Annotated in this window: 109 protein-coding genes and 2 pseudogenes (1 of these 111 cut by a window edge); 67 read left to right on the top strand and 44 right to left on the bottom strand. The window is 50.0% G+C overall.

Features of this window, described 5'->3' with window-relative positions; all coding sequences use genetic code 11:
- Window positions 1–48 precede the first annotated feature (48 nt).
- Genes CFK45_RS01075 through CFK45_RS01050 form a run of 6 tightly spaced genes read left to right on the top strand, consistent with a single transcriptional unit; the run spans window position 49 to window position 3,924 of the window.
- Window positions 49–1,068 carry an NAD(P)H-dependent glycerol-3-phosphate dehydrogenase gene (locus tag CFK45_RS01075; protein WP_096084884.1) on the top strand — a complete coding sequence of 340 codons (1,020 nt, stop codon included), beginning with the start codon at window positions 49–51 and terminating at the stop codon, window positions 1,066–1,068.
- A gap of 26 nt (window positions 1,069–1,094) precedes the next feature.
- Entirely contained in the window at window positions 1,095–1,418 is a 324-nt protein-coding gene (locus CFK45_RS01070; RefSeq protein ID WP_204378394.1) for a DUF4389 domain-containing protein, read from the top strand.
- Window positions 1,418–1,876: a phosphohistidine phosphatase SixA gene (gene sixA / locus CFK45_RS01065; protein WP_096084546.1), complete on the top strand. Its 459-nt coding sequence runs from the start codon at window positions 1,418–1,420 to the stop codon at window positions 1,874–1,876. Before CFK45_RS01070 ends, sixA begins: the two co-directional genes overlap by 1 nt.
- Window positions 1,876–2,754 (top strand): alpha/beta fold hydrolase, encoded by an 879-nt coding sequence (locus tag CFK45_RS01060; protein ID WP_096084545.1) that lies wholly within the window; start codon window positions 1,876–1,878, stop codon window positions 2,752–2,754. The genes sixA and CFK45_RS01060 overlap by 1 nt, the downstream gene beginning before the upstream one ends.
- The gene (locus CFK45_RS01055) at window positions 2,747–3,601 is read left to right on the top strand and encodes a DUF4892 domain-containing protein (RefSeq protein ID WP_096084544.1); all 855 of its coding nucleotides are present in this window, start codon (window positions 2,747–2,749) and stop codon (window positions 3,599–3,601) included. Before CFK45_RS01060 ends, CFK45_RS01055 begins: the two co-directional genes overlap by 8 nt.
- On the top strand, window positions 3,601–3,924 hold the full coding sequence (locus CFK45_RS01050; RefSeq protein WP_096084543.1) for a hypothetical protein: 324 nt from the start codon (window positions 3,601–3,603) through the stop codon (window positions 3,922–3,924). Before CFK45_RS01055 ends, CFK45_RS01050 begins: the two co-directional genes overlap by 1 nt.
- A gap of 69 nt (window positions 3,925–3,993) precedes the next feature.
- Here CFK45_RS01050 and folE read toward each other — a convergent pair whose 3' ends face one another.
- Complete coding sequence (gene folE, locus CFK45_RS01045) at window positions 3,994–4,533, bottom strand: GTP cyclohydrolase I FolE (protein WP_096084542.1); 540 nt, start codon at window positions 4,531–4,533, stop codon at window positions 3,994–3,996.
- Between the two features lie 88 nt (window positions 4,534–4,621).
- Here folE and prmB point away from each other — a divergent pair, with 88 nt between their 5' ends.
- The 4 genes from prmB (at window position 4,622) to CFK45_RS01025 (ending at window position 9,013) form a co-directional block, all read left to right on the top strand.
- Window positions 4,622–5,530, top strand: a complete 909-nt coding sequence (gene prmB / locus CFK45_RS01040; RefSeq protein ID WP_096084541.1) for a 50S ribosomal protein L3 N(5)-glutamine methyltransferase — start codon at window positions 4,622–4,624, stop codon at window positions 5,528–5,530.
- Window positions 5,531–5,629: 99 nt separating this feature from the next.
- Window positions 5,630–6,730 (top strand): chorismate synthase, encoded by a 1,101-nt coding sequence (aroC, locus tag CFK45_RS01035; protein ID WP_096084540.1) that lies wholly within the window; start codon window positions 5,630–5,632, stop codon window positions 6,728–6,730.
- A 20-nt stretch (window positions 6,731–6,750) separates the two neighbouring features.
- A complete protein-coding gene (locus CFK45_RS01030) occupies window positions 6,751–7,887 on the top strand; it encodes an MFS transporter (RefSeq protein WP_239923495.1) in 1,137 nt (378 codons plus the stop codon).
- Window positions 7,888–7,999: 112 nt separating this feature from the next.
- Window positions 8,000–9,013 (top strand): hypothetical protein, encoded by a 1,014-nt coding sequence (locus tag CFK45_RS01025; protein WP_096084538.1) that lies wholly within the window; start codon window positions 8,000–8,002, stop codon window positions 9,011–9,013.
- Between the two features lie 11 nt (window positions 9,014–9,024).
- Here CFK45_RS01025 and CFK45_RS01020 read toward each other — a convergent pair whose 3' ends face one another.
- Window positions 9,025–9,894, bottom strand: coding sequence for a LysR family transcriptional regulator (locus CFK45_RS01020; RefSeq protein ID WP_096084537.1), 870 nt, complete (start codon window positions 9,892–9,894; stop codon window positions 9,025–9,027).
- Between the two features lie 196 nt (window positions 9,895–10,090).
- On the opposite strand from CFK45_RS01020, the gene leuC reads away from it, so the two are divergent.
- From leuC to CFK45_RS00960, 12 genes are all read left to right on the top strand, one after another.
- Entirely contained in the window at window positions 10,091–11,509 is a 1,419-nt protein-coding gene (gene leuC, locus CFK45_RS01015; protein ID WP_096084536.1) for a 3-isopropylmalate dehydratase large subunit, read from the top strand.
- Window positions 11,510–11,519: 10 nt separating this feature from the next.
- Window positions 11,520–12,164 (top strand): 3-isopropylmalate dehydratase small subunit, encoded by a 645-nt coding sequence (gene leuD, locus CFK45_RS01010; protein WP_096084535.1) that lies wholly within the window; start codon window positions 11,520–11,522, stop codon window positions 12,162–12,164.
- A 14-nt stretch (window positions 12,165–12,178) separates the two neighbouring features.
- A complete protein-coding gene (gene leuB / locus CFK45_RS01005) occupies window positions 12,179–13,255 on the top strand; it encodes a 3-isopropylmalate dehydrogenase (protein WP_096084534.1) in 1,077 nt (358 codons plus the stop codon).
- 54 nt (window positions 13,256–13,309) lie between these two features.
- A complete protein-coding gene (gene asd / locus CFK45_RS01000; protein ID WP_096084533.1) occupies window positions 13,310–14,416 on the top strand; it encodes an aspartate-semialdehyde dehydrogenase in 1,107 nt (368 codons plus the stop codon).
- A gap of 349 nt (window positions 14,417–14,765) precedes the next feature.
- Window positions 14,766–18,140 carry a FimV/HubP family polar landmark protein gene (locus CFK45_RS00995; protein WP_158224565.1) on the top strand — a complete coding sequence of 1,125 codons (3,375 nt, stop codon included), beginning with the start codon at window positions 14,766–14,768 and terminating at the stop codon, window positions 18,138–18,140.
- A gap of 61 nt (window positions 18,141–18,201) precedes the next feature.
- On the top strand, window positions 18,202–19,065 hold the full coding sequence (gene truA / locus CFK45_RS00990) for a tRNA pseudouridine(38-40) synthase TruA (protein ID WP_096084531.1): 864 nt from the start codon (window positions 18,202–18,204) through the stop codon (window positions 19,063–19,065).
- A gap of 163 nt (window positions 19,066–19,228) precedes the next feature.
- Entirely contained in the window at window positions 19,229–19,858 is a 630-nt protein-coding gene (locus CFK45_RS00985; RefSeq protein WP_096084530.1) for a phosphoribosylanthranilate isomerase, read from the top strand.
- Window positions 19,851–21,068 (top strand): tryptophan synthase subunit beta, encoded by a 1,218-nt coding sequence (gene trpB, locus CFK45_RS00980; RefSeq protein ID WP_204378393.1) that lies wholly within the window; start codon window positions 19,851–19,853, stop codon window positions 21,066–21,068. The genes CFK45_RS00985 and trpB overlap by 8 nt, the downstream gene beginning before the upstream one ends.
- 10 nt (window positions 21,069–21,078) lie before the next feature.
- Window positions 21,079–21,885 carry a tryptophan synthase subunit alpha gene (trpA, locus tag CFK45_RS00975; RefSeq protein WP_096084528.1) on the top strand — a complete coding sequence of 269 codons (807 nt, stop codon included), beginning with the start codon at window positions 21,079–21,081 and terminating at the stop codon, window positions 21,883–21,885.
- A 12-nt stretch (window positions 21,886–21,897) separates the two neighbouring features.
- A complete protein-coding gene (accD, locus tag CFK45_RS00970) occupies window positions 21,898–22,755 on the top strand; it encodes an acetyl-CoA carboxylase, carboxyltransferase subunit beta (RefSeq protein ID WP_096084527.1) in 858 nt (285 codons plus the stop codon).
- Window positions 22,756–22,773: 18 nt separating this feature from the next.
- On the top strand, window positions 22,774–24,054 hold the full coding sequence (locus CFK45_RS00965; protein WP_096084526.1) for a bifunctional folylpolyglutamate synthase/dihydrofolate synthase: 1,281 nt from the start codon (window positions 22,774–22,776) through the stop codon (window positions 24,052–24,054).
- Window positions 24,047–24,772 (top strand): SPOR domain-containing protein, encoded by a 726-nt coding sequence (locus tag CFK45_RS00960; RefSeq protein ID WP_096084525.1) that lies wholly within the window; start codon window positions 24,047–24,049, stop codon window positions 24,770–24,772. The genes CFK45_RS00965 and CFK45_RS00960 overlap by 8 nt, the downstream gene beginning before the upstream one ends.
- Window positions 24,773–24,856: 84 nt before the next feature.
- On the opposite strand, the gene CFK45_RS00955 is transcribed toward CFK45_RS00960, so the two are convergent.
- Complete coding sequence (locus CFK45_RS00955) at window positions 24,857–25,840, bottom strand: sulfite exporter TauE/SafE family protein (RefSeq protein ID WP_096084524.1); 984 nt, start codon at window positions 25,838–25,840, stop codon at window positions 24,857–24,859.
- A 49-nt stretch (window positions 25,841–25,889) separates the two neighbouring features.
- On the bottom strand, window positions 25,890–27,539 hold the full coding sequence (locus CFK45_RS00950; protein ID WP_096084523.1) for a tetratricopeptide repeat-containing response regulator: 1,650 nt from the start codon (window positions 27,537–27,539) through the stop codon (window positions 25,890–25,892).
- A gap of 158 nt (window positions 27,540–27,697) precedes the next feature.
- Here CFK45_RS00950 and CFK45_RS00945 point away from each other — a divergent pair, with 158 nt between their 5' ends.
- From CFK45_RS00945 to CFK45_RS00920, 6 genes are all read left to right on the top strand, one after another.
- Window positions 27,698–28,210, top strand: a complete 513-nt coding sequence (locus tag CFK45_RS00945; RefSeq protein ID WP_096084522.1) for a CvpA family protein — start codon at window positions 27,698–27,700, stop codon at window positions 28,208–28,210.
- A gap of 7 nt (window positions 28,211–28,217) precedes the next feature.
- Complete coding sequence (gene purF, locus CFK45_RS00940; protein WP_096084521.1) at window positions 28,218–29,738, top strand: amidophosphoribosyltransferase; 1,521 nt, start codon at window positions 28,218–28,220, stop codon at window positions 29,736–29,738.
- Between the two features lie 2 nt (window positions 29,739–29,740).
- Entirely contained in the window at window positions 29,741–30,934 is a 1,194-nt protein-coding gene (locus CFK45_RS00935) for an O-succinylhomoserine sulfhydrylase (RefSeq protein ID WP_414630741.1), read from the top strand.
- Window positions 30,935–31,044: 110 nt separating this feature from the next.
- Complete coding sequence (locus CFK45_RS00930) at window positions 31,045–31,974, top strand: AAA family ATPase (protein WP_096084519.1); 930 nt, start codon at window positions 31,045–31,047, stop codon at window positions 31,972–31,974.
- Window positions 31,975–31,983: 9 nt separating this feature from the next.
- Window positions 31,984–32,970 (top strand): DUF58 domain-containing protein, encoded by a 987-nt coding sequence (locus CFK45_RS00925; protein WP_096084518.1) that lies wholly within the window; start codon window positions 31,984–31,986, stop codon window positions 32,968–32,970.
- Complete coding sequence (locus tag CFK45_RS00920) at window positions 32,967–34,970, top strand: transglutaminase TgpA family protein (RefSeq protein WP_096084517.1); 2,004 nt, start codon at window positions 32,967–32,969, stop codon at window positions 34,968–34,970. The genes CFK45_RS00925 and CFK45_RS00920 overlap by 4 nt, the downstream gene beginning before the upstream one ends.
- Before the next feature lie 44 nt (window positions 34,971–35,014).
- On the opposite strand, the gene traF is transcribed toward CFK45_RS00920, so the two are convergent.
- From traF to ydiJ, 3 genes are all read right to left on the bottom strand, one after another.
- On the bottom strand, window positions 35,015–36,511 hold the full coding sequence (traF, locus tag CFK45_RS00915; protein ID WP_096084516.1) for a conjugal transfer protein TraF: 1,497 nt from the start codon (window positions 36,509–36,511) through the stop codon (window positions 35,015–35,017).
- Window positions 36,512–36,780: 269 nt separating this feature from the next.
- Window positions 36,781–38,139 carry an MATE family efflux transporter gene (locus tag CFK45_RS00910; RefSeq protein WP_096084515.1) on the bottom strand — a complete coding sequence of 453 codons (1,359 nt, stop codon included), beginning with the start codon at window positions 38,137–38,139 and terminating at the stop codon, window positions 36,781–36,783.
- Entirely contained in the window at window positions 38,129–41,161 is a 3,033-nt protein-coding gene (ydiJ, locus tag CFK45_RS00905) for a D-2-hydroxyglutarate dehydrogenase YdiJ (RefSeq protein ID WP_096084514.1), read from the bottom strand. Before ydiJ ends, CFK45_RS00910 begins: the two co-directional genes overlap by 11 nt.
- A 323-nt stretch (window positions 41,162–41,484) precedes the next feature.
- Between ydiJ and CFK45_RS00900 the strand changes: the two genes are divergently transcribed.
- Together CFK45_RS00900 and CFK45_RS00895 are read left to right on the top strand one after the other, a co-directional pair.
- The gene (locus tag CFK45_RS00900) at window positions 41,485–42,219 is read left to right on the top strand and encodes a hypothetical protein (RefSeq protein WP_096084513.1); all 735 of its coding nucleotides are present in this window, start codon (window positions 41,485–41,487) and stop codon (window positions 42,217–42,219) included.
- Window positions 42,220–42,391: 172 nt separating this feature from the next.
- Entirely contained in the window at window positions 42,392–43,348 is a 957-nt protein-coding gene (locus CFK45_RS00895; RefSeq protein ID WP_096084883.1) for a Gfo/Idh/MocA family protein, read from the top strand.
- A gap of 13 nt (window positions 43,349–43,361) precedes the next feature.
- Here CFK45_RS00895 and CFK45_RS00890 read toward each other — a convergent pair whose 3' ends face one another.
- The 4 genes from CFK45_RS00890 to moaA are packed head-to-tail and all read right to left on the bottom strand — an operon-like array spanning window position 43,362 to window position 46,991.
- Window positions 43,362–44,216, bottom strand: coding sequence for an MOSC domain-containing protein (locus tag CFK45_RS00890; protein ID WP_096084512.1), 855 nt, complete (start codon window positions 44,214–44,216; stop codon window positions 43,362–43,364).
- A 21-nt stretch (window positions 44,217–44,237) separates the two neighbouring features.
- Window positions 44,238–45,443, bottom strand: a complete 1,206-nt coding sequence (locus CFK45_RS00885; RefSeq protein ID WP_096084511.1) for a molybdopterin molybdotransferase MoeA — start codon at window positions 45,441–45,443, stop codon at window positions 44,238–44,240.
- A gap of 2 nt (window positions 45,444–45,445) precedes the next feature.
- The gene (moaB, locus tag CFK45_RS00880; protein WP_096084510.1) at window positions 45,446–45,961 is read right to left on the bottom strand and encodes a molybdenum cofactor biosynthesis protein B; all 516 of its coding nucleotides are present in this window, start codon (window positions 45,959–45,961) and stop codon (window positions 45,446–45,448) included.
- 25 nt (window positions 45,962–45,986) lie between these two features.
- A complete protein-coding gene (gene moaA, locus CFK45_RS00875) occupies window positions 45,987–46,991 on the bottom strand; it encodes a GTP 3',8-cyclase MoaA (RefSeq protein ID WP_096084509.1) in 1,005 nt (334 codons plus the stop codon).
- A gap of 397 nt (window positions 46,992–47,388) precedes the next feature.
- On the opposite strand from moaA, the gene nirB reads away from it, so the two are divergent.
- Both nirB and nirD read left to right on the top strand, forming a co-directional pair.
- Complete coding sequence (gene nirB, locus CFK45_RS00870; protein WP_096084508.1) at window positions 47,389–49,941, top strand: nitrite reductase large subunit NirB; 2,553 nt, start codon at window positions 47,389–47,391, stop codon at window positions 49,939–49,941.
- Between the two features lie 13 nt (window positions 49,942–49,954).
- Window positions 49,955–50,272 (top strand): nitrite reductase small subunit NirD, encoded by a 318-nt coding sequence (nirD, locus tag CFK45_RS00865; protein ID WP_096084507.1) that lies wholly within the window; start codon window positions 49,955–49,957, stop codon window positions 50,270–50,272.
- Window positions 50,273–50,373: 101 nt separating this feature from the next.
- Here nirD and CFK45_RS00860 read toward each other — a convergent pair whose 3' ends face one another.
- Window positions 50,374–51,300: a GGDEF domain-containing protein gene (locus CFK45_RS00860; RefSeq protein ID WP_096084506.1), complete on the bottom strand. Its 927-nt coding sequence runs from the start codon at window positions 51,298–51,300 to the stop codon at window positions 50,374–50,376.
- Window positions 51,301–51,525: 225 nt separating this feature from the next.
- On the opposite strand from CFK45_RS00860, the gene CFK45_RS00855 reads away from it, so the two are divergent.
- Complete coding sequence (locus CFK45_RS00855) at window positions 51,526–51,930, top strand: diacylglycerol kinase (RefSeq protein WP_275655663.1); 405 nt, start codon at window positions 51,526–51,528, stop codon at window positions 51,928–51,930.
- A gap of 34 nt (window positions 51,931–51,964) precedes the next feature.
- On the opposite strand, the gene CFK45_RS00850 is transcribed toward CFK45_RS00855, so the two are convergent.
- Window positions 51,965–52,555 (bottom strand): Maf family protein, encoded by a 591-nt coding sequence (locus CFK45_RS00850; RefSeq protein ID WP_158224564.1) that lies wholly within the window; start codon window positions 52,553–52,555, stop codon window positions 51,965–51,967.
- 96 nt (window positions 52,556–52,651) lie between these two features.
- Between CFK45_RS00850 and CFK45_RS00845 the strand changes: the two genes are divergently transcribed.
- From CFK45_RS00845 to tmk, 10 genes are all read left to right on the top strand, one after another.
- Window positions 52,652–53,182 (top strand): YceD family protein, encoded by a 531-nt coding sequence (locus tag CFK45_RS00845; protein WP_096084881.1) that lies wholly within the window; start codon window positions 52,652–52,654, stop codon window positions 53,180–53,182.
- Window positions 53,183–53,215: 33 nt separating this feature from the next.
- Window positions 53,216–53,398 carry a 50S ribosomal protein L32 gene (gene rpmF / locus CFK45_RS00840; protein WP_096084504.1) on the top strand — a complete coding sequence of 61 codons (183 nt, stop codon included), beginning with the start codon at window positions 53,216–53,218 and terminating at the stop codon, window positions 53,396–53,398.
- 27 nt (window positions 53,399–53,425) lie between these two features.
- Window positions 53,426–54,454 (top strand): phosphate acyltransferase PlsX, encoded by a 1,029-nt coding sequence (plsX, locus tag CFK45_RS00835; protein WP_096084503.1) that lies wholly within the window; start codon window positions 53,426–53,428, stop codon window positions 54,452–54,454.
- Window positions 54,455–54,515: 61 nt separating this feature from the next.
- On the top strand, window positions 54,516–55,439 hold the full coding sequence (gene fabD / locus CFK45_RS00830; protein ID WP_096084880.1) for an ACP S-malonyltransferase: 924 nt from the start codon (window positions 54,516–54,518) through the stop codon (window positions 55,437–55,439).
- A 25-nt stretch (window positions 55,440–55,464) separates the two neighbouring features.
- Window positions 55,465–56,208, top strand: coding sequence for a 3-oxoacyl-ACP reductase FabG (gene fabG / locus CFK45_RS00825; protein ID WP_096084502.1), 744 nt, complete (start codon window positions 55,465–55,467; stop codon window positions 56,206–56,208).
- A gap of 162 nt (window positions 56,209–56,370) precedes the next feature.
- Window positions 56,371–56,607: an acyl carrier protein gene (gene acpP, locus CFK45_RS00820; protein WP_011468112.1), complete on the top strand. Its 237-nt coding sequence runs from the start codon at window positions 56,371–56,373 to the stop codon at window positions 56,605–56,607.
- A 127-nt stretch (window positions 56,608–56,734) separates the two neighbouring features.
- A complete protein-coding gene (gene fabF, locus CFK45_RS00815; RefSeq protein ID WP_096084501.1) occupies window positions 56,735–57,967 on the top strand; it encodes a beta-ketoacyl-ACP synthase II in 1,233 nt (410 codons plus the stop codon).
- Window positions 57,968–57,980: 13 nt separating this feature from the next.
- On the top strand, window positions 57,981–58,802 hold the full coding sequence (locus CFK45_RS00810; protein ID WP_096084500.1) for an aminotransferase class IV: 822 nt from the start codon (window positions 57,981–57,983) through the stop codon (window positions 58,800–58,802).
- Window positions 58,799–59,869, top strand: coding sequence for an endolytic transglycosylase MltG (mltG, locus tag CFK45_RS00805; RefSeq protein ID WP_239923494.1), 1,071 nt, complete (start codon window positions 58,799–58,801; stop codon window positions 59,867–59,869). Before CFK45_RS00810 ends, mltG begins: the two co-directional genes overlap by 4 nt.
- The gene (gene tmk / locus CFK45_RS00800) at window positions 59,862–60,482 is read left to right on the top strand and encodes a dTMP kinase (protein ID WP_275655662.1); all 621 of its coding nucleotides are present in this window, start codon (window positions 59,862–59,864) and stop codon (window positions 60,480–60,482) included. Before mltG ends, tmk begins: the two co-directional genes overlap by 8 nt.
- Before the next feature lie 26 nt (window positions 60,483–60,508).
- Here tmk and CFK45_RS00795 read toward each other — a convergent pair whose 3' ends face one another.
- Window positions 60,509–61,123, bottom strand: coding sequence for an RluA family pseudouridine synthase (locus tag CFK45_RS00795; RefSeq protein WP_096084498.1), 615 nt, complete (start codon window positions 61,121–61,123; stop codon window positions 60,509–60,511).
- A gap of 178 nt (window positions 61,124–61,301) precedes the next feature.
- Between CFK45_RS00795 and CFK45_RS00790 the strand changes: the two genes are divergently transcribed.
- The 3 genes from CFK45_RS00790 to CFK45_RS00775 all read left to right on the top strand — a co-directional run bounded on the left by CFK45_RS00790 (window position 61,302) and on the right by CFK45_RS00775 (window position 63,895).
- Window positions 61,302–62,306 carry a DNA polymerase III subunit delta' gene (locus CFK45_RS00790; protein WP_096084497.1) on the top strand — a complete coding sequence of 335 codons (1,005 nt, stop codon included), beginning with the start codon at window positions 61,302–61,304 and terminating at the stop codon, window positions 62,304–62,306.
- A 390-nt stretch (window positions 62,307–62,696) separates the two neighbouring features.
- On the top strand, window positions 62,697–63,050 hold the full coding sequence (locus CFK45_RS00780; protein WP_096084495.1) for a PilZ domain-containing protein: 354 nt from the start codon (window positions 62,697–62,699) through the stop codon (window positions 63,048–63,050).
- Window positions 63,051–63,115: 65 nt separating this feature from the next.
- Entirely contained in the window at window positions 63,116–63,895 is a 780-nt protein-coding gene (locus CFK45_RS00775; protein ID WP_096084878.1) for a TatD family hydrolase, read from the top strand.
- Between the two features lie 91 nt (window positions 63,896–63,986).
- Here CFK45_RS00775 and CFK45_RS00770 read toward each other — a convergent pair whose 3' ends face one another.
- Both CFK45_RS00770 and CFK45_RS00765 read right to left on the bottom strand, forming a co-directional pair.
- Window positions 63,987–65,072 (bottom strand): MJ1255/VC2487 family glycosyltransferase, encoded by a 1,086-nt coding sequence (locus tag CFK45_RS00770; RefSeq protein ID WP_096084494.1) that lies wholly within the window; start codon window positions 65,070–65,072, stop codon window positions 63,987–63,989.
- A complete protein-coding gene (locus tag CFK45_RS00765; protein ID WP_096084877.1) occupies window positions 65,069–65,587 on the bottom strand; it encodes a phosphatase PAP2 family protein in 519 nt (172 codons plus the stop codon). The genes CFK45_RS00770 and CFK45_RS00765 overlap by 4 nt, the downstream gene beginning before the upstream one ends.
- A gap of 170 nt (window positions 65,588–65,757) precedes the next feature.
- Between CFK45_RS00765 and CFK45_RS00760 the strand changes: the two are divergent.
- The 7 genes and pseudogenes from CFK45_RS00760 to CFK45_RS00730 form a co-directional block, all read left to right on the top strand.
- Window positions 65,758–65,889 (top strand): annotated as a pseudogene (locus CFK45_RS00760) (dUTP diphosphatase); the annotation flags it as partial.
- Window positions 65,890–66,125: 236 nt separating this feature from the next.
- Window positions 66,126–66,581, top strand: a complete 456-nt coding sequence (dut, locus tag CFK45_RS00755) for a dUTP diphosphatase (RefSeq protein WP_096084492.1) — start codon at window positions 66,126–66,128, stop codon at window positions 66,579–66,581.
- A 96-nt stretch (window positions 66,582–66,677) separates the two neighbouring features.
- Window positions 66,678–67,259 (top strand): AHH domain-containing protein, encoded by a 582-nt coding sequence (locus CFK45_RS18855; RefSeq protein ID WP_096084491.1) that lies wholly within the window; start codon window positions 66,678–66,680, stop codon window positions 67,257–67,259.
- A gap of 2 nt (window positions 67,260–67,261) precedes the next feature.
- The gene (locus CFK45_RS00745) at window positions 67,262–67,873 is read left to right on the top strand and encodes a hypothetical protein (protein WP_096084490.1); all 612 of its coding nucleotides are present in this window, start codon (window positions 67,262–67,264) and stop codon (window positions 67,871–67,873) included.
- A 199-nt stretch (window positions 67,874–68,072) separates the two neighbouring features.
- Window positions 68,073–68,882 carry a pentapeptide repeat-containing protein gene (locus tag CFK45_RS00740; RefSeq protein WP_096084489.1) on the top strand — a complete coding sequence of 270 codons (810 nt, stop codon included), beginning with the start codon at window positions 68,073–68,075 and terminating at the stop codon, window positions 68,880–68,882.
- Window positions 68,883–68,884: 2 nt separating this feature from the next.
- Entirely contained in the window at window positions 68,885–69,526 is a 642-nt protein-coding gene (locus CFK45_RS00735; RefSeq protein WP_096084488.1) for a nucleotidyltransferase domain-containing protein, read from the top strand.
- Window positions 69,513–69,830: a hypothetical protein gene (locus tag CFK45_RS00730; RefSeq protein ID WP_096084487.1), complete on the top strand. Its 318-nt coding sequence runs from the start codon at window positions 69,513–69,515 to the stop codon at window positions 69,828–69,830. The genes CFK45_RS00735 and CFK45_RS00730 overlap by 14 nt, the downstream gene beginning before the upstream one ends.
- Before the next feature lie 91 nt (window positions 69,831–69,921).
- On the opposite strand, the gene CFK45_RS00725 is transcribed toward CFK45_RS00730, so the two are convergent.
- The 5 genes from CFK45_RS00725 to CFK45_RS00700 form a co-directional block, all read right to left on the bottom strand.
- Complete coding sequence (locus CFK45_RS00725; RefSeq protein WP_096084486.1) at window positions 69,922–70,275, bottom strand: hypothetical protein; 354 nt, start codon at window positions 70,273–70,275, stop codon at window positions 69,922–69,924.
- 27 nt (window positions 70,276–70,302) lie between these two features.
- Window positions 70,303–71,742, bottom strand: coding sequence for a DEAD/DEAH box helicase (locus CFK45_RS00720; RefSeq protein WP_096084485.1), 1,440 nt, complete (start codon window positions 71,740–71,742; stop codon window positions 70,303–70,305).
- Window positions 71,736–72,110, bottom strand: a complete 375-nt coding sequence (locus CFK45_RS00715) for a hypothetical protein (RefSeq protein ID WP_239923492.1) — start codon at window positions 72,108–72,110, stop codon at window positions 71,736–71,738. The genes CFK45_RS00720 and CFK45_RS00715 overlap by 7 nt, the downstream gene beginning before the upstream one ends.
- A 691-nt stretch (window positions 72,111–72,801) precedes the next feature.
- Entirely contained in the window at window positions 72,802–74,262 is a 1,461-nt protein-coding gene (locus tag CFK45_RS00705) for a UvrD-helicase domain-containing protein (protein ID WP_096084482.1), read from the bottom strand.
- On the bottom strand, window positions 74,255–76,000 hold the full coding sequence (locus CFK45_RS00700) for an ATP-dependent nuclease (protein ID WP_096084481.1): 1,746 nt from the start codon (window positions 75,998–76,000) through the stop codon (window positions 74,255–74,257). The genes CFK45_RS00705 and CFK45_RS00700 overlap by 8 nt, the downstream gene beginning before the upstream one ends.
- Window positions 76,001–76,156: 156 nt before the next feature.
- On the opposite strand from CFK45_RS00700, the gene CFK45_RS00695 reads away from it, so the two are divergent.
- The gene (locus CFK45_RS00695; protein ID WP_096084480.1) at window positions 76,157–77,122 is read left to right on the top strand and encodes a hypothetical protein; all 966 of its coding nucleotides are present in this window, start codon (window positions 76,157–76,159) and stop codon (window positions 77,120–77,122) included.
- A 95-nt stretch (window positions 77,123–77,217) separates the two neighbouring features.
- On the opposite strand, the gene CFK45_RS00690 is transcribed toward CFK45_RS00695, so the two are convergent.
- From CFK45_RS00690 to CFK45_RS00660, 7 genes are all read right to left on the bottom strand, one after another.
- On the bottom strand, window positions 77,218–77,832 hold the full coding sequence (locus tag CFK45_RS00690; RefSeq protein ID WP_096084479.1) for a DUF6088 family protein: 615 nt from the start codon (window positions 77,830–77,832) through the stop codon (window positions 77,218–77,220).
- A gap of 485 nt (window positions 77,833–78,317) precedes the next feature.
- Window positions 78,318–78,908 carry a hypothetical protein gene (locus CFK45_RS00680; RefSeq protein WP_096084477.1) on the bottom strand — a complete coding sequence of 197 codons (591 nt, stop codon included), beginning with the start codon at window positions 78,906–78,908 and terminating at the stop codon, window positions 78,318–78,320.
- Window positions 78,862–79,140, bottom strand: coding sequence for a hypothetical protein (locus CFK45_RS18225; RefSeq protein ID WP_143247443.1), 279 nt, complete (start codon window positions 79,138–79,140; stop codon window positions 78,862–78,864). Before CFK45_RS18225 ends, CFK45_RS00680 begins: the two co-directional genes overlap by 47 nt.
- Window positions 79,141–79,180: 40 nt before the next feature.
- Complete coding sequence (locus tag CFK45_RS00675) at window positions 79,181–80,251, bottom strand: Wadjet anti-phage system protein JetD domain-containing protein (protein ID WP_096084476.1); 1,071 nt, start codon at window positions 80,249–80,251, stop codon at window positions 79,181–79,183.
- The gene (locus CFK45_RS00670; protein ID WP_096084475.1) at window positions 80,251–84,822 is read right to left on the bottom strand and encodes a hypothetical protein; all 4,572 of its coding nucleotides are present in this window, start codon (window positions 84,820–84,822) and stop codon (window positions 80,251–80,253) included. Before CFK45_RS00670 ends, CFK45_RS00675 begins: the two co-directional genes overlap by 1 nt.
- Window positions 84,809–85,597, bottom strand: coding sequence for a hypothetical protein (locus tag CFK45_RS00665; protein ID WP_096084474.1), 789 nt, complete (start codon window positions 85,595–85,597; stop codon window positions 84,809–84,811). Before CFK45_RS00665 ends, CFK45_RS00670 begins: the two co-directional genes overlap by 14 nt.
- 21 nt (window positions 85,598–85,618) lie before the next feature.
- A complete protein-coding gene (locus CFK45_RS00660) occupies window positions 85,619–86,950 on the bottom strand; it encodes a hypothetical protein (RefSeq protein WP_143247442.1) in 1,332 nt (443 codons plus the stop codon).
- Between the two features lie 185 nt (window positions 86,951–87,135).
- Between CFK45_RS00660 and CFK45_RS00655 the strand changes: the two genes are divergently transcribed.
- Window positions 87,136–87,951, top strand: coding sequence for a WYL domain-containing transcriptional regulator (locus CFK45_RS00655; RefSeq protein ID WP_096084472.1), 816 nt, complete (start codon window positions 87,136–87,138; stop codon window positions 87,949–87,951).
- A gap of 275 nt (window positions 87,952–88,226) precedes the next feature.
- On the opposite strand, the gene CFK45_RS00650 is transcribed toward CFK45_RS00655, so the two are convergent.
- From CFK45_RS00650 to CFK45_RS00630, 5 genes are read right to left on the bottom strand one after another with little or no spacing between them, the layout of a single operon-like run.
- On the bottom strand, window positions 88,227–88,793 hold the full coding sequence (locus CFK45_RS00650) for a hypothetical protein (RefSeq protein ID WP_096084471.1): 567 nt from the start codon (window positions 88,791–88,793) through the stop codon (window positions 88,227–88,229).
- Between the two features lie 2 nt (window positions 88,794–88,795).
- Window positions 88,796–91,537 carry a hypothetical protein gene (locus CFK45_RS00645; protein WP_096084470.1) on the bottom strand — a complete coding sequence of 914 codons (2,742 nt, stop codon included), beginning with the start codon at window positions 91,535–91,537 and terminating at the stop codon, window positions 88,796–88,798.
- Window positions 91,534–93,585 carry a hypothetical protein gene (locus CFK45_RS00640; RefSeq protein ID WP_143247441.1) on the bottom strand — a complete coding sequence of 684 codons (2,052 nt, stop codon included), beginning with the start codon at window positions 93,583–93,585 and terminating at the stop codon, window positions 91,534–91,536. Before CFK45_RS00640 ends, CFK45_RS00645 begins: the two co-directional genes overlap by 4 nt.
- Window positions 93,586–93,589: 4 nt before the next feature.
- Window positions 93,590–94,120: a tyrosine-type recombinase/integrase gene (locus CFK45_RS18850; RefSeq protein WP_096084468.1), complete on the bottom strand. Its 531-nt coding sequence runs from the start codon at window positions 94,118–94,120 to the stop codon at window positions 93,590–93,592.
- Window positions 94,099–94,791 (bottom strand): site-specific integrase, encoded by a 693-nt coding sequence (locus tag CFK45_RS00630; protein WP_143247440.1) that lies wholly within the window; start codon window positions 94,789–94,791, stop codon window positions 94,099–94,101. Before CFK45_RS00630 ends, CFK45_RS18850 begins: the two co-directional genes overlap by 22 nt.
- Window positions 94,792–94,911: 120 nt before the next feature.
- On the opposite strand from CFK45_RS00630, the pseudogene CFK45_RS00625 reads away from it, so the two are divergent.
- The 7 genes and pseudogenes from CFK45_RS00625 to CFK45_RS00595 all read left to right on the top strand — a co-directional run.
- A pseudogene (locus tag CFK45_RS00625) lies at window positions 94,912–95,391 on the top strand (dUTP diphosphatase); the annotation flags it as partial.
- A 132-nt stretch (window positions 95,392–95,523) separates the two neighbouring features.
- Window positions 95,524–96,504: a malate dehydrogenase gene (locus CFK45_RS00620; RefSeq protein WP_096084466.1), complete on the top strand. Its 981-nt coding sequence runs from the start codon at window positions 95,524–95,526 to the stop codon at window positions 96,502–96,504.
- A gap of 89 nt (window positions 96,505–96,593) precedes the next feature.
- On the top strand, window positions 96,594–97,070 hold the full coding sequence (bcp, locus tag CFK45_RS00615) for a thioredoxin-dependent thiol peroxidase (protein ID WP_096084876.1): 477 nt from the start codon (window positions 96,594–96,596) through the stop codon (window positions 97,068–97,070).
- Between the two features lie 204 nt (window positions 97,071–97,274).
- The gene (locus CFK45_RS18655; RefSeq protein ID WP_239923491.1) at window positions 97,275–98,276 is read left to right on the top strand and encodes a helix-turn-helix domain-containing protein; all 1,002 of its coding nucleotides are present in this window, start codon (window positions 97,275–97,277) and stop codon (window positions 98,274–98,276) included.
- 123 nt (window positions 98,277–98,399) lie between these two features.
- Window positions 98,400–98,738 carry a preprotein translocase subunit YajC gene (yajC, locus tag CFK45_RS00605; RefSeq protein WP_096084465.1) on the top strand — a complete coding sequence of 113 codons (339 nt, stop codon included), beginning with the start codon at window positions 98,400–98,402 and terminating at the stop codon, window positions 98,736–98,738.
- 135 nt (window positions 98,739–98,873) lie between these two features.
- Window positions 98,874–99,902 carry a D-cysteine desulfhydrase family protein gene (locus tag CFK45_RS00600; RefSeq protein WP_096084464.1) on the top strand — a complete coding sequence of 343 codons (1,029 nt, stop codon included), beginning with the start codon at window positions 98,874–98,876 and terminating at the stop codon, window positions 99,900–99,902.
- Between the two features lie 20 nt (window positions 99,903–99,922).
- Window positions 99,923–100,807: a 5'-nucleotidase gene (locus tag CFK45_RS00595; RefSeq protein WP_096084463.1), complete on the top strand. Its 885-nt coding sequence runs from the start codon at window positions 99,923–99,925 to the stop codon at window positions 100,805–100,807.
- Window positions 100,808–100,822: 15 nt separating this feature from the next.
- On the opposite strand, the gene CFK45_RS00590 is transcribed toward CFK45_RS00595, so the two are convergent.
- On the bottom strand, window positions 100,823–101,608 hold the full coding sequence (locus CFK45_RS00590) for a sulfite exporter TauE/SafE family protein (RefSeq protein ID WP_096084462.1): 786 nt from the start codon (window positions 101,606–101,608) through the stop codon (window positions 100,823–100,825).
- A gap of 208 nt (window positions 101,609–101,816) precedes the next feature.
- Between CFK45_RS00590 and cysB the strand changes: the two genes are divergently transcribed.
- On the top strand, window positions 101,817–102,791 hold the full coding sequence (gene cysB / locus CFK45_RS00585; protein ID WP_096084461.1) for an HTH-type transcriptional regulator CysB: 975 nt from the start codon (window positions 101,817–101,819) through the stop codon (window positions 102,789–102,791).
- An 86-nt stretch (window positions 102,792–102,877) separates the two neighbouring features.
- On the opposite strand, the gene CFK45_RS00580 is transcribed toward cysB, so the two are convergent.
- Both CFK45_RS00580 and CFK45_RS00575 read right to left on the bottom strand, forming a co-directional pair.
- Complete coding sequence (locus CFK45_RS00580) at window positions 102,878–103,207, bottom strand: hypothetical protein (protein WP_096084460.1); 330 nt, start codon at window positions 103,205–103,207, stop codon at window positions 102,878–102,880.
- Window positions 103,208–103,248: 41 nt separating this feature from the next.
- Entirely contained in the window at window positions 103,249–103,971 is a 723-nt protein-coding gene (locus CFK45_RS00575) for a phosphoadenylyl-sulfate reductase (RefSeq protein ID WP_096084459.1), read from the bottom strand.
- Window positions 103,972–104,133: 162 nt separating this feature from the next.
- On the opposite strand from CFK45_RS00575, the gene thrH reads away from it, so the two are divergent.
- Window positions 104,134–104,748 (top strand): bifunctional phosphoserine phosphatase/homoserine phosphotransferase ThrH, encoded by a 615-nt coding sequence (thrH, locus tag CFK45_RS00570; protein ID WP_096084458.1) that lies wholly within the window; start codon window positions 104,134–104,136, stop codon window positions 104,746–104,748.
- 7 nt (window positions 104,749–104,755) lie between these two features.
- Here the strand turns inward: thrH and pabB are convergent, their stop codons facing one another.
- Window positions 104,756–106,075 carry an aminodeoxychorismate synthase component I gene (gene pabB / locus CFK45_RS00565; protein WP_096084457.1) on the bottom strand — a complete coding sequence of 440 codons (1,320 nt, stop codon included), beginning with the start codon at window positions 106,073–106,075 and terminating at the stop codon, window positions 104,756–104,758.
- Between the two features lie 140 nt (window positions 106,076–106,215).
- Between pabB and CFK45_RS00560 the strand changes: the two genes are divergently transcribed.
- Window positions 106,216–106,530 (top strand): Rieske (2Fe-2S) protein, encoded by a 315-nt coding sequence (locus CFK45_RS00560; protein ID WP_096084456.1) that lies wholly within the window; start codon window positions 106,216–106,218, stop codon window positions 106,528–106,530.
- Between the two features lie 67 nt (window positions 106,531–106,597).
- Here CFK45_RS00560 and CFK45_RS00555 read toward each other — a convergent pair whose 3' ends face one another.
- The 7 genes from CFK45_RS00555 to CFK45_RS00525 form a co-directional block, all read right to left on the bottom strand.
- On the bottom strand, window positions 106,598–107,542 hold the full coding sequence (locus tag CFK45_RS00555) for a GNAT family N-acetyltransferase (protein ID WP_158224563.1): 945 nt from the start codon (window positions 107,540–107,542) through the stop codon (window positions 106,598–106,600).
- Window positions 107,543–107,572: 30 nt separating this feature from the next.
- Entirely contained in the window at window positions 107,573–108,709 is a 1,137-nt protein-coding gene (locus CFK45_RS00550) for a cupin domain-containing protein (protein ID WP_096084454.1), read from the bottom strand.
- Between the two features lie 12 nt (window positions 108,710–108,721).
- Window positions 108,722–109,474: a methyltransferase gene (locus tag CFK45_RS00545; RefSeq protein ID WP_096084453.1), complete on the bottom strand. Its 753-nt coding sequence runs from the start codon at window positions 109,472–109,474 to the stop codon at window positions 108,722–108,724.
- A gap of 306 nt (window positions 109,475–109,780) precedes the next feature.
- Entirely contained in the window at window positions 109,781–111,166 is a 1,386-nt protein-coding gene (purB, locus tag CFK45_RS00540; protein ID WP_096084452.1) for an adenylosuccinate lyase, read from the bottom strand.
- A 121-nt stretch (window positions 111,167–111,287) separates the two neighbouring features.
- Window positions 111,288–111,941, bottom strand: coding sequence for a high frequency lysogenization protein HflD (gene hflD / locus CFK45_RS00535; protein ID WP_239923489.1), 654 nt, complete (start codon window positions 111,939–111,941; stop codon window positions 111,288–111,290).
- Between the two features lie 49 nt (window positions 111,942–111,990).
- Window positions 111,991–113,112: a tRNA 2-thiouridine(34) synthase MnmA gene (gene mnmA / locus CFK45_RS00530; protein WP_275655659.1), complete on the bottom strand. Its 1,122-nt coding sequence runs from the start codon at window positions 113,110–113,112 to the stop codon at window positions 111,991–111,993.
- Between the two features lie 159 nt (window positions 113,113–113,271).
- Window positions 113,272–113,868 carry a glutathione peroxidase gene (locus CFK45_RS00525; protein WP_096084451.1) on the bottom strand — a complete coding sequence of 199 codons (597 nt, stop codon included), beginning with the start codon at window positions 113,866–113,868 and terminating at the stop codon, window positions 113,272–113,274.
- A gap of 145 nt (window positions 113,869–114,013) precedes the next feature.
- Between CFK45_RS00525 and ndk the strand changes: the two genes are divergently transcribed.
- Together ndk and rlmN are read left to right on the top strand one after the other, a co-directional pair.
- Entirely contained in the window at window positions 114,014–114,439 is a 426-nt protein-coding gene (gene ndk, locus CFK45_RS00520) for a nucleoside-diphosphate kinase (RefSeq protein WP_096084450.1), read from the top strand.
- An 86-nt stretch (window positions 114,440–114,525) separates the two neighbouring features.
- Window positions 114,526–115,343, top strand: partial view of a dual-specificity RNA methyltransferase RlmN gene (rlmN, locus tag CFK45_RS00515; RefSeq protein ID WP_239923488.1) — the 5' portion only. 361 nt of this gene lie beyond the right edge of the window; the window shows 818 of its 1,179 coding nt (coding positions 1–818); its start codon is at window positions 114,526–114,528; the stop codon falls past the right edge of the window.

The raw sequence follows: 115,343 nt of genomic DNA, 5'->3' as shown, positions 1-115,343 counted from the left end.
GCGGTGCCAAGCACCGCTTTTAGCTCACAACAACTGAGTCTTACGCTTATGTCGGCACAAAAAATTGCCGTTCTCGGCGGTGGCAGTTTTGGCACCGCTATTGCCAATATGGCGGCCGTCAACCGCCTCGAAACCTGGCTGTGGATGCGCGACCCCGAGCGCGCACAGCAGACCCAAAGCCTGCGTGTAAACCAGCGCTATCTGCCAGATTACCCTCTCGCCGACGCTTTGCATATCAGCGCTGAGCTCGAGCAGGTTGTCGCCGGCGCCGATATTGTTTTTGTGTCGGTGCCCAGTAAAGCGTTTCGCGACGTCGCAAAAAAAGTGGCGCCGTTGATTGGCGAGGGCACCCCGGTTGTATCGACGACCAAAGGCATAGAGATAGAAAGCTTTAGCCTGATGAGTCAAATCCTTGAAGAGGAAATCCCCCAGGCTCATATCGGTGTATTGAGCGGGCCAAATTTTGCCCGGGAGATGGTTAAAGGCCAGATCACCGGCAGTGTCATTGCAAGTAGTCACGACGACGTGCAGGCGCAGGTGCAGGATATTTTTTCGTCGAGCTCGTACCGCATCTATCGCAACAGCGACAGCTTTGGAGTTGAGTTGGCCGGCGCCTTAAAAAATATTTACGCCATTGTTTCGGGCATGGCCGAAGCGCTAGGCACTGGCAAAAATACCCAGGCCATGTTGCTGACCCGCAGCCTCGCTGAAATGGGGCGCTTTTCTAGAGAGCTCGGCGCCGACCCGCTGACGTTTCTCGGTTTGGCGGGGGTAGGTGATCTTATTTTGACCTGTACCTCCGATCAAAGTCGCAACTTTCGCGCGGGCAAAGCGCTCGGTGAAGGCAAGAGCCTTGAGCAGGCCGTTGCAGATATTGGCCAGGCGGTCGAGGGTATTAATACCTTAAAAACCGTGTACGCCAAAGCCAAGGAGCTCGATGTCTATATGCCGCTGGTGCAGGGACTTTACGCCATCGTATTCGAGGGGCAGAATATCCGCAGGGTGGTCAGTCGCCTGATGACCGGTGAAATGAGTTACGACGTCGACGCCCAGCAACAGGGCCAATAAACTTGCCGTTTTAAGGAGATACACTGATGGATGAGCAGCTGAAAAAAAACATTAGCGCAGTTCATATTTGGATACGCCTGGTTTATATGCTGCTGTTTGCAGTGGTTCTTTATGCCGCGATGGCGGTGTTTTGGGTGCTGGTATTGGTACAGTTTATGTTTGCCCTGATTGCTGGCAAACCAAAGCTCAAGCTGGCCCAGTTTGCCGATGTACTTTGCCAATACATTAATCAGTGTCTGCGCTTTGTCAGTTTTAGTAGCGAAGAAAAACCTTTCCCGTTTTCCGACTTGCCGGTGTCCGATATTGTCGACAGCGCCGAGCCGGAAGGCGAGCCAAGCAGCCAAGCCTGATGCAGCTGTTTTTATTGCGCCACGGCCATGCCGAGGCGCACGCAGCGGCTGATAATCTCAGGCCTTTGTCCGCTCAGGGCGAGCTTGAATTGCACAAGGTCTGCCAGCAAAAGTGCGATGAGCTGCGCGAACTCGAACTGATTTTATTTAGCCCGTATCTGCGCACCAGGCAAAGTGCAGATATTCTCAGCCAATACAGCCCCGCGCCTCAGCGGGAATTGGCGGCCTTAGTACCCAATGCCGATCCCCGCGTGTTAATTGAAAAACTCTACGAGCTGTCCGAGCACCACCAGCGTATCGCGGTTGTCAGTCATCAGCCTCTACTGGGTATTGTGCTTGACGAGCTCGGTGGGTTTGACTGTGGTCGCTATCGCATGGGCACCGCGGCGCTCGCGCAGCTTTCTTGTGACCCGCTTGCTGCGGCGTGCTGTCAGTTAAATTGGCTGGCTCACCCTTAATGCACAGCTCGGCTCGAGAAGTCCGCTTTGAGTTGGACAGTGTCAGCCTTGCCGGCTTGCGCTGGCACGAGGGCTCGCCAATCAAAGTACTGGCTTTACACGGTTGGTTGGATAACGCCGCAAGTTTTGCACAGCTGGCGCCGCAGTTGCCCGAGTGTGATGTGCTTGCCTTGGATTTGGCTGGGCAGGGGCTGAGCACACATCGCCCAGGCAAGGGCGCCTACAATATCTGGCAAGACCTGCGCGAGCTGATTCAGGTCTTGCAACAACTCGCCTGGCCTCGCGCCGTCTTGCTTGGCCACAGTCGCGGCGCGATGGTATTAAGTTTGTTTGCTGCGTGTTTTCCCGAACGAACGCTGGGGCTGGTGTTGCTCGATGCTTTGCTGCCTCATACGACGGATGAAGTGGCGTTGCCGCGCCACTTGCGCACGGCGGTTATGGCGAGTCTTGATCTGAAGAAATTGCGCCGGCGTAGTTACCACAAGAGCTTTGAGGCTGCGGTACACAGCCGCATGCAGGGTTTGTATCCGCTTAGCTACGAAGCGAGCGAGCTGCTGGCGCAGCGCTCAGTGCGCCGCGATGCAGACAAAGGCTGGTACTGGCACTTTGACAGTGCCTTGATGCTGCCCTCTGAGCTGCGCTTGAGCCCAGCGCAGGCGCGAGCTTTTCTCGACGCCTGGCAGCAGCGCGCACTGTTAGTTGCCGCCTCCGATGGTTTTTTAGTTGGTGAAGCCTTAGATAAATGGCGCGAACATGAGAAGCTTATGGTCGTTGAGTTAGATGGCGGCCATCACCTCCATATGAGTGCCAAGCACGAGCAGCTTGGCCCACTGGTAAACACAATAAAACAGTATCTGGTGACCTTAGATAATGACTAAATTGGGCTTTTTCACCCTGGTATTTTCGCTTGTATGTTTGTCTTGTTTTGCCCGCGCCGAGCAGTTGGTCGATCAGCGGCTTGTATACAGCAGCGACAATAAGCACGCCGATTATCTGCTGACTTTAAGTGCCTTAAAAAACGTCAATGCACAGATTGTCGCCGACACGGAGTTGCGCCTTCGCGGTCGCGTGCAGCGACAGACCTGGGAGTTTAACAGTGGCACCAGCATTGCCGATGCGCGCGCTATGCTCGATGCGCATTTAAATCTAAGCGGCAGCGAGCGCAAGCTGTTTGCCTGTCGCGGGCTGGCCTGCGGCAGCTCAAATGCCTGGGCCAATCAGCGTTTTAACATCAAGCAGCTCTACGGTTTGGACGCCAGTCAACGTTATCAGGTGTGGCAGCTCGAACAGGCTTCTGAGGTCTTGGTTTTATATTTTGTGCAGCGCGGTAACCGGCGTATTTATGCGCAGCTTGATCGAATTAGCTTGAGCGCTGAGCAACAGTTAACCCCTACAGCCGAGGCAGTCAGCGCAGAGCTGCAAAGCCGCGGTTACCTGGTTTTTAAACAAGATCAGCAAGGCAGCGCCTTTGAGGACGAGTTGCTCGCGCGCGTGGTCGATGCTTTAAGGCGCAAACCATACAGCCGCTTTTATGTGGTCGGTCACAGCTACGATCAGCGCAGTGATACGTTAAATCGTCAGCGCGCGCTCGAGCAGGCCGAGCGTATTAAACAGCTTCTTGTTGGCGCTGGCCTCGATGCGGGGCGCTTTAGTGTCGACAGTGTCGGTGCGCTGGTGCCGAGATCCCTGCCTGGGCAAAATAGAGTGGAGTTAGTGCAGAAATAATGCCTGAACCGAATTTAATATTAATTACCCTAAGTGCCGTTGCCGGAGCCTGCGGTTTAGCGCTGGCTTTTGTCGGAACCTTGATGGCTATGTTGATGGCCTTGGGTAAAAAACAGTGGCTGTGGGGCATCGCCTGTTTTTTCCCGCCACTGCCGTCGCTTGTCTACAGTTTTATTTATCGCCGCGAAAACAACTATGCCTGGCAGCTGCTGGCCTCAGGTTATGCTCTGATTATTGTCTTTGTGTTGTTAATGAGTTGGGAATTAAGCCGTCTCGGTTTGAGTTTTGCTGAGGTGATGGCTTCAACTCGACCGGTTCACTAAGCTGTCTTTGCTGATGCCAAACACCGGGGCAGGCCCCGGTGTTTTTTTAGCTGGATGACGGCGGCGTACTTATTTTATTAGTGATAAAAATTCCGCGCGCGTGGCGTGGTTGTCGCGGAATTGGCCAAGCATGCACGAGGTGCGCATCAGCGAATTTTGTTTTTCGACGCCGCGCATCATCATGCACAGGTGTTTGGCTTCAATAATTACTGCAACGCCAGCGGCATTTGTCACGTCTTGAATCGTGTTGGCAATCTGAGAGCTCAGCTGTTCTTGAATTTGCAGGCGGCGACTGTACATGTCGACAATACGTGCGACCTTGCTTAAACCGAGTACTTTACCTTGGGGCAAATAGCCGACGTGGGCTTTGCCGATAAACGGCAGCATATGATGCTCGCACATTGAGTAGAGCTCGATGTCTTTCACAATGACCATGTCGGTTGAATCCGACGGGAATAGGGCGTCGTTGACAACCTCGTCAACACTCTGTTGGTAGCCCTGAGTCAGGTAGCTATAAGCCTTGGCGGCGCGTTCGGGTGTGTCTACCAGGCCGGGACGCTGGAGATCCTCACCCATGTCGCGGATGATTTGTGCGAATAAGTCTTTCATGCGGATACCGAAGTGAAGCCTTGCCGGGGAGGCGGGCGGAGCAAAAAGGCGCTAGAATAGCGGCCTTTTTCCAAATTGCCAAAGATTTATGCAGCTGTTTTCTGAACTTTTAAGCCTGCGCGACTGGGTGCGCTGGGCCTCGACACGCTTTCGCGACGCCGAGTTGTTTTACGGTCACGGCACCGATAACGACTGGGATGAAGCGCAAGTATTGGCGCTGTGGGCGATTAATCAGCCCTGGCAGAGGCTCGAACAGCTCTGGGATGTGCGCCTTAGCAGCGACGAGAAAGACAAACTGGTTAAAGCCGTTGAGAAGCGCATTATTAAGCGCTGCCCGGCGGCCTACATCACTGGCGAAGCCTGGTTTGCCGGTTTGCCTTTTTACGTTAATGAAAACACCTTGGTGCCGCGCTCTCCGATTGCGGAATTAATCGATGCGCAGTTTCAGCCCTGGTTAAGTGATTACCCCGCGCGCATTTTGGATCTCTGTACTGGCAGTGGCTGTATTGGCATCGCCTGCGCCGTCGAGTTTGCCGATTCCGAAGTCGACTTAGTTGATATCAGCGCCGATGCCTTGCACGTTGCCAAACGCAATATCGAACGCTTTGATTTAAGCTCGCGTGTACAAGCCATCGAATCCGATGGTTTAACCGAGGTGCTAGAGCAGCGCTACGATTTGATTGTATCGAACCCGCCGTATGTCAGCGAAGCTGAATACGCACAGTTGCCAGCTGAGTATTTGGCCGAGCCAAAGCTCGGTTTAACCTCGGGGAACGATGGTTTTGATTTTGTCCAGGGGCTGCTGCGCCAGGCCGAGCAGTGCCTTTTGCCCGGTGGTTTACTTGTGGTTGAAGTTGGTTACGGCTGGGAGCTTTTTGCCGAGCGCTATGCTGAGTACCCATTCTTTTGGCCCGAATTTGAACACGGCGGTTGTGGGGTATTTATTCTCAGCCGCGAACAGCTTGTAGATGTGCACAGCCGCCTTGGCGGACAGTGAACTGAGCCACAGGCTAGGGCGTAAAGCCAGATACAGAAAATGCATGGTTCAGTAACAACTGAGCTAGTTAAAACCGAACAACTTTAGAAAGTAGCTAGTATGTCAGGAAATTCTTACGGAAAACTTTTCACCGTTACCAGCTTTGGTGAGAGTCACGGTTTGGCGCTTGGTGCCATTGTCGATGGCTGCCCCCCGGGTATCGCCCTATCGGAAGAGGATTTACAGCTTGATCTGGATCGGCGCAAACCCGGTACCAGCCGCTACACAACTCAGCGTAAAGAGGGCGACCAGGTAAAAATTCTCTCCGGTGTTTTTGAGGGCAAAACCACCGGCACGCCCATCGGCCTGGTGATAGAAAACACGGATCAGCGTTCAAAAGACTACGGCAAAATTAAAGATCAATTTCGTCCTGCGCACGCCGATTACAGCTATGCGCAAAAATATGGCCTGCGCGATTACCGCGGTGGCGGTCGCTCATCGGCGCGCGAGACGGCAATGCGTGTTGCCGCCGGTGCGATTGCAAAAAAAGTGTTAAAAGAGCTTTGGGGCGTTGAAATTTTTGGTTACCTGAGCCAGCTGGGGCCGATAGAAATTGATCTGGTGCAGCCGCAGAGCATTGAACAAAATGCCTTTTTCTGCCCGGATCCAGCAAAAATCCCCGAGCTTGAAGCCTATATGCAGGCGCTGATTAAAGAGGGCAATAGTGTTGGCGCTAAGGTTAGCGTGGTTGCCAAAAATATGCCGGCCGGTTGGGGCGAGCCTATCTTTGATCGGCTCGATGCCGATTTGGCGCACGCGCTGATGAGTATCAATGCAGTTAAGGGTGTTGAGATTGGCGATGGTTTTGCGTCGGTGGCTCAAAAAGGTACTGAGCATCGCGATGAGATCACCCCAGAGGGCTTTTTAAGTAATCACGCAGGTGGGGTGCTCGGCGGAATTAGCTCCGGGCAGGATGTCATTGCCCACCTTGCATTAAAGCCAACGTCGAGTTTGCGTTTGCCCGGGCGCAGTGTCGATATTCACGGCGATCCGGTTGAAGTGGTTACAACTGGGCGTCACGATCCCTGCGTGGGCATTCGCGCTACGCCCATCGCCGAAGCGATGATGGCTCTGTGTTTGCTTGATCACGCCATGCGCCACCGCGCGCAAAACGGCAGTGTGCAGCACAACGTGCCTGTCATTCCCGCTCAAGCTGAATAAATATTAGCAGCCTCCAGCTCGTGCCGTGGTGGCGCCTGTCAGCGTTATACTTTTTGTATTTTGCTGTTATTGGCGCCCTAACGCCGTACTGGGGGCTCTATTTGCAGTCCCTAAATTTCAGTTCTGAATCTATTGGTTTTATCGCTGCCACGCCTTTGTTGGTACGGATTTTTGCCCCCAATCTCTGGGCTTTTTTTGCTGACCGAAGTGCTCGACGGGTTAAAGTTTTGCGTATCGGTTGTTGCCTGGCTGCGCTGGCTTTTAGCCCCTTGCTTATTATTAAACAGGCGTGGTCGGTTGCGTTGACGATGGCTATCTACGCGATATTCTGGAATGCGATACTCGCTCAAGCAGAGAGCCTGACTTTAAGTTTTTTAGCGGAGCGTTTTCGCTCTTATGGTCGCATACGTCTGTGGGGCAGCGTCGGCTTTATTGCCCTGGTACTGTTACTCGGCTGGGCTTTTACTTATATAAGTTTAAGTTTTCTTCCGGCGATTGTAAGTGTTCTGCTACTGCTGTTGGCGCTGATCAGTTTTTCGATTCCTGCAAGTGCGCAGCAACACACTTGTACGAGTGACGCCCAAGCATTTTGGTCGCAGTTATTAAAGCCTGAGCTGGCCGTTTTTTTTCTTTGCTGTACTTTATTGCATGCCAGCCACGGCCCGTATTATGTGTTTTTTTCTATATTTTTGGAGCAGCACGGTTACAGCCGCTTAAGCATTGGTTTTTTCTGGACGCTTGGCGTTATTGCCGAGATTGTTTTATTTGCTTATACCAGCCGTTTTATTCGGCGCTATTCACTGTATTCACTTCTGTTATTTAGCCTTATCTTAACGAGTTTGCGCTGGTTGGCTCTGCCCTACGCCGCACACTGCAGCGCCGCTTTATTTGTTGTTCAGCTTTTACACGCGTTTTCGTTTGCTGCATGCCACTGTGTTGCGGTTGAATTTTGTCGGCGTTTTTTTGGTGAGCAGCGTCAAAGCCGGGCACAGGCGTTTTATAGCTCCGTAAGTTTTGGTCTCGGCGGCTCGATTGGCGCGGCGGCGAGCGGCTTGCTTTGGGCTCACAGCGCTAGCGCCTGTTTTATTTTTGTAGCAATTCTGGCTGCGCTTGCAGCGTTTCTTTGTTTTCGCTACCTACGTGTTTTACTCAGCTAAACCAGCCCTAAGTTCAAAAAATGAGACTTGCTGCTCAAAAGGTGCTGAGATAGACTGAGTTCAGGCGACAAAATAATCAAAAATAATATTTTGCTATGGAGGGCGGTCAGCTATGACTCGACACCCGGTTTTCTTAGGTTTGTTTTTAAGTTTGCCTTGTTTTCTTTTTACGCTACAGGCGCAAGCTGAAAAAGTTTGTTCAACGATTAACTGCGATTGTGCATCCATAAATTCGCTGGTTCTGGCCAGGCAGTGTGCCGCTCAGCAGCGGCGTGTGCTCGAGCAATGTGTGCAGCAAAGTGTTGCAGATACTGAGGCGCAGGGGGCGCTTGTTCAGGCTCAGAGTCGACAGCAGTGGTGCACTGTGCACGGTCTTAACGCCGAGCCTTTGGCATTGTCGACAAAAAACGCCGACATCAACACACCCAAATCCATTAAAGACGAGAAAAAAGTTGTCGAGGGTTTATTTTGGTCGGTATCAGAAGATATTCATTATTTTGGGCAGCTAAAGGAAGGTGGTGATTTAGCTAGTGCCCAGGCGGTGTTAAAGCTTGCGTTAAATCATGTAAACAATTTATTCGAGGCGCAAAAGCGTGTTGAAAGGTATTGGCTCGAGCGCGGAAAAGAAAAGAAGCAGCGCGCGGCCTGGAGTAAGTATGCAAGCTCCAATGCCGAGCTTGCCCGCGACTGGCAGCAACTCGCAGATGGTTTAATTCGCAGTGCAGAGACAAACACTGCCGAGCAAAAGCTTCAGCTGCGTCTTTATGTTTTACTTGGGCAGGTATACGAGAGCAGTGCGTTTGCCTTCGAGGGCGCTGAAGACTGGCAGCAGGCGGCGCTCGCCTGGCAGGGAGCTGCTCGCGCAAGTATGGATTTAAGCGAGCTGTTGTTAAGCCTGGGCCTGACTGATGAAAAAATCATTCCGTATCGCGATCTCAGCGCTGCGCGTTTGTATCGGGCAAGTGCGGTGAGTTTAAAGTTTGATAAAACAGAGCAGGCGCAGCGTTTGGCTGCGCAGGCCGATCGTTTTATTCTGTCGCCCGAACAGCAGCCGCAGGTTCAAGCTCAATTAAGTCTTCAAGCTGAGCAAGCGCTTCCCGCCACAAGCTTGGCTGTGGCAGATTAATTTTCTACACGTTAACGCATACGCATAACACAGTCGTAAAAAGCGCGGCCGGCGTTGCTGAGGCTGCGTTTTTTATGCTGAATCAAGCCGAGCGTGCGGCTAATTTTTAGCTCTTTGATGTTTAACTTTGTCAATTGCTCATCGACCATGGTAGCCGGCAAGATGCTCCAGCCGAGCCCGACACTGACCATCATTTTTATGGTCTCAAGATAATTGGTTGCCATATTGGTTTTGATACTGAGCTGGTGCTGTTCAAACGCATCTTTGATTAAGCGGCCGGTATAGGTATTGAGATCGGGCAAGATTGCACTTTCTTTGGCAAGATCAGCCAGTTCAACCTTATTTTTTTTAGCCAGTTGATGCTGTTTGCTGACCACGACTTCCAGCGGGTCTTGCCACAATTCAACGCAGCTGAGCGGCGCTTCAATTTTGGGCGCGAGGGTGATAATGGCAAATTCACAGTCGCCGGCGAGTACCTTGGCATGGGCTTGCTCGGAATCGAGAAATTCGAACTGCAGGTTGACGTGACTGTGCTTGGAGGCAAACGCCCGAAGTATGGGGGGCAGGTGATGGAGGCCGACATGGTGGCTGGTGGCGACACTGAGGTTGCCGATGATTTCACCGCTGAGCTCTCGGACGCGGCGCTCGGTTTCGCGCAGCTCCAATAAAATAGCCTCGGCTCTTGGCAGCAGTAGTTGCCCGGCTTCGGTTAATTGCAGGTCGCGCCCGAGGCGGTCGAGCAGGCGGTGATTCAGTTGCTCTTCCAGGCGTGCAATGCGTTTGCTGATCGCCGGCTGGCTTAGGTGCAGCTGTTGTGCGGCGTTGGAAAATGAGCCGCTTTTAGCGATGCTCACAAAGGCTTTGAGGGCTTCGGTATCCACAGGCGTTTTGTACTCATTGTTTATCGCGTATAACTATAACTTACATTTATGCAAAATATAAAAATAATGAATTTGAGTTATTTGTTTGACTGGCTACAATAGGGCGCAGCAGAAAGTTTCAATCGGGGCTTGCCGCACTGACGGCGAGCCAGACAGACCTACCGAGCAACCTAAATCAGCTTTGAGAGCAAAGGCGATGGCAGCAAAAACCCTGTACGACAAATTGTGGCAAGCCCACGTTGTCAGTGAGCGCGACGATGGCTCGGCGCTTATTTATATCGATAGACATATTGTGCACGAAGTGACCTCACCTCAGGCCTTTGAAGGCCTGCGTTTGGCCGGCCGCAAACCCTGGCGCGTTGGCTCGGTGTTGGCGACGCCGGATCACAATGTGCCGACCACCGCGAACGAGCGCGCCAGCGGGGTCGACGGCATTGAAGACCCCATTTCGCGTATTCAGGTAAAAACCCTCGATGAAAACTGCGATGAATTGGGTATCACCGAGTTTAAGATCAACGATCAGCGCCAGGGCATTGTGCATGTTGTCGGCCCTGAGACCGGCGCTTGCCTGCCCGGCATGACCATTGTCTGTGGCGATTCGCACACATCGACCAACGGCGCCGTCGGCGCTTTGGCTTTTGGTATTGGCACCTCTGAGGTTGAGCACGTACTTGCGACGCAGTGCCTGGTTGCCAAAAAAATGAAAAATATGTTGGTCAAAGTCGACGGTGAGCTTGGCGCAGGTGTCAGCCCAAAAGATGTTGTTTTGGCCATTATCGGCAAAATTGGTACCGCAGGTGGCACCGGCTACGCCATTGAATTTGGCGGTGAAGTATTCCGCAATATGAGCATGGAAGGTCGCTTGACCGTCTGTAACATGGCAATTGAAGCGGGCGCGCGCGCGGGCATGGTGGCGGTCGACGACATCACCATTGACTATGTGCGCGGCCGTTTTCTGGCGCCAAATGAAGCGCAGCAGGAAGCCGCAGAAGCGGCGTGGCGCGAGCTTTACAGCGACGCAGACGCCGAGTTTGACAAAGTGGTCGAGCTCAACGGCGCCGATATCGCCCCGCAGGTCAGCTGGGGCACATCACCGGAGATGGTGTTGCCGGTCAGTGCGAAGGTACCCAGACCTGAAGATGCGGGCGACGATGTGAAAAAACGTGGCATCGAGCGCGCCTTGGAATATATGGGGCTTGAGGGCGGTCAGGCGATTGCCGATATCCATGTCGATCGAGTATTTATCGGCTCGTGCACCAACTCGCGCATTGAAGATATGCGCGCGGCCGCAGCGGTCGTCAAAGGCCGTAAAAAATCGGCTTCAGTAAAAGAAGCCATTGTTGTGCCCGGGTCGGGTGCGGTGAAAGCGCAGGCCGAGCGCGAAGGCCTGGATAAAATTTTTGTCGAAGCTGGTTTTGAGTGGCGCGAACCGGGCTGTTCGATGTGTCTGGCGATGAACGCCGACCGGCTTGAAGAGGGTGAGCACTGCGCCTCGACCTCCAATCGCAACTTTGAGGGGCGTCAAGGCTACGGTGGCCGCACGCACCTGGTGAGCCCGGCGATGGCGGCGGCCGCCGGCGTGGCCGGTCACTTTGTTGATGTTCGCGAGTTTTAAGGGGCTAATAATGAAACAGTTTACAGTGCATACTGGTCTTGTCGGTCCTATGGACAGGGCAAATGTCGATACCGACCTAATCATTCCAAAGCAGTTTTTAAAAAGCATCAAGCGCACAGGCTTTGGCCCTAACGCCTTTGATGAGCTGCGTTATCTCGATGTTGGTGAGCCGGGTAAAGACAACAGCTCGCGCCCCTTAAACCCAGATTTTGCGTTAAATCAGGCGCGCTATCAGGGGGCGAGTATATTGTTGACGCGCGAAAACTTCGGCTGTGGTTCCAGTCGTGAGCACGCGCCGTGGGCTTTGGATGAATACGGTTTTCGCGCGATTATTGCCCCGAGCTTTGCCGATATTTTCTACAACAACTGCTTTAAAAATGGCATGTTGCCGATTGTGTTGGCTGAGTCCGATGTCGATGAGTTATTTGAAGCGCTCTACGCAACACAAGCTTACCAGCTGACCGTTGACTTGCCGGAGCAAAAAGTTGTGAGCCCGAGCGGCAAAAGTTATCGCTTTGAAATCGACGAGTTTCGAAAATATTGCCTGATTAATGGCTTTGACGATATCAGCTTGACCTTAAAAGACGCGGATAAAATTCGCGCGTACGAGGAAAAACTTAAGGCCGAGTCGCCTTGGTTGTTTTCTCTGGATTAATTGGAGTAAGAGTTTTGACAAGAAAAATTGTATTGCTACCCGGAGACGGCATTGGCCCGGAAATTATCGCTGAAGCGGTAAAGGTGCTTGAGTGTGTCGATAAAAAGTTCGGCTTGAAGCTCAAGTTTGAAGAAGAGTTAATCGGCGGCGCGGCGATTGATGAGCACGGTTTACCGCTGGCAAACTCGACTTTGGAAAAGTGTCGCGCAGCTGAAGCGGTGCTGATGGGCTCGGTTGGTGGGCCCAAGTGGGACACCATGGATGCGAGCATTCGCCCCGAAAAAGGCCTGCTGAAAATTCGCTACGAGCTCGGCCTGTTTGCCAATCTGCGCCCGGCGATTTTGTACCCGCAATTGGCCGACGCCTCGTCGCTGAAGCGCGAACTGGTGGCCGGCCTCGATATTTTAATTGTGCGCGAGCTGACCGGCGGTATCTATTTTGGTGAGCCGCGCGGTATTCGCCGTTTGGATAACGGCGAGCGCCAGGGCTACAACACCTATGTTTACGCCGAGCACGAGGTTGAGCGCATCGGCCGCAACGCCTTTGAAATGGCTATGAAGCGCAACAAAAAAGTTTGCAGTGTCGACAAGGCCAATGTGCTTGAGGCAACGGTATTGTGGCGTGAAGTTATGCAGGGTTTAGCGCCGGAATACCCCGAAGTTGAGCTCAGCCATATGTATGTCGACAACGCCGCGATGCAGTTGGTGCGCGAGCCAAAGCAGTTTGATGTGATTGTGACCGGCAATATGTTTGGCGATATCTTGTCCGACACCGCGGCCATGCTGACCGGTTCAATTGGCATGTTGCCATCGGCGTCGTTAAACAGCGATGGTTTTGGCCTGTATGAGCCGGTGCACGGCTCGGCCCCCGATATTGCCGGGCAGGGCATCGCCAACCCGCTGGCGACTATTTTGTCGGCGGCCATGATGCTGCGTTATTCCCTGGCCGAAGCTGAAGCCGCAGATGCGATCGAGGCGGCGGTTGGCAAGGTCTTAGATCAAGGCCTGCGCTCGGCCGACATATGGTCTGAAGGGTGTGACAAAGTGTCGACACAAGCACTTGGTGACGCGGTTGTTGCCGCATTGCTTTAGATTTCAGTGCGCTCTTAGTTGCGCGCTGAAGACAAGAATATAAGAGAGTAGATAATGAAGGTAGGATTTGTAGGTTGGCGCGGCATGGTCGGTTCCGTGCTTATGGGCCGCATGTTGGAAGAAAACGACTTTGCCGATATCGAGCCAGAGTTTTTTACCACCTCAAACGTCGGTGGTCAGGGTCCGGATGTCGGTCGGGATACGCCGGCCCTGAAAGATGCGTTTGATCTGGAAGCGCTCAAGCAGCTCGATGCGATTGTCAGCTGTCAGGGCGGCGATTACACGGCAAAAGTGTTTGAGCCGTTGCGCAAAGCAGGCTGGAGTGGTTACTGGATTGACGCAGCGAGCTCACTTCGTATGAGTGACGACGCCATTTTAGTGCTCGACCCAGTCAACGACGGTGTGATCCGCGACGGTCTTGCCAAAGGTATTAAGAACTATATCGGCGGTAACTGCACAGTCAGCTTGATGCTGATGGCGCTTGGTGGTTTGTTTAAGCACAACCTGGTTGAGTGGGTTAGCTCAATGACGTATCAGGCTGCATCTGGCGCGGGCGCGCGCAATATGCGCGAGCTGTTGACGCAGATGGGCGAGCTGCGCGACTGTGTTGCAGATGAGCTGGCCGACCCGGCCTCGGCGATTCTCGACATCGACCGCAAGGTCACCGAAAAGATGCGCGGCGACTTGAGCATCAGTGAGTTTGGCGCCCCCTTGGCGGGCTCACTGCTGCCATTTATCGATAAACAACTCGATAATGGCCAGAGTAAAGAAGAGTGGAAAGGCCAGGCTGAGACCAATAAAATTCTCGGCATTGACGGCAAGCCCATCGCTGTCGATGGCACCTGTGTTCGCATCGGTGCCATGCGCTGTCACAGCCAGGCCTTTACTATCAAGCTCAGTAAAGATGTGCCGCTCGATGAAGTTTACGAGATGCTTGCCTCTGCCAATGACTGGGTTAAAGTGGTCGACAACGACAGAGATCTGAGCTTAACGCAGCTCAGCCCGACCGCGACAACGGGCACTTTGACTGTGCCGGTGGGCCGCATTCGCAAAATGAACATGGGGCCTGATTTTCTCAACGCCTTTAGTGTCGGTGATCAGTTGCTCTGGGGGGCGGCCGAACCGCTGAGACGTATGCTGCGCATACTGAAAGAGGCCTGATTCACCGGCCTGCTCAAGCGGGGTGGCAGACGCGCTCCGCTTGAGTATTTGTCTTATTTCTTTCCCCATTTTTTTCTGATCATGTCAAAAAATTGACCTAAGCTTAGTCTGTCGCCGCGCCAGGTCATACTTCTGGGTTATAAAGTTGAAAAAAACCTATTTATCCTGAATACTTACGTGCGATAGTGAAGAACCATTCTAGCTTTTATGGCGAAGGGTTCTGCTTTAACTCTTGTTTATGGTGAAAAAAGTGTCACTCAGATTCTCGTTCACTGCGATGACACTGTTAAAACGGCCGGGTTCGCGACCGGATCGTGTAGAAGCTTCTAGCAAAGTAAGGAAGACCTTTATGGGGCGTCGAATAGCATCCTTAATTCTGGCATCCGCCACCACGTTATGTGCAAGTACAGTGGCTGCGCTGGGACTTGGGGATATCTCCTTAAAATCCCATCTTAATCAGCGCTTAGACGCCGAAATCGAGCTGTTGGAAGTAAGGCAGCTTACCGAAGACGAAATTCTTGTGCAGTTAGCTTCCCCGGAAGCGTTTGAGCGCTTAGGTGTTGACCGAAGCTTTCACTTGACCGCGCTCAAATACAAAGTCGATCTCAATGCGCCGGGCGGCCCGGTTATCAAGGTATATTCTCAGAGCCCAATTAGAGAGCCCTTCCTTGATTTTGTACTTGAAGCTCGTTGGCCCAGCGGCAAATTGCTGCGCGAGTACACGCTGTTATTAGACCTCCCGGTATATTCCGATCAAAGTGCAGCGCCGGTTGCGGCGGTGCAAACTCAAACCATTAGTCAGGCGCCGGCTCGCTCTGAGCCCGCCGCGAGCAGCTCTGGCAGTGACACCGAGCGCTACAACCCGCGCGCATCCTACGACGAGGGTCGCTCCGAGGCTCAGCAGGCTGCGGCCAGTCGCAGTGCCAGCGAGCCAGCTGTGGTTGAGCGCCAAAGCCCCAGTACTCAAACTCCCGCTGCGCCGGCACCGGCAAAGCCTCGTATAGACGGCAGCAACTATACGGTTGAGCGCAACGATACGCTTTGGGAAATTGCCCTGGCCATGCGCCCCGACCGAAGCGTCAGCGTGCAGCAGACAATGATGGCATTGCAGCGGGCCAATCCCGAGGCCTTTATTAATGGCAACATCAATATGCTCAAGGCCGGCCAGATCTTGCGCATTCCCGATCGCGACGAAATTGTCAGCTTAAACAAGGCTCAAGCTGTGCAGCAGGTGTCGGCGCACAACGAAGCGTGGCGCAGTGGCGCTGCCGCACCGATCGAAGCGAGTACCAGCTCGATTACTGCCTATGACGATAGCGGCGATAGCGAAGGCCGTCTCTCGTTGAGTGCACCGGAGCAAGAGTTTGACTCAGAGAGCGGCCGCTTAAGCGGCGGTGAAGGCGCAGATGCTGGCGGCAGTGATGAACTCGAAGCGGAGCTAAGTGCAACCAAAGAAACGCTCGATGCTAAACAAAGCGAAAACCGTGAGCTCAAAGGTAAAATCGGTAACCTCGAAGAGCAAATTGACACGCTCGAGAGCATGATTGATGTCAGTAACGAAACACTGCGTGCAATGGAGCTTTCCGCTGCAAACGCAGAGACTGAAGAGCAAGTTGCCGAGCAAGAAGGCCTGGATGCCCGCCAGACACAAGTGGATGAAAGCACTGCCGATGAGGTCATGGAGACACTGGCCGAGGAGAGTGAGCAGGTAGCCGAGCAGCTGGAAGAGACGACCGAAGCCGAGGCTGAGGTACTCAGCGAAGAAGCGCTTGCAGCAAGCGAAGCTCAGGTTGAACAGAGCGCAGCCGAGAGTGAAGTGACTGAGCAGCCAGCCAGTCCGGCGCCAGTTCAAAAGCCTGCGCCAGTAAGCAATACTGCGGCATCACCATCGATTATGACGATGGTGATGGACTACATCCTATTTATTATTGCCGGTGTGGTGGCCCTGGTTGTTGTGGTCTACCTCGTTATTCGCCAGCGTTCCGATGACGATTGGGATGAAGATGAATTTGAAGACGAAAGCGCCAGCTTTGACGAACCAGAAGCCTTTGACTCCTTTGAGCAAGAAGATTTTGATGAGCAGCCTGAGGCCATTCAAGATGAGTTTGCCGAGCAGGAAGAGGCCTTGGAGCAAGTTGAGGACATCTTTGAGGAAGAGCCCGAGACAGCGCCCGAAGCTCAAACCGAAGATGTTGTTGCTGAATCTGATATCTACATCGCCTACGGCAAATACGATCAAGCCGAAGAGTTGCTTAATAAGGCGCTGGAGCAGGAGCCTGAGCATCACGAAGCGCGCCTGAAACTACTGGAAATCTATGCAGCGCAAAACAATGCTGAGGCCTTTGATCCACATTATGCTGCGCTGCGTAACCATGGTGCTTCTGAGGGCTTGATCTCGCGAGCGTCGGCCATGCGCGACGGTATTAGCGGCGCCGGTGATTTTGCCGAAACCGCCTATGTCGAAGATGCTGAGACCGAAACGGGTGAGGGCGATGACTTCTCGTTTGACTTGGGTGATCTCGAAAACGATGGCGCCGATGAGTTAAGCGGTGAAGAGCAGGATTTTGATCTTGATTTGGGCGATGTATCGGCAGAGCTCTATGAAAAGCCGTCCGATGATAGCGGGCTCGACTTAGGTGAATTCGACTTCGATGCCGGCGAGTCGGCGACGGAGATCGATACCAGTGGCGATATGGCTGCAAGTATTGAGCTTGCAAAAGAAACCACCGACATCGACGTCGATATCGACAGCAGCCTGGATCTCGATGACAGTTTTGATCTCGATCTCGGTGAGAGCAATACCGATCAGGATGTTGAGTTTGATTTGAGCGAGCTCGAAGCGCTCGAAAGTGGCGCTGCCGCGTCACTAACTAAGACTGACGGCGATGCAGAGCAGGAGCCAGAGGTTGAAGAGGAAGCTCTGGAGCTCGACCTTGCCAGTGACGATGATGAGCAAAGCAGCCTTAGTGATGATCTTGAAGCCGGGCTTGAGGCACTGGATCTTGATCTGGGTGACAGCGATGACCTCGATTTGGATATGGATGCCGATCTTGATCTCGAGGCAGATTTGAGCCTCGGTGAGCACAGCGAAGAGACTCTGAATGAAGCTAGTGACGACTTTGAGCTTGAACTCGATGATGAGTTAACTGCAGATCTCAGTGCAGAAGCTCCAGCCGAGAGCAATGAGCAACCGGCTGAACAAGACTTGTCGTTAACTGGCACGGCCTTTGACCTGAATGCGATGGACGCTGAGCTTGAGGCAATGGGCTCCGAAATTGGCGACGTTGATCTCGAAGCCGAGCTCGGTGCAGATAACGCCGAAGGTGAGCTGGATGTCTCTGATTTGGATGTTCCCGAGTTGAGCGTAGAAGGCGATTCCGATATTCCGGATCTCGAAGCCGAGCTTGAAATTCCAGATCTCGATACTGACGCTGTACTCGAGCCTGCTGAGGCCGAAGCGCTTGCTTCGCAAGAGCCGGCTGAGCTTAAGGATGAAGAGCTCGACTTTGAACTGCCGGAGCTCAGCGGCGGTGAAGAGGGCGACGAGGCGCTCGATTTTCTCAGTGACAGCGATGAAACGGCAACCAAGCTTGACCTCGCTGGCGCCTACATCGATATGGGCGATATGGCCGGGGCCAAAGATATTATTGATGAGGTGCTTGCAGAAGGTAACGATGAGCAGAAAGCCGAAGCTCAGAAGTTGCTCGAGCGCATCGGTGATTAATACGCTGCGGTGTAACGCTAAAAGGCCCTAAGCGGGCCTTTTTTTTTGAGTTGAATTTGTGATGAGCTATAGCCGAAACTGTGAGATCAAAACGGGTGTATCGATGCCCGAGGGCATGCGCCGTATAGCAATCGGGCTTGAGTATGCCGGCGCGGATTTTAATGGTTTTCAGCGTCAAAAGAGCACTGCAAACACGGTACAGGAAGCGCTCGAATCAGCACTGACAGCCATTGCCTGCGAGCCGATTACGAGCGTATGTGCGGGTAGAACCGATGCCGGGGTGCACGCAACTGGGCAAGTGCTGCACTTTGATACGCTTGCCGAGCGCCCGGACAAAGCCTGGCAACTCGGTGTTAATACCAAGTTGCCCGATAGTATTCGAGTGCAGTGGGCCAGGCAGGTAGAGCCTGAGTTTCACGCGCGTTTTAGCGCCGGCAGCCGCACTTATCGTTATGTCGGTCGTTGCTCGCGAGCGCGCTCGGCCGTGCTCGGGCGTCAGGTTAGTCACTTTAGCTACGAGCTTAATCTCGAGGCAATGCAACGCGCGTCGAGCTACTTGCTTGGCGAGCATGATTTCAGTGCTTTTCGGGCAGCGCAGTGTCAGGCTCACAGCCCGGTACGCAAGCTTGAGTTTATACGCTGGTATAGGCAGGGTCAGCTGTGGGTGATGGAGGTGCAGGCAAATGCGTTTTTACACCATATGGTGCGCAATATCGTCGGCTCCTTAGTCGAGGTGGGGCGCGGGGCCCAGGATCCGGAGTGGATAAAAACGGTATTGGAAAGCCGGGATAGGTGTTTGGCTGGGGCAACGGCGCCGCCGTGGGGGCTCTATCTTGTGGACGTTGCTTACCCGCAGAGTTTTGGCTTGCCCCAATTCCCTGTTGGGCCGTCATTTTTGGCGCTATCAGCCGACAATCGCTGTTGAATCTGCTAATATCGCCGCCTTTTATGAATGTTTTTGCAGCAAAGATAAAGCGCCTACTTACCTGAATTAGGTTTGCTCATCTGTTTGCTCTGGTGCACTGGCCGTATTGCCAGCTTGGGCGGAGCACAGATACAAGCATGCGCAGAGTAACTACAAAAAACCTATGACTAGCCGAGTAAAAATTTGCGGTATCACCCGTGTTGAGGATGCTATAGCTGCATCGGAATTGGGGGCTGATGCGATTGGTTTGGTGTTTTACCCGCCGAGCCCGCGCTATGTCAGTGAGCTTTCGCTCGCGCGGGATATAGCGATGAGCGCGGGGCCTTTTGTTGATGTTGTGGGTTTATTTGTCAACGCCACTGCCGCTGAGATCGATCAGGTACTAAAGCAGGTGCCACTTAACTGTTTGCAGTTTCACGGGGATGAAAGCCCCGAGTCATGTGAGCACTGGGCTCGGCCTTATATTAAAGCCCTGCGAATGAAAGAGGGCTTGGATCTGGCGCGTGAAAAACAGCGCTACAGCAGTGCTCGGGCACTGCTGCTTGACAGCTATGTCAAAGGCGTGCCGGGGGGAACCGGTGAGGCGTTTAACTGGCACCGGGTGCCTCAGCAGCTCGGCCCCATTGTGCTCGCGGGGGGCTTGCTACCAGAGAATGTCGCCAGCGCGAATACCATTGCAAAACCCTGGGCGCTCGATGTCAGTGGCGGTGTGGAAACAAGCCCCGGGATAAAAGATAGAAATAAAATTGCCGCATTTATTAATAATGCGAAGTTGGAGTGTGCAAGTGACTGATAAAAAAAATGTAGATTACCAAGCGATGCCCGATAGTCGGGGCCATTTTGGTCCCTATGGCGGCCGCTTTGTATCCGAGACCCTTATTTATGCGCTGGACGAACTCGACGCCATCTACAGCCGTTTAAAAGATGACGAAGCCTTCCAGGCCGAATTTGATAAAGACCTCGCTCATTACGTCGGTCGCCCCTCGCCGATTTACGTCGCTGAGCGCTTGAGCGCTCGGGTTGGCGGTGCAAAAATCGCGCTTAAGCGCGAAGACTTAAATCACACCGGTGCGCACAAGGTTAACAATACCATCGGTCAGGCGCTGCTGGCGAAACACACGGGTAAAACCCGTGTGATTGCCGAGACCGGCGCCGGTCAGCACGGCGTGGCAACCGCTACTGTTGCCGCGCGTTTGGGGCTCGAATGTGTGGTTTACATGGGCTCGGAAGATGTGAAGCGCCAGGCTTTAAATGTCTATCGTATGAAGCTGTTGGGGGCGACCGTTGTGCCCGTTGAGAGCGGCTCGCGCACCTTAAAAGATGCGATGAACGAAGCCATGCGCGACTGGGTTACCAATGTCGAAAACACATTTTATATTATTGGCACGGTTGCCGGTCCGCATCCATATCCGCAACTGGTGCGTGACTTCAACTCAGTGGTCGGTCGCGAAGCGCGTCGTCAGAGCTTAGATATGTTTGGCCGTCTGCCCGATGCCCTGGTTGCCTGTGTCGGCGGCGGCTCGAATGCCATCGGTCTTTTTCACCCGATGCTCGAGGACGAGCAAGTGCAAATGTTCGGTGTCGAAGCCGGTGGCGACGGGCTTGAGACCGGCCGTCACGCAGCGCCGTTAAATGACGGCCGCCCCGGTGTTCTGCATGGAAATCGCACCTATTTGATGGAAGATGAAAACGGCCAGATTATTGAAACTCACTCAATTTCCGCAGGCCTCGATTATCCGGGCGTTGGCCCCGAGCACAGCTGGTTAAAAGATATCGGCCGCGTCAATTACGTCACCGCCAATGATGATGAGGCGATGAATGCGTTCCGCCAGTTGACCCAGGTTGAGGGTATAATGCCCGCGCTCGAAAGCTCACACGCGGTTGCCTACGGCATGAAACTGGCCGCTGAGCTCGATAAAGATGACATCGTTCTTGTCAATTTAAGTGGCCGCGGAGACAAAGACATACTGACCGTTGCCCAAATCGATGGCATCGACGTATAACGGAGCCCATGTGAACAGAATTAATCAAGTTTTATCCGAGTTAAAAAGTCAGGGCCGCAAAGCGCTGGTGACTTACATTGTTTGCGGTGACCCGCGCCCGGAGCAAACCGTGCAGAGCATGCACGCCCTGGTTGAGGGCGGCGCAGATATTATTGAACTGGGTGTGCCGTTTTCCGACCCAATGGCCGAGGGCCCGGTTATTCAAAAGGCTCACGAGCGCGCGCTTGAACACGGCACCAGCCTCAAAGATGCGATGGCCTGTGTAAAGCAGTTTCGCGAGCAAGATGCCCGTACCCCGGTGGTATTAATGGGCTATGCCAACCCGGTTGAGCGCTTTGGTTACAGCGCCTTTGCTCAAGCTGCAAAGGCGGCCGGTGTCGACGCTTTATTAACCGTGGACTTGCCCCCCGAAGAAGCACTGGCGCTGGATCAAGAGTTAAAGGCCAATGAGCTCGAGAATATTTTCTTGATTGCGCCGACCACGGCGCCTGCGAGAACAAAAGAAATTTGTGAGCTCGCCTCGGGTTTTGTCTACTACGTGAGCTTCCGGGGTGTAACCGGTGCGAGCCAGCTCGATGCGGATGAGGTGGCTGAGAAGGTCAGCCAAATTCGCGAGGTCGCTCATACGCCGGTACTGGTTGGTTTTGGAATTAAAGACGCGAGTTCGGCAAAAGCGGTCGGTGCATGTTCCGACGGTGTGGTTGTCGGCAGCGCTTTGGTAAATATTATGGCGCAAGCCGATGCGAGCGCCGAGCAAATTAATACGCAATTAAAAGCGTTGGTTCAGTCCCTGCGCACAGCGCTGGACGAGTTATAACGGGATAGCACTATGAGTTGGTTAGATAAACTGGTTCCGTCTGCGGCGAAAGGCAACCGCAATTCAAGCAAGGTGCCCGAAGGGCTTTGGAAAAAATGTCCGAAGTGCAGCGCCGTGTTATATAGGCCCGAGCTTGAAAAAGCGCTCGATGTTTGTCCGAAATGCGATCACCACATGCGTATTGGTGCGCGTCGTCGCCTCGATATTTTCCTCGATGCCGAAGGTCGTCACGAGCTCGCTACCGATGTGCTGCCGATCGATAGGCTCAAATTTAAAGATGTAAAAAAATATAAAGACCGCCTCAGTGATGCGCAGAAAAAAACCGGCGAAAAAGACGCCTTAGTTGCGATGCAGGGCAGCTTAAAAGGCATGCCGGTGGTCGCCAGCGCCTTTGAATTTGCTTTTCACGGCGGTTCGATGGGCTATGTGGTTGGTGAAAAATTCACCCGCGCCGCGCACGTTGCGCTCGAGCAAAATCAGCCGTATATCTGTTTTGCTGCAACCGGTGGTGCACGCATGCAGGAGGCCTTGATCTCGCTGATGCAGATGGCCAAAACCAGTGCGGTTATTGAGCGCATGAAACAAAAAGGTGTGCCCTTTATTTCGGTGATGACCGACCCGGTCTACGGCGGAGTGTCGGCGAGTTTGGCACTGCTGGGAGATTTAAATGTTGCAGAGCCCGGCGCGCGCGCCGGATTTGCCGGCCCCGGCATCATTGAGCAGACCATTCGCCAGAAGTTGCCACCGGGTTTTCAGCGCAGTGAGTTCCTGCTTGATCACGGCGCTATCGATATGATTATCGACAGGCACGAGATGCGCGATCGCCTGCACTCTGTGCTGGCGAAACTCACTCGTCAGCCCGCCGCTTAAGCCCCCGCGGGCTTTACTGTGCAAGCAGCGCGCTTTTTAACGCTCGATGACTGGCTTTCCTGGATGGAGAGCCTGCACCCGAGCGAGATAGATCTCGGTCTTGAGCGTATTCGTGTCGTCGCCAGGCGCTTAGATTTATTGGCTCTACCGGGCAAAGTTGTCACCGTCGCCGGAACCAATGGCAAAGGCAGTTTTGTCTGCGCGCTGGCGGCCCTGCTTCGCACCGCGGGCTACTCTGTGGCCTGTTACAGCTCGCCCCACCTTGAACGCTACAACGAGCGCATTGATATCAATGGTCAGTTGGCCAGCGATAAGCAAATCATTGAAGCATTTACCGCCATTGATCGGGCCCGCGGCAGCACCAGTTTGACCTATTTTGAATTTGGTACGCTGGCGGCATTTTATTTATTTAAACAAGCCCAGGTTGATGTTTGTTTGCTCGAAGTGGGCTTGGGTGGCCGGCTCGATGCCGTCAATATTATTGACAGCGATATTGCCGTGCTCAGTTCCGTAGGCATCGACCACGAAGCTTGGCTCGGCTCGGACCGCGAAAGCATAGGTCGGGAAAAAGCCGGTATTTTACGCGCCAAGCGCAATTTCATTTGTGTGGACAACGAGCCGCCGGCCAGTGTGCAGGCTATTGCCAGTCAGCTACAGTGCCCGAGTTTTTACATCGGCGAGCATTTTAACTGGCGCTACGATGGGTGCGAACTCGAATTAAACCTTGCCTTAGAAGGGCGCCAGCAAAAGCTGCGGCTCAGTGCTAGTTCTTTGCCGGCACCAAGCCTTTTGGCTGCATTAAAAGCCTTTGACTTGCTCGGTGCGAAGCTCAACCGCGAAAAAATCGAGTCGGTTTTACAAAACGTGAGCTTGGCGGGGCGTTTTGAGCGCTTAGATGTCGGCGGTACCGAGCTTATCCTCGATGTGGCCCACAACGCTCAAGCCTCGGCCTTACTTGCCAAGCGCTTACGCTTGCAGGGCTATCGAGATTTGACCGTGCTGTTTACCGCGATGCAGGATAAACAGCTCGATGCCATTGTTGAGCCGCTCGCACCATTGGTGAAGCAGTGGGTGTGCACTGAAATCGAAACGTTGCCGCGCTGCCGCCGTGCCGAGCACATTGCAGTTGCACTTGAGTCGATGGGCGTGAGTGTTCAGCTGCAGGCCGATATTCACTTAGCCTTGGCGCAGGCACTCGATCAGGCCCGGGGCAGTCAACAACCGCTACTTGTGCTCGGTTCTTTTTTTATTGTTGGCGCTGTTAAATCCCTAATACATTCGGAATATAGCGATGAATGATGGACTGAAGCAGCGCATCGTCGGCGCTTTGGTGTTGATGGCTCTCGGTATTATTTTTGTGCCGGTTATTTTTGATAAAGAGCGCATTGTTCCGGTGGATCGCACCACGCAAATCCCCCAGGCGCCCGATATTCACGCTTTGCCGCTGCCGGAGTTTCCGCCCGCGCCGGCGAGACGCGATAAAATCATCGATAAAAAAATCAGCGGTGAATTTAGCGCTGAAGAAAATGACGCGGATTTACCTGATGTGTCGACGTTAAAGCAGCCGCTCGGTGCTGATAACGAAGCGGATAAGGCGGCCGACAAAGCAAAAGCCGAGTCGGGCTCTAATACCTCGCAAAAGATCAGCGAAAGCAAACCAAATACCGACACGAGCAGTGAAAAGCCGCAGTCGCCTGAAGCGCTCGCGGTGCAGGCGAAGGCGGAAAAAAGCGAAGCTGCTGCAAAAGCGGAGCTCGATGATCGCCCGGTAAAGAATGCGCAGCTGTGGGTGTTGCAGTTGGCCAGTTTCAAAGATAAAGCGCGCGCGGATAAGTTGAAAAGTGACATCAGTGCAGCCGGTGAGCGGGCTTTTGTAAAAACGGTGCCAACTCAGGCGGGTACTCGCTATCGCCTTTATGTCGGCCCGAGTATGAATAAAAAAGAGTTGCAGCAGAGTAAGATTAAACTCGACAAACAATATAAATTAAACTCGCTGCTGCTGCGTTTTAAGCCTTAGTATCTTTAACACTAATTAAATTGCTTCTACTGCAGCCTGAGTTTTCGTACGAGAAAGCCTAATACAGTGCTGTTATGCATTCGCTTAGCGGTGCTTGTGTTTTGATAGGTAAACTATGCAAGCAAGCGCTGCGGCGCTGACAAACATTGCCAGGGCGTAATACAAAATACGACTGCGATCGAGCGGCACAAGCACGGCGGTGCTGAGCAGTTCGACGGCGACAATGGCGCAGATAAATAATAATAACCACTGCGCACGCATGCGCCGACAGGCAAGTGCTCCGAGCGGTGCGCCAAATAAAACAACCGGTGCGGCAATGTACCACAGGCTCCAGACCTGTTCGCTAACGGCGTTGTAAACAGCTGCTTGCAATACAAACCCCAGCACAGCCGTTAACGCCATAAGTATCACGCTTATTTGTGTTGCGCGCTTGATCTCAATGCGAAAATAAAGCGCGAGTAAACTAAAGCCAATTAAATCCGCTCCCGAGCCAAGCAGCCCTGAGACTAAGCCTCCGCAAAACCCGGCGGCCAGGCTCAAACTGATGTCTCTGACACTTTTTTCAAGTCGGGGGTCAGTACTGCGATTGTGGCTGTTGCGGGTAACTAAATATATCGCCAAAAAGCACAGTAAAAATAAACTAAACGAAATGCGTAGATCGATAGAGGCAATGCGGTACTGAAGCTGGTCGAGTGCGACGTACATTCCGCAGCCCGATGCTAAAACATAGAGGCCAATAAAGGCCCACGGCAGCTGGCGAACACGCACAACGATATAAAAGCTCGCCGCGCTCATACCGACACTTTGAATGGCCAGAGAAAAACTTTTTGCATCCAGTGCGTCGATGCTCATAAGTTTAGTCAGCGCTGGAAACGCAACAGCGCCACCGCCTAAAAAGGTTGCCCCGGCAACAAAGGAACCAAAAGCCATAATCGGGGCGATGATAAGCTCGGGCAGGCGCAGGTGATCAACAAAAATGGCACCAAAAAAGAAAAAATACAGCAGCGCGCAGGCGCTGAGTACATAGAAGACTCGGCGCGTCGCTGCGCTCGGGCCATTGAATTTCACGGGGCTGGACTCGTACGTAAACCAAAGCCGAAGTTTAGCTTAGCTTGTTCTATTGCCCCACAAGTTTTTGATAGCGTTTGTTGAGAAAATCAAAACGCTGTTGATTGGGTGAGTCGGGGCCTAGTTCACCAATGCGTTGAAAGCTGGTGTGCAGCAAGGCCAACTCGGCGCTCGTCAGAGATTTTTGTTTGGCTTTACTGGTTAGGGCCTGAATAAAATTTAAGTTCAGGCCGACGTGATTTGGCAGTTCTCGCAGCACTTCTCGAAAAGCATCAATGGCCTGTTCGTATTGACCATTTCGATACAGCTCTATGCCTTCTTTATTGCAGCCTGCGGCATAAGCCATGCCTTCTTTAGTTTTAGGTTCGCGCAGCAGCTTGTCGATCTCAATGGCCAGTTCCGGGTCACTATTTACACGTGCGAGCTCTTGCAGGATTGCCTCGCCTTCATCGCCCCGGCCGCGGTTCATAAATGCCAGGGCGCAGTCCAGGCAGAGGCGGTGGTCGGTGTTGGCGATGACGCTGTATTTCATATTGGCGTGCATGTCCAAGGCGCTGGCGATGGCGTCGACGGCCTCTTGTTGTTTTCCCTGTTGCTCAAGTAAATCGGCCTCGATTAATTTATTGCGCATGCTTACCAGTGGGTGGTGGGCGTAGCGTTTGTTGGCGCTGCCGAGCTGCTGCTTTGCTTCGTCGCTGAGTTTTCGCGCTTCGCTGCCCGAGCTTTTTTGGGCTTGGCGCACAAGGCTTTCGGCCAGGTTTAAAAAGTCATCTGGCGCTTCGTAGCAGGAGTTTTTTGCGTGCCTCAACGCGGAGCGGTAGGCATGGATGCTGTTTTGATCGTCGTTGATGCTGCTGCTGACCCGGCCGAGCTCACGTTGGCGCTGGGCTGAGCGCGGGGAAATCTTTACTGCGTTGAGCAGGCTTTGCTGGCTTTGCTCGGCTCGATGGGTGCGTTGATAAATACGCGCGAGCAAGTCGTGGGCTTCGACACAATATACGTGCTGCTCAATAATGTGTTTAAGCGTTTCTTCCGCCTGTGGGTAGTCTTTGCGTTGATAGTGCACGGTGGCCAAGCCGAGCTGAGCCCAAAGCGGCAGTCGTTCGCTATCGAGCAGGGCGTAAATCGCCTCGGCTTCATCGCTGCGGTGCTGCTTTAAGTAGAGTTCGGCCAATATTTTTCTGGCATCGTTTTGAAAGCGGCCACCTTTTTGCGCTATTTCCGCGCCGGCGGCGATGGCGCGGTCGAGGCGGCCTTTATCGAGCTGTTCTTTAATGCGTTTTAAGTGCTCGTTTTTCAAAAGAGCAAGGTCGAGCCTCGGCCTTAAGCTGTCGCGGCTGATGGGCTTTTGCAGAAAATCATCGGGCTCGTATTCCAGTGCGTGCAACACGTAGTGGCTCGATGCTTCTGCGGTGACCATGATGTATAGCGCGGTGTTGCGCAAAAGTTTGTGAAAACGCAGCTCTTCAAGCAGCTGTTGACCATTTTTACCGGTGCCGAGGTTGTAATCGGAGATGACCAGGTCGTAACTGTGTTTGTGGCACAGATCGATGGCCTCTTCGGCGTTGCCGGCGGTATCGCAATTGCTGACGCCAAAATCAACCAGTATGCGTTTTAGATGGGCGCGAGCCTGGGGCACGTCATCGACGATCAGACAGCGTTTTTGAGCGTAGGTCTTAATGATGTCGATTTGTTTCATGGCGCAGATAAGCTGGGGTGTCACTAAATTTTAGCTCAGTTAGAGGGTGCTGGAATAAGCTTTGTCATTACGGCACCAAAGCCTGTTTCGGTTTTATGAAACGCTCTGCTAGAATGGCGCCTCCTTTAACAGCGGCGCTAAAGCGATCACCAACCTTCATGAACTGGGCCGATTGGGTAATCCTGGCAATACTGGCGGTTTCGAGCCTTATTAGTCTCAAGCGCGGCTTTATCAAAGAAGCCCTGTCGCTGGTCAACTGGGTCGCCGCGTTTTTTATTGCCATGGCGTTTCGCGGCGTGCTTGCCGACTTACTCGAAACCTGGATTACCGCTGCATCGCTTCGCGAAATGCTGGCTTTTGCCGCGCTGTTTGCATCGACACTTATTGTCGGCGCTTTAGTCAGTAATTTGATCTCTGAATTTGTACGCATCACCGGCTTAAGCGGTACGGATAAAACCATTGGCATGGTTTTTGGCCTACTGCGCGGTTTTGTCGTTATCATGGCCATCTTGTTGTTGGTTCCCCATCTTGTACCCATTGACCAGGACGGTTGGTGGCAGCAGAGCCTGCTCATCCCTGAGCTGCTTAAGTTAGAAGGCTGGTGCCGCGGTATCACTGCCGACGTTGCCGAGCTATTTAGTAAACTCTTTAGTAAAACAGACGTTATTTGAGGCCCCTATGTGCGGAATTGTTGGAATAGTTGGTAAGAGCGATGTCAACTTAGCTTTGTACGACGCGCTCACCATGCTGCAGCATCGAGGACAGGATGCTGCCGGCATCATGACCTGTGACCGGGGTAAGTTTGCGCAGCAAAAAGCGCTCGGTCTAGTAAAAGATGTGTTTCGCACACGCCACATGCAAAGGCTGGTTGGCAATACCGGTATCGGTCACGTGCGCTACCCGACAGCGGGCAGTTCAGGCCCGGCTCTGGCTCAGCCTTTTTATGTCAACTCACCGTACGGCATTGCCCTGGCGCACAACGGCAACCTGACCAACAGCGCCCAGCTGAGTGAAGATTTGTTTAAAGCGGATCTTCGCCATGTCAACACCGATAGTGACTCGGAAGTGTTGCTTAATGTCTTTGCGCACGAGCTGCAGCTGCAGGGCAAACTCAAGCCCGAAGCCGAAGATATTTTTAACGCCGTCAGCGGTGTGCACAAGCGTGTGCGCGGCGGTTACGCTGCCGTGGCGATGATTGCAAGTTACGGCCTTGTCGCGTTTCGCGATGTAAACGGCATACGCCCACTAGTCTTTGGTGCGCGTGAAGTTGAGGGCGGCAAAGAGTATATGATCGCCTCGGAATCGGTTGCGCTCGATACGTTAGGTTTTGAGTTAATTCGCGATGTCGCTCCGGGCGAGGCAATTTTTATCAGCAGTGATGGTGAGTTCCACAGCCGCCAGTGTGCCGACAATGCAAAGTTGACGCCCTGTATTTTTGAGCACGTGTATTTTGCCCGTCCCGATTCGATTATGGATGGTGTGTCTGTCTATAAAGCGCGCTTGCGTCAGGGGGAAAAACTGGCAGAAAAAATTATGCAGGAGTTCCCCGAGCACGATATTGATGTGGTTGTGCCGATTCCGGACTCGAGCCGAGTTGCCGGCCAGGCTGTGGCCCAGACCATGGGGCTCAAGTTTCGCGAAGGCCTGGTAAAAAACCGCTACATCGGCCGCACCTTTATTATGCCGGGGCAGCAGATGCGCAAAAAAAGTGTGCGCCAGAAACTCAACGCCATTCGCCTTGAATTTGAAGGTAAGAATGTGTTGTTGGTTGACGACTCAATTGTGCGCGGTACGACCTGTAAGCAGATTATTCAGATGGCTCGCGAGGCCGGTGCAAAAAAAGTGTATTTTGCCTCGGCCGCGCCCCCGGTGGCATTTCCCAACGTTTACGGCATCGATATGCCGACGTCAAAGGAGTTGATTGCCAACGGCCTCAGCAACGAGCAAGTGTGTGAAGCCATCGGCGCCGACCATTTGATTTATCAGGACCTGGACGATTTAGTCGCGGCCTCGGCTGAAGGTAACCCCGAAATCGACAGCTTTGATTGTTCAGTGTTTACCGGTTGTTATGTCACCGGCGATATCGATGAAAACTATTTTAACTGGCTTGAAGGCCAGCGCAGTGATAAGGCCAAGAGCAAGCGCCAGGCAAGTTCCGGCGAGCAGCAAGCCATGGTCGGTATCACTAACGAGGGATAATTGTGTTTGATGAAGAGCACCCATTGGCCGATGCGCAGCTGCAGACTTTAGCGGTTCGCGCAGGCCAGCATCGCACTGCCGAAGGCGAGCAGGGCGAGCCTATTTTTACCACCTCGAGCTACGTTTTTGACAACGCTGCCGCCGCTGCTGCGCGTTTCAGTGGCGACGAGCCGGGCAATGTTTATTCGCGCTACACCAATCCGACAGTGCGCTGTTTTGAAGAGCGCCTGGCGGCGATGGAAGGTGGCGAGGCCTGTGTTGCAACCGCATCGGGCATGGCGGCTATTTTGAGTTGCTGCTTGTCGCTGTTAAAAAGCGGCGATCATGTGCTGGCCTCGCGCAGCATATTTGGCACCACCTCAATGCTGCTTAATAAGTACCTGGCGAAGTTTGGCATCGAAGTTACTCAGGTCAACTTGACCGACTACGATGCTTGGCAGCAGGCTTTAAAGCCAAACACTAAGATGTTGTTTGCTGAGACGCCGTCTAACCCGCTCAATGATATTGCCGATATTAGCAAGTTGGCCGAGCTCGCTCACGGCAACGACAGTTTGTTGGTTATCGACAACTGTTTTTGTTCGCCGGCGCTGCAGCAGCCGCTCAGCCTCGGCGCCGACTTGGTTATCCATTCGGCGACTAAGTTTTTAGACGGCCAGGGCAGGGTGCTTGGCGGCGCTGTGGTCGGCCCAGAAAAACTCTGTGAGGAGGTCTTAGGTTTTATTCGCACCTGCGGCCCGACCATGAGTGCTTTTAATGCCTGGGTATTTTTAAAGGGCCTGGAAACGCTGAAGTTGCGCATGCAGGCACACAGCGATAACGCTATGGCGCTGGCTCGCTGGTTACAGCAGCACCCAAAAGTCGAGCAGGTGTACTACTGCGGTTTGCCCGAGCACCCCAATCACGAGCTGGCGACAAAACAGCAGAAGGCCTACGGTGGCGTGCTATCGTTTAAAGTAGTTGGCGATCGCGAACAGGCCTGGAAGGTAATTGATGCGTGTCGATTAATGTCGCTCACCGCCAACCTCGGCGATGCTAAAACCACCATCGTGCACCCGGCGACAACAACCCACGGACGCTTAAGCGACGAGCAAAAACTCGAAGCGGGTATCAGTGAAAACCTGATCCGTATCGCCGTTGGCCTCGAAGATGTTGACGATTTAAAACAAGATCTTGAGCGAGGTTTGAGCCAGCTCTAGTTTGTTGTCAACGAGCTGAGCCTCAGTGCCCGCCGATACGGATTGCCCTCGGCGGGCGGCGCGACAATTGTGTTAGCGGTACTGTTAGGGGTACTACTGTTAGAGGTACTATGCTAAGCGAGTTACAAACAATCGTTAAGGCCGTCGGGCAGTTGCTGTTGGGCAAAGAAGAACAGATCAAGCTCGCGCTTTGTTGCCTGTTAGCTCGCGGTCATCTGTTAATTGAAGACTTGCCAGGCATGGGTAAAACCACGCTGGCGCAGAGCCTGGCCAAGGTGCTCGGTTTAAGTTATCAGCGCGTGCAGTTCACCAGTGATTTATTGCCCGGTGATATTATTGGCGGCTCTATTTTTGATCAGGGCAAAGGCAGCTTTCGTTTTCATCCGGGGCCGGTATTTACCCAGGTTTTGCTCGCTGATGAAATCAACCGCAGTACGCCTAAAGCGCAGAGCGCCCTGCTTGAGGCAATGGAAGAGCGGCAAGTCAGTGTCGATTCCATTAGCCACGCCTTGCCCGAGCCGTTTTTTGTAATCGCCACACAAAATCCGCTGTCACAGGCGGGCACTTATGCTTTGCCCGAATCCCAGCTCGATCGTTTTTTAATGTGTTTGTCTCTGGGTTATCCGCCAGCTGAGGCTGAAAAGGCGCTGTTAATGGGGCGAGACCCGCGCGAGCGCCTGCCCGAGCTCAAGGCCTTAGTTGACTTACACAAACTTAAGCATATTCAGGCTCAAGTCGAGGCGGTGAAGGCCAGCGAAGCCTTAATTACTTATATTCAGCGCCTGGTGCAGTTTACTCGTGAGCACGAGAGTTTTTACTGTGGTTTGAGCCCGCGTGCGGCGATGGCTCTGCTGCGCTCGGCCAAAGCCTGGGCACTGCTGCACGGGCGCGATCACGTTTTGCCCGACGATGTGCAAGCGGTGGTACCGGCGGTTGTGGAGCACCGTGTTCAGGGGCAGTTTGGCAACGCGAGCTCGGCTGAGGGGCAGCAGAATCTAAGTCGCCTGTTGTTAAATTCCGTTGCCGTCATGGCCCCCTAGAGCGGCTCTGTGTTGCCAACACTGACGCATTCGCTGAGACAACGCTTTGCAAATTTTGCTGCGCGGCGCGTTCAAGCCTCGCTTGAGCACAAACTTACCCAGCGCAATTTATTTGTCTTTCCTCCGTGGCGCGGGCTCGGATTTTTGGGTTTTTTGTTGGCCCTATGGCTGCTCGGTACCAACTACCAAAACAATCTTATTCTCGCGCTGAGCTTTTTAATGGCCAGCGTGTTTGTGTTTGCGATATTGGCCAGTTACGCCAATATGCAGGGCCTAAGCTTGGTTTATTTGGGGCATCGAGAAGTGTTCGCCGGTGGCCGGGTTCAGCTCAAATTTCGTTTGTCACACCGGCGTGGGCACGGTGCCGACGGCCTTGAATTGGCGTGGCAAAATCAGCTCGACAACCCGCTATTGCTAACACTTGAGGCCGGCCAAGAGCTCGAGTTTGAGCTCGACATCGTCGCAGCCAAGCGCGGTTTAATAGCGCTGCCGCCGCTTAGGGTGCAGACGGTTTATCCTCTGGGCATAGTGCGCTGCTGGACCTGGCTGCGCTGGAGTGCTCGTGTGTTGGTTTTTCCAAAACCCGAGCGCGGCGCCATCGCTCAAGCTCAGTTAGAAGCGCTGAGCGGACAGGGGCAGAGCCAGGTCACCGGGCACGAGGATTTTAATGGCCTGGCGGTGTACCAAGCGGGCGCGCCGACCCGGCGCATCGCCTGGAAGGCTTATGCGCGCGGCAGGGGCCTGTGGTTAAAGGACTTCAGCCAGGAGCTGAGCGCGGAAAACTGGCTCGACTACGATGCCGTACAGGCCAGCTCTGCCGAGCGGCGCTTGAGTGTGTTGAGTGAGCGCACTGTTGTGTTGAGTGCGCAGGGCGAAGCTTTTGGCCTGCGCCTGCCCGGCGTCACCATCCCGCCGGCTACCGGTGTCGCACATCGCAAACAGTGCCTTGAGGCCCTGGCTCGTTTTGCGCCTACTAGGGTGGGGCACAGCGGATGAAAAGTTTGTTACTGCGCCAGGGGCAGCTGAAGGCCTTGGCCTTAAGTCAGCTGTTTTGCTTGTTGCCACTGGCTTTTGTATTGCCACTTTGGCTGGTGCCATTTTGGTTAATGAGCATTGCCTGGCGCCTGTCTTTGCACCGTTTTTCCTGGTCTTTTCCATCAACAGCTGTCAAAGCGACGGCGCTGCTACTGGCGCTTGTGGCGATAGTGCTGAGCAGCCCGAAGCTGATGTCAGTTGATAGTTTTGTGATGTTTTTTATCTCGGCGTTTTCGCTTAAGTTGCTGGAGCTGGAGAGCCGCGATGACGGATTGTTAGTGGTCGGCGCCAACTTTGTTGCACTGGCCTGCAGTTTTCTTTATTTCCAAACCTTGTACATCAGTGTTTACGCACTGTTTTGTTTGGCTTTTTTATTCTGGGCTTGGCTGGCTATTTACCGCAGCGCAGGCCTAAGTGCGCGCGTGCAGTACGCGCATGTTGCCAAATTAATCGCCGTTGTTTTGCCGTGTATGTTTTTGCTGTTTGTGGTGATGCCGCGCTATGGCCAACTGTGGCAGATGCCATCGCAGCAGGGTAAGGCGGCAACAGGTTTTAGTGATAGCATGTCACCTGGCGACTTTAGCGAACTGATTCAGTCCGATGCTGTTGCGTTTAGAGTGAGCTTTGATGCTGCACTACCCGAGCCGAGCGAGCGTTACTGGCGAGCTCTAGTGTTCGAAGAATTTGACGGCCGCCGCTGGAGCTTAAGCCAGGGTTGGTTAAGTGCCTACGCTCAGAACTACGCAACAACTAAAGCCCCAAACCAGTGGCAATTAAGCCAGTCAGATAAAGTCACAGGTTATGAGTTACTGCTTGAGGCGCATCAGCAACCGTGGCTGTTTAGCTTAGGCGCGCCACTGGCCGCCAACTCAAACAGTCTTGACCTTCGCTTTAGTTCGGCGCTGTTGTTGAAAAGTCGCCGCCCAGTGGCGAGCCGAGCCAGCTACTGGGTCAGTAGCGCACTTGACTATCGCTACCAAACACTGCAGTTAAACAGCACACAAGCTCGTCGCAACTTGCGTTTGCCAGAGCAGGGTAACGAGCAAAGTCGGGCGCTGGCAAAAGAGCTTAGAGCTCAATTTGGCACTGGGGTCGAGGCCGATAAAAAGCTGATTAACGAAATTATGTCGATGTTTAATCGGGATTTTTATTACAGTTTAAAAGTGCCGACACTTGGCCCGAATAGCGTTGATGATTTTATTTTTGGCAGTCGGCGTGGGTTTTGTGAGCACTACTCAAGTAGTTTTGTTTTTTTATTGCGCGCGGCGGGCATTCCTGCTCGCGTGGTGGTCGGTTATCAGGGCGGTCAGTACAACCGCGATGCGGATTATTTAATTGTACGCCAGCGCGATGCCCATGCCTGGGCCGAATACTGGTTGCCGGGCGAGGGCTGGCTGCGCGCCGATCCGACCTCAGCCGTTGCGCCTTCGCGTATAGAGCAAGATCTTGGTTCTGCCTTAAGTGCTGACGAGCGCGACTTGGTAGGCGGTTTGCACTCATCGGTGGCGGCGCTTATGTGGCTACAATTGCGTATGGATGAACTGAGCTATCAGTGGCAAAAATTTGTATTGAATTACGATAGCCGCATGCAGAGCCATTTTCTTGAAAAATTGCTCGGTGCGGCGACGCCGACCCGTATTGCGATGTTTTTACTCGGCGGCCTGGCACTGATTTTGGCGCTGTACTGGCTATCGCTATTTGGTTTTCGCAGCCCGCGTCGGGCCAGCCCCGTGCAGCGAGCTTATGCGCTGCATTTAAAGCGTTTGGCAAAGCGCGGCTATGCGCTAAAACGCGGAGAAACGCCACTGGCTTACGCCGGGCGCATTGGCGCTGTGCAACCGTCGTGGTCGCACGCACTATTAACCATCGCTAAGGCCTATAACCGCATTTGTTATGCCGACGTTGGGGCAAAGAGCGAGCAACACTTTATTAGCTTGTGTCGCTCCTGGAAACCGAACTAGAGCGCTTGTCGATTTTTCGGCACTTCTGCTTCGAACTTAATTCGCTAGAAATTTAAACCAAAGCCGAGGCTTAAACCGACGCCGCGCGGTAGCGTTTGGCCGTCAAGTTCAACGCTGTCTATGGTGCTGGCAAGATCGAGGTAAAGAAAACGCCATAAGGTAGTGCCGATATTTACGTAATTGAGTTCATTGCCGACAAGGTTTTTCCTAAGGCCGAGGCGAAAATCGGGAATAAACAGACTGCGTGGCTGGTACTGGGCGCCAATATTAAACCACTGATACTGATCGCCCATGGCGTCGGAGCTCGCTTGAAAGTCATAGCTGCTGCTGAGCATCCAGCGCTGGTTTGTGCTGTACCAATTGGCTTCGGCATTCACTTGCGCGTCGAGTTGCCATTTTTGGTGGCGATCGAGCTGGCGGATCACGTGGCGTTTTTTATAGCGCTCTATATCGAGTTTGGGGAAATAAAAACTCGGCTCAAAGACATCGCGCGCACTTAAGCCGAGACTGTAATTTTTTGCGGCCCAATACAGGCCGAGATCGAGGCTTAAATTAGAGTCGTAGCTGTAGTTTGCATTGCGTATATCGTTAAACAAGGCTTCTGAATCGCTGAGTTCACCAAAGCGCGTATCGACTTGGGCGAGGCCGACATTTAAAATTTTGGGCCTGACGCCAAGGTGCATGGAGCCGTGCTTGTTGTTAACGATGCTTTTACTGTAATTCAGATGAAACTCGAGAACTTCGGCGGCTCGGGTTAAAAGCAGGCTGTCGTTGGTAAAATCCAAATCGACTTCTCCTGTGGCCGGGTTGACGGTTAAGGTGATGTCGTCACTGAGCTCGTAGCTGGTAATTGGATCCGTCGCTTCGAGTTCAAGAATTTCTTGCAACACCGCGTTAGCGTGGTCGCCATCCCAGTCAAAGTCGTCAACGATGCCAATCGCTTTTGACGTCGCCGATGCGTTAAAACCAAAATTAAGCACGCCGCCGAGAAAGTTGTTACTTAATTGCATGGGCGTTTCAACTTCGGCGTACGCTTTGGCGTAAGCTTCCTGACTGACAATGGCCAGTGCCGCGGCAAAAAAAGTTGCCTGGCTTTCAACGCCTTTGTACCACTGTTGAAATTCTGGGCTGGCTTCAAGTATTTCTTTGAGTGTTGGTGTATAGGGCAGGTTTGACGGAAGCTCAGGCAAATTGGGGGGCGGCTCTTCGCCGCCGTTGTCACCACCGCCGTTGTCGTCGCCACCGCCATTATCGCCATTGTCTTTTAGATAGCGACTGACCGTATCAATAATACGAAATATTTCGTCGACATTGCCGTATTCAATCGCAATGCCGGTGTTTATTGCGCCGCCAGCTTTCGTGCTCGATGGCAATTGCTGTATGGCGCTCGGTAGAGCTGGGTTGGCGTAGCTGGGGCTTAAACCGCCGTGCATTGCGTTGTCGCCAAGGCTTAAGCCTTTACCACTAACGGGAAACACTGCGTTGGCCGAGGCATTTAAACTCGACAAGCTCAGTATTGTTAGAAAGCTTAAGGCGCGCATAGTTGATAGGTATTTGTTTTATTTGGTGATTATAAAGCAGTTTAGGTGTCGCCGTTTATTTGGCGATACCATTTAAGCTAATGACAGCGCTAAGTTAGCGGCACAGTCGAGTTAACAGGCCCTGGCTGCGCAGCCCAATCGCCGATAGCTTGTAAGTACAAATTGCTGTTACAAGTTTGGTGTAAACGGCCTTATTGGCTGCACGTGTTCACTGCGCTGCCTTGTTTTGCCGATGCTTGTGTATCAGCGGTGGCGATTAATGGTGGCTTTTAGTGATGGCTTAAGTTGCGTTGCCAGCGACCCTGAATTACACGCAGGGTAAACAACACAGCTTTGCTCAGTTCCTCTGAATAGGATAATAAGACAACCCAAAACAGCGGCCAGTTCCATAAAAATGTTGCGCAGGCACAAAGCGGCAGGCTGATTAACCACATGCCGACAACATCTATCCACATTACGATGGTGTTATCGCCGCCGGCTCGCAATATACCCATAGCCAGAGTCATGTTGCTGACCTTCAGCCAACTTAACAGGGCGATAACTAGCATTAAATCATTGGCGCGCAGCAAGCTGTCTGCTGGCATATGTTGAAACGGCAGCAGCACAAGCGGCGCAGCGATATACAGTAGGGCGCCGAGCAACACTGCGATGCCGATATTCATCATGCAAAAAGCTTTGGCGTAAAGGCGGGCTTGTTCAAATTTATCGGCGCCGAGCAACTGGCCAATGGAAATCGAACAGGCCGAAGCCAAACCAAAAAACAGCGCAAGAAAAATAGCTTCGATTGGCGTCAGCATGCTAATAATGGCAAGCTCACTGGTGCCCATGCTGCCGTAAATAAGCTGGTAGACAAAGATGCCAACGGCCCAAACACCAAAACTGCCCATCATCGGTGCGGCCATGCTGATAATGTGTCTGGCCTGCCTGCTTTCGAATTTAAAATCGATGCGCCGCAGGGCAAGCGGGTGTTGAGAAAATTGTAAATACAGCACAAGTGAAGCTGCGTGTATTAAGCGCGCAACAAGTGTTGCCCACGCCGCGCCGGCCACCCCCATGGCAGGCAGCCCCCAGCCGCCGTTAATAAACCAGTAATTTAAAACGATGTTGAGGCCGATGGCGCTCGCGCTAAAAACTAACGGCAGTTTGCTTTGGCCAAGCGCGCGCACGGCATTTTCATACACCAGGACGACGGCGACAAAGGCTAAGCTGGGCACGCAGATATTGATATACAGGCTGCCCTGTTTAATAAAATCTATCTGCTCGCCGCCGAGGCCGATGATGTTGGCGGAGAACAGCCAAGTCAGTATAAGTGCCGGTAGCAGGCCACACAGGGCCACGGCCGTTGCCAGAATAATGGTGCTGCGTATGCGCTGCTGCTGGCCGGCGCCGTAATACTGCGCGCTGAGCACGCCGACGGTCCAGGCGCAGCCGAGCAATATCACCATCAGCATAAACTGATAGCGGTTGCCGAGGCCGACAGCGGCAACTGCGGTGTCGCCCAGATGGCTGACCATGGCGACATCGACAATGCTGATGAGGTTGGTCAGCACACCTTGCAAGCTGATCGGCCAGGCCAGGCTCAAGGCTCGGCGCAGGTCAAAGCTGTGTAGGTTTAGTTTACTTTTCAAAAAGCGAGCTCAGTGCCGCCAGAGGGTGTTGAACCTGGACCTGTTGTTCGCGTTTGATCTGGCAGCGACAGCTGTATCCAGTCGCCAGAAGCTGGCCTGCGTCGTTGTTGGCAACGGCGTTGCGCCAGCTTAAGTCATAGATCTGCGTGGACAGTTCGCGGTTGCGCTGTTCGTGGCCAAAGGTGCCGGCCATGCCGCAGCAACCGAGCGCCGGAATTGTCAGCTGCAAACCGAGCTGCTCAAATACGGCCTGCCACTGTTTATTTGAGCTGCCGACATTGGTTTTTTCGGTGCAGTGTGGCAGTAACACGTAGTTGCGGTTTTGCGTGCTCGGCAGGCTTAGTTTTGGCAATAAATCTAAACGCGCAAATAAGAACTCCTGCAGCAGCTGCACCTCAACGCATTTTTCAGTGCCGATGGTTTTGGGGTATTCGGAGCGGTAGGTCAGAGTCATCGACGGGTCAATACCAACTAATGCAACACCGCTTTGCTGAAGCTGTTTGAGCATGGCCATGTTCTTTTCTGCGCACTTGCTAAATGCCTGCAAAAAGCCGTGCACATGCAGCGGTTTACCATTGGCTTTAAACGGCGCCAGCCACACCTTAAAACCGAGGGCCTCGAGTGTGTCGACAAGCTGGTTGACCATGCCGGCGTCAAAATACCGGGTGAAGGCATCTTGCACTAAGATCAGGCTGCGCTGTTTCTGTTCGCCACTTAGCTTGTTGAGAGCCTCTAAATTGGCGCTCGGCAGGCGTTTGTCGGCGCTGGCGCTGCGACTGATCATCGGCCCGTCGACAAAGCCCACACCGTGTTTAAGTAGGGCTTTCACTGCAAAGTTGCCCATCACTAGGTTGTAGGCCCACGGCGCTTTGGCCATCACCGGCAGCATGCTTTCAAGGCTGGCGACAAGATAGTCTTTGAGCGGGCGCAGATAGCGGGTGTGGTACAGCGCTAAAAACTTGCTGCGAAAATCGGGCACGTCGACTTTTATTGGGCACTGGCCGGCGCAGCTCTTACACGACAGGCAGGTGCTCATACTGGCGTAAACTTCGTGGCTAAAGTCTTCACTGCCGGTGGCTTTACGCAGGCTGTGCCAGGCGCGTTGGGGCAGGCGAAGCAGCGAGCCCAAAGCGCTGGTTTTTAGCTCGCTGTCGAGCTTCACGCCTTCATTATTTTGCAGGCGCATCCACTCGCGCACCAGCGAAGAGCGGCCTTTGGGGCTCTCGGTGCGCTTGCGGGTGGCTTTGTAGGACGGGCACATCGCATCGTGGAAATTCCAGTTGTGACAGGCGCCGTTGCCGTTGCAGTAGACGGCGCTGGCAAAACGCTGCCAGTCTTCTTTTTCGATCTGCCTATCGTGTTGGCCGCGCGTTGTTACCTCGTTGATTTTAATCAGCTCACTGCCTTCGTTGGGCGTGGCAATTTTGCCGGGGTTAAGTTGGTTAAACGGGTCAAAAGCGGCTTTAATGCGCTGCAGCTCGGGGTAGAGCTCACCAAAAAACTCAGGGGCGTAGGCCGAGCGCAGGCCTTTGCCGTGCTCGCCCCAAAGCAGGCCGCCGTATTCCTGGCAAAGTGCGGCGACTTCATCGCTGATTTTCCAGGCCAGCTGTTCCTGTTCGGGGTCTTTCATATCGAGAGCTGGACGCACGTGCAGCACCCCGGCATCGACGTGGCCAAACATACCGTACTGAAGTTGGTGGCGATCGAGAATAGCGCGAAACGCCATAATAAAATCGGCGAGCTTTTCCGGGGCCACGGCGGTATCTTCTACAAAAGGCACCGGGCGCGCTTCGCCTTTGGCATTGCCAAGCAGGCCTACGGCGAGTTTGCGCATGGCCCAAATGCGTTTGACCGCGTCTGAACCCATGGCCAGGGCGTAGCCGATGGGGCGCTCGAGTTTATTGCTTTTGAGCTGCTTGAGCAGTGTTGCCATATTCTGCTCAAGCTCGGCCTCGGAGTCGGCGCTGAACTCAAGCAAGTTGATGCCCTGAACTTGACTTGCGTTATCGCCGTTAAAAAACTCTTCAACCTGGGTCCAGCTGACGTCCTGCATCGCCAGATTAAGCACTTTTGAGTCGATGGTTTCAATGCTGGTTGGCCCGGTTTGCATAAGCTCGGGGGCGTCGCGCAGTGAGGCTTCAAAATCGGCGTATTTGACTACAACCAATGCCGAGCACTTTGGTATTGGCAGTACATTGAGCTTGGCTTCGGCGATAAAACCGAGCGTGCCCTCTGAGCCACAGAGAATGTTATTGAGGTTGAACAGCCCCTGTTCATCGTGAATATGCGCTAAATCGTAGCCGGTGAGGCAGCGATTCAGAGGCGGGAAACTCGCGTCGATCTTTTCTTTGTGTTCTTGATAAATACTGTGGCACAGGCGGTGAATCAGGCCGCTGCGATTTTGCTGTTCGCTGATGCTGTCGAGCAGCGGCTGTTCAATCGCCTGGCTGTGCAGCACTTCGCCGCCGAGCAGCACGGTGTGCAGCTCGAGCACATGATCGCGCGTTTTACCATAAAGGCACGAGCCCTGACCGGAGGCGTCGGTATTGATCATGCCGCCGATGGTGGCGCGGTTGCTGGTGCTGAGCTCCGGCGCAAAAAACAGCCCGTGGGCTTTGAGCGCCGCGTTTAACTGGTCTTTCACAACGCCGCTTTGTACGCGCACCCAGCCTTCAGCTGCGTTGATCTCGAGTACTTGGTTCATGTGTCGGCTAAGGTCGACAACGATGCCATCTGTTAGGCTTTGGCCGTTGGTTCCCGTGCCGCCGCCGCGGGCTGTGAGTACGATATCGCGAAAGTTTTTCTCCGCGGCCAGCCGGGTCAGTATTTGCAGGTCATCAATGCCGCGCGGGTACAGCGTCGCTTGCGGCAGGCGTTGATAAATAGAGTTGTCAGTGGCCTGGGCGCAGCGCTCAGCGTAATCGTGACTGAGATCACCGCTGAAACCTTGAGTTTGCAGTTGCTTGAGGAAGTCTTGGTACAAAGGCGCGACGGTGGCGCACTGAGCGAGTTGTTTGATCATGAGGGCCTAATGCATCGGGCAGAGCTTTGCTCTGCGCTGAGATAAAGAGATAGCAAGTGAAACATAGTTAAGAGCTTAATTAGCGCGCTATTTTAGCCTTTGCACGGCTAGCCCGCTACGGCTTGCTGGTCTTATAGTTTTTGGCACGGGTGCCGGGCAAAAGTGAGTTCAGTTGGGCTGAAAGGCGACAGCTTTGCCGCTCGGTTAGCTTTTGTCTTGTTTATTTGAGTGAAAACACGCTCGTTAAGTATTCAAACACCCGTTCTATTATCTAGAATGTATTCGTTATTGAGCCGATAACCCTTTGAGAGCCAGCAGTGTCTATGGATAGTCAGCTAGCGAGTACTGAACTTGCCGCCACTAAACTTGAGCTCAGTGTAATGGATGAGCCTAGGATTAGCGCCCGAACCAGCCGCGCCATTATTGCGTTTGTGCGCGAGCATATGGGGCCCGCGGCTTTGAGCAGAGTGTTTCAAGGCTTACTTGTCGCGCCCGAGCTCGAATCCCTTCACTACTGTTATCGCGGCAAGGCGCTCGATTTAGCGTTTTTTGAAAACGCAGACAACTGGGTGCCCAATAGCCTTATGCAGCGTTTGTATCGCAATCTTGAGCGCGAGGGCGTCGATGCCTATGAGCTGGGCTTTTATGCGATGAACTATGGCGGGCGCGCCAACCAAGCGCTGTTGATGTCGCTGCTGCAGCGCTTTGGGGTAAACAAAACCCTGGCGCGGGCGGCACAGATTAACGCGCACTTTAATCAAACGAAGCATGTTTCCCTGCGCTATATCGACGATGAAGCGGCGATTGTACGAGCGGACTACGTTGCGGGGGTGAAGCACAGCGCATTTATTACCGAGTTTAATTTAGGGGCCTATGCAGGCATTTTGCATTTTCTGCGTTTGGAGCAGATTAAATGCTGGATTGTTGCCGACGAGACAGAGCAAGAACCCGGTTACTCAATTATCCGCGCGCGCTGGAAAAAGCCCAGCTACGCACAGCGCCTTGTCTATTTCTTCAGCCTGACCAATAGCAAAATCAAGCGTTATTTCTCAGCTTAAAAAGATAATTGCTCAAGTTTGTTTATGCGCAGATCTTTGATTTATGTTTGAGTGTTATGATCTTTTTTCGAGGCTGCGCTAAGTTCGCTTACGTGTGCTGAGCATTTTAAATGCGCTGGCTTTGGCCCCGCGTCGGGCTCTATTTATTTGCTTAAAAAGGTGTGAAATAAAAATGAAAAAAATAAGGTGGGGAATCGTAAGCAGTGGTCGAATCGCTCGGCAATTTGCCAGTGATCTTCAGTATGTTGAAAATGCGCAGCTGGCCGCGGTCGCGGCGAGGCGCCTGAGTGACGCGCAGCAATTTTCCCAAGATTTTAATATCGCCAAGGCCTACGAGGGCTACGATGCATTGTTTAATGATGAGCAGATCGATGCGATCTATGTGGCGAGCCCTCACAGTTTTCATTTTGAGCACAGCAAAGCGGCCCTCGAGGCGGGTAAACATGTCTTGTGTGAAAAGCCTCTGACCATTAGTTCTGAGCAGTGCAAGGCCTTGACGGACATTGCCAGTGAACGCGGCCTGCTGTTGATGGAAGCTATGTGGACCTATTTTTTACCGGCCCTGCAAAAAGCCAAGTCATGGTTTGATGCCGGCAAGATAGGCCAGCTAAAGCATATAAAAATTGATTTTGGTTATCCCATGCCCTACGACCCCAACAGCCGTGAATACGCCGCCGAGCTTGCCGGCGGTTCGCTGTTGGATATGGGCATTTATCCGCTGGCAATTTGCCATTATTTTAGTGGTGACACGCTCAGAGATATGTATGTTCGCGCCCACCTGGCTGACAACGGTGTCGACGACGATGTGGTTTTGATGGCGCGATCGGCGGGTGCACAGGTGAATTTAGCGTCGTCATTTCAGTGTCGGCTGGAAAATGCCGCTTACATTATTGGCGATCGCGGGCGCATTGTTATCCCGGATGCTTGTCGTGCGTCGAGCTGTTTTTTATATGAGCTGGATACGGTTGTTGAACAGTATCAGGATCCGCGCAAGAGTTTAGGTTATGAATTTGAAGCGCGGCATTTTTCTAAGCTGGTACTCGATAAGCAGCTCGAAAGCCCAGTGATGCCACACAAGCTTAGCTTGCTGCTGCAAACACAAATGGAGCAGATTAAGGCGCTGTTTTAGCGTCTGGTGCCCACTATTGCAGTTCTAGTATATCTCCTTGTTGAATAACTAGATTGTCGCAGCCGTCGGCCAGGCGCAAGTTCACTCCGAAGGCCGGTGCGTGTTTTTTATCTGGCATGGCGTTCAGGCTTGCCAGTTGTTTAAACGGTACCTGGTTTTTATGTTTGATACCTGAATCTGGGTCGACGGTAATCATCACGCAGCGCTCACAGTGATCAACCAGCTCAAGCACGGCGCCGTTTTTCAAGGTCATTTTTTTATATTGGTGTTCAGCAAATGCGGGCAGGCCACTGACGACAATATTGGGGCGGAAGTGGCGCATATCGACATCGTTTTCGCCGCCGTGCTTAAGTTTGCTATTTAGCTGTTCAAGCGAGGCCTGATTGCACACGAGATAGGGGGCTGCATCGGCAAAGTGGCGAGCACTCAGGCCAAAGCGTTCGGGTTTGGCTGGCGTGCGTATTTTGTCTTGATCAAAATAAACAAGCTCAACGCCGGCTGTATCTGTTTCAACAAACGGTTTGAGCAAGTTGATAAGCTGGCGATGACTGGCCCCGCCGATCCGGCGCGCTAAGACGGTATCGGACCACAGGCTGACCTCTATTTCGTCTTCCAGTTGCTGTTTGTTGAGCGTGACTTGGTCGCCAGCGGGAAAGCTTAAAATAAGCTGGCCGTTTTGTAGCTCAGCTTGAATTAAAGCAAGTTTCGGGTGCTGGCGTTGGGTCAGGGCGCGACCGTGTTGGTTGACGAGCATCCATTTTCTGTCTTGCTCAAAACCTGTTTGTTTAAGTGTTGCCTGTTGCACTTGCTTTCCTGCAGCGGATTTTAGCGGGTAGACAAACAGGGATTCGATACGGATGCTTGGCACAATAGGCCCTCGATGGTGTTTTTATGGCAGCGCAAAGATTTGCAAGCTCTGGCCGCGATCGATTTTTTGTTGCTCGGGAACGAAGGCGAGCGCGTCGGCCCACGCGAGCGAAGACAAAACACCGGAGCTCTGATTGTTAAAGCGTTCGAGCCCATGCTCTGTCTGTTTGACACGAATAAACTCCGGGCGCTTGCCGCTCATATCAATAGCAAAGTTAGTGTTGGCGTAAGAGCGCTCTGGCAGGCAGTGTTGGCGGCCTTGCATCGCGCGCATTAACGTTGCCGCAAACAGGTGGCAGCAAACAAAAGCCGAGACCGGGTTGCCGGGTAACCCTACAAAAGCGCAGGTGCGGCCGTCTTGTTTAGGCAGGCGCGCATACGCAAGAGGTTTGCCTGGCTTTATGCGTATTTTCCAAAAGTCGAGTTCGCCGAGATTTTCCAGAGCTTGTTTGACATGGTCTTCTTCGCCGACGCTAACACCACCGCAGCTTAAAATTATATCTGCATCTAAAGCGCTTTCTTTAAACGCTTTTTCTGTGCTTTTGAGATTGTCGCCAACGTGTATGTTTTTGACAATCTCACAGCCGAGATCCCGACAGTAGGCCTCAAGCATGGGGCCGTTGCTGTTATATATTTGCCCCGGCGTGAGTGCGCCCGAGCCCGCTTGTTTTAGTTCGTCGCCGGTACTGACCAGAGCAACACGCAGTGCTCGAAAAACCTCTACTTTGGCGACGCCTATCGAGGCGAGCAAGCCAAGATGGCGCGCATCGAGCTTTAACCCCGCTTTGAGCACCAGGCTGTTTTGTTGAATATCTTGACCTCGGCGGCGAATATTTGCGCCTATTTTGTCGAGTTTATTAATGCTGACTTCACTGTCGTTGCGCCAGCTGCAGTTCTCTTGCATAACCACGGTATCGGCGCCGGGTGGAATTTCCGCGCCGGTAAAAATACGGGCCGCTGTATTTGCCGCTAACGGTTTGGTTTTGTCGCCGGCAGCGATGCGCTGGCTGACTTGCAGGGTTCCCGGCTCCGTACCTAAATCTTCGCGGCGATATGCCCAGCCATCCATCGCACTGTTGTCGGCTGGCGGCACATCGATACTCGAATAAATATCTTTTGCTAATATCCGGCCGAGGGCGAGCTCAAGTGTTTGCTCTTCGCTGCATTTGAGAGCCAGTTTTTTTCCCTCGGCTTGCATCGCCTGCAAGGCTTGTTCAAATTCCAGCATAATTATTTTTTAATTAGTTGGCCGACAAAATTACAGGGGCGATGACGGCTGTCGAGCTGCTCGACGATAATTTTTTCCCAGGCCGTACGGCAGGCACCAGTGGAGCCGGGCAGGCAGAAAACGATGGTCTGGTTGGCGAGGCCTGCCGTCGCGCGGCTCTGTATGGTTGAGCTGCCTATTTCGTCGTAGCTGACTTGGCGAAACAGTTCACCAAAACCTTCAACTTCTTTGTTAAACAGCGGTCGCAAAGCTTCGGGTGTCGAGTCGCGCCCGGCAAAACCTGTTCCGCCAGTTATAAGCACTACTTGTTTGTTGTCGTCAAAAATCCACTGCGAGACCACGGCGCGCATATGGTAGATATCATCTTTGATTAATTCTCGTGCGACAACGTTGTGCCCGGCTTGCTCGGCGGCGTGTTGTAAGGCGTCGCCGGATGTGTCGTTGGCAAAGCTGCGGCTGTCGCTGATGGTTAATACTGCAATATTCAGTGGAATAAATTGTTCGAATTTTTCGCTCATCGTTTTTCCTTAAGCGCCAGGTGCTTTAACCGCCGGTCGCATTCATAAAGCGCAAAACTTGCGGCGCTTCGTTTAAATCAAAGTGGTGTTTTTCTGGTTTATTTTGCATCGATGTGCGAATGGCCTGTTGCAAAGCCTGCAGTTGTTGACCCGGTTCGCAGCTTCGCACAACATCGCGCAAATCGACGCTGTGCTCGTTGCCCAGACACAGCAGCAGGCGCCCGGATGCGGTTAGGCGCACGCGGTTGCAACTGGCACAGAAGTTTTCGCTGTGCGGTGAAATAAAACCGATACGTGCGCGATAGCCGTTTACTTGCCAGTAGCGAGAGGGGCCGCCTGTGCGCTCATCAACGGGGCTGAGCTCAAACTGCTTGCTAAGCTGCTCGCGCAGTTCGGCGCTGGAGACAAACTCGACATCGCGGGCGTGACTGGTGATTTCACCGAGCGGCATTTCTTCAATAAAGCTGATGTCCATGTCGCGCTCAAGCGCAAACATTGCAAGCTCGCAGCTTTCGTCAAAATTAAAGTTTTTCAGCGCGACACTATTGATTTTGAGCCGTTTGAAACCCTGCTTGCGAGCGGCATCAATACCTTTGAGCACGGTCGCTAAGTCGCCGTGTCGGGTCAGCGTTTTGAAGCGTTCCGGGTTGAGTGAATCGAGGCTGATGTTGATGCGGTCGAGGCCACCAGCTTTTAACTCGGCAGCGCAGTCGGCCAAATGTGAGGCGTTGGTTGTCATGCTCAGCTCGCGCAGGCCTGGCAGCTGACGCATGCGAGCCAACAATGGCACGATGTCTCGCCGTATAAGTGGCTCACCGCCGGTAATGCGGATCTTCTCGACACCAAGTGAGCAAAACGCTTCGGCGACTAACAGCAACTCCTCAAAACTCAGCAATTCCTTGCGCGGCAGGAAGCGCATATCTTCTGCCATACAGTAGGTACAGCGAAAGTCGCAGCGATCGGTCACTGACAGACGCAGGTAGCTGACCTTGCGTCCGAAGCGATCAGTAAGTTCAGTATGTTTGTCCATAGCGGCGCATTATAGCTCGGTGCCATTTTAGAGCTATCTAAAAGTTGTGTCTCATTTTGGTGCAAGCTGGTTGATCTGGCTATTTTTTGATCTGGGGTGGCTGTTTGCTTGCTTTTGGGTGGGGTTGCATTTGGTGCGTCGTGATCGTTGTTGGTGCGATTTTTTGGCTTTTGTGGCTCGGATACTGGCTTTGTGTTTTTGTTGTTTTTAATTGTAACTTGTTGATTTAGAACAGTAAGTGAAAAAACTTTGCCTGCTGATGTGGTTTTGGTAACGCTTTTGCAATATGCTTCGCGGCCTTCGCCTTGGTGAGATAAAAACTAAACAGTGCACCATAAGGGTTGAAGAGTAAGAATGATTAAAACACTGGTGCGTGTTGAATTGAGGAAGCAAACCTATGAGTAAACAACGAATTGTTGTTGTCGGTAACGGCATGGTTGGTCACAAGTTTATCGACAACTTGATCAACCACGAAGATGCCGATAACTATGACGTTATCACGTTTTCTGAAGAGCCCCGTTTAGCTTATGACCGCGTGCAGTTGAGTGCCTATTTCTCTGGCTCAACCGCGGAAGATCTGATGCTGACCTCTGAAGGTTATTATCAGGAAAACGGTGTGAATTATGTGTTGAATGACAAGGTTGTTTCTCTCGACACCAGCGCTAAGAAAGTTGTAACCGCCAGTGGCCGTGAAGAGGCGTACGACAAGCTTGTGCTGGCTACCGGCTCATATCCTTTTGTTCCACCAATTCCGGGTAAAGATCAAGAGCACTGTCTGGTTTACCGCACTATTGAAGATCTGGAAGCCATTACTGCCTCTGCCAAAGAAAGTAAAACCGGTGTGGTTGTTGGCGGTGGTCTGCTTGGCCTTGAAGCGGCGAACGCACTGAAGAATTTAGGTTTGCAAACTCACGTGGTTGAGTTTGCGCCGCGCTTAATGGCCGTGCAATTGGACGAGGGCGGCGGTGAGCTGCTGCGCAGCAAAATCGAAGCGCTGGATGTGCAGGTTCATACCGAAAAGAACACTAAAGAAATTGTTGCCGGCGAAAATGCGCGCTACCGCATGAACTTTGCCGACGGTTCTTTCCTTGAAACGGACATGATCTTGTTCTCGGCGGGTATTCGCCCGCAAGATGAACTGGCGCGTGAGTTCGATATTAAAATTGGCGAGCGCGGCGGTATCGTTATTGATAACAACTGCCTGACCTCTGCAAGCGACGTCTACGCCATCGGCGAATGTGCCCTGTGGGATGGCAAGATCTTCGGTTTGGTGGCCCCTGGTTATCAAATGGCAAAAGTTGCCCTGAGCCATATAACTGGTGGTTCCGAGCAGTTTGAAGGTGCAGATATGAGCACCAAGTTGAAATTGCTCGGTGTTGACGTTGCCTCTGTTGGCGATGCTCACGGCCGCACGCCTGGCTGCCGAAACTTTGTTTATCAAGACACGGTAAATGAAGTCTATAAGCGCATTAACGTCAGTGAAGACGGCAAAACCCTGCTGGGTGCCGTGATGATCGGTGATGTAGAGGCCTACGGTACGCTGCAGCAGATGTGTGTGCACGGTATGGCGCTGCCTGAAAACCCTGAAGCCCTGATTCTTCCCGCCGTTGACGGCGATGCTGCTGCGGTCGGTATGGGTGTTGATGCTCTGCCTGATTCTGCGCAAATCTGCTCGTGTTATGAAGTAACCAAGGGGCAAATCAGCTGCGCCGTTCAAGAGGGCGCACACACCATAGGTGATGTGAAGGCGGCAACAAAAGCTGGCACCGGTTGTGGCGGCTGTGTGGCGCTTGCCACTCAGGTTATGAATGCCGAGCTCGAAAACTTAGGTGTTGAAGTAAACACCGACATCTGTGAGCACTTTGCTTACACCCGCCAAGAGCTGCACGACCTGATTCGTATCGGTCAGATTCGCACGTTTGAAGAGCTGATTGAGAAGCACGGTAAAGGTCACGGCTGTGATATCTGTAAACCGACTGTCAGTAATATGCTGGCTTCGCTTTGGAATGACTACATTCTCGAAGGCAGCCACGCCGGCCTGCAAGATACCAATGACTACTTTATGGCCAATATGCAGAAGAACGGTACTTACTCCATCGTTCCTCGTATCCCGGGTGGTGAAATCACTCCTCAGAAGCTGATTGTTCTCGGTCAGGTCGCTGAAAAATACAAGCTCTACACCAAGATCACCGGTGGTCAGCGTATCGACTTGTTTGGTGCTCAGCAGCACGAACTGCCGCTGATCTGGAAAGAATTGATCGACGCCGGTTTTGAAACCGGTCAGGCCTACGGTAAGTCTGTTCGTACGGTTAAATCCTGTGTCGGTTCTACTTGGTGTCGTTACGGCGTTCTCGACTCTGTCGGCATGGCTATTCGCATCGAAGAGCGCTACAAGGGGCTGCGCGCACCTCACAAGCTGAAGTTTGCTGTCTCGGGCTGTACCCGTGAGTGTGCTGAAGCTCAGAGCAAAGACATCGGTGTTATCGCAACTGAAACTGGCTGGAGCCTTTACGTCTGCGGTAACGGCGGTATGAAGCCTCGCCACGCCGATCTGTTTGCCGGTGGCCTTGATGATGAGACCTTGATCAAATATATCGACCGTGTATTGATGTTCTACATTCGCACGGGCGACCGCCTGCAGCGCACCTCGGTATGGATGGATAACCTCGAAGGCGGCCTCGACTACCTTAAGTCTGTTGTGATCGATGACAAACTCAATGTCGCTGAAGACCTTGAAAACGATATGCAGCGCGTTGTTGATAAATTCCACTGTGAGTGGAAGGCCACTATCGAAGATCCAGAGAAAGTTAAGCGCTTCCGCACTTTTGTGAATAGCGATGCGAATGACAATACCGTTCACTTTGTTGAGGAGCGAAAACAAATTCGCCCGGCAACCGAAGAGGAAGTGGTTAAGTTTGTCGATGCGTCAAGCGAAGTCGAGCCTGCATAAGAGGAGAAAAATTATGTCTTGGGAAACTATTTGTGATGCGGCCGACATCGGAAACGGCCTGGGTGTACGAGCACTGTTAAACGGTGAACAAGTGGCGGTCTTCCGCTTTGACGGCAAGCTGTTTGCTCTGGATGCAATTGATCCGTTCACCAAGGCTGCGGTATTAAGCCGCGGCATACTCGGCGATCTTAAAGGGCAGCTGGTTGTGGCATCACCCATATATAAGCAGCACTTTAATCTGGAGACCGGTCAGTGCCTCGAAGACGACAGTGTTAGTTTGAAAACTTACGCCGTGCGCGAAGAGGCCGGCAAGGTACAGCTCGCGGCTTGAGGTATTCAAGGCGCAAGCTCTAAAGCGTTCCACGCAAATTTAATTTCCTCCTAAATTTGCACCAGTTGGGCAGCTTCGGCTGCCTTTTTTTATGCCGTTTTTTAGGCGATCTTTTTTTCTTGTTTGTCGTTTTTGCTGTACTTGTTGTGCGCCTGTACGCAGCAGTTGCGACCGCGCTTCTTGGCTTCATACATGGCTTGGTCTGCGCGTTCAAACAGCCTTTCAAAGTCATCGCCGGGCGCCAGGTTGGCGCAGCCAATCGAGGCGCTAAGCGCGATGCTGGTACCGTCCATCTCCATTGCTTTTGCCGAAAGCTGGCTGCGTATGCGCTCGGCGCAGAAGTAGGTGTTGCGTTGATCGCACTCGCTGAGCAGGATGACAAACTCTTCGCCGCCATAGCGAAAAGCTTGGTCGCCGGCGCGCAGTATTTGTTTGAGTAGGCTGGCCAAATGTTTTAAGCAATGGTCGCCGGCGCGGTGGCCGTATTGATCGTTGATTTGTTTAAAGTGATCGATGTCGAGCATGAGCAAACCGAGATCTTTGTTGTGGCGCTGGGCCAGGGGGATCTCGTGTTGCATGCAGTTGATCAGGGCTCGGCGGTTGCGCAGGCCGCTGAGGCTGTCGACGTGAGAGCCCTGCAGGGCATTAAAATACATTCTGGCGTTGCGCAAAGGGTAGATAAGCAGTGATATCAGACTTTCTATGCTGACAAGTTCGGCCTCGGCAAAGCGCCTGCGGCGGGCGAAGCAGAGCTCGCCGAGCGTATCGTCTTCAATGGTCAGTTGGTAGCTGGCTCGGTGTGAGTACATACGGCCAATCTGCAACTCAACCTGTTGGCTTTCGTCTTTGTAGCGCAGGCCATCACAGCGGATAAGTGTATTCAGCGCGGAAAAAAACTGCTTGAGTATTTCTTCTGCGTCAAGGGAGCTGTTAAGGCGGGTTGCGATATCCAGGCGTGCGCCGCTATGTACTTCGCTATACTCATTTTTGTTGTCTGGGCTGCGTTTATTGCTCGCTAAAGTCACCATTCGAGTTGCTCTTTATCGTTGCTTTGATCTATGTGACGGGCATTGCTAGATGCGTGCCACAATAAAGCTGTAATAAAAAACTAATAAAATCAGTTGTTTAGCGCTTCTTTGTGGTTTCTGTGGGCTGGCTGGTCAAAATTACGTCGCCAGCGCGGCCGCTTGTTTTGCGGGGGTGGCAGGTTTTTGCCGCTCTTTTGACGCTGGTTAATTGCTTCAGGAGTTCATGTGCAGGATCAAAACGTACATTCGGCCCTGCCCAAGGGGCTGCAAAAAAATAAGGGTTTTACTCGCATCTATAAGGCTGCGTACTATTCCTATCGTGGCCTGCGTTTAGCTCTGTGTTCAGAAAGCGCTTTTCAACAGGAGCTGGTGTTGGCGCTGCTGCTTGTTCCGTTGGCATTTTGGTTGGATGTAACGGCGGTTGAGCGTGTGCTGCTGATAGGTGCGATTGTTCTGGTGTTGATTGTCGAGTTGCTAAATACCGCGGTTGAGGCAGTGGTTGATCGCGTTGGTTTTGAATATCACAAGCTCGCCGGGCAGGCCAAAGATCTTGGCTCTGCCGCGGTGCTGGTCAGTTTGCTGTTCTGTGTTTTTGTTTGGCTTGCCCTGCTTGTGCCTCGCTATTTTTAGTTTGTTTTTTTGCAGGCTTATGTTTTGAAAGGCGCTAGTCGTGTGTGTCGAGTGGGTTGATGCCCGCCTGGCGCAGCAGTTGGGCCGTCTTGATAAGTGGCAGGCCAACTAGGGCGCTTGGATCGTCACTGCGCACGTAATCAAAAAGTTGGATGCCCATTGCTTCGACTTTAAATGCGCCGACACAGTCGGTGGCGGGCTCCTTCTTTATATAGTTGTCAATTTCTTCTTCGTTGAGTTGGCGAAACCTGACGACGGTTTCGCAGCTCGCGACAAACTCGATGTCGTGTTGTAGGTTGCAAAGCGCGATACCCGAAAAGAAGCTCAGTTCTTTGCCTGAGCTTTGCTGTAGCTGTTGTTTGGCTTTCTCTGGGCTGCCGGGTTTGCAGAGAATGTGGCCCTCGATGCTGGCGCTTTGATCGCAGCCCAGCACATAACTGTGCGGGTTTTTGCTGGCAATTTTCTTGGCTTTTGCTTTGGCCAGGCGCAGGCTCTGGGCGAGCGCACTCTCACCTGCCAAGGGTGTCTCATCGATGTCGGGGTTCATTGTTTCGAAGCTGAGGCCGAGCTGTTGTAGCTGTTGTTTTTTGTAGCGAGAGGCGCTGGCGAGTATTAGCTTGGGCATGTTGAAGGCTCTGTGGGCGGCTTTTGTAATAAAAAGTGCCTTAATTGCATAAGAAGTTTTGACAGTCAAGGCCCGTTTCTCTATCATCGCGCCCCTATGTCGGAGCAAGCCCCAGATCAGCATCTTCCCCAGTTGGTTGAACCGCGAAAATTGGCCACTGCACAGGCCAGTTTTGAGCGCAGTATCGCACTTGACCAGCTGGTTCGTTTGCAGGAGTTGGCCCTGAGGGTGCTCAGTGCCAAAGTGTCTTTACACTTTGATCGCGACGAACAGAACAGGCCTGAGTTGCGCGGCCTAATTCAGGCTCAGCTCGAGCTCGAATGTCAGCGCTGTCTCGAGCCGATGCTGTTTGATATTGAGCGTTCAGTGCAGCTTGCCATTGTCTGGGATGAGGCTCAAGCCAAGGCCCTGCCCAAGGGTTTAGACCCTTGGGTTGTCGGTGAAGGCGAGGCTGACCTGGTTGACATCATTGAAGAAGAAATTCTTCTTGATATCCCGGTGGTTGCCCGACACGAGCACGATTGTTTAAACCCCGACTTCCTCAGTATAGGGGAAGGCGGTGATGAAGCAGGTGAAACGAAGGCCAACCCCTTCAGTGTACTTGCGGATTTGAAGGGCAAACATTAAACGCCCGCAACGAATTTTGTACAGGAGGAATCCATGGCTGTTCAACAAAACAAGAAAACTCGCTCCAAGCGTAACATGCGTCGTTCTCACGATGCGCTGGGTACTGCAACTTTGTCTGTCGACTCTGTTAGCGGCGAGAAGCACCTGCGCCACCACGTAAGTGCTGACGGTTTTTACCGTGGCAAAAAAGTTGTTGATAGCAAAAGCGACGACTAACTAGCGGTTGATTGTTAGTTGCTGACTGTGTCGCAAGACACAATCATTGCTTTTGATGTTATGGGCGGGGACCAAGGTTCCCGCCCATGCGTTTCTGCTGCGCGCAATTTTGCCGTCGCCCAGCCTTCGATTCAGCTCAAGTTATTTGGTTTGAGTGATGAAATCGAAACCTTTCTTTGTCAGCTCGGCCCCGTGCCCGAGAACATCTCTATCTGCCATGCCGCCCAGGTTGTGGCCACATCCGATGAGCCTCTGCAGGCTTTGCGTCACAAGCGTTTCTCGTCCATGGCGCTGGCCTTAAAGGCGCTTTCCAGTGGCGGTGCTGACGTCTGTGTCTCAGCCGGCAATACCGGCGCTTTAATGGCGCTTGGCCGGCACTATGTTAAGACTCTGGATGGCGTTAAGCGCCCGGCGATATGTAAAAACATCCCCACGCGCACCGGCAGCAGCCTGTTGCTGGATTTGGGGGCCAACTTAAATTGTAGTGCCGATAACTTAGTGCAGTTTGCCGCGATGGGTGCCGCACAGATGCGCCTTGAAGGGCGAGCTTTGCCTAGGGTGGCGTTGCTCAATGTCGGTACCGAGCTCGCCAAAGGCAGCGATGCAGTGCGCGAAGCTGCCCGGCGCTTAAGCAAGGAGCGTCGCGGCATGCAGTTTGAGGGGTATATTGAAGGCGACGAGCTCTACAGCGGGCGTGTGGATGTGATTGTCTGCGATGGTTTTGCCGGCAATGTTGCGCTTAAGGTTAGTGAAGGGCTTGTGCGCCACTTGGTTGCCAGTATTGATGAATATTTCAGCGCTTCGTATACGGGGCGTCTTGCCAGGTTAATTGCCGGGCCGATTTTGAAGGCCTGGAGTAAAAAAAAGAATCCATCTCTGTATAATGGCGCCGCGTTTCTGGGTTTAAAAAAGTCGGTAATAAAAAGTCACGGCGGTGCCGATGAGCTGGGTTTGGAAAAGGCCCTCGAGGCCGCTGCGGTTCAGGTGGAGCTTGACGTGCCAGCTCAGCTGGAGCGCGGTCTAAAACAGTGCCTGCCGAGAAACTGCCAGAGCTGACTCGCTTTGAGTTGGTTTTGCTTGCGCGTTAAAAGATAACATTTGGAAAATGAGTTTGCTTATGAGTGACAACACGTTTGCCCTGGTCTTTCCCGGGCAAGGTTCGCAGAAAGTGGGAATGTTGGCTGATTTTTATTCGCAGTTTGATTGTTTTGCCGACACGTTTAGTGCCGCTTCCGAGGTGCTCGGTTATGACTTGTGGGCACTTTGTCAGCAAGGCCCTGAAGACAAACTCAATTTGACTGAAAACACCCAGCCGGCGCTGCTTACCAGCTCTATTGCGCTTTTTCGTGTATGGCAGCAACTGGGGGGGCAAAACCCTGACTTTGTCGCCGGTCACAGTCTTGGGGAGTGGTCGGCGCTAGTGGCGGCCGGTGTGGTTCAGCTCGAAGATGCCGTCAAACTGGTTCAGCTTCGCGGGCGTTATATGCAAGAGGCTGTGCCTGTTGGTGTCGGTGCAATGGCGGCGGTGATTGGCCTGGATGATCAAGTTATTATCGACACCTGTAAGCAGCACGATGCCGTGTCTGCAGTGAACTTTAATGCCCCGGGCCAGGTTGTAATCGCCGGTAAAAAAGAGGGTGTTGAAGCCGCGTGTGAAGCGCTCAAGGCGGCAGGTGCCAAGCGCGCGCTGTTGTTGCCGGTCAGCGCGCCTTTCCATACGCAGATGATGAAACCCGCTGCCGACAGGCTCGCCGAAGATATGCAGGCGGTGAGTTTCTCCGACCCGCAAATCCCTGTGGTGCACAACGTAAGTGCTGCAACTGAGGCTTCCGGGGAAAATATTAAAGCGCTGATGATAGAGCAGGTATATGCGCCTGTGCGCTGGGTTGAGTGTGTGCAAACACTTGCCGCAAAAGGTGTTGCCAGTGCGGCCGAGTGTGGTCCGGGCAAGGTCTTGACCGGTTTGATGAAGCGCATCGACAAAAATATCGCTACGGCTGCTCTGGAATCGCTCGATTCGATCAAAGCGGCCGCCGAATAACAGACTTTATTTAAGAGGAAGGAATATGTCTCTCGAAGCAAAAGTTGCACTGGTTACCGGTGCGAGTCGAGGCATTGGTGCAGCCATCGCTGCCGAGCTTGGCAAAAGTGGCGCAAAAGTTGTCGGCACGGCAACCAGTGAAAAAGGTGCGGCAGCGATTTCAGCTCGCTTTGCAGAAGAGGGGGTTGAAGGTGAGGGCATGGTTTTAAATGTAACCGATGCCGACTCGGTTGCAGCTTTATTAAAAACGGTTCAGGAAAAATACGGCGCGCCTCAAATTTTGGTTAACAATGCCGGTATTACCAAAGATAACCTGTTGATGCGCATGAGTGACGACGAGTGGTTTGATGTTATCAATACTAATTTGAGTGCCGTTTATCGCCTGAGCAAGGCGGTGTTGCGCGGCATGATGAAAGCTCGCTGGGGGCGCATTGTGAATATCAGCTCCGTGGTTGGACAAATGGGCAACGCCGGGCAAACAAACTACAGTGCAACCAAAGCCGGTGTTATGGGCTTTACCCGCTCACTCGCCAAAGAGGTTGGCTCGCGCAACATTACCGTCAATGCGGTGGCGCCGGGTTTTATCGATACCGATATGACGCGTGAATTAACGGATGAGCAAAAAGCGCCGATGCTGGCCGCGATTCCCTTGGCTCGTCTCGGTCAGCCAGAAGAGATTGCGAAGACGGTTAAATTCCTCTCGTCGGATGATGCGAGCTATGTAACCGGTGAAACTATTCATGTGAATGGTGGCATGTATATGTGTTAAGTCTTTGTAATTAAAGACTTTTTTACTTAAGGCGAAGAAAGTTGAGGGTTTTGCTTAAGTTTCGGGAAAAATAGGGTAAAATGCGCGCTCTCGCATGAGCCCGAAACCGGCTTGAGAATGCTTTCGGCTTCGCAAAGAACGACAATTAGGAGTTAATCTAGAATGAGCAGCATTGAAGAACGCGTAAAAAAGATCGTTGCAGAGCAACTGGGCGTTAAAGAAGAAGAAGTTAAAAACGAAGCTTCTTTCGTTGAAGATCTGGGCGCGGATTCCCTGGACACTGTTGAGCTGGTAATGGCGCTCGAAGAAGAGTTCGAGACCGAAATCCCTGATGAAGAAGCTGAAAAAATTACCACTGTTCAGCTTGCTATCAACTACATCAACGAAAACCTGGCTTAATTGTTACCCAATAAGTCATTCTTTCGTTGAAGCTCCTGAAAAGCCGCCCTATGAATTTAGCGCGGCTTTTCTTGCTTTTACACCTTTGATTTTTGCCCGATGTTGTTTGGGCTAATGGAGACGCACTGTGACTCGCAGAAGAGTAGTCGTAACTGGTTTGGGAATGGTGACCGCGGTCGGTCACGACGTCAATGAAACCTGGAATGCCATTTTGAATGGCGTCAGTGGTGTTCGCTCAATTGAGCACTTTGATACTTCCGCTTTTGCAACAAAAATCAGCGCCTCCGTTAAAGACTTTGACTGCTCCCCCTATATCGACCCCAAAGAGGCTCGCAAGCTCGACACCTTTATTCAGTATGGCATGAGCGCCGGTGTTCAGGCCGTTGAAGACAGCGGTATTGAAGTGACCGAAGAAAATGCCGCGCGCATGGGCTGTATTATTGGTTCGGGCATCGGTGGTTTAGGCAATATTGAAGATACATCGATTACCATTCACGAGAAGGGGCCGCGCCGCGTTAGCCCTTTCTTTGTGCCGGGCGCCATTATCAATATGATCAGCGGCAACTTAAGTATTCGCTACGGCTTCCAGGGTATCAACCTGGCAATTTCAACCGCCTGTACCACCGGTACTCACTGTATTGGCATGGCTGCGCGCGAAATCCTTTACGGTACGGCCGATGTCATGGTCGCCGGTGGCGCGGAGATGGCAACAACACGAGTTGGCGTCGGTGGTTTTGGCGCGGCGCGCGCGCTGTCCAAGCGCAACGACGAGCCGGCAAAAGCCTCGCGCCCCTGGGATAAAGATCGCGACGGTTTTGTCCTTGGCGATGGCGCCGGTGTGCTGGTACTTGAAGAGTACGAGCACGCTAAAGCGCGCGGTGCAAAAATTTATGCCGAACTCAAAGGCTTTGGTACCAGCGGCGATGCTTATCACATTACTTTGCCATCGGGCACCGGTGCTCAACTGAGTATGAAAAACGCACTTAACGATGCCGGGATTGACGCCTCACAGGTAAATTATATTAACGCTCACGGTACGTCGACGCCGGCCGGTGACAAAGGTGAGAGCGATGCCGTTAAAGCCGTGTTTGGCGATCACGCCTACCAATTGGCGGTGAGCTCAACCAAGTCAATGATTGGCCATTTACTCGGTGCGGCGGGCGCGGTTGAGGCGATTTTTAGTGTGCTGGCTGTGCGCGATCAGGTAGCGCCGCCAACCATTAATCTCGACAATCCAGAAGAGGGCTGCGATTTAAATTATGTCGCCCATACAGCCCAGGAGATGGATATCGAACTTGCGCTGTCGAATTCCTTTGGTTTTGGCGGCACCAACGGCTCGTTGATTTTTAGCCGTATCTGATGGGGCGTTAGAGGTGAAGGCTCTGGCTCTGCGCAATGGTGTGATTGTCGATGCCGAGATCGCCAATCATCGCGCCTTGATCTATGCCGACGGAGTTTTTGAAACGCTGCGCTCGGCAAGCAATTACCGCGTGCCGATGTGGCCTTGGCATATGCAGCGCCTACAGCGCTCTGCCAGGCGCTTACATATCGACTTGGATGAAGCTCTGCTGCAAAACCAATTAGATGGAGCGCTGAGGGCTTATCCGGCGGAGCGGGCGCTGATAAAAATTCTCCTGGCCAGGAAGCCAAGCACTCGAGCCAGTTATACTCAAGGCGAACGTGCAGCGGATATTCTTATTTTTTTGCGTGAATTTGAACCGCGTGAGCTCAGTGGCGGCCGCAAGTTACGCAGCGTTTCTAAGGCACTGTCAACCAAAACGGATACCCTCGGTTTAAAAACCGTCAGCCGTTTGGACTATGTATTTGCCAGCTTAGAGCAGCGTTTTGAGCAAGATGAAGAAGCCTTGTTTGTCGATCTCGATAGTCACGTTGTCGAGACCATGCATCACAATCTTTTTTATTTGCAGGGTAAAAAACTGATCACACCAAAGCTCAAACTTTGCGGTGTTCAGGGCACTATGCGCGCAGCTATTTTAGAGCATTTTGGCCCGCAACTGGGCTTTGAATGTGTGCAACACGATTTTGAAAAAGAGCTTTTATACAAAGCCGACGCGGTATTTTTGTGCAATGCTATCGATGGTTTGGTCAGTGCAACCGAACTTGACGGTCGAGCCTTAAAAAATAATAAGTTGGTTAAAAAACTCGGCGAAAGAATTAGCAGGGAATTTCTTTGAGTAAAAAAAGTATTCTGATTCGGGCGCTGATCGCGGCTGTTCTGTGGTTGATCTTTGTCGCAGCGGCGCTCGGCATCTGGGCATGGCACTGGCTGACAACAGCTCAGAGCATCAGTGAAGAAAAACGTTTGGTCGCCATCAGTTCCGGGGAGAGCCTCTCTGGGTTGGCGCGACAGCTCGAACAGCAAGGTTTGTTAACCTGCCCGAAACTTTGGTTGGCCTATGCCCGGCTCAGCAACCAGGCCTGGGTCAACGCCGGTGAATTTGAGTTGGCGCAGCGAGAAAGCCCGTTGAGCATGCTTAAGCGCTTTCAAAGCTCTGCTGTTATCCAGTATTCGGTGACCTTTGTTGAAGGTATGACGGCCAAGCAGGCGATCGCCGAACTTGCAGGCAAGAAAAAGTTGCGCCAGACCATCAGTGCCGACTTTCGCAGTGATGACATTTCTAGTTTGGCCTTAGATGCAAGTTTAAATTTTGACTACCCCAACTTAGAGGGGTGGGTATTTCCGGATACTTACAGCTTTATTGCTGGTGATAGCGATCTTTCCATTGTTCAGCGCGCGGTAAAAAAAATGCAGAGCGAGCTCGAGCAGCAGTGGCAAAATCGTGCTGAAAACCTGCCTTATAAAAATTCGTACGAGGCATTGATCATGGCCTCGATTGTTGAAAAAGAAACCGGTGCACCCCACGAGCGCCAGCAGATTGCCGGGGTTTTTGTCCGCCGCTTAGAAAAAGGCATGCGTTTGCAAACGGACCCAACCGTTATTTATGGCATGGGCGATCACTACAAAGGCAATATTACCCGCGCGGATTTGCGCCGAGCGACGCCTTACAATACTTACACCATTCGCGGTCTGCCGCCAACACCCATTGCTCTGCCTGGCCGTGCAGCGATTCATGCGGCCCTGCACCCAGACGATGGCGATGCGCTTTATTTTGTCGCGCGCGGCGATGGCACGCATCAGTTTTCGGCGACCCTCGATGAACACAACCGCGCGGTGCGCGAATATCAGCTCAAGCGCAAGGCGGGCTATCGTTCGAATTATCAAGGGGCGACAAGTGAGTAAAGCGCTGTTTATCACGGTTGAAGGTGGCGAGGGGGTTGGCAAGTCAACCAATATGGCTTTTATCGCATCTTTTTTAAAAGCGCGTGGTGTAGAGCTTAAGCTTACTCGCGAGCCCGGCGGTACGGCCTTGGCCGAAGAGTTGCGTGAATTACTATTAAAAAAACGCGATGAGAAATTTGATGAGACGGCCGAACTGCTCACTGTTTTTGCCGCTCGTGCCCAGCATTTAAACACCTTTATTAAGCCGGCATTAGCTGCTGGTAGCTGGGTTTTGTCGGATCGTTTTACCGATGCAAGCTTTGCATATCAGGGTTGGGGGCGAGGCTTGAGCACAGAGCTAATCGAGCAGCTCGAGAACCTGGTGCAGGGCAGCTTGCGACCCGATCTGACTATTTTACTCGATATTGATCCGCGCATTGGTTTGGCCAGAGCCTCGGCTCGCGCTGAGCTGGACCGGTTTGAAAGTGAGAAAGTGGAGTTTTTTGACCGTGTGCGACGCGGCTATTTAGCGCGTGTTGAACAAGAGCCAGAACGCTTTGCTGTCATTGACGCATCGCTGCCTCTCGTTCAGGTTCAGGCTGATATTCAAGCTGTGCTCGAGGGCCTGTTTTAGCCAGGACAAAAGGTAAAGCGTTTTACTTAGAATGCAGCGGGGCAAAGCAGCGCCATGGCTTTTCCGTTGGGGTGCTGAAAGTTAAGCTTTTCTGCATGCAGTAACAGGCGTGCTGAGGCATGCTCTGAGCCGTCACTATGGTAAAACTGATCGCCGAGTATCGGGTGGCCAAGTTGCAACATGTGTAGGCGCAATTGATGGGTGCGGCCGGTGACGGGAAAAAGTGCCAGCCTTGTTGTTTTGCAGTCGCTCTTTAGGCGCTGGTAGCGGGTGAGTGCTTTTTTACCTTCGAGCCAATCGATTTTTTGTTTGGGCCTTTGGGGCCAGTCGCAAATCATCGGGCTTGCGATTTCTCCGTGGCGCTGCTGGATTTGCCCGTGTACAACGGCGACATACTGTTTAGCAATTTGTCGCTGTTCGAACAGCTTACCCATGGCTTTTTGCGCTTCGTGGTGACGTGCAAATATCACAAGGCCGGAGGTTGCCATATCTAAGCGGTGCACAACTCTGGCGTTTTTGTCGTAGTTCTGCACCCGTTGATGTAAATTATCCGGGTCGCTGAGCCCCGGTACGCACAATAGGCCGGGGGGTTTGTTGACGACAAGTAAATCCTTGTCTTCGTAGATCAGCTCGATACTCATAAGGGCTTACGCGGCGTAACAATAACTCAGTGTGTTGCTCGGAATGCACGGTGGCTGTGAAATACTGGCTCGTTGAATTTGGGCTGAGCCCTCGATACGAGCCCTTAGGTAGCGAGCTTTGTGCAGCGCTTTGGCGCCATAATAAAGCTTGAAGCAAATATTTACGATAGAGCTTTTAATGATTACACAGACGGCAATGCCGCCTTATCCTTGGCAAAAAAAACTTTGGCAGGGTTTTTGTCAAAACATTGCAGCGGGGCGCTTGCCTCACGCTTTGTTGCTCGGTGGTGTCGACGGTTTGGGGCTAGAGGAGCTCGGCCAAAGTATGGCGCGCTACCTTTTGTGTCAAAATACTTTGGATGATGTCGCCTGTGGGCGCTGTCGCGGTTGTGAGTTGTTGCACGCCGGTTCCCACCCGGACTTCTTTCAGCTAAAACCGGAAGATGGAGCCCGTCAAATTAAGGTTGATCAGGTGCGCGACTGTGTTGACTTTGTTGCCAAGACCGCGCACTTCGACGGGCCAAAGCTGGTGTTGGTTGAGCAGGCTGAGGCGATGAATATTAACGCTGCGAATGCACTGCTAAAGAGCCTTGAAGAGCCTGCGGGGCGCTGTGTCTTTATTCTTGTCAGTGCGCGCAGCAACGCTATTTTGCCGACCATTCGCAGTCGCTGTCAGTGTTTAAACTTGGCGCTGCCCAGCGAGAGCAGCGCTCGGGCCTGGCTTGAAGAGCACGGTAGCGCAAAGGCCTGTCAGTTTCTTCGTCAGGCCGGCGGTGCGCCGTTAAAGGCTCTGGCGTGGGCCGGTGCCGGTATGGCCGAGCAGCAGCTGGCACTGTGGCAGCAGTTGCTTGAGCTAAGCCAGGCGCGTCTCGGTGCGATAGCGCTAGCGGGCAAGTGGCAGGGGCAGGATGTCTCTGAGCTTATTCAGATGCAGCAGTTTTTGATCGAAAGCGTGATTCGACAACAGTTGGCCGCAGAGCACATACCTGCCGACCTGGCTTCACTGGCGGCGGTGCTTTGCTCGTTGGAGCAGGGCTATTTATTTCGCTTACACGATAAGCTCGGCAGGCGCCTGCAGCAGTTGCACGGTGCGGCGAACTTAAACGAACAACTGCAGCTTGAAGAAATGGCTATGGACTGGTTTAGTTTGTTGCAACTAGCCAGGCGGGCGCAGCGCCGCTAAGTGCAACCTCGCTCGACAAGGGCAACACTCTTCACTTAATAATGTAACGAAGTGGTAGGAGCGAAGCTGAAGTGGGTTTGATTGGGTCTCTGCCGCAAGGTCGCTACATGGATGTAGCTTATTAGGGCAATGCAGGAGCAATTGCCGGATGCGGCGGCGAAGCCCCCATGGACGGGTTTACGGCGCCCCAAGAAAGCCCGCTTAAGCTTCGCTCCGGGAAGCTTGCACTTAATGAACAGCATTGCGCTCGATAAGGGACGTTTTTTAGCTGGCCGCGACAAGGCCCGTGCGACGGTTTGGGGAGCTGCGCTCACATACCGCTTGGCACTCTAGACAAGCTTGCTTAAAAGCACTACTTTACAGAAAGAACAGTTTTATACAGGAACAGCAATGAGTGGATTAGGTGGTGGTGCGCGCAATGGCATACTGTCTCTGACGATCAGAGACAAAGCCGTGTTGTATGCGGCCTACATGCCCTTTATCAACAACGGTGGTTTGTTTATACCAACGAGCAAAAATTACAGTTTGGGTGATGAAGTCTTTATGCTGTTGAGCTTGATGGACGAGCCCGAGAAAATTCCGGTTGCCGGAAAAGTTGTATGGATCACACCCAAAGGTGCCCAGGGCAACCGCGCAGCGGGCATCGGTGTTCAATTTAGTGGCGAGGACGATACGGCCGCGAGCAAGATCGAAACCTATCTCGCCGGTTCACTCGAGTCTGAGCGACCAACTCATACCATGTAGCCGCCAGGGCTTTCTTGCCCGGCGTTTTAATTGCCAAATATTTAACGATAAAAAGGTTTGTAATCGTGTTAGTGGATTCTCATTGCCACCTGGACAGGCTTAAGCTCGATGAGCGAGAAGGGGCCCTGGATGAGGCTTTGAATGCCGCGCGAGCCAGAGGCATCAGCGCCATGCTTTGTGTCTGCATCAGTGAGGCAAATAAACAGGCGGTGCTCGATATTGCCGCCAAACATGACGATATTTTTGCTTCGGTCGGTGTGCATCCGTCCGATGTCTCCGAGGCCGTTGTCGGGGTCGACGAACTAAAGCAGTGGGCTGCGGCCTCTAAGGTGGTGGCTCTCGGTGAGAGCGGTCTCGATTATTACTACACCAAAGACAGTGCCGACTGGCAAAAACAAAGTTTTGCGAATCACCTGCGTGCCGGCGCAGATTTAGATTTACCGGTGATTGTGCACACACGAGAGGCCAAGCAGGATACGCTGGCTCTGATTCGCGAATACGGTTCGACGTCGCGAGCGGGAGTACTGCACTGTTTTACCGAAGATTGGGCGATGGCTGAGCAGGCTCTTGAGCTCGGTTATTACATCAGCTTTTCCGGCATTGTTACGTTCAAAAATGCAGAGGCTCTGCGCGATGTCGCCAAGCGAGTGCCGCTCGAGCGCTTATTAGTTGAAACGGATTCCCCGTATTTAGCCCCGGTGCCGCACCGTGGCAAAGCCAACGAGCCCAAATATGTGCTCGAGGTTGCACAATTTATCGCCGATTTGCGCGGGCTGGAGCTGCAGGCGTTGGCCGAGGCAAGCACTGAAAATTTTTACCGTTTATTTGATCGCGCCGCGGCGTGAATAAAGCACCCAAGGGGATTGACGCGCTGAATGTCGTCTAGTTTTTTTTACCGCAGCACTGAAAAAGGTATTCAGTGCCGCGGTTAATTATCTAGGCCGGTTGCAGTGGCGGCAGCGGTGCATTGTCAAAGCAGGCTACGCCGTTGGCGTCAGTATTTTCCCACATCGAACGAATCAACTGCAGGCGCTTTTCTTCATTGCGCCAATCGCCTGCGGCCAGCCATTCAACAATGCCTTTTGCTACTTCTGGATAACGTACCGGTTTGGCGGCCGGCTGGTTGAGCCACTCGCGAATGGCAGCGGGGTCGAGCGTGTCCATGCTTGAGCCGAGCCCCAATACTTTTAGCGCTTCGGCATTGCTGAGCTGTTCCATTTGGCCGAGTAGCGGTTTGACAAGTAGTTTTTTGCCAAGCTGTATGGCTTCGCTGCTGAGTTCAAAACCGGCGTTGCAAATTACGCCTCCCGCTGTGGCGAGATCTTTTTTAAAGCCTTCACGTGACAGCGGTTTTAGCTGAATGTGCCCGCGGCTTTCGTACTGCGCAAACGGCCCATAAAATACAAACAGCTGGTCTTCAAATTGTTCTAGCAGGTTGATGACGTGTTCGGGTTCTTCAAAACCTAGATAAACCAAAATTTTATTTGGGTCGACCGGGGCATCGGTGCTGTGGGTTTCGGCAATGGGCGGCAGAATTGGCGCGTTAAAATGATGCCAGTGCAAGCCGAGCTCAACGTCAGCAGGGGCAAAGTGCTTCATCACCAAAGAGCCGGCGAGCGTGTGGCCGCGGCTGGGTACTTCGTGGTGAAATGCGTATTGATGGCCGACGCCGACACAGAGTTTGCCTTGGCGTTTTGCCGCCCACGCGCTGATTGGTTCAAAATCAGTCAGCACTAGATCATAACTGCTTAAGTCGAGCGTGCGGATGTCCTTCCACAGCTGACGCACGCTGTTTTTTTGCGCGGTTTTTAGCAGTTTAATTTTCCCCGCTTCGTGCTGAAAGGTAAGGCCCTGGCAGCAGCGCCAATCGCCAAAGGCTTCCATATCAAAAAATAGTTCGCGTTCGCGACCGGAAAACAAAAAGTCTGTTTCAATACCATTTTGGGCTAGGTGGGCATTAATTGCCCGCGCACGCGTGATGTGGCCATTCCCTGTGGCCTGAACACCGTAAAGTATTTTCATAGGATGATGTTGCTTGTTACCAGGTAAAAGACGGCAGAGCCCATTGTGGCTCCGGCGAGGATATCAGTTGGAAAGTGTACACCGAGCGTAACCCGCGCGGCGCCAACACACGCAGCCCACGGGAATAAAACCCAGGCCAGCGGTGGGAAAAAATAAGCCATAATGCAGCTGACCATAAATGCCGCCGATGTGTGGCCAGATGGAAAGCTGAATTGGTCAGAAGGTTTAACCGCGCTTTTAAAACCGGGGATGGCTTCGGGCGGTCGATTGCGTTTAAACAGTGTTTTAAAAACTTTATAAAACAGGCGCTCAACAATAAAACACAAGGCCATGACCTGGGCTATGGGCCACTGTTGCGTCAAAATAAAATACACGCCCGCGAGTACATAGAGCGGGCCGTCTGCGGTACTGGATACTACGCGCGCAACACGTACCGCAGCGTCGCGATACCGCATGCGGGCTAGCCAAGTAAAGGTGTCAACGTCGGCCTGATGTATGCTCTGCAGTAAGCGCATGCTGGGTTCCGGCTTATAGGTTTTTAACAAAGGCTAGCCCTCGACAATGACAAATTTGTTTAGGGGCTATGACACTTGTATTACATTTTGCCTGAATTTTGCCCAGTGTATACACAAAGAGCCGCTGTCGCTATGTGCTAAGATGACAGCCTTCAATTTAAGGGGCAACTATGCAACAACAATTAATTACCATGCTCGAGCTGCAAGACGCGATGAACAGCAAGGTCAACCCAAAGTGGAGAGAAGCCGGTAACGCTTGGTACCGCGCGATTTGGGTTGAGTGCGCCGAGCTGCTCGATCACTTATAGCGATATAGATGTGGTGAATATGTAAGCTTTAAACGTTTCAATACCAGTAATAGCAGGCCCTGCGAGCATATAAAAGCTTCAATCTGGTACTAACAAATTTACCTAACGGTTTTGGTTTGGACTATTTGTACTATCTTCTGACGTCTAGCTAGCATCATCGAAATAATGCCGACCATTAGCCTGAAACACAATTAAAACGTAGATAAATTTAGTAAAAGAGAATTTAGGAAATGAAAAAAATAGAAGTCAAAATACTAGATGACAAGATCGGAAAGGAAATACCCCTGCCATCATATGCTACAGAAGGCTCTGCTGGAGTGGATCTCAGGGCTTGCTTGGAAGGTCCTTTAACCCTGGAGCCAGGGCAAACAGAGTTGATACCTACCGGTATCGCAATTCACATCGCAGATCCGAATTTGGCGGCAACGATCCTGCCTAGGTCAGGTTTAGGGCACAAGCACGGAATTGTTCTTGGCAACCTTGTTGGTCTTATTGATTCAGACTATCAAGGGCAACTTTTCGTATCCTGCTGGAATAGAGGGCATGAGACATTTGAGATACAGCCTGGTGATCGAATTGCTCAGATGGTTGTTGTACCGGTTGTTCAGGTGGGCTTTGAAATTGTCTCTGACTTTGAGCTCAGTTCAAGAGGAGAGGGGGGATTTGGTCACTCGGGTAAGAGCTGATCAGCTTGTTTTAAGCTCGACTTCTTAGAGGTATTACCAGTAATTCTGCGACAATGGGCGCATTTCATTAATAATTCATTATCAGAGGGCGAACGGATGTATCCTGATATCAAGCCACCTCAAAACAAAGTTGATTGGCTAATTGCGGATTTTGCGAAAAAGGAAAAGCCTGGCGTTGCTGACTTTGCGCGCTTGAGAGTTATTGGAGGTCTTTACGACCGTCTAGATAGCTATCGTGTCGCCGGTGAATCCATGTCTCGCGGTGAGTTGTTGGCAGAATCACATAAATCTGATCGTCTTGGCCGGTACTTAACTAGGGCGGGGGATGCCCGGCCATCCAAGCGATGTGATGCTCACGCCATCATCTCCGGAGGGCACCCCGAAGCAATAGTTCTTAGGGGCATTATGGCATGGGTGAAAATGAGAATTGATGATCCCCACAATGGGTGTTGGCTCCCTAGAGATTGGGATGATCGTGCGTATATGCCTAACCATTTACGAAAAGCAGTGCCTCACCGGCGTATCCACACCAATGCTTACTACGAGTGGTTAAGTTCGCGGATTCGTCCTCAGTTAATTAGAACGTCGGAGCAGCTTATTCATGCGCTACGCTTTGCTAGGGTTATGCTGCAATCCGGCAGCGTGCCACCTAATGTAATGCCTAGAACGGGACGCTAAAGATGTTATATACGATAGTGCAAGATTCTAATCGGTATCGTTCGTTGGTTTGGGATGACGCGCAAATAACGCAGCTGGTTGGCGAGTCCGACATGGAGCTGCGCATTGATATGTGGAACTCCCCTCGTACTTATAAGGATGTATATAAAGAAACTCTGCACGTAAGTTTTAAGCCCCTATCTAAGCAAGCCGAGAAATTGGTTATTCCCGATGTAAGTATTTTACAAGGACGGATGTTTCTAAATCCAAAAGCTTATTCTGTTTTGTCAAAGATTATTGGGGCTGACGGAGAATTTCTACCTGTGAGCTATGAAGGAGGTGGTGATGCCTATATTTTCATCCCACTCCGTGTGGCTGAAGAAGCCGGTGCGCTTGACTCCCGACTTAGCCGGAAAAATGAATGGGGTGATTTGGAAAGTCTTGCATTTCATGAAGAAAAGGTTAAAAACTGGTCTTTATTTCGTTGTGAGTACGACATGTTCATGTCTCTTCAGTGTCAAGAGGAGGTCAAGAATGCCATCGAGCAAGCTGATCTTAAAGGAGTATTCTTTACTAATGACCTAGGGAATACCTTTTCTAATCAGTTTGATAGCAATATTCGAGATCCAAACTAGTTTACCCATTAAAAATAGATGAGCGTTGTTAACGCTTGTTATTTTTAGTTTTGCAGACTTTCCAGCCATCTTTAGTGGGCAGTCGCTATTGGCTCGAAAGGACTGTAGGGTTGATGTGCCCCGTTCCGGTATTGCTTTTGAATCAACCAAAATGTCGTTGTCTCGACGGTTACATTAAATCACTGCCAAAGAGGACAGAATGTTAAAAGATAGCGGAAGAGAAAGATTATCCGACAAAAAATTTGATTCTCCGGTACGTGATGAGAGGTTCATTAATAAATTGTTTGAACGATTAGTAGCGTTGAAAGTGGAGTTCAAGAGTGTTGATTTTCGTTACTGTATTTTTGATGCCGCTTACTTAAGGAACTGTAGTTTTGAAGAATGTGATTTTACCGGTTGCAGGTTCATCAACAGTAATCTTGCAGGCTGTAGCTTTAATGGATGTACATTCGACTATACATCTTTTGATAAAACGAATGTAGATAGTGACATTCTCGACGTTGGTTGCCCTGGTCCGGAGAATCTAAAGCTTAAATTTGCGCGGTCACTGCGTATGAACTACCAGCAACTCGGAGATGCAAAATCCGCTAATAAAGCAATTAGCATTGAATTACAGGCAACTGAAGATCATCTTCATAAGGCTTGGAGATCCAAAGAATCATATTATCGGAAAAAATACAAAGGTCTGAAGCGGGTCAAAACATTCGTTGAATGGTTAGAGTTCAAGCTTTTGGATCTAATCTGGGGGAATGGCGAATCTAGCTGGAAGTTGTGTCGCGCTGTTTTAGCAGTTTTACTGCTTATTACAGGTATTCATACCATCGGTTTTGGGGACCCAAGTTTAGTTAAATCATACGTTGACGCATTTTTAATATCACCGCAAATATTTCTTGGGGTCTTAGAGCTACCTGCATACCCAAAGTCATATTTGACTGTAATCTTTCTGATTAGGTTAATTATGTTCGGCTTCTTTATGTCTATTATCATTAAACGTTTTAATAGGCGATAAAAGTGCATATCTATGCTTTTGGATCTGTTTGCCGTGGTGAAGTGGATGTTTCATCCGATATTGACATGCTTGCTATTGTTGATGGCTATGATTCTAGATTTAACCCAAGTGATTATTCAATTTATTCATACGAACGAATACACGATCTTTGGAGGCAAGGAAATCCGTTTGCGTGGCACCTTTTTTTGGAGTCTAAGATGGTCTATTCACAAGATGATGTTGACTATCTACGGAGTATTGGTGAGCCCGGCACATATAAATCAGGCATAACCGACTGTGAAAAGTTTCGAGAAATATTCTTATCTGCTAAGAAGTCTATAGATAGTTCGGCGCTTACTGAGATATTTGATTTGTCATCTGTATTTTTGGCAGTGAGAAATTTTGCTACATGTTATTCGTTGCACGCTGGTATAGCTCCCGATTTCTCCCGTAACTCAGCTAAAAATTTAAGCGCTTACAGTATTCCCATCGATGATTCTACTTATAGTTTATTTGAAAGAGCTAGAGTACTTTGCACCAGGGGGGTAGGTGAAATTCTAAGTTCCGATGAAATAGACAAAGCAAAAATTACGTTAAATGAGATCGATTCATGGATGATTGAAATGCTAGCAATAATTAAGAATGGTATTTATGAGCGAGTTTAATAACAGGATTAGTGCGCAGAGAGATGCGCTTAGAATTGTTAATGGGTCAGAGCTCTTTGTCGAATCTTTGTTGAGCTTGACAGAGAAAGCTATTGATCGGTGGTCTAGAAATAATAAAATTGACGCTCACGACACGATAGTAACGTTGCTCAAGTCGATGTCTGGGACTTTGTTTTTTTTAGCTAATAAGAGTCAAGAGCAGGTTACTGAAGATTACAAGGTGTTGTCCAGTAAAGTGGCCGCGCAGTTGTCTAATTTAGAGCTGGAAGTGGCGAATAAGAAAATGCAGCGAACAAGCCGCTGAAAGCGGCGTTCAAGTGGCAGAAAATAGGCATTTCTCGAGTTTAAAGCCGTAAAATATTCCTATGGCCAGTTATTGGGGTGAGCCTTCTTGATTAACTCTGTCTCCACCACTGAATCGAAAGATTTGTCTTCGCTCTACGCATAGAAATTAGGCCACCGATTATCCAGCCGACGCATATTGGTCCAGCTAAGAAGCCAAGAGCCATAGATAGCAACATCCACCCGGATTCGAAATAGATAGTCACTAAAAAAAATACGGCGAAGAAAGCTCCACCAATTAAACCCATTTTTACTTTGGTTTTGCCAAGGTCATATACTTGTTGTCTTGTCTTTCCTGTTGAGCTTCCCCAGCGCGCACCACATGCAGCGCAGACAACGGCGTCAAGTGGGACTTCTGATTTGCAGTGATCGCACTGGCCTTGGTGTTTATCTTCAGGAAATTTCAAAGGTCTACTCCTATCTTTTTGAAATGGTCAATTTGTTATAGTGCTTAATGCAGGTTGTATAATTTTTTGTTTGAATCTGCCAAAAAATCCGATCGTCATGTTGTATGTATCGGATAGGCTTGAGTAAGTGCCTGTATCACTGCATGGCGATTGAATATTTTCACTATGTTGAGGTGAATCGAAGTTAATTGAAATTATTTGGTTGTCTTGTAAGCCCAAATAAGGTTGTTCGATTGATTCGCTGACGTCTTCAGGTGGCATGTCGTTCGTAAGAGAGGCTGCCGTAGGCATTCGGTCGATGCTTACAGTGTGCTCATTCGGAACGTCTTCAGCTACACGCTTCGCGTATTCAATTAAGTTAGGTTCTGCGGGCATGAATAAATAACCCGCGGAGTCTTTTTTGCCTGATGATCGAAGAATTCTTCCGAGTATTTGCCGAAAAGAGAGTTCTGTTTTTACTCGGGACAAGTGGCAGCAAACGCGAAGCCTAGCTATGTCGGTTCCTTCACTAATCATTCCAACGGAGACTATCCATTTGTCAGAAGAGGAGCGAAATTGTTCGATAGTTTCTTGAGCGTTGTCATGCAAATAAGTCACGACGGAGCTCTTTTCACCCGTTAAGTTTCGGATTATCTCAGAGATCTTTAAAGCGTGGTCGATACTTGCTGCAACGACTAGTGCCCCTGCATTAGGGTGACTTTTCCGCAGTGCGTTTAATTGCTTGGAAGCCTTTTTAAGAATCTGAGTTATTACTTCTGTATTGTCGAGTACCTGCGGATATCGACAAGATGTTTCGCCTAGTAGGCTTTCAAAAGAGCGGTAATGCGTTGTTTCACCACTCGATTGTAAGGAAATTTTTTCGTTATCGATGGCGACAATTTTTGGTGTTCTGCAAACATGATCTTGAATGGCTCGGTCTAAGCCATAGCTGTAGTCACAGGTAACTTTACCTTTAATACAATAATTTGAAAGTGCGATTGGAATTTTATCGGATCGCCAGGGGGTACCTGTTAACGCCAGGGTATAGTGAGCGCGTCCTTGAATAGAGTTTACGATTTTTTGGCCCCAGCTATTTCCATTACCGAAATCATCGCCAGCGCAATGGTGAATTTCATCAAAAATGGCAAGCACTCGATGCTGAGATAGGATCTGCCAATAGTCTTCGCCAAGGTTCAGCATAGACTGGTAGGTCATTACGTGACCTTTTGCGCCTAAGCGACCATTTATTTGGTGACCAATATGCTTTTCTAGTGAGTTGCGTAATGAGTTAGCAATGTTGATAGAGGGCGAGAAGCAAATAACGAGATCAATTTGATTCGCTTGAAATAGTTTTTTCGCCACAATTGAAGCCATAAGCGTCTTTCCTGCGCCTGGTGTTGCTAAGCACAAGAAGTGTGAATACCCCTGTTTATATTTACGGAGAATTTCACTTATCGCTTCTGATTGCCACTTTCGAAGCTTCAACACTGCTTAGGCGCCTGAATAGATATGAGGGTTTCAAGCGCTTTTATTTTGCCGAGGAGGATGGCACTTCGTTCTCTAGCGTGATTGTACAGATCTTGAGTCTGACTTTTTAAGCCCGGATGCTTTGAGCATAGTGCGTTGTATTCTTCAGCCTCACCGACCGCACAAAGCATGTCAGATCGGTGCTGGCTCAATCTTTGAGATAAATCTATTAAGGCCTTTGACGTTACAGGCGATTCATTAGTTTTTGGTGGGGGATCTAATTTTTCGGCATTTTTTGATCGACTATTTTCTTGGTATTCGGGATTTTCGTTGAACTTATTATTGAGCGTATAGGTTGGCCATCCGCCGGTCTTTATTTCTCGAGTCATCAGGTCTGCCTTAATCATTCTGAGCATGTTCCGATAGACGAATTGACGTGCTGCTTTTTTGTTCGAGTGATTACACGCCCTACTGTCTAGGTAGGCGGTCGTTAGCTGATCGACTGTAAATTGCTCTGAGGTAAAGGATCTGAGAACAGCCAGTAACTCAGATTTAATTGCTATTGTCTTCATCTACTTCTTGGTATCTATATCTCTGGATGTCTCGAATTTCGCGACATTCTATATTGTCTCTATCATCGAGACAATGAAAACCTCTCCCTATTCACCTCATTACGATAGATTGCGCGCCTGGATGAAGCAGAAGCGCGAGGATAGTGGTCTGTCTCTTCGAGCTGCATCTATTAAGATGGGGAGACATCATTCTGTCCTGGGCAAAATGGAACAAGATAGACGTAAAATAGAGATACTAGAGTTTATCCAGTATTGCCATGTCATCGGTGCGGATCCACAAGAAGGGTTGGAAGTAATGATCCAGTCTTTGTCGGGAGAAAGTTCAAATGTGAATGCTTAGATTTAGACATTTATCAGAATCGACAACAGCGTATATCAAAGCGCCAAATACACCACGCTCACCTATGTTTGGCTCCATAGGCCAGGTGTCGTCGAGTAAATATTGCATAAGCTCCCACCGCTAGAACAATAGCAATGATTAGAGCCCAATCGAGAAGCCTTGTTATCATTATGCTTCTTCCAATTCCTGTAATTCTTGCCCATTGTTTAAGTTGAGTCTTGAGAATCCGAGATCTTCAAGTTTGGATGTGATTTCATCTAAAGGCCTGTCGTTGCACACCTGCTCATCAACTACCAAGATTACATTCGAGAGTGATCTCGTTAACGCAACGTAAACTTTGTTCCATGTGGTGTTATGCCGGTCTGCTGCTCTAAGTCGATCACGAACTAAAAACTTGTAGATTGCTTTATTGAGGATGATTACGCAGGACTCAGCTTCCAGGCCTTTGGTACGGTCAATACTGCTGATGTGATATTGCGCGCTGTTTGCATTGGCGGATTTGTAATCGTTGATCGAGCTTCGTAGTTGAGCGTAGCTTTTACCTGAATAGGGTATTTTGAACTTAGTTAGGAAATCAGAGCTAACTTGGTTGTCGGTGTTGGTGCCAATGTTTTCATCAAGCCAGTGAATAGCAGCACCCAACACTAGATCTTCATCTATCTTTGGGTTGTGTTGAATTAAGAGTTCGTTGATGTCTGGCTGCAAATACGGTAATGACTCGGAGTCTTTGGTGGAATAATTTCCTTCTTTACGATAAATGCTAACGAGGCTGTCAGAGTTTATATGGCTATTTAAGAATTCATCATATCCCTGGTCAGTACTCAAAACATAGTGAAGTTCACCTTCAACATCTGAAAGGCTGGTTTGTTCTTGTCCCGCTGGGCAGAATAAGTTTGAAACATTGAGTATACGTTGCGGGACTCTTCGAGACTCATTGTTGTTGGGGAGTACGTTGACGTGATCTTCATTCTCATTCACTGCTACATACTCTCGAAATGCATCTGGAAATTTGATAGCTTGTTTTGGGTCGCCAACCATATAGATATCAACCACATTTTTACCGACAGCGTCTAATGCTTGTATTGCAGTTTTATCTAGGTCTTGCGCTTCATCGAGGAATATCTTATTGATGCTAGACTTGAGTATGTCGTGTATGTAGGCAACTTTGGCTTTCTTGGCTCTGGGGCGATTGGTACTGTGATTTGGGTCAAGGATCTTACGTGCGACAGCGTAAACCTCTTCAACATGCACAACCTGTTTGGCCTTGAGCCTTGCGATAATGGACCCACGTTCGCGTTGTAATTGGGTTCGTGTTTTAGTTTCACCGTCCCGAGAAACAAAGGTTAGAGAGCAGCGGCTAGAAGTAGTGTAGACCTGGTCAAGCATTACAGGTGAGTAGGGGTAGATGACCTCATTCAACAAGAAAGTATGAACCGTGCAAACCTTAATTGTTTCCGGCAGATATCCGAGTTGGTCAATGATAGCTTCAGCAATATTTTCGGTTGCTTTGTTCGTGTATGTAATGGCGAAGATGAGCTTATGTGATTTCGGATCAAACTGTTGAAGTATCTTCTCGGCCATGCCATAAGTCTTACCTGCACCAGCCCCTGCTAATTGAATCTCAATCATTGGTCATGAAGTCCACAACTTCTTGGATATGGGGGGGTAAAACTATTTCGATAAGCTCTTCTTCCTCTTCACCTTCTTCTTTGCCTACTTTCAGGATGGCGTCGCAGATCTCAAGCATTGTTTCGGCTTTGTTATCGATGAGATGTTGAGACATTTCATCAATGTCATCGTCGTCGTGGCCTTCGAAGACACGTTTCAGGTTGGCTAGGTTAGCGCTAGCCGCAACAAGATCGTTTTCAAGCGTATAAGCTACGGTTGTGCGGACTCTGATATTGTTGTGTGCAGCGTCATAAGCATCGTGGTCGTCTTTGGCTCCTTGCTGATTGTCAAAGTCACGGATAATGCCTAGCCGTTTCTTGTCATTGTCTTTGTTGATTTGCAGCCAGATATCCATGAAGGTTCTGAAGCCTTTCTGTCCAATCGAAATAACTTCAACGCGGTGTAGGTTCTCTTCATCACTGCTCAGTATCGAGTTGATCAACATTTCTTCGGTGGTTCCTTCGACAAGAATTGTCCGGTCACTGAATAGTAATTTCAGAATGTCGAAGTTTGGACGTTTACGAAGGTAGTTTGTTAGGTCGTCGTCAACGTCATTGAGGTGTATGGCATTATCTCCTGACACAACAATGACATTGGATAGCTGCAGTTTGTTGATCACCTGAGGGTTGTGGGAGCTAATCAGAGTTTGGAGCTTACCATCCTCCTGGTTAGCTGTTGCGCTCTTGTAAATAAAGTCGGTGGCGACTCTTAGGTTGTTAACACTGAGGTGAGCTTCGGGTTCTTCAATGCAGCACAGGTTGAATTGTAGATCGCTAGATTTAAAGAACTCAAACAACAGGAATATGTAAACGAGGTTACGATAGCCAAGACCGCGTTGGTACAGGTAGCTATCACCAGACTGTAGAGTTATGTTGGACAGGATGCTCTTCAGGTTGGGTAGATTTGGTATGCATTCGTTCTGGTCTAAGTGGTCGAAAAAATTCTCGAAGTCAGGCTCGGGCTTTACAATCTTTTCGAATGTTTTAGTGTCCTCAATTGCTTCAAAGAAGCTGATGTAGGCATTGTTGATGTCGGTTTTTTCGGTGGCTGACAACGACGAGACTAGCATCTTTGTCAGTATGTCGTTTGATTTCTGAGTTTGGCTTTCAGCAAAGTCGTCGCGATCAGCATTAATTGAGTTGATTGCAATGTGCTTCAAGTCGTTATATCCAATCTTCTTGCCATTGTTGATTGATGTTATGGCATAGTCGTATAGGTCGACAGGTAAGGTGAACCAGTGGGAGTCGTCTATGTTGGTGATGCCGTCAAGGGTCTGTTTAACAACTGTAATAAAATCATCTTCGTCTTTTGGTGCGGACTCATATTTAATGCGGTGGCTGCTATCTGCAATGTCGCCGCAAATCCATTTGGAAATAACCTGCTTTTGAAACTCACCTTTTGGATCGGTGAACTCAATTTCAATGCGAACTTTGGGGATCAGGGCCTTAATTTCTTCGTCAGTTTTACCATCGATAATCGCTTGGTAGAATTCAGAAATCGCTTTTCGGTTAATGTCCGATACTGATAGGCGTTTCTTGTTAAAGCTAATATCGTTACTGTTTAGTGGTAATGCTAGCGCGTCGAAGAGGTTTGTTTTGCCTGCTTCATTCTCACCAATAATTAGACTCAGTGAAGAAAGCTCGATTCGGAAATCTTTGAAGGCTCGGTAGTTTTCAATTTCGACGCTACGAATGTACATTAAGAACCCATGCAGTTATTGTTTTTGACTAAGCTAACACCAAACAAAGCAGGTTAAAAATGCTTTTGGCGACACAATTATCTTTTTGCGCGCCTTTATTGATTGACATTTAGTTTATTTGCAGTTTGTACTCACATTCATTCTTGAGGGATTATAATGCCAAATTGGTTATTAGATAGGCTTTTCGAGGTAAAGGATCAACCTAAGCCAACTTTTGCTATCCAGGGAACTATCAATTGGATGAGGGCGCTAGCTGAAATCACTAATAGCGATGAATTTTCAGATGATAAGATAAAGTTAGTCTTCAATAAGGTGCAGAGACGCGCCCAAAATGAGTTGGCGGATACAGTAGTCTTTGAAAATATGCTGATGGCATACCACAATTTTGCATCCTTAAATGCCTTTGATGCAGATGTAGCCCATAAATATGATATCTGTCGATCTGCGATTATATGTTGGTACTACGCTACCTACTTTTCTGCAAGCGCGATGGTGGCGGCTTCTTCAGGATCAAAGCAAGAAACACACACGGCTACAGCAAAAGCTTGGCATGCGGATTTCGCTGAAAAACAACTGCTTGTCTATCCGTTTAATCTATATCTATCAACCCTCGTAAAAAAAGACGTAGACAAGAAAATTAGTGAACTACGTAACGACAATAAAATTGATTTGAATACATATGCTAAAAGTTTAGAGGAAGCGAAGGGCGCTTGCATTAGCTATTTGAGTGGTACCGCCGACTATAGAAAATGGGAAGTCGAAGAACGCATTAAGGCTTCTAGGCAGTTTAAAGAGCTCAAGGTCGATAATTTCAGAACTAAAGCGGCAAGAGAGCTACGAGACAACGAGCTTGAGAGAGGTCAAGTTAATTTCTTATTTCAGGCTTTCCGATATCGAGGTAAAGCGAACTATAGAGATTCAATTTTCTTATCATATGGTAATAGTTACGAAGAAAAAATGGATCAGTTTATTAAAGACCTTAAAACTGTCACTGAAGGTTTTATTCGAATGGCTTCTATCTACTGTCAGAAGAGAGTAGCAAAGGGGGATTGGGAATTGTTTGTAAATGACTTGAAAGAAAACACTAGGTTAAGTCTTGGTGCTGAAGTATTTAAAATATAGCAAAGTACTGCACGCTGATAAATTTCTGGGAGAAGTTACTGGGGCAGTATTACTTATTACAGTTTCCGTTTTTGGTTGATTCAAGCCATAGCTGCTTACACTTTATTTAAAATCGAAAGCCATTTCTGAAACGATTCATTTTGTTCCATTTGTAGTAGTGCTTGACTAATCTCTTTTTCAGTTGAATACAAAATTGACAAAGCTTTTTGAAGTTCTCTAGGCTTTGTATGTTCGACAGACAACGATTGGAGCGCTCGGTATAAACGCCCTACAGGGAGGTCATGCCATAAGAGTAAATTGTCAGGCACGTGTCTCGTAGAAGCTATGGCGTTGCCTACCGTAAATGTTCTACTAGGTCCATTCGTCCAATACTCTGTTTGCACTGGTGCTTGAGTTTGAAACCTTAAGCGGTAGGCTTCTTCAAAGCTGGTGGTTGTTAAAATGTAGCCTCGTTCTTTGGCCCAAGCTTTGGTTAAATTTTCGGGGCTACAGGTAATCGTTATATTCGGTAGTAATTTGTGTTTTTTCGGTCGTACGTAGAAGCCTGTCATCACTCGGAGCAAATGACCTTCTTCGCAAAGCTGACGAATAGCTCGTTTAGTAGATGACTCTGACCCTGCTCCTTTGAGACGTCGGTAGGGAAAAGGCTTGGCTGGCTCGAGCGTTAGTAACAGGCAATAGATTTTGTCTCGAACCGTCTGGTGATTCATGTTTCTCTCCTTTGGTAAGGAACGCTGTGCTGGAGGTTCTCCAAATCTCGAAGTGCTTTATTTGGGGGGCATAATATATGGAACAAAACTTACGGAGCGAGTGATAATGATGGATTATAGGGTATGTTTTGAGCCGAGAGGAACCGTGTTGCAGGAAGCAGGTAGCATGGATGGTACGGTAGGTATTGTTGCTACCTACCAATACCAATTCTAATAGATCAACGATGAGATTTGAGTAGGAGCTGGTAGGTCTTCGTGTGTTTAGGGTGGATCTATGAACTACAGGGCTTTTCTTGTTGAGTTGGAGGAGGGGCGCGGTTCCATAAGAGCAATACACACAACAGTCTCCGATCTTGGGGCTTAATACAAATGGGCACGGATTCACATTAATAGAGAATTAAGCAGAAAAGAATTTAGTGTAATTACCAAGGGAACCTGACAGCCCGGGTTAAAAAAAGGGTAACTGTCAGCTCAGGTCTGAGCTACTACATCATAGGATCCATTGAAGGTCCTGACCTTGACGGCTTTTGTGAAGGCTCTAGCTTTTGTTGCAGATGCTTTTCCAGTTTAAAAGTATGTCCAAATTCATCTAGCCGCATACATTTCGTAACCTTTCCATCTTTGCTGATTCCTGCAACGAATCCAAATCCACTGGAGCTCTTTCCACCAGAGTTGTTTTTAAAACTGACAAACTCACGCACATAGTTGAAGAAACTATCAATATCGGTTCCTCGGGACAGAGCGTCATCAATGTGTATTGGTTCCTCCGTGAAGTATCCTTGGCACACCAGCTCAATGTCTTTTCCTGCATTTTCCCCATAGATTATGAGGTGGTGATCGCTGGCATTGAGCAAGCTGCGTTTTGCTTGTTTGAAATCAGAAAATTTTCGGCATTCATCATTTATAGAAGACTCGTTTTTCTTGAACTCTATGAGGATCCACCGATCTTCCTTTCCAAGTATTGTATCTCCGGCACGTTCTTTATCGCCGTCTAGAGGTGCGACAAATGAGTCCAGTTCTACGTATTTTTTAACGAAGTAATATTCGACGGTTTTTTCCCACCATATAATACTCATGGAAGTGTAATCTCCTCTCTTGTTGTAAATAGCGTTTGGATACAACGTTACGAATAGCAAAATCTAGTGCTAATAAAAAATCATCTTTTGTTTTTAGTTCAAAATACTCTTTCATTTTTTTAATTGTGAACAGTGGTGCCGGTACAGACACAAAGTTCGAAAAATTGTCTTGAAGAATGCCAGCTCTCACAGACTTAGTTAATTGAATAAGTTGATCGATTGGCTCTTTCAAGAAAGTCGTATCTCCAGTCTTATCTGAGGTCCTTCGCTTTTTAATGGGAGTAGGGAAGAGCTGCGTACTTTTCGATATCTGCAAAGCTAACAGATTCTTGGTCAACAGCTCGGCTTTCGCACAAATCAAGCAACTTCTGTACGTTCATGTCCGAACATTGCCAAGTGTTTTGGTTAGGTTTGGATACCAAATCGTTGTAGGCATGGTGGTTGTCAGTGCTCTCTATCATGGCGCGCATGGGGTGGTAGAGCCCGCTAAGTCGGAGCTGGGAGATCTTAGACCTTAGCCGCCAGTAGATCTGAAAACCTTCGCGATCAAAGTCGCCCCAAAAATAAATTTCGGAATGCTGAAGTAAATGTTCAATCGGTGGAGGAGTCCCCTGACGCACCAGAGCTGTTAGTCGATTACCCCCCTCTATAAGACTTGCTAGCTGACCGCCATACTCATTACCGGAACGGGAAAGCCCGTAGCCAAATGTTGCGATCCAGGCAATCTTGCTTCCTATTTGGGTCTGAAGCGCCGCTTCCATTGCCTGCGGATTTTCCACCAACACAACGCACGCTGGCGAGCTTGGCCCTGCGGTGATGATATAGGAGGGTGGTCCAATAAGCGGGTCAAGGTTAATTCCAAACTTGCGAAGCAAGGGAGATGGGAGTGCGTCGAGCAGCTTGGAGCTGCCAAGGAGATATTTGGCGCTTACCAAATATCGAGACTGCCCGTTTAGTTGCGGTAGGTCCTTTCGCAAGGTCAAAAGGCCACTCAAAAGACGCTTCATATCGTCTACCGCCAGTCCTTCCACCTTGTCACTCAGTGCAATCAACACTTCTTGATCTGCAGGATCGACTCCCATGTCATGCATGACGCCAATCCAAACCTCTTCACATGGTGATCGCACTTGTTGAATTAAAAGCTCGACGCGCCCTATGGGTTCACCACGATGCCAATCTTTACAACACACTTCGCCGGTATCGCGTAACTCCCTAAGGCCGTTGATAACTTCATTCCGATGAAGCCCTGTTTTGCTGCACAGACGATCAACCAGGCGGTCGCTCCGAACGGATGTTTTGTTGCCAACGGACAGCGCGCTTCTCAGCCTGCTAACAGCATCCATCAGCTGATGACCTGCGGTGGTGGAATACGGCGGATCTGAGCGGTACGCAGAGCCATCTCATCAGAAGTGCTTTCACGAAAGCTAACCCAGCCTTTGCCACTATCTCCTGTCTTGCCATTCCCTTCGTTCTTGCCAATTATGAAGACTGGAAACTTATCAAAATCATTCTGGTAGTGAGGGTTATGGATAAGGCCTATAAGCTGGAAACTTCCTCGTGTACTTTCGATGCCGGCCATAGAACTATCAATCAGCTCGCGGTTTGATAGGTTCGAAAATAGGCCATCGATTAGCATGATATTTACAGACATCTCTCTAGCCTTTTGCTGCGAGCGACGTGATGATAGGCGCTTAGCTTCTCGCTCAATAGCGAATTCAGCCAATCGTATTGCCCACATAAGCGATAACGCGGCTTTCTGACCTTCACTGAGGTTTTCGTTAAACTCATGTTCGTCGCCGGCACCGCGTATCGAGGTGTTTACGTAGGTTATGGTTGGCTGAGAAAAGATCGTTTGGTAAAGCTTTGTTCGAATCAACGAGCGCAGCGATTCGTGGTAGTCTTCATTGTCTTCTGAACGCGCCCCTTGTTTTTCACGTTCACGACGCTGTCTTTCAAGGATATCTACTTCCTCTACAATGCCATCCATCAGTCGCTGTATTCCTGTTCTGTCAAGGACTTCGGCTTCCACGTTGAAATACGAGGTGTGTTTGCCACGGTTAGACCCGACAACCGAGCGTAAGATTTCAAGATCCAATGCTGCATATTCAATAAGGTGTGCGAGACGACTACTTACTAGCTGCCGTGACTCTCTTTCGGAAGATTCATATTGGCGTAACAATTCTTTGGATCGTGAGAGTTGTTCCAAGATCCCCTCGTAAAGCGTTCGCACTTTGGGTATATCCGCGACACCACTAATTTCATTCAGGGTTTGAATTTCGACTGGCTTTAGGCCGGAGGGTGTATTGGTAATCCCTTTGGCTAAGTCCACAAATGCCTTACCTTTTTTTAGCAGATCATCTTTTGCTCGTCCTAAATCGCCTGCTTTACGATCGATATCGATTTCTTCCAGTTCGCCCGACAGGGCGTCTGCAATTACTTTGACCGCTTCGGGCTCGTCTTTAATGTCTGCATTGAGAAGTTTTTCGCATTGTTCAATTAATGGATCTTCGTTTAAATCAAGATGGCTGTGGTTGGTGGCATCCGCACTTAGCTTGGCTACCTTTCGATATCTCTTAAGTGCTAATAGCGCTAACTTATCGATACTCTCCATCGCACTGCGCAGTTGAGGGACGGACTCAGACAACTTGTCCCGTTCAATACGCGCGGCGTCACGCTTTCCTTTCGTTTCCTCGATCTGGCGGGAAACCTCCCCAAGCTGCTGCGACAGCTTATCCACTTGGTCTTCACTAATGCTGTCTAAATAAGATTGTGCTCCGTCAAAATGTTTGTTGTAGGCATTGCGGCCCTCGGCTGTGGTGACTCCCTGGAGAAGGTCGCGGCGGCGTACATCACGATTAGCCATAAATTCAGGGCCGTCTTTCTCGTAAAACGAGCCAGCGCTGCTAAGCATGACCGCCAAATCGTATGGTAAAATCCTTTCTAATTTTTCGCTCAGGTTAGATACCTGTTCTTCCAGTTCGGACTGTTGATCTTGTCGCTCGGAAATTTGTAGTTCGTAAGCCTGAATTTCAGAAGTCAAATCAATCAGGCGTTTTTGTAGAGAAGTATCCTTTTCTTCGCCGCCAAGTTTTACATAGCTATCAGCAGATCGAATTATGTCGATAACTTGCGGACTGGTGTGCTGACGAAGCTCTTCTATCTTGGATTGGCATTTCTCAAGTTCTTGATTTACCGTTTCGAGCTTTTCGATTTCATTGTCTTGTATGGTTTTTAAAGCCCGCCTAGCTAAGACTGCCGGCTCGCTATTATCATCTATTGATATTGACTCAGTTTGAAGGGTGCCGATGGTCTTTTTCACTGTACTTATCTGAGTGTCAAGCGATTCCTTCTCGCGCTCAACCAGTTGAGGGTCCAGTAAACAAGAGACCGGTCGAGTAATTACACCGGCAGTGGTACCCACCATCAGCTCATCGTTATCGGTATGTTCAATTGGTGCATTCTGGCAATATTCAATAAAGCTACGATAAAGAAAAACCGGTATCTGAGCGCCGGACTCTGCTAACGCTTCCGCTGCTTGTTGCGCTTCGAGTTCAGTAGCGAGCACTGGTGCAAATAGTACTGCAGAGAAAACGCCTAGCACCTCACGTTTGCGCTCATACGCTAGGCCCAGCTCATCAATAACATGATGCAGAACTTTGTATGAAATGTTTTTTTCGCTTAAGCGATCTAGCGCGCTGCACGTAGACGCGTTTGCTGCAATTCGTTCATCTTCAAGGGTTTCACGTTGCTTACAAAGGTCATCTAGCAGCGTGTTTGAGCGATCCAGTTCGACAGCAATCTCGGCTCGACGGGTGGTTATGTTTTTCAGCCATTGTTCTGGAGAAACGGTTTCAGAGACGGTTTCTCTAAATCGATGGAGAGCACTTACGCCCTCCTGAAAGGACTCCTGCTGTTGTTGCAACTTCGAAAGCCGACTCTGGTTAGTATTAAGATCCGTCCTTAGCTTATCTTCCTTTCCTTTGGGGGAAGCAGTACCGAATCGTTCAACGAAATTCTCATAGGCGGTTCGATGTTCAGAAAGCCGTTCCAGCGTCTGACTTGCTTTGTCACGCTCTCCTTGAGCTTCTCGCAACACACCTTGAGTCTTTGAAAGGCCAGCAGTGCATTCTTTGAGTCTGGAAGAAATGGAGCGTATTGACTCAGAAAGAGCATGCTTTTCGGCCTTTTTCTGCTCGAGAGTTTCTGCCGGTATGCATTCTTTACCATACTTAGAGACATATTCCTTCCACGCATCAAAGTGCTCATTAAGTTTCGCTTCAAGAATGGAGAAGTTGCTCATCGCTTCCTGTGCAGAGCTGAGCTTGTCCCTCACAATGACAGCTGTTTTCCTCGGTGATTTAAGCTCTTCCTCACTAAACAGGCCTGACTCGACTAAGCCCGTATAAAGGCCTTCGTTTGTTTCCATTCGGGTTTGCTGTTGTTGAAGTCGAAGCTGGTCTTGCCGTAAGTTCTCAAGTTTATCATCAAGGTCACGCTCATCCTGTTTTAGCTGCTTGAGATCAGCCTCATGCTCCACGTATAGCTGGCGGTAGGGATTGGTATCTGCGTAGGTATCAAACCAGAAAACCGCATCTTCTAAATGGTTTATGGCGGCTTCATTGGTCAGCCCATGGCTCATTGAGGAAGTGGCTTTTAGCAAGGCTTTTGCCCCTTCTATTGAGTATGAGCTGAGTTTATGACCTCCTCTCTGAGGTTTTTGTATTTCAAGGTCACAGGAAATATCGATGGCTTGCGAGACTTCATGGCTTGGAATGCTGTTTCTAACTGCCCTCTGTGTGACTACTTTTGTAGCTTCACCGGTTAAAGCGGCTATACCTCGATTCAGAATCCTGACTTCGCTACGCCCAGGCTCAATCACAAGCTGCTTGGCTATATCGCCTACTAGCCCATCAGGTAGAGAAGACTTTGGCACTCCAAGCAATCGCCCTTTACCGACCAACTCACTCAAAACCTGAACGTCATGTTGTATTTTTGCCAAGTGGCGGTCGTACTCACGCTGTTTTTCTTCAACCTCATCGGCGACACTCATTACTTTGGTGAGCTGTCTCATACCTGCCTCTAGCTCATCGGTCTCCACGCGCTTTGCGGCAGTGTCTTGTTTGGCCTTTACCGTACTGAAAACAGACCGTTCTACTGAATCCTCAAGGCTTACTTCTCCTTCCTCGCCCTCCCGATCCATTATTCCTTCCATAATTGCGGGTGCTAATACTTTGTAAAAGAAGACCTCAGCATAGCTCTGACCTGGCCGAGTCTTTATTTCATACAGCAGAGCACTTTTGTCTTGTCCGCCTCGTTTCTGGAAGTCCGTCATTTGGCGGATAGTCGATTGGGGGAGGTTAACCTTCAGTGCCAGCGCTTCCTCCCATTCATCTTCATGCGGGCTCATTACCAGCCCGGAAAGAGCCTTTCGGTTTTGCACAAATTTTTCATTGCTGAGTAAGGTTCTTTGCTTTCCATCATCTGTGCCAATAGGAAGTTCTTCTAGCCTGCCGTTGTAATAGTAATAATTCACTCCCTGATCGCCTAAATAGCCGTACATACCGAAGACCCAGTGCTCGCCATTCACTTCATTGCCTTGGGCGGTAATGAAGTCGGATTGTCCTGTATTGGCCAAAGGCCTTATCAACTCGACTTGTATGTGCGACCAGGTTCCCACAGATTTCGGGCTAAATTTCTTTTTGGTGCGACTTACCAAAGTATGATCACGAGACAGTACGGCCAGCATGGCCTCAGACAGAGTAGTTTTACCGCCCCCGTTGGTGAGGTTTACTGCTGTAGATTGCCCCCGAAAGTCGAGGCATTCGTAGCGAAAGCGCGGGGACCACTTTTTGCGCTTGCCATCACCGTAAAAGTTCAGCATATTGCTAATGGCTAAGCGGTTAATTAATCCCATCAGTCAACTCCTCTGTGTCTTTGTCTTCACTGTTAGGGGCAACAATATTCACTATGTTATCTAGGGTGTTGTCGATGGGTATGCGTAACGATTTATCGTAGTGCTCTGCAATTTCATATGCACCCAGCAAGGTTTGTTGGTATTCGTTCTTTTCAGATTCTTGAACAAGACCCGCTGCTGCCATCAGTTTCAAAAAGGCGCTAACTCGGCGGGATACATCCTTTCCTTTTTCGCCATCAAGAATTTTAACGACTTTTGATGATGCGCCATCACTAAGACCCATATGTCGAATGTGAGCAATATGTTCCAGAACGGACTCTTCAAGAATCTCTCTTGAAAATGTCGCGTCCACATAGCTGGATACCTCAGAAACACCTCGGCCAGCCCGGGTATAGATAAGGGAGAGGTAAATCAGCCAAATATGTAGAAACCAAACTGCTGACGTTTCGCGACTGTCCTTGCCGCGGATGTTCATCTCTGAATAGACTTTCTCAGTTGATAGAAAGCTCGAAGTTGAAACTTCGCCACTTCGTGCCAAAATCCATACTCGACCAGCCACAGCAACGCCGCGAGTCAGATCATCAAACTCGACCAACTTGAACCCTTGTGGAGCAAGAAATTCGTTGAATTTTTCCAGTTGATCGATTGATGCACTTCTTAGGATCGAGGCAACCAGAGTTTCATCCGGCCTACTTTTACGAAGTTGCGGTTTGGATTCAATGGATCGGTGTTTCAGTAAATAGTGGTAAACACGTCCAATTTCTTCCATTTCCACGTAGTTAACCCTCTCTTGCCATTAAGAATGGCTTTTTAGCCAATGTAAAATAAGATCATCCCCTTCGAGCCGGTTGCCATCTGGGAGCTGAATATCCAAAGCGTTTGGTACAACGGAGACGGCTAATTCGCTGTTTGTATCATCTAGCCACTCAGGGGATGCATAAACGCCGATAAGTTGTGGTAGTGCATCGAAATCCTCTATCGTGAGCCAACCCTTTTCTACGGCTGAGCTTAGAGGGACTGGACCAACGCTAAGCTGAGAAAGAATTTCTTCACGGTAGGCAGAAAGGAAGCGCTCAATAAGGGAGGGGAGTTCATCAACAGCCTCGTCATCAAAGACGAGAGTGGTGTTGGAATCTTCCTCCTGCTGAAGGCTGAGTATTCCTGAAAAGTCCAAAGGCGATGGGGCAGCGATATCTGCACTCCAGGGGCCCAGTCCGGCGATACATAGATCTGTAATAGAATCCGAGCATGGGTGAAAGGCAAGTCCAACAGCGGCCAAATCAAAGCGCACGAGCCCAATAACTTCACGTTTGGATGACGCCAGGACAGACACCAGCTTCTGAAATTTTCGACTGAGCCGTTCAATGGCCTGCAGTATCTCTGTGAACGATTGGGTGATTGTATAAGGGGTAAATGACTTACCGATCTCGGTTTCAAGCCAACGAGAGTATTGCTCCTTCGTCTGTTTGGTATTGAATTGTTCGCTGGCTGCTTCGACGGAGCTCTGGACCTCCGTGATTACTTTCATGTAGTCGTCTCGATGTTCAGAGAAGTCGCTCAACAAATCTTCCATATGCTGACGCTCCAAGAGCAGAGTGATCTCTTTCGAAAAACGACGGATTTGAGATATCAGCCCCTCAGCTAACTGTGGAATGTCGGCAAACGCACCATAGTCTATAGCTCTCTCCAGCTTACCTGCATCATCTGCGGCATAGAGCCAGTTTTGGGCTGCCTGAGATAGGAGAACCGCTCTTGTACCTGACGTGCTGAGTCGGCATCTGTCTCGTCGATTGGTGTTCCTAGGCCACTCTACTAAGGTGGTTTCGCGCTTATAGGTTTGACGTTGTAGTACACCGTTTTCCCCATCCTTGAGCGTAATAAGTCGAGTGGGAGTTGCTAGATAATTAGCCACGAAAATAATATCGTCGCGCGTAACGTCATGCAGTTGAGTGAGTTCGCTGATGATTCCTTCTAGTGGAACCCATGCCTCATTACTTTCCAAATCTCGTTCATACAAATATTGCAGTAGCCTGGTGCCGAGATCCAACCAAAGCCCCGTACCCGCTCCTCGTCTGCGTTCATCTGGAGCATAAATAGTACCTCCCGCTGTACGATCGGAATCGTGCAAGTCGAGTAATCTTGCAGTTGATGCTAGTAGTACGGGCCACTCCATAAGTGTTAGCTAGCCTTTCGTATTAGTGTCTAGTTACTAGATTGTCTATTATCTAATTGATTGATGCAATAGTTTTGTTCACAATAAGAAACTGCAAACAATCGCAACAGCGCAAACGAATTAGATCTTATTGAGTCGATATGACGACAACAGCATTAAAAAAGTGGGAAGTACAACGCCGCCTGGAGGAGATTGATAGGCAGCTTTACTGGGCGGGGAGCGTAGGGCGGACGGATCTTATCGCTCGATTTGGGATATCTCCGCAGCAGGCTTCTGCCGACCTAAAACTTTACCTAGACAGACTAGGACAAGCGGTACGCTTCAACGGCTCTATCAAACGCTATGTGCCTACTGATAAGTTTCAGCCTGAGTTTATTCAACCCTGTATACAAGATTACATCAGCTGGGCTGGAGAAATAGGGCATGCCGCAACTATAGTTCCCCTCCCATTTCGACGCGCAAATATGGCAGTACTGCAACCGGTTACCATGGCCATACATCAGAGGCGGTCAATCGAAATACGCTATAGATCACTAACAACCCCAGAGGGAACGGTTCGTAGAATTACCCCTCATAGCATCGTCTTTACAGGCACTCGGTACCACGTTCGGGCGTTTTGTCACCGTAGTGAAGAATTCCGTGATTTTGTTTTGGGGAGAATAATTGAGACTTATACTTTTGATGATGCGGGTCCAGGGAAAGATAAAGATGATGCATGGAATACCTTGATTATCGTTCGTATAGGCCCTCATCCTGAGCTTACGGTGGCTCAGCGCACCGTAATTGAGGCGGACTATGCTATGACCGATGGTGAGGCAAAGATTCATATAAAGCAGGCCTTACTGCTCTATCTGCTTGACCAATTCAACTTGTTTGAGCGAGAGAGTGACCGCGCTGCCACAGTTCAACAAATTGTCTTACTAAACCCTGAAATATGTCAGCTGGCTAGAAGTTAAAGATTTGTTTATGTTTCGAAGATTCAACGAGCTTTTCGTGTTTTTCAAAACGACATCCCCTGAGTAAAATGGTTTCCTGTAAGTATTGGTCATGATCATGTCAGTAAAAATTCGCTGCAGTTTCTGGTGAGCTCACGGTTTTGACTGAACGACAAAGCTTGTTGAACCTATATCTATATGAAGTGGACTACATGTAAGCAGTTTATTGCTGTTTAAGCTTATATGAATAATAAGGGTGACGACGGGTAGTTAGTATAGAAATGATAAAAAAGTAACTACAGCCCCTCTAGTTTGGTATTTGGCTTTATTCGATGAACATCGCATTTCCCATTTTTCTGCTTAACGAAAAGTAAGTCAGCAATATCAGGCTGAAGTGAGTCAATAACCTTCTTGATTTGTTCCACGGCATTCCGTTGTTCTAGAACACTAATCTCTTCTTTAAGTTGTTTTGTTTCTTCGACAAGCTCATCTTTATTTTTTGCGATAGGTCCTCGGCTCTTCGATGTTCTGGTTTTGGCGATGCGCATTTCTTTAGCTTTGGCAAGTTCTGCATTGACTTCAGTTAAGTAACCTTTAAAGGCGTTAGAGTAAGTCGAAGTTGACAGCAGTGTGACCCTACTAATGCCTATTTCTTTTGCTATTTCTGAGCCTGAAATCTGATAAGTTTTTTTTGCTCGATAATCTGATGGCTTGAGATGTTTGCTAATGTAAGCAAGGCGCTCGCCTTTGATTCGTTTGACTAACTTCCAGGCTTGATAGGATGCGTTTGATTTGTTAACCCAGTCTGGCAGTTTCTCGGGGAGTTCGCTTTCATTTTTTAGAAGGTCTTCGAAATATTCCACTTTTAGGAGCCCTGGTACTGGATTATAGTTTCGTCATAACGATGGATTATCGGATGCGTTGAATTTAGCTCGGATATTCGTTTTCTAGCCTGCTTTAGGTATTCAATAGAAGGAGTAACAAGGGATGGAGGGATTTCCGCGTCGGATGCGGATTCCACCAAGTTGATGTGCTGCCATGAGTGAAACACAACGTAGTCAATATTTGATGAGTTCATAAGGAAGTTTACACACCCTAGGCACAGTTCTGGGGATGCATCATGCGGGTTTGCAACTTCATCATTTGCACATCTTGCAATGCTAGATGTTCCTTTCATGTTTATGCAGTATCCCCATGGGTTTGCTTTGATACTGTCGACTTCGTTAAGCGTAAATTTTCTGATGGCTTCATCAATGCTAGATAGGTTATTTATAGCAGTATTTTTGAAAACTCTGTTTAGAAACCGATCAAATTTACCAGCGGTGTCAGATCCTTGTTTTAGAAGCCAGTTTTTTAGTAATGCACTAGACACTCTGATTTTCATGCCTTCTAGGATTCTGGTGTTGTCTTTGTTTCTAATATAGGCTAGCCACATGCTCTTGGATATGTGTTTGAAGTTGCTTCTTATCATCCAGCCTACATCACCATCAAATCGCCTGAAGACGGCTTCAGCCCATATATGCCTAAATGCATGCGGAGTAGGGTATAGGCAATCGTCAACAACTGATGCAGAACACTGAGCTGCGAAAACTTTGTTTTTCAGCGTGCTGTCAGGCTGGCTAAGAATTAGTGACTTTGTCTGTTCTGGAAGATATTTATCAAGTAAATGATAGATAGTCTGGTTGTCGTTACCTCTTTCATTTCTCACTAGGTTGGGTTCGCGGAGGTATTGCCTGTAGTTCAATAGCCAATCTTTCTTCACTGTAAATGAACTGCGCATCAATATAAATTGTACTCGTTCACGCTCAGAGTCAAATCTGTCCAACGCAATTTTCAGTTGATAATCATTTTCTACTTCTTTATATGCTTGGGTATTTATCTTCTTCGAGATAGCCTCTAGTTCTTTGTTTTCATTTTGTGTTAGGTCACATCCCTCATTGATTTTATCTTTTAGGTAATTGTTCCGATCGATTTCTCGACGCATCGTGAATGGTTTGAAGTGATCAAGAAATGTCGCCCAGTTAAATTTTACTGCATGAGAAACTGCGGAGTAGGAAGAATTTTTATCGCAAGGATCATTTTTGCTTGAGTGTGTTTTATATAGGGCGGGGTAACCGTTCTGAGTGGAATTAATCTTTGACAGCCTAATAATGTATTCGTAAACTCCTTGAGTTATTTCGCGTTGCTGAAATTTGTCGCCATGAGTTTTAAAGACTCTCCAGTTTACTTTGTGCCGAAAAGGATGAGAGTACTGATCAATAATGTCGGTGTTTTTGAAGGAGATAACAGAGTTCAATCCGAAGCCATACTCGCTGCCTCGCCATCCTGTTAAAGCAGTAATTACTGTTAGGCCTGCTGACGCTACCTTATTTACGAGTGTTAGAGCGTCGGGTTTAGAAATTGAATTAGGATCGTTTATTATGCCTATTTCTTCGTAATATTCTTTGGTTGGGAGAGTGTTTTTTACTTTTGTGGTATTTAGTTTTTTTATGGCTGAGTGGAAATCATCAATGGTCGTGTCAAAATGTGATTCCTTGAGTAAATCTTCTACCTTTTTCAAATTATTTTCAAAGATATAACAGAAGAGAATGACCTTTAGTCTGTCAAGTTCAGCTTTAGCATTCTTCTTTTTTAAATCAATACCCATATCTTTTGCAATTGACCTTGCGGATTGGGTAGAGAGTAGGTGTTTGCTTTTTAAGCTGCCCTTGGTCAGAGTTGCATATCTGTCATTTATTGTTTCTTTTAGGTTTTTAATTCTGTAATCGTTATATTTTTTGTATTTAGGGTTGTTTATTACGTTTCTTCCACTAAGGAGGGCATAAAAAATTTGTATTGTGTTTTTGTTCGAGATTAAGCCAGATTCGGAAATGATATCATCTCTGCAATTGATTATTTCCGATAGCGCACATGCGATTTCGTAGTTGTCTTTGAAGAAGTTATCTAGGTATTCAATGTAATACTGGCCATAATCGAGCGGCAAATTATTAAAAGTTCCTCCGGCACTCCAATCACTGTATGTAAGCTCTCCTGCAGATGTGATTTCAATCGCTTTCTCTAAATATTTTTCTATGCGGGCCGTTTTTAAACCTCTTGGTAAAATGGGCGGAAGGCCATAATATTCTAGTGAGTGGTTAATTCTAGATAAATGTAATATGAGTGGCTTTGATCCGAATGATCGTGGACTGACTCTTTGGTGGGTAATCCCGGAATTATCTATTCCGGTCATCAGATAGTATTCTAGGAAAGGCTGAATGTCCGAAAGTTCAAGCTCACGCTTTTTTACGTCTACCATGTAGTAGATAAGCAAGATAATCATGTCCCTTAGCGCAAAGAAGTAGTCATTAACGCCTTTGTTGGAGTTGATGTTATCGATTGTCAGCACTTTACATAAGTTTGTTGGTTCGATACTGTTCGCTATGCAGTAAATGTTTTTTGATGCGATACTGTTTTGGATTCGGATATGGCAGGTAACCTCATCTAGCTTCCATACCTCCGATTCAAATCCAGAAGGTGCTCCTTTGTCATCAAAGCTTCCCCCGAGGGCTTTGAATTGACTTTTTATCATCCAAGTGTTTTTTGGGGTTATCTTGGTGGTAGTTGTCATGCAGATTCCCCAGAGTTTAGTTGGTTTAAGAAGAGGCTTGGAAGTACATGTCTTATTTTGTTTAGTTTCTCTGACGCTGATCTAACGATCTTCGGTGAGAACTTCTCGATGCAGTAGTGCATCCATTCAGATTTGATAAGAACCGTTTCGAAGAAAAAAATATCGTTTCTTTCTATTAACGATTTTTGATATTTGTATGCTTGTTCAATGAAATAAAGCATTTGTACAGCAGTATCTTCAGATTCGATGACTATTAATTCTCCTTCTAGATGGTTAAGGTTTGTGCTCTTGTTATTGTCAGAATTAATCCCTGCATTGCTTTTTACAATTTTTGTAGAAAGCTGCATTTCTGATGTCAAATGTTTGATTCTGCGAAGAATTGGATTGTAGACTTCATTTTCTAGCTCTGCCATCACCATCCTGGAGATTCTCCCGCTCTGGTTTATCCACTCTTTATTATCATCCGTCATGTATCTCAATTTCTCAGTCAAAGGGTCATGTGAATTGGAGTTCACTAAGTCACCATCTCTGTATTTATCACTTCTGGAGTAGACTGAAGTGTTTTTTATATGAGATGGCGTTATGAAGGATTGAGGTAATGGAAATTCAACTGACATTTGGTATTCGTCATATTGAGCCTGTTTGCCATTTTTTTTCATGTTTGAGGTGTAGCTTTGGAAGTCCATAAGTTGCGCTTTGGAAAGGCAGCGTAAGGCTTTAAATACGATATTTTTTTTCTTTGATTTATCGATCACCTTCCCGAAATTATCATTCCATATAAGTTTCATAAAGTGGATTATTGGATTGCTGTTTTCCGTTGTTCTACCGGAATAGAAGGGGTTGGAGAATTTTCTATTTTTATTGATGTCGCGTGAATTGAACAGTCTTTTTTGATCCTGGGGAATTGTTTGAAGGTACATGTTTGTGGCCATCAATACGACATCTTTTCCAGTTAGCATGGGAGTCTCGTAGAACCTATCGGATCTTCCCTTGAAATATTTAATTTGTAAGGTTTTTATTCTGCCCAGCTCATTTCTTTTAATCGCTAAATTATTCCTCCTTGTATTTGCCGCATCACTAGGCTGTACTGCGAGAGAAACTATTAGCCAGTACATTAATAGCTCCTCTGTTTCTGATGTTGAGTCTAACAATAGGCTGGGTCTGAGAAATGGGTAGCCGGAGTTTATGTTTTTCAACTCATCTCTAAAGTTGTAACTTGGCGTGGATTCGACTTTTGTTAATATATCTTTTAGCCGGTTGCCTTTTACACACTCACACAAAATTACGTTGAATAGCGGTGAACTTGTATCTTGAAGCTCGTTTTTAGCGATATTCAATAAGTCGGAGTAAAGGTATGCAATAGCTCTAGAAGATTTCAGGTTATTGTTTGAAGCCTTAAAATACGCTTTTTTGATACCTTTGCTTAGGTTGAATGCGGTTCTTGCTTGAATGAGGTAGATTAGAGCTTCACTCACTAAGGTTCTAAATGATCGGTGCACTCGTTTGGGGCTCTCGAAGATCAGATAATCTTCGCCAAGTTCTTGCCTTAACCACTGCTGTTTGGTGAACCATTCTGAAATGTGGACAGAGTTCGTAGATCCATCGCCGCGATCTAGCCTAGCGTTTTGATCTACTTTTTTTAGAAATTGGTATTGATTCCGCAGTTCTAGCCTTGGTGATACCCTTTTTATGATCGTCTTTATCTGGTGAGAGTAACAACTTTGAGGCTTTCGGCCGAGAGTATTTATTTCGTACTCTTGATATTCATTCAGAATACCAACTTCCACGTCTTGTTGGTTATTTAACCAGTTAGTGAAGCATTTTATTGAGTTTATGTAACATGTGGTGTTTTTGAGATCTACAAACCATGGCTCACTTAGCAGCTGATTGAATGCCATTATGAAGAATAGCCCGCGCTCATTAAGGGAGTGATATTCGACAATAGTTGATCCATCCCAAATAACACGATTTGAGTGATAGAGCTGCTCATTGGTTTTTGGTTCTTTAGGTGAAAGCTTTGGATAGCTTCTCGTAGCTAGAGTTTTCAATTGTCTATTCCTTCACCCCTTCGAGTTCGAGCATAACTTCTCTTAGTCGTATATACCGCAATGTGGTGGAAGGAGGGCGCCCGTTTCTATCGTGAGCGTGCCCTAATGACTCTGCGACAACAATCAATGCAGCGCTTTCAGACCTGGTTTCTCTGCCCGCGTGATCGAGCAGCTCAGAATGATAAAGCTCTGTAGCGAAGGTATGGCGTAGATCATGGTAGGAAAGGTTTTGATCGAGGAAAGATAGCTCTTTCCTATATTTAGCAAAAATGTCTGAAGCTAGGCGCTTGCTTATAGGAAGTCCTGTTCCTCTTGGATCAGACCTCAAAAATAGCTCATTCGAGGTTTCTAGATGCGCCTTACCTAGAGCTTCGGCCCGCTCCGTTAGATAGTATTCTCTCAAGGCGGTCAGTAAATCACGGTTTATTTGTATAAATCTTGATCTTCCGCGTTTTGCGTAGCCACCCCGTAAGCGATAAGTAAACTTTTCTTTATGTCGTAATGATGATGCGTCTAATTGCTCGAATAGATCCAGTAAGCTTCGTTCGACTTGTTCCCCTTGAGGCGCATGCCCTTATTCTCCATTGCTCTGAGGCCTAACTCGAAACCACATCGAATGATTAACCTGTCTCGCTTGGATACACACCGCTTGAGAATCTCGAATCGTTCCTTGGTGCTGATGTAATTAATGTAAGCACCTGATTGATTGTTGTTTGTCGCTTCTTTCCTCGCTTTGCGAGAAATGCGAATTTCATGAGGCTGTCTAAGCCCCAGAAGAGCTAAAAAGTTAAAGTAAGCAGTAAGTGCTGCTTGGTGATTCGCCAATGAGCTACCAGTAAGTGTGCTTGCTAGATCTCTATTTAGGTAGTCCTGGACAACTCCAGGACTGCAAAGGTATGTGTGATGGATAGATATCTCTTCATCCGTGAGTTCTTTGCTGGCTTGGTTTAAATGTTTGAGGAATCGATAGACATGGTTGATGTACGTGGTTGCAGTAGACTCGGAGATAGGCCCAGATTCAAGTTTCGTCATTGACTGCGTTCCGTCTTCAACTCTTACCATGTGTATTGCTTCGCCGGCCTTATCAAGGTGAATGGCGAACAGTAAAGGCAAAATAACGACGGTTCCTTCGTCGTCAAGGATTACAGGTAAATAGTCAAAGTGATTTTTATCAATCTCGATGTCTTCTAACACTATTTTTTTCATGAGGTACACGCGAGTGTGTTTAAAAATTGATCATTTCAGGGCTGTCACATCTTGTTCTTACATATTCTACTAACAAAATGTGTTATAAAATGTATATCGCAATAAGATCACTACGGCTGGAAGTGGTGGAAGGCCCAGCACGTCGATCGCGAACAAGTTGAGCTTGAGTTAATTGATATCTGGCATTTCGGCATCAGTATCGCGCTGGAGCAAAGCGACGATTACCAAGCCTTAGCGCAAGAGCTTGAGCGCGGTTTGGCTGAAGGTGGCCGCGAGCTTGAATTTCGCGAGGCGGTTGAACATTTTGCCGCGAGCACCTTGCAAACTCGCAGCTTTGATGTGGCGGCGTTTTCAAGCCTTATGTTGATTAGCGGTTTAAGCTTTGAGCGCCTGTTTAGTTCCTACGTCGCCAAGAATGTATTGAATATATTTCGCCAGGACCACGGTTACAAAGACGGTAGCTACGTTAAGACTTGGGCGGGCAAAGAAGACAATGAGCATTTAATGGAAGTTTTGGCCGAGCTCGACGGCGCTGACTACAGCGCAAAACGAATTTACTCAGAGCTCGAACAGCGCTACAGCCAAGTTTGCGAGCATTAAGCTCTGTTTTGGTGCAAATCAGTGCCGTTGCTTGCATATTCAACGCCGTTACACCAATGACTTTTTTCACCAGTGGCTTATAATGCGCGGCGATTGTACATCCGTAACAAATAAATTAGATGGAGATTTATTGTGAAAGCACCCGTACGAGTTGCCGTCACTGGCGCGGCAGGCCAGATTAGCTATTCCCTGTTGTTCCGCATCGCCGCTGGCGAAATGCTGGGTAAAGATCAACCAGTTATCCTGCAGATGTTGGAAATTACGCCCGCCCTCGACGCCTTAAAAGGTGTGGCAATGGAGCTTGAAGATTGTGCTTTCCCTCTTTTGGCCGGCATGGTTTGCACCGACGATGCAAACGTTGCATTTAAAGATGCTGATTTTGCACTGCTAGTTGGTGCCCGTCCTCGTGGCCCGGGTATGGAGCGCAAAGACCTGCTCGAAGCAAATGCTGCTATTTTCTCTGTTCAGGGCAAGGCGATTAACGATCATGCTTCGCGTGATATTAAAGTACTGGTTGTCGGAAACCCCGCCAATACCAATGCGTTGATTGCTCAGCGCAATGCTCCGGACATCGATCCGCGCCAATTCACGGCAATGATGCGTTTGGATCACAACCGCGCTATGAGCCAGGTCAGTGAAAAGCTTGGCAAGAGCATTAACGACGTTAGCAATATGACGATCTGGGGCAACCACAGCTCAACCCAATATCCCGATCTGCACCACGCTAAAGTTGCAGGCGGTATCGCCGTTGAGCAAGTAGAGCAGGATTGGTACGAAAACACCTTTATTCCCGATGTTCAGCAACGCGGTGCTGCAATTATTAAGGCGCGCGGTGCATCTTCAGCCGCCTCTGCTGCAAATGCTGCGATCTTTCATATGCGCGATTGGGCGCTGGGTTCTGCAGGCAATGACTGGGTCAGCATGGGGGTCTACAGTGATGGTTCCTACGGTGTTGAGAAAGGCCTGATCTTTTCTTTCCCCTGTGTTTGCAAAGACGGCGACTGGGAAATTGTTCAGGGTTTAGAGATCAATGCATTCTCTCAGGAAAGAATTAATGCGACTGAAAAAGAGTTGCAAGAAGAGCGTGACGCGGTAAAAGAACTGCTGCCGTAAACCAGCTGTGTTATTTGTTCGTAAAAGCGCAGCAAGGTCTGCGCTTTTTTTGTGCTAAAAAAACTTCAAGCGAGTTTCTAGGGGAACATATGAGTCAAGCAAAACTTGGTAATAAGGCGCCGGCCTTTACTTTATTAAATCAAGACGGCCAAAAAATTCGCCTGTCTGATTACGCGGGCGAAAAAAACGTTGTCATTTATTTTTACCCAAAAGCTTTAACGCCAGGTTGTACTGTGCAAGCTTGTGGTTTGCGCGACTACAAATCGGAGTATGAAGCCTTAGATACGGTTGTTTTTGGCTTGAGCCCGGACCCCGTTGAGCGTTTGGTGAAATTCCGGGAAAAGCACGATTTAAATTTTGATTTACTGTCCGATGAAGATCATGCCATTGCGGAAAAGTATGGAGTCTGGGGCCTGAAAAAATTTATGGGTAAAGAGTTTATGGGCATTCTGCGCACAACCTTTATCGTTGATAAGCAGGGCAGAATTCAACATATCATTGATAAAGTTAAAACAAAAACACACCACGATGATGTGCTGGCGCTGATTAAAAACGAGCTGAGTTAGCCTTATTCCGGCGCATGCGCAAGGCTGTCTGGTTCACGCTCTGCGCATGCAATTTCAATATTGTCATTTATTGCCCCAAGGTGGCATGCACCGCTGCCAAATTTGCGTGCAAAAACTGCAGTAAAATTTATAATCCAAAGTGGTGAACATACCTGCGTTTGATAACTAGATTGCATAAGACATGCATTCGCTTTTGGATATAAAGTGACTGATTCAACTTGGATAGAAAATGAAGGGGCGGAGCCGCGGACTGCGTTAACGCCTTTTGATTCCGCTGCATTTGCGTCGTACTGTAAACAGACGCTAACAACCGAAAACTATCTGCAATGCCTATTGCGAATTTTGGCAAACCACGCTCAGTTTCGTTCATACAACGAGGCACTGACCTTGATGTTGGCCCTCGCAGCCAAGCAACTCGGTTATGGCTGCGGCGCCATTATGAGGAAAATATCGCCATCTGTCTATGAAGTTCACGCCAGTAGTGAACTCGATAGTTTTTTTGTTGGTCAGCATATCTCCTTGACGGATATGCATTTTTTGACCAAACACGACGAAACTCGTCTAGTAATGCATACAAAAACTACTAAAAGCGACAAAAATGCTTATAATCGGGGGACGACTCGCGCTTACTTAGGGATGAACCTGGACATGGGTGATCGGCAGCGCGGTCTGGTGTGCTTTGTCTCATCAGAAGCTGGTTCGCCTTCGGCTGATGAACAGAGCATGTTGATGCTTGGACTCACGGCGGAAGGAATAGCCAGTATGATGGACTTACAAAACACTCGCGCTCAGCGCAAAACCGAAGACATGGCCATTTTTGCTAATGGTTCCATGAAAACTCTGGAAGAGTATCAGCTAGCCGCTGAGCTGCCAGAAGGCCTTGGTATCTCCGGCAAGGTTGTTGATGTACTTAAACGTCGCATCGGTCAGAGCTCTTTGAGCATTGATCATATTGCTGAAGAGCTCAACCTCAGCAAGCGCACCTTGCAGCGTCGCCTGCAGCAACAAGGTATCAGTTTTGCCGAGTTGCGTGACAAAGTACGTTTTCACCACTCGATTGACTTCCTCGTACGTCAGCAAATCTCTATTGATCGCATTAGTTCGACTCTGGATTTCTCAGATCGCACAAGCTTTACCAATGCTTTCAAGCGCTGGACGGGTTTGTCTCCAAGTACTTTTCGCAAGGTATTTCGAGATTACGCATAACGCCTAAAGGTTTGATTTAGGCGCGCCGCACGAGGCGGAGTCGCAGGGCTCCGCATTGCCTCGATGGCTCATCTCTAGTACAGTTAGCCGCCTGATTTTTTATGTAATTCAAGAGGTTAGCTCATGAGCTTTTTTATTGCGGAAGCGGCTGCTCAAGCCCAAGGTAGCGCTCCTGCGCCACAGAATGCCGGATTTCTGAATATCCTGTTGTTGGTTGGTCTGTTTGTATTTATGTACTTTATGATCATCCGCCCTCAGCGCAAGCGTCAGAAAGAGCATCAGTCGCTTGTCGACAGCCTCGGCAAAGGCGACGAGGTGGTAATGAGTAGTGGTTTACTCGGTAAAATCACTGAAGTCGACGATGCCTACGTTACGGTAAAAGCTGCCGATAATGTTGAGCTGAAGTACCAAAAAGCGAGTGTTCACGCCGTGCTGCCTAAAGGCACCATCAAGGCCATTTAAGTTTTTTGTTCGAGGCTGGCTTAACCCAGCCTCTTTCTCCCTTTCTTTTCTCTCTTCCAATTTGTTCTTTTACCGTTATCGCCGCTGTTTTATGCTTTGTTTTTAGGCTGTTTAAGCTTGGCTAAGGATATTACGATGCTCGAACACATGCCCGATCGAATTGAGTTGGCGCATTTGCCCAGCCCGATGCGTGAACTAAAAAATGTAAATGCAGCTTTTCCCGGCAAACGCCTTTGGCTAAAACAGGATGAGCTAACGGGGCTCGCGTTAAGCGGTAACAAGGTGCGCAAGCTTGAATTTTTATTGGCGGACGCTTTGAGAAAATCTTGCCACACAGTGCTGACCTGTGGCGGTATTCAGAGCAACCACTGTCGTGCAACGGCCTTTGCCTGTGCTCAGTTGGGTTTAAAGTGCTCACTTATTTTGCGCGATGACAGAGATGCTGCGGGCCGTTCGAGTTTCGGAGAGGCAAATCATTTCCTGAGTATGCTAGCGGGTGCAAATATCGAGCTGCTGAGTTCACGCGATTATGTGAAGCAGCTAACTGAGCGCTTCGATAGCAAAATCAAACACGCAGCAGGTGGCTTATACGCCATTCCTACCGGCGGCAGTAATGGCATTGGTTTGTGGGGTTATGTGTTGGCTGCTAAAGAAATACTGGAGCAGTGTCAGCAGCTGGGTTTTAGCCCCGACTTGGTTGTCTGTGCTTCGGGTTCAGGTGGGACTCAGGCGGGCCTGAGCCTCGGTTTTCATAGTTTAAATCGCGCAACTAAAGTACTTGGTTTTGCTGTCTGTGATTCTGCGCATTATTTTGTTGAAAAAATAGAGGCCGATATACGCCACGCTGGCGAGTTGGCAGCTGTGGCTGAGACTGAAGTACAGCAGCTGTTAGCCGAGCTCGATATTGCCGTAAACGACGATTATATTGGCCCGGGTTACGCTAGAGCCTACCCCGAGCTGTACCAGCGCATAATTGAGCTTGCCCGCAATGAGGGGCTAGTGCTCGACCCGGTTTATACCGGCAAGGCAATGCACGGTTTGTTGAGCGAGCTTGAAGCCGGGCGTTTAAGCCGTTACGACAATATTGTATTTGTGCACACAGGCGGCGCTTTTGGTTTGTTTGCTCAAGCATCGGCATTAATAAATGCTGCGGGTACAGCTTAGGTTCGCAAGAAGGTAAAACGATGGAAAAATTGGTTGTTGCGATCTCGTCGCGTGCGCTTTTCAATTTAGACGACAGTCACAAAGTTTTTGAGGCGGAGGGTTTGGAGGCGTACAGTCGTTATCAGATTGAGCACGAAGAGCAGTTATTGGAGCCCGGAGATGCTTTTCATATGGTTAAAAAGCTGCTCGGTATTAACGACTTAATTGATGGGGCTCCCAGGGTTGAGGTCATTTTACTGTCGCGCAACAGTGCGGATACGGGGCTTAGGGTTTTTAATTCAATTAAACACTACGGCCTGGATATTTCTCGTGCGGCATTTACTGGTGGGCAAAGTCCCTACTGCTATATAGCGCCATTTAACTGCCATTTGTTCTTATCTACTCACGCCGACGATGTGCGCCATGCGCTTGATCACAATATCGCTGCGGCAACCCTGATGCCGTCCAACAAGGAAAATTTAGAGAGCTCTGAGCTGCGTTTTGCTTTTGATGGCGATGCCGTGCTGTTTTCTGATGAAGCGGAAAGAATTTATAAAAACCAAGGGCTTGAAGCGTTTACCGAGAGTGAAGTTGCGGCAGCTAAAACACCGTTGTCGGGCGGGCCGTTTAAGTCATTTTTATCGGCGCTTCACAACCTGCAGGCTGAATTTCAGCAGAGTTGTCCGATTCGCACGGCGTTGGTGACGGCTCGCTCAGCGCCGGCTCACGAGCGCGTGATTCGCACTTTAAGAGCTTGGGACATTCGCATCGATGAGAGTTTATTTTTGGGCGGCATGGACAAGGGGAGTTTTTTAAAAGCCTACGGTGCAGATGTTTTTTTTGACGATCAGCAAAGTCACTGCGCTTCGGCTCAGCGGCATGTTGCGACGGGGCACGTGCCTCACGGTATCGCCAATGCCAAGTGAGTGTGGTGATGGCGCTTAGCTGATAAAGACAAACTTCAGGCCGATGCCAAACAGAATAAAGGCTAAAAACCGCTGCAGCAGATGGTTTGGGATGCGTGCAGCAAGCTTGGCGCCGAGGTGCACCGCCGGCAGGGAGCCGATTAAAAGGCCCGCGAGCAGGGACCAGCTGATATTGTCGTTCCACAGGTGGCCCATGCCGGCCACCAGGGTCAAAGGCACTGCGTGAGCGATGTCAGTGCCGATAACATTGAGCGCTGGCAGGCGAGGGTAGAGCGTCAGTAGCAAGGCGGTGCAAAAGGCGCCGGCGCCAACCGAAGACAGGGTGACAAAAACACCAAGTAAAACCCCGGCGAGTACCGCAATCGGTCCACGATGCTTGTGTAGCCACTGATTGTGAGGGCTGGGCTCGGCGGCTTCGGCGCGGATGCGGCTCTTAAAAACAACCACAATCGACGTTAGTAGCAACATAATACCGAGCGCGAGCTCAAGCGCGGCACTGTAGTTTGCATCCGCTGAGATAAGATACCTAAGTGCCGCACTGGTGAGCAAGCTTGCCGGGATACTGCCCGATAACAATAAAAAAACGACCTTCCATTTAATGCTCTTTTGGCGCTGATGACTTAAAAGAGCACCACCTTTAGTAGCCGCTGCATAGAGCAGGTCAGTGCCGATGGCGACCTTGGTTGGAATGCCCGAAAAAATCAGCAGTGGCGTCATTAATGAGCCGCCGCCGACACCGGTAAGGCCAACGGCGAGGCCTACGCCGGCGCCGCAAATAACAAAGTAGAGTAAATCAGGCATGTACTTTCTAAAAAAATGTAAAGTTATGTCTAAACTTGGTGAAAGCGGCTGGCAAATATACAGATTAGTAACTATTCTACAAAAGAATATTTGCTTATATTTTTATAACTATCTAAGCAAGTACTGGTCTTGGAGACCAGGTCGGGCCAGTTAGGAGTAGTCTGAGGCCGGCGTTACAGCGAATTCACTGCAGCCGAATGGAGGATATATGAAACTGCAGCAGTTGCGTTATATCTGGGAAGTAGCTCACCACGACCTCAATGTCTCAGCCACAGCCCAGAGTCTCTACACTTCGCAACCAGGTATCAGCAAGCAAATACGTTTGCTGGAAGATGAGCTCGGCGTAGAGATTTTTTCTCGCAGCGGCAAGCACCTGACTCGTATAACCCCGGCCGGCGAGGCAATCTTACGCACCGCCGGAGAGATCCTCCGCAAGGTAGAAAGTATCAAGCAAGTTGCTCAAGAGTTCTCTAATGAGCGCAAAGGCAGCTTGAGCATCGCTACAACCCACACCCAGGCGCGCTATGCTCTGCCGAATGTGATTGAAGAGTTTATAGATAAGTACCCCGACGTCAGTTTGCATATGCACCAGGGCACACCGATGCAAATCAGTGAGATGGCTGCCGACGGCTCGGTCGACTTTGCTATTGCCACTGAAGCTCTGGATCTATTTAGCGATCTAATTATGTTGCCGTGCTACCGTTGGAACCGCTGCATACTTGTGCCGCGCAGCCACCCGCTGGCCCAGCTCAGCACGCTGACGCTCGAAGATGTCGCCAAGCACCCCATAGTTACCTATGTCTTTGGCTTTACTGGGCGCTCAAAATTGGACGAAGCATTTATGCAGCGCGGTTTGGCGCCCAGGGTTGTATTTACCGCCGCCGATGCGGATGTTATTAAAACCTATGTGCGCCTGGGCCTAGGTATCGGTATTGTCGCCAAAATGGCCTACGACCCAGAGATTGATTCTGATCTGGTGGCGCTTGATGCCAGCCACCTCTTTGGTGCCAGCACAACCAAGCTCGGCTTCCGCCGAGGAACCTTTTTGCGCGGCTTTATGTATGAGTTTATCGAAGCTTTGGCGCCGCACCTAACAAAAGAAGTGGTCAGTGATGCGTTTAACTGCCACAGCAAAGTTGAGTTGGATGAACTGTTTAGCAATATTCAATTGCCGGAATATTAAGGCCTGAACAAACAAGCCAGTACCACAAAAAAGCCCGGAAATATCCGGGCTTTTTTGTGGTTATTATTCAGCGCTGTTAGAGCGTCTTAGAGAAAGTCGAGGTCGTTGTTATCCATGATCTCTTTGAGCTCGTCGGCTTCTTCCGTCTCTTGCTCAAGCACCTCTTTGACAAATTTCATATAGACCGTGTAAACACTCTGCTCGCCGTTTTGCTCGACCACAAAAAAAGGCGCGCGATCGACATCAAGCGTTTTGGCTAACACCATTCCCTCGCTGCTTGGGTCGCGCTCGTCGGCGATCAGTACTTCGTTAATACGCTGCATCTGGCCACTGCTTTCTAGCTTGTCGATCACATCGGCACATTTTCGACAGGGGCTGCCGTCGGCAAGGATTTTCTTAACCAGCGTAATTTTCATAGTTAGCCTCTCGTTGATGAGTGTCTTAACTAGATATGGGGCTATTTTTCGATATTGCCAGAGTGTAGCCCGCATTCTTTTTTGGTGCTTTCTTCCCACCACCAGCGGCCACTGCGTTCGTGCTCGCCGGGAAGGGTGGCGCGGGTGCACGGTTCGCAGCCGATGCTAACAAAACCGCGCTCATGCAGGGCGTTATACGGTACCTCGAGGGCGCGAATATAGTCCCACACTTCGCTGCTGCTCCAGTTTGCCAGGGGGTTGTATTTGATCAAGCTTTCGCCGGGGCGGGCAAAGGCCTTGTCGGACTGAATAACTGGGATGTCGGCGCGAGTACCGGGGCTTTGATCTTTGCGCTGGCCTGTTACCCAGGCGTCTAAGCTTAAAAGCTTACGGCGCAAAGGCCCAACTTTGCGGATGCCGCAGCACTCTTGGTGCATGTCTTCGTAAAAGCTGAACAAGCCTTTTTCGCGCACTAGTTTTTCGACCTGCTCGGCATCTGGAAAGAGTATCTGCAGGTTGATGTCATAGGTTTTGCGTACCTTTTCAATAAACTGATAGGTTTCCGCGTGCAGGCGGCCAGTGTCCAAACAGAACACCTGAACACCCGGTTTGATTTGTGCGGCCATGTGTACAAGTACGACATCTTCTGCGCCACTGAAAGAAACGGCGATATTGTCGTGCTCGTTTAAGGCGTACTTGAGAATATCCTGAGGGCTGCTGTTGCTCAGTTGAGCATTGATGTCGGTGACGTTCAAGCTATTCATAGTTTGTCTCTTTGGGTTTTGAGGTGCCATCTTAGCGGCATAATTCGGCGCGAAGCATAGCAGAACGGCAACTTTAAGAAAATTCATGCCATTGCGCGAGGCTGCTGAAACAGGTAGATTGGCGGCCAATTTTTACGCGAACTGAAGACGAGGAATAAACACGTGGAAATCGCATGCCTAGACTTGGAAGGGGTACTGATCCCAGAAATCTGGATCGAATTTGCTCAAAAAACCGGCATTGAGGCGTTAAAGGCAACAACGCGTGATATTGCCGATTACGATGAACTGATGACCATGCGTTTAAATGAGCTCGATAAACACGGCTTGGGCATCAACGAAATTCAAGAGGTTATCGCGACACTTAAGCCTCTCGACGGCGCCAAAGAGTTTGTTGACTGGTTGCGAGAGCGCTTTCAGGTGGTGATTTTGTCAGATACGTTTTACCAGTTTGCCGACCCACTGATGAAGCAACTCGGTTACCCAACTCTGTTGTGTCACAACCTTGAGATGGATGACAGCGGCAAGATCGTTAACTACCACCTGCGCCAGGCCAACCCGAAGCGCCAGGCTATCTGTGCATTTAAATCGTTGTATTATCGCACCATTGCCGCCGGCGACAGCTATAACGATACTACCATGCTGGCCGAAGCCGACGCCGGTATTCTGTTCCACGCACCACAGAATGTTATCGACGAGTTCCCGCAGTTTCCAGCCGTGCACAGCTACGAAGATTTAAAGCTCGAATTTCTTAAAGCAAGCATAGAAGTAGAGGCTTAAATCTTAATCAGTTGTTTTTTGCCGGGCCCCGCTCAAGGGCCTGCATCAATGCGCGGACCTTAGTTAAGGATTCCGCGTATTCCTCTTCCGCTCCGGAATCGGCAACGATGCCACCTCCACCCCAGCACTGAATGATTTTATCTTTTATAAGCAGACTGCGTATGGCGATGCTGCTGTCGAGTTTATTGTTTGCGCTGTAGCTCACCACAGAGCCGCAGTAGATATTGCGGGTGTGCGGTTCAAGCTCATCAATGATTTGCATGGCCCGTTTTTTGGGGGCGCCGGTGATCGAACCACCGGGGAAGCAGCTGTAAAAAAAGTCCAGAGCGTTGATGTCGCCGGGCAGCTTTCCGCGCACGGTGCTGACTAAGTGGTGAACATTGGCGTAACTTTCGAGTGCAAATAGCTCGGGTACGTGCACGCTACCGGGTGTGCAAAGCTGGCCAAAATCGTTGCGCAGTAAGTCGACAATCATTAAGTTTTCTGCACGATTTTTTTCACTGGCTAAAAGTGCTCGGGCCAGATTTTGGTCTTCATCATAGTTTTGCCCGCGCCGGCAGGTACCTTTTATCGGTTTACTTTGTGCGAAGCGGTCGTTAACGTGAATAAATTGTTCGGGAGATAAACTTAAGATTTGTTGCTCGCCGAGCTCAAGATAAGCAGAGTAGGGGCCGCCGAGCTGCTTGCGCAAATGTTGGTACGCAGCAGCGCCCGAGCCGCTAAACGGCGCATTAAATTGCTGGCTGTAATTAATCTGGTAGCAGTCGCCGGCTTGAATATAATTTTGAATGCGATCAAACGCGCGCAGGTAATCGCTTTTGCATTGCTGGGCGATAAATTTACCGCAGCGAAAAAAACCTTTGCTGTCATTCGGTGTGTCGCGTTGCAATAAGCTTAATACGGATTGAATGCGTGGGTTGCTGAGCTTGGGCAGGCTTACAAAAAAGCACTGCTTTTTTTGGTGGTCAACAACAACAGCCCAGTCATAAATTGCCCAGGCCGAGTCCTGTTTGTTTTTTGGTCTTACTGCTAAGTTAAAGTGCTGGTGCCTGTGTTCATAATTACAAAAACCAATTGCACCGCCGCAAAATGGCAGCTGCTGCAGTGTTTCTAGCGCATCTGAATACTCGTGCTTAAGCGCTTCAACGGCTTTTTTTATTTGTTCTATCTTAGCTTTTACAAATACCTGAAGTGGCTCAGCACTGAATATGGACCAGCGCCCAGGGCGCGATTGCTGGCCATCTAACCACACTCTGTTTGCTAACGGAGCAAGCTGCTCAAAGTGGTGTTCGGAGTCGGGATGATAGTCGAGTTCGACAACGGGCATAGTTGAACAATGGTTGTAGGCTAAACAGCCGGCATTCTAGGGTATCTATGTCGAATAAGGTAGCGCCGGGCGCTGACTTTACCACGATTAAGCTGGTACTATTGTTTTGAGTTATTGAAGTAGTAAGAATTGGGGGAAGTATGGCGTTTCATGCCCTTGAGCAACTAAGCCGCCTGCACGATGGTTATATGAAGGCCTTTCAAGTTGAGCGCTTAAAACTGTTGTTAATCCACGAGGCAGGAAAAACATACCTGATCGAAAACCGTTGCCCCCATATGGATGTGCCCTTGACGATGGGCCAGTTGCTGCCCGAGGGCAAGATTCGCTGCATGGCGCACGGCATAGAGTTTGATTTGGGCTCTGGTAAGGCCGGCGGCCCCCTCGCCGATACGCTCGACTGTTTGCAGCACTTTAAGCTGGCTTACGAAGGCTCTAGTGTTGGTGTTGAGTTGTAAGAAACAGAACCTTGGTTTAGTTCTGCGTTTATTTTCGCTGAGTTTATGCCTGTCTTTAGTTTGGTTTTCATAAATATAGCTGAGCCATATTTGGGTCAATACTGCTTTGATGATCCCAGGCGTGCTGGAATTTCTCGAGTAGGTCTTTGCACTCTGCCTTGCTTTGGTAACAGGCAAAACCGGCCAGGCTTGCTTCATCGTTAAAGAAAAGCAGCTTTTCTCTGTCAAAAATACAAAAACTCTGCAGGGGCTCGTCCTGTTTGTCGTTGAGTACCTGAATACTGATTTTGCTGTTTAAACGACGGCACAGGCGGATAAGTTGCCCGGCGCGCTCGTGCAGATTTTTTTTATCTTTAACCAAAATTTTAATTTCGCTGTGTCGGTCGCGGCGAGCTAATGCGCTGATGGCATCAACAAGCTTTGTGTCTGAAAAAATATCGCTTCTTAGCGTGTCGCTTATAATGTGTAAGCTGAGCCTGCTTTGTTCTGCCATTGTTTGAAAGTGACGGATATATTGCCTGGGGTAATTCAGCCTCTGAACCAAGGCGCCAGAGATAAGCGCGATGGATAAGCTACACTGGCAGTCAAATTCCATTAGTTGGTGTTCGATGCCGGCCTCTTCGAAGCGCTGGCCTACGCTGCGAAACGCCCACTTTTTGTACAGTGAAATCGCCGAGCTTTGGGCGTGCATATATATGCGCTTGGCACCTTGGTTTAAGGCGTAACACACGGCGTGTTGCAGTAGCGCGCTGGCCAAACCCTGTTTGCGCTTTTCTTCCAGGACCGCAAGGCGGGTTATTTTGAATTCGTGTGGTGCGCTCTGTAGTACACGTACACAAGCGCAGGCAAATTCGTTTTCGCTGGCGAGAAAGTGTGTGCTGCTTTCTTCAAATTCATCCCACTCTTGTTCTTCGGGTACGCCTTGTTCGATAACAAACACGGTTTTACGTATTGCGCGAAGGGTGTCTTTATCTTCGGGCCAGTTTGCCTGTCGAATAATAATGTTACTCACTGCTGCTCCGTTAATTGCGGTCGCTATTTATTAAAGCGAGTCGGCGAAGATAAGTTTGTTTAGGCTTGCCAGTACCGCCAGTTGCTTGAGCTCATCTTGGTTTAAGCTGCGGCCATCAATACGCTCGTAGGCGCATATTAATTGGGCTAATTTTTCGCTTAATTCAAAACAGTGCCCATCAATATAGCAATCACAGTGCTCGGAATGTTTAATGTAGCAGGCGCGGCTAAAAGGGCTGAGCTGAAATTCATTGTCGCCCAGGTCGCTGGAATACAAACAGTCGAGTGGCAGCATTAGCTCTTCAAGTGCGGGCTTGGGGAAAGTGGCGTAAGCGCCGAGCCACTGGGCTATTTTCTCCGGTTGATTGACAAGCTCGGCCAGGCGCTTTTGCATGTTGTCTATTGCGGCTTGTGGAATCAAGCCGCTGTGGTGGCCTTGTTTAATCTCATCGCCGTCGCGGTAGCGCTGTTCTTCGTTCAGATCTGCAGATAGTTGCTGGCTTAAATCGAGTAATAATTCACTGTCGCTCGGTGAGCGAAAGCCGATGCTGTAAGTAATGCTCTCGCCGACCGCTTCACCCCAGTGGGCGATTTGCGCGGGGATGTAGAGCAAGTCGCCGGCTTCGACGACCCAGTCATTGACGGTGTCGAATTCCTGCAGGATTTGGCTGCTTTGCCCCTCAATCAATTTGGACTTGCCATCGCAGTGCTGGCCGGTGCGCCAGCGGCGCTTGCCCTCAGCTTGCAGCAAAAACACATCGTAATAATCGAAGTGCGGGCCCACACCGCCGCCGTCGGTGGCGTAGCTGATCATGATGTCGTCGAGGCGCCAGTTGGGCAGGAAGCGAAAGCGCTGCAGCAGCGCGTTGACCTGGGGATCCAGGCTGTCGGCATGTTGTACCAGCAAGGTCCAGTTGGTTTCCGGCAGGTCGTTAAAGCTGTCTTCCTGCATGGGGCCGTGTCGCAGCTCCCACTGGCCGTCGCGATCGATCATCAGGCGGCTTTGGCTTTCGGCGTCCAGCGACAGGCCGCCGAGCTCGTCAGGGCTCAGCGGGGATGCAAAATTTGGCAGAGCCTGTTTGATCAAGAGGGGTTTCTTTTGCCAGTAGTCACGCAAAAATTCTTCGGTGCTGATGTCACCAAAAAGGGATGTTTCTAAGTCAGTCATGTGTTGTTCGTTTTATTCCGGGGCTTTGGCGATGACGGCGATGTAACGGGCCAGTGAGCGATAGGGTTCTTTTTCGCACAGCTCGCGCTCAAATTCAAACAGGGTGTCGGCGCCGAGGCGTTGTTGGACTTTTTTGTCTTGCAGGTCGGTAAAGCAGCGAATGCCAAAATGGTGTTGGCGCTGAAGCTTTAAGTCATCCAGTGCCTGCCAGATGCTCTCTGCTTCGAGCGGGTTAATCGGGGTCAGGCCTGTGCCATTCCCGCTTAAATCACCGAAGGCTGCGTTCAGGTTACCGCGTACAAGGTTGCGCAGTTTGATCGAGTCAAGGTTGTAGAACATCAGAATCAGCTGGCCACCGGGTTTTAAGTGCTGGCTGAGCTTGTTCAGGCCGGCGATGGGCTCTTCCAGCCATTCCAGCACGGCCTGACAAAATACGATGTCGTATTGTTTTTCCAGGTAACGCTGGAAGGCACCGAGTTTGAATTCGATATGTTTGCTGTGCTGTTTAAGCGTTTCTTTGGCGCTTTCGAGCATGCGTTCACTTAAATCAAAGTAATCGACTGTGGCGCCACGTTCCAAAAACCACTGGCTCATTTGGCCGAGGCCGCCGCCGATGTCGGCAACGCTCATGCCTGGTAAGATTTCGAGGTGTTTGTCGAGCTGCTCTTTGATCAGGCGTTCGCGTACCTGGCCTTTAATGCCACCGTAGATGTTTTTCTGAAAGCGATCGAAGAGGGGGTCGAAGTTTATATCTTGTTTCGTCATTTGTTAGAGGTTGCAGGGTTCCGGGCGGAGCAAAATGTGCTGGTTTCCGTGGAGCAGGTGGGGCCTTTCAGGACACGCTTTGAATACATCCCTGTACGCTAAGCGTCGGCATCCCTGCCTCCGATTGTCCTGAAAGGCCCCACCTGCTCCCTCGAGTATGTCGAGTCATTAACCATTGTTGATATTGCACAATGTCCCCAGGGATGGGTTCACGACGAGTCTTGAAAGTCTTATCCGAACCGCTCATGGCACATACGCGCACAGTATGAAAATAAAAAGCCGGGCTAAACCCGGCTTTCAAGAGAATTACTTCTTAATGTAATTCACAATGTCTTTGGCTTGCTGGGCGGCGTTGCCGATGTAGCTTGCCGGGGTCAGTGCCAGAAGCTCGGCTTTGGCTTCTTCCGGAATATCCAGAGTTTCAGTGAATTCCTGAATCACCTCTTTGCTCATATCCTTGCCGCGCGTCAGCGCTTTTAGCTTTTCATACGGCTCTTCAATTGCGTAGCGGCGCATAACAGTCTGGATGGGTTCGGCTAAAACTTCCCAGCTTGCATCCAGGTCGGCGGCGATTGCGGCTTCGTTGATTTCCAGTTTACCCATGCCTTTCAGGGTCGCTTCATACGCAATCAGGCTGTAACCAAAACCTACACCCATGTTGCGCAGAACGGTGGAGTCGGTCAGGTCGCGCTGCCAGCGGCTGATGGGCAGCTTTTGCGCGAGGTGGCCAAATACGGCGTTGGCCAGGCCCAGGTTGCCTTCGGAGTTTTCGAAGTCAATCGGGTTAACCTTGTGTGGCATGGTCGAAGAGCCAACTTCGCCGGCTACGGTTTTTTGCTTGAAGTAAGCGTTGGAGATGTAAGCCCAAATGTCGCGGTCGAAATCGATCAGGATGGTGTTAAAACGCGCGGTCGCGTCAAACAGCTCAGCCATGTAATCGTGGGGTTCGATCTGCGTGGTGTAGGGGTTGTAGCTCAGGCCGAGGCTGCTGATGAAGCTTTCGGCGTTTTCCTGCCAGTCAATCTGCGGGTAGGCGCTCAGGTGGGCGTTGTAGTTACCAACGGCGCCGTTGATTTTACCGAGCAGCTTGATGTCGCGAACAACTTCGTACTGGCCTTGCAGGCGCGCAGCAACGTTGGCCATCTCTTTACCAACGGTGGTAGGGGAGGCGGTTTGGCCGTGGGTGCGGCTCAGCATCGGTACTTCGGCGTAGTCTTGGGCCATCTTAGCGATGCCGTCGATGATTTCGCGCATCTTCGGCAGAATGACATTGTCGCGGCCGTCTTTAAGCATCAGGCCGTGGCTTAAGTTGTTGATGTCTTCGGAAGTACAGGCGAAGTGTACAAATTCATTGACGGCTTCGAGCTCTGTGTTACCGGCAAACTTTTGTTTGATGAAGTATTCAACGGCTTTTACATCGTGGTTGGTGGTGCGCTCGATGTCTTTAATGGCCTGGGCGTCGTCTTCATTGAAGTTGGCAACCAGCTCGTTCAAAAAAGCGTTGGTGGCGTCGCTGAAGGCGGGTACTTCAGTGATCTCTGCATGGGCAGCCAGTTTTTGCAGCCAGCGGATTTCAACTTCGCAGCGGCGTTTGATCAGGCCGTACTCGGAGAACACTTCACGCAGGTCGATGGTTTTGCTGCCGTAACGGCCGTCGATGGGGGAAATCGCAGAGATAGCACTCAGGTTCATAATGCTCGCTTTAATCGCTGTTTGAAAAGGCCGGCATTCTAGCTGAAAACTGAGCGTTTCGCAGCCAGTTTGACGGCTTTGTTGAGAGCGGCTGTCGCGAGCTTCTTTGAGTGTATTGACCTTAAGCTGCGCCGCTTAGCTGTTGTTTTTTTGCTTCATCGATCAGCTCGCGACTCGCGGCCACTAATTGTTTGCGATAAAAAAACAGCTGCAGGCGACTGCCGCCTAATTGTCGCCACAGCATTGCTGAGCGAATCGCGGCAAACAGCAGTGCGCGCACCTGGGCGGCAACGCGGTCTTGCTGCAGATAATTGTAATTGCCGGTGACTTGAATGCGGTATTGGAAGGTTGAGATTGTGTCGCTATAGATGTCGGCGATATTGCTGACTAAGTTGTCGTGTGTCGGGCCAAACATCTCGGCCTGGCGTTCGGCGTTTTCCAGGCGTTCTGAAATAACATTCAGTAACTTAGTTTTGCGCGCTAAGCGCTTTTGTATATGCATAACACCGAGCGCATAACGAAAGACATCGGTAGAAGGCGCTTGTTTGTATTGGCTTAGTTGCTGCTCAAGAAGTTCGAGCCCGTTGAGTACGCCGCTGACACCGCCGTAGACATCTTCGACCTTAGCTGGCGTGCGAATAAATAAGCTTTTAACCGCGGTTTCAAATAGCGCGGTGTCTAAATAACCGTTTTTAGCGATGTGCTCGACTTGCGCGGACGCTTGCATAATGCCGGCTAAGGCTAAGCATAGGTCGCGATAACTGGCGTTAGACAAGATGTGCTCCTTGTGGGCTATTTACTCGCATCATGAACGTGTTTTGCTGTCAGCTGTTGTAGGCCTGTTCAATAACCGCACCGCCGAGGCAGTGTTCGCCGTCGTAGAGTACCAAACTTTGGCCAGGAGTCACTGCGCGCTGGGGTTGGTCAAAGTGCACTTCTAAGCTGCCGTCGTCGGCAATGTCGACAAGGCAGTCTTGGTCGGCTTGCCGGTAGCGGGTTTTGGCTTGGCAGCGCAGGCTCTGGTGATGCTTGGCACCATCGATCCAGTGCATCGGTGATGATTTCAGCGTGCTTTTATACAAAAGAGGGTGCTGGCCACCTTGCACAACAACTAGCTCGTTGCTATCGAGTTTTTTTTCTGCAACGTACCACGGCTCTTCCGGTGCGCCTTTGACGCCGCCTATGCCGAGCCCCTGGCGCTGGCCGATGGTGTGATACATCAGCCCTTGGTGCCGGCCAATAACTTTGCCGCTATCTGTAACGATGTCGCCGGGCTGGGCTGGTAAATAGGTTTGCAAAAAGTCTTTAAAGCGCCGTTCGCCAATAAAACAAATGCCGGTGCTGTCTTTTTTGTTGTGAGTGACAAGCTCGTGTTGTTCGGCGAGTTTGCGAACCTCAGGCTTTTCCATAGAGCCGATAGGGAACAGGCTTTTATCAAACGCTGTACCGGGCACAGCGTGTAAAAAGTAACTTTGGTCTTTGTTGTTATCGAGGCCTTTTAACAGCCGCGCTGGCGCCGTGCTGTGGTCAACCCGGCAGTAGTGTCCGGTGGCGATATAGTCGGCGCCAAGTTTCTCTGCGTAGTCGAGAAAGACCTTAAATTTTATTTCCCTGTTGCAAAGAATATCGGGGTTGGGGGTGCGCCCGGCTCTGTATTCGGCGAGGAAGTGCTCAAATACATTGTCCCAGTAATTTTTGGCGAAGTTGACCGTGTGCAGGTGGATATCCAGCTTTTGGCAAACTGCGGCGGCGTCCATCAGGTCGGTCATTGCGGTGCAGTATTCGGTGCCGTCGTCTTCATCCCAGTTTTTCATAAACAGGCCTTCGACGTCATAGCCTTGCTGTTTAAGCAGCAGGGCTGATACCGAGGAGTCAACACCGCCGCTCATGCCGACGATGACTTTGCACTGGTTCTTGGGTTTATCTGGGCAATGCTTATCTTTCACTGAATTCTCTTAACTGCGAGGCCGGGTAGCGGGGCGCCGATAGTGCGCGCCCGCCTATTGTATAGATGGAGGCGGGCCTTACAAGTTCAAGCCCGGGGCTTGACGATGTGCTCGCGGGCTTTATTTGCAATAGGTCGTTGGCGAGAAGGTTTGACGCTGCTATTGCGCCAGAGCGCTGTCGATGGCCTGGCGAAACTTGTCGCTGTCGGGTTTGGTCATCGAACCAAAGTGTTGCACGCTTAGGCCGTCAGCGCTGACTAAGTACTTGTTAAAGTTCCAGCTCGGCGCCTGGCTGAGCTTGCTCAGCTCAACAAAGGTTGGGTTGGCGTTTGCCCCTTTGACATCGGTGGCCGCGAGCATGGTGAAGGTAACGCCGTAGTTGCCGTAACAAATACCAAACGACTCGAGTTCGTCGGCGCTTTCCTGGTTAAAGCTGTCAGATGCAAAACCAACGATGACCAAGCCCCGGTCTTTATAATCCTGATTCAGTTGTTCAAGCCCGCCGAATTGCTTGGTAAAACCGCAGTGGCTGGCTGTGTTCACAATCAGCATGGCCTTGCCCTGATAGAGCTCACACAGGTCGATCTGTTGTTTGCTGTGCAGCTTGCGGTAGCTGTGTTGCAGCAGCTCGGGGCAGCTTTTGGGGCCTGTTTCATGAGTGTCTGGCGTGTTTTGAGCAAGGGCTGCGCTTATTTGAACGCAGTTAAGCACCGCAATGGCGCGAGAAAATGATTTAAAGACAGCGTGTATTTTCATAGACAATTCCCAATAATTTGACTTTGTTCTACTACGCGTGTGATCTCGGGGAGGATCAGTCGCAATGCGAACAAGGCATCAGTATACTTGGCGCTTAGTTTGGCGTAAGCCAGTCTGCGATTAATCAAACTAGGAGTGAATGTAAGTGGCGATCGAGCGTACTTTATCTATCGTAAAACCCGATGCAGTTTCTAAAGATATTATCGGCAAGATCTACAGCCGTTTGGAAACAGCTGGTTTGCGAATTGTAGCTGCGAAGATGATACACATGGACAACACCAAGGCCGGTGGTTTTTACGCCGAACACGAAGGTAAGCCGTTTTATGAGGCGCTGGTTGAGTTTATGACCTCCGGGCCGGTTATGGTGCAGGTTCTCGAGGGCGAGAACGCCATCAAACACTACCGCGAAGTGATGGGTGCGACCGATCCGGCTGAAGCGGCCGACGATACCATCCGCAAAGTCTATGCCGAGTCAAAAAGCCGCAATGCTGTGCACGGCTCGGATTCACCGGCATCCGCTGAGCGCGAAATTGCCTACTTCTTTAACGCAGATGAGATCTGCCCTCGCTAAGCTTTAGCGCTCGACTTCATTCGGGCTTCAAATTAGGGCCTTAAGGCCCTAATATGCGCAGCTGTAAAAGTAGTACAGGTACGCATGTGAACACCGAAACCGGCGCTGAGGCGCAACCACTTATCAACCTGCTCGGACTGAGCCAGGCCAAACTCGAAGCGTTTTTTGCCGAACTCGGCGAAAAGAAGTTTCGTGCCATCCAGGTGATGAAGTGGATACATCAGCTCGGCGTGTGCGACTTTGACGAGATGAGTAATCTCAGCAAAGGTCTGCGCGAAAAACTCAAGCAGCGCGCGGTGATCGAAGCACCTGAAGTTATTCAGCGCTGGGACAGCGCCGATGGCACCCGCAAGTTCCTTTTTCGTGTCGGCGGTGGCAACGCCATCGAAACGGTCTATATCCCCGATGGTGACCGCGGCACCTTGTGTGTCAGTTCCCAGGTTGGCTGCTCACTCGACTGCAGCTTCTGTGCAACAGGCAAGCAGGGCTTTAATCGCGATCTTTCCGCCCACGAAATTATTGGCCAGGTATGGCAGGCGGCAAAAAGTTTTGGTCAGCTCGACAGCGTTAATGTCGCCGATCGCAAAGTCACTAATGTGGTGATGATGGGCATGGGCGAGCCGCTGCTGAACTTCGACAACGTTGTCGATGCCATGAACCTGATGATGCACGACAACGCCTACGGACTCAGCAAACGCAGGGTTACGCTGAGCACTTCCGGTGTGGTACCGGCGCTCGATAAGCTCGCCGATGTCACCGATGTCAGCTTGGCAATTTCTCTGCACGCTTCTAACGATGCGATACGCAACGAACTGGTGCCGATCAATCGCAAATATCCGATTGCAGTGCTGCTCGACTCAGCGCAGCGCTATATCGAGCGCATGCCCGATAACCGTCGCAAAAT

Origin of the sequence: Agaribacterium haliotis (assembly GCF_002312815.1) — a bacterium.
In the GTDB taxonomy this organism is placed as follows: domain Bacteria; phylum Pseudomonadota; class Gammaproteobacteria; order Pseudomonadales; family Cellvibrionaceae; genus Agaribacterium; species Agaribacterium haliotis.
Note: the sequence above shows the minus strand (reverse complement) of the source record. Positions and strands in the feature narration are given on the sequence as shown.

What these genes read in the sequence shown, in the direction of transcription:
- CFK45_RS01075 (WP_096084884.1), top strand. Translation starts at nt 49, where the DNA reads ATGTCGGCACAAAAAATTGCCGTTCTCGGCGGTGGCAGTTTTGGCACC.
- CFK45_RS01070 (WP_204378394.1), top strand. Translation starts at nt 1,095, where the DNA reads ATGGATGAGCAGCTGAAAAAAAACATTAGCGCAGTTCATATTTGGATA.
- sixA (WP_096084546.1), top strand. Translation starts at nt 1,418, where the DNA reads ATGCAGCTGTTTTTATTGCGCCACGGCCATGCCGAGGCGCACGCAGCG.
- CFK45_RS01060 (WP_096084545.1), top strand. Translation starts at nt 1,876, where the DNA reads ATGCACAGCTCGGCTCGAGAAGTCCGCTTTGAGTTGGACAGTGTCAGC.
- CFK45_RS01055 (WP_096084544.1), top strand. Translation starts at nt 2,747, where the DNA reads ATGACTAAATTGGGCTTTTTCACCCTGGTATTTTCGCTTGTATGTTTG.
- CFK45_RS01050 (WP_096084543.1), top strand. Translation starts at nt 3,601, where the DNA reads ATGCCTGAACCGAATTTAATATTAATTACCCTAAGTGCCGTTGCCGGA.
- folE (WP_096084542.1), bottom strand. Translation starts at nt 4,533, where the DNA reads ATGAAAGACTTATTCGCACAAATCATCCGCGACATGGGTGAGGATCTC.
- prmB (WP_096084541.1), top strand. Translation starts at nt 4,622, where the DNA reads ATGCAGCTGTTTTCTGAACTTTTAAGCCTGCGCGACTGGGTGCGCTGG.
- aroC (WP_096084540.1), top strand. Translation starts at nt 5,630, where the DNA reads ATGTCAGGAAATTCTTACGGAAAACTTTTCACCGTTACCAGCTTTGGT.
- CFK45_RS01025 (WP_096084538.1), top strand. Translation starts at nt 8,000, where the DNA reads ATGACTCGACACCCGGTTTTCTTAGGTTTGTTTTTAAGTTTGCCTTGT.
- leuC (WP_096084536.1), top strand. Translation starts at nt 10,091, where the DNA reads ATGGCAGCAAAAACCCTGTACGACAAATTGTGGCAAGCCCACGTTGTC.
- leuD (WP_096084535.1), top strand. Translation starts at nt 11,520, where the DNA reads ATGAAACAGTTTACAGTGCATACTGGTCTTGTCGGTCCTATGGACAGG.
- asd (WP_096084533.1), top strand. Translation starts at nt 13,310, where the DNA reads ATGAAGGTAGGATTTGTAGGTTGGCGCGGCATGGTCGGTTCCGTGCTT.
- CFK45_RS00995 (WP_158224565.1), top strand. Translation starts at nt 14,766, where the DNA reads ATGGGGCGTCGAATAGCATCCTTAATTCTGGCATCCGCCACCACGTTA.
- truA (WP_096084531.1), top strand. Translation starts at nt 18,202, where the DNA reads ATGAGCTATAGCCGAAACTGTGAGATCAAAACGGGTGTATCGATGCCC.
- CFK45_RS00985 (WP_096084530.1), top strand. Translation starts at nt 19,229, where the DNA reads ATGACTAGCCGAGTAAAAATTTGCGGTATCACCCGTGTTGAGGATGCT.
- accD (WP_096084527.1), top strand. Translation starts at nt 21,898, where the DNA reads ATGAGTTGGTTAGATAAACTGGTTCCGTCTGCGGCGAAAGGCAACCGC.
- CFK45_RS00960 (WP_096084525.1), top strand. Translation starts at nt 24,047, where the DNA reads ATGAATGATGGACTGAAGCAGCGCATCGTCGGCGCTTTGGTGTTGATG.
- CFK45_RS00950 (WP_096084523.1), bottom strand. Translation starts at nt 27,539, where the DNA reads ATGAAACAAATCGACATCATTAAGACCTACGCTCAAAAACGCTGTCTG.
- CFK45_RS00945 (WP_096084522.1), top strand. Translation starts at nt 27,698, where the DNA reads ATGAACTGGGCCGATTGGGTAATCCTGGCAATACTGGCGGTTTCGAGC.
- purF (WP_096084521.1), top strand. Translation starts at nt 28,218, where the DNA reads ATGTGCGGAATTGTTGGAATAGTTGGTAAGAGCGATGTCAACTTAGCT.
- CFK45_RS00930 (WP_096084519.1), top strand. Translation starts at nt 31,045, where the DNA reads ATGCTAAGCGAGTTACAAACAATCGTTAAGGCCGTCGGGCAGTTGCTG.
- CFK45_RS00920 (WP_096084517.1), top strand. Translation starts at nt 32,967, where the DNA reads ATGAAAAGTTTGTTACTGCGCCAGGGGCAGCTGAAGGCCTTGGCCTTA.
- traF (WP_096084516.1), bottom strand. Translation starts at nt 36,511, where the DNA reads ATGCGCGCCTTAAGCTTTCTAACAATACTGAGCTTGTCGAGTTTAAAT.
- ydiJ (WP_096084514.1), bottom strand. Translation starts at nt 41,161, where the DNA reads ATGATCAAACAACTCGCTCAGTGCGCCACCGTCGCGCCTTTGTACCAA.
- CFK45_RS00900 (WP_096084513.1), top strand. Translation starts at nt 41,485, where the DNA reads ATGGATAGTCAGCTAGCGAGTACTGAACTTGCCGCCACTAAACTTGAG.
- CFK45_RS00895 (WP_096084883.1), top strand. Translation starts at nt 42,392, where the DNA reads ATGAAAAAAATAAGGTGGGGAATCGTAAGCAGTGGTCGAATCGCTCGG.
- CFK45_RS00885 (WP_096084511.1), bottom strand. Translation starts at nt 45,443, where the DNA reads ATGCTGGAATTTGAACAAGCCTTGCAGGCGATGCAAGCCGAGGGAAAA.
- moaB (WP_096084510.1), bottom strand. Translation starts at nt 45,961, where the DNA reads ATGAGCGAAAAATTCGAACAATTTATTCCACTGAATATTGCAGTATTA.
- moaA (WP_096084509.1), bottom strand. Translation starts at nt 46,991, where the DNA reads ATGGACAAACATACTGAACTTACTGATCGCTTCGGACGCAAGGTCAGC.
- nirB (WP_096084508.1), top strand. Translation starts at nt 47,389, where the DNA reads ATGAGTAAACAACGAATTGTTGTTGTCGGTAACGGCATGGTTGGTCAC.
- nirD (WP_096084507.1), top strand. Translation starts at nt 49,955, where the DNA reads ATGTCTTGGGAAACTATTTGTGATGCGGCCGACATCGGAAACGGCCTG.
- CFK45_RS00860 (WP_096084506.1), bottom strand. Translation starts at nt 51,300, where the DNA reads ATGGTGACTTTAGCGAGCAATAAACGCAGCCCAGACAACAAAAATGAG.
- CFK45_RS00850 (WP_158224564.1), bottom strand. Translation starts at nt 52,555, where the DNA reads ATGCCCAAGCTAATACTCGCCAGCGCCTCTCGCTACAAAAAACAACAG.
- CFK45_RS00845 (WP_096084881.1), top strand. Translation starts at nt 52,652, where the DNA reads ATGTCGGAGCAAGCCCCAGATCAGCATCTTCCCCAGTTGGTTGAACCG.
- rpmF (WP_096084504.1), top strand. Translation starts at nt 53,216, where the DNA reads ATGGCTGTTCAACAAAACAAGAAAACTCGCTCCAAGCGTAACATGCGT.
- fabD (WP_096084880.1), top strand. Translation starts at nt 54,516, where the DNA reads ATGAGTGACAACACGTTTGCCCTGGTCTTTCCCGGGCAAGGTTCGCAG.
- fabG (WP_096084502.1), top strand. Translation starts at nt 55,465, where the DNA reads ATGTCTCTCGAAGCAAAAGTTGCACTGGTTACCGGTGCGAGTCGAGGC.
- acpP (WP_011468112.1), top strand. Translation starts at nt 56,371, where the DNA reads ATGAGCAGCATTGAAGAACGCGTAAAAAAGATCGTTGCAGAGCAACTG.
- CFK45_RS00795 (WP_096084498.1), bottom strand. Translation starts at nt 61,123, where the DNA reads ATGAGTATCGAGCTGATCTACGAAGACAAGGATTTACTTGTCGTCAAC.
- CFK45_RS00790 (WP_096084497.1), top strand. Translation starts at nt 61,302, where the DNA reads ATGATTACACAGACGGCAATGCCGCCTTATCCTTGGCAAAAAAAACTT.
- CFK45_RS00780 (WP_096084495.1), top strand. Translation starts at nt 62,697, where the DNA reads ATGAGTGGATTAGGTGGTGGTGCGCGCAATGGCATACTGTCTCTGACG.
- CFK45_RS00770 (WP_096084494.1), bottom strand. Translation starts at nt 65,072, where the DNA reads ATGAAAATACTTTACGGTGTTCAGGCCACAGGGAATGGCCACATCACG.
- CFK45_RS00765 (WP_096084877.1), bottom strand. Translation starts at nt 65,587, where the DNA reads ATGCGCTTACTGCAGAGCATACATCAGGCCGACGTTGACACCTTTACT.
- dut (WP_096084492.1), top strand. Translation starts at nt 66,126, where the DNA reads ATGAAAAAAATAGAAGTCAAAATACTAGATGACAAGATCGGAAAGGAA.
- CFK45_RS18855 (WP_096084491.1), top strand. Translation starts at nt 66,678, where the DNA reads ATGTATCCTGATATCAAGCCACCTCAAAACAAAGTTGATTGGCTAATT.
- CFK45_RS00745 (WP_096084490.1), top strand. Translation starts at nt 67,262, where the DNA reads ATGTTATATACGATAGTGCAAGATTCTAATCGGTATCGTTCGTTGGTT.
- CFK45_RS00740 (WP_096084489.1), top strand. Translation starts at nt 68,073, where the DNA reads ATGTTAAAAGATAGCGGAAGAGAAAGATTATCCGACAAAAAATTTGAT.
- CFK45_RS00730 (WP_096084487.1), top strand. Translation starts at nt 69,513, where the DNA reads ATGAGCGAGTTTAATAACAGGATTAGTGCGCAGAGAGATGCGCTTAGA.
- CFK45_RS00715 (WP_239923492.1), bottom strand. Translation starts at nt 72,110, where the DNA reads ATGACTCGAGAAATAAAGACCGGCGGATGGCCAACCTATACGCTCAAT.
- CFK45_RS00705 (WP_096084482.1), bottom strand. Translation starts at nt 74,262, where the DNA reads ATGATTGAGATTCAATTAGCAGGGGCTGGTGCAGGTAAGACTTATGGC.
- CFK45_RS00700 (WP_096084481.1), bottom strand. Translation starts at nt 76,000, where the DNA reads ATGTACATTCGTAGCGTCGAAATTGAAAACTACCGAGCCTTCAAAGAT.
- CFK45_RS00695 (WP_096084480.1), top strand. Translation starts at nt 76,157, where the DNA reads ATGCCAAATTGGTTATTAGATAGGCTTTTCGAGGTAAAGGATCAACCT.
- CFK45_RS00690 (WP_096084479.1), bottom strand. Translation starts at nt 77,832, where the DNA reads ATGAATCACCAGACGGTTCGAGACAAAATCTATTGCCTGTTACTAACG.
- CFK45_RS00680 (WP_096084477.1), bottom strand. Translation starts at nt 78,908, where the DNA reads ATGAGTATTATATGGTGGGAAAAAACCGTCGAATATTACTTCGTTAAA.
- CFK45_RS00675 (WP_096084476.1), bottom strand. Translation starts at nt 80,251, where the DNA reads ATGGATGCTGTTAGCAGGCTGAGAAGCGCGCTGTCCGTTGGCAACAAA.
- CFK45_RS00670 (WP_096084475.1), bottom strand. Translation starts at nt 84,822, where the DNA reads ATGGGATTAATTAACCGCTTAGCCATTAGCAATATGCTGAACTTTTAC.
- CFK45_RS00655 (WP_096084472.1), top strand. Translation starts at nt 87,136, where the DNA reads ATGACGACAACAGCATTAAAAAAGTGGGAAGTACAACGCCGCCTGGAG.
- CFK45_RS00645 (WP_096084470.1), bottom strand. Translation starts at nt 91,537, where the DNA reads ATGACAACTACCACCAAGATAACCCCAAAAAACACTTGGATGATAAAA.
- CFK45_RS00630 (WP_143247440.1), bottom strand. Translation starts at nt 94,791, where the DNA reads ATGAAAAAAATAGTGTTAGAAGACATCGAGATTGATAAAAATCACTTT.
- bcp (WP_096084876.1), top strand. Translation starts at nt 96,594, where the DNA reads ATGAGTCAAGCAAAACTTGGTAATAAGGCGCCGGCCTTTACTTTATTA.
- yajC (WP_096084465.1), top strand. Translation starts at nt 98,400, where the DNA reads ATGAGCTTTTTTATTGCGGAAGCGGCTGCTCAAGCCCAAGGTAGCGCT.
- CFK45_RS00600 (WP_096084464.1), top strand. Translation starts at nt 98,874, where the DNA reads ATGCTCGAACACATGCCCGATCGAATTGAGTTGGCGCATTTGCCCAGC.
- CFK45_RS00595 (WP_096084463.1), top strand. Translation starts at nt 99,923, where the DNA reads ATGGAAAAATTGGTTGTTGCGATCTCGTCGCGTGCGCTTTTCAATTTA.
- CFK45_RS00590 (WP_096084462.1), bottom strand. Translation starts at nt 101,608, where the DNA reads ATGCCTGATTTACTCTACTTTGTTATTTGCGGCGCCGGCGTAGGCCTC.
- cysB (WP_096084461.1), top strand. Translation starts at nt 101,817, where the DNA reads ATGAAACTGCAGCAGTTGCGTTATATCTGGGAAGTAGCTCACCACGAC.
- CFK45_RS00580 (WP_096084460.1), bottom strand. Translation starts at nt 103,207, where the DNA reads ATGAAAATTACGCTGGTTAAGAAAATCCTTGCCGACGGCAGCCCCTGT.
- CFK45_RS00575 (WP_096084459.1), bottom strand. Translation starts at nt 103,971, where the DNA reads ATGAATAGCTTGAACGTCACCGACATCAATGCTCAACTGAGCAACAGC.
- pabB (WP_096084457.1), bottom strand. Translation starts at nt 106,075, where the DNA reads ATGCCCGTTGTCGAACTCGACTATCATCCCGACTCCGAACACCACTTT.
- CFK45_RS00560 (WP_096084456.1), top strand. Translation starts at nt 106,216, where the DNA reads ATGGCGTTTCATGCCCTTGAGCAACTAAGCCGCCTGCACGATGGTTAT.
- CFK45_RS00550 (WP_096084454.1), bottom strand. Translation starts at nt 108,709, where the DNA reads ATGACTGACTTAGAAACATCCCTTTTTGGTGACATCAGCACCGAAGAA.
- CFK45_RS00545 (WP_096084453.1), bottom strand. Translation starts at nt 109,474, where the DNA reads ATGACGAAACAAGATATAAACTTCGACCCCCTCTTCGATCGCTTTCAG.
- purB (WP_096084452.1), bottom strand. Translation starts at nt 111,166, where the DNA reads ATGAACCTGAGTGCTATCTCTGCGATTTCCCCCATCGACGGCCGTTAC.
- CFK45_RS00525 (WP_096084451.1), bottom strand. Translation starts at nt 113,868, where the DNA reads ATGAAAATACACGCTGTCTTTAAATCATTTTCTCGCGCCATTGCGGTG.